We start from the raw sequence: 115,343 nt of genomic DNA, 5'->3' as shown, positions 1-115,343 counted from the left end.
ACAATTTCGTCACTTAATTTGCCTTGAACGTCATTGTTGTACTTGATAGGAACAACGTGAACTTGGTATGGTGCCAAACTTACAGGCCAAACAATACCATTTTCATCGCTGTGTTGTTCAACGATAGCTGTCAATAATCTTGAAACACCGATACCGTAACTACCCATGATGATAGGATTTGATTTACCATTTTCATCTAAGAAGTTAGCACCTAATGCTTTAGAGAATTTAGTACCAAGTTTAAAGATGTGACCAATTTCAATACCACGAGTAAATTGAATCTTACCGTGACCATCTGGTGAAGTTTCGCCCTCTTTGATCACACGGAAATCTCTAAATTCTGGCATTTCATCAGTGATGTCTTCAAAGTTAGCATTAATAAAGTGACGATCCTCTTTGTTAGGTCCAACGACAAAATTTGTCAAACCAACTAATGAGCTATCATATAAGACTTTAACATCTTCTTTGATACCTTTAGGTCCGATAAATCCAGGAACACTGCCGAATACGTCAGCTACTTCTTCATTAGTTGCTTCACGTAAGAAATCAGCACCCAAATAATTCTTCAATTTAACATCATTGACGTCATAGTCACCACGAATCATAACCATAACTGGTTTTTCATCAGCAATGTAAGCTACTGCTTTCATGATTCTTGAAGCGTCGACTTTAAGAAGTTGAGCCAAAGCATCGATTGTATGAACGTTTGGTGTGTCAACTTCTTCCATTTCTTTCTTATCTTCAACTGGATTTTCTTCCATCTTACTTGCAGCCATTTCTAGGTTAGCTGAGTAATCGGAATCATCTGAATAGGCAATAGTATCTTCACCGATATCAGCAATGGCAGAAAATTCTTTAGAATCAGTACCACCCATGGCACCAGCATCACCGATAATAACACGGTAGTTCAAGCCGCATGCGTCAAAGATATTGCGGTAAGCTTGTTCCATTTGATTGAAAAGAACATCGAGTTGTTCTTTGTTAGAAGTAAATGAATAAGCATCTTGCATGATAAATTCACGGCCACGCAACAAACCATTACGAGGACGGTCTTCATCACGATACTTCATTTGAATTTGATACATAGCAATTGGCAACTTCTTGTAACTATTCAAACCTTCTTTGACGATGCTTGTGAAAGTTTCTTCGTGCGTAGGTCCAAGAATGAAATCACGATCATGACGGTCTTTGAATTTGAAAAGATTGTCACCATAAGTTGCGTAACGACCACTTTCTTTCCAAAGATCGGCTGGCAAAATAGCTGGCATACGCATTTCAGCAGCATCGATGTCCTTCATTTGTTTTCTGATAAGTCCCTCGATTTTTTGAATTACTGACCAAGCTAATGGCAAGTAAGCATAAACACCGGCAGAGACTTGTCTGATATAACCGGCACGCAACATCAACTGATGACTGATTGCTTCAGCATCTGAAGGAGTTTGCTTTAATGTTGGAATATATAATTTTGACTGTTTCAAGTTCTTTTATCCCCCTATTTTATAAAGAAGCGCTGGATATCATTCCAGGTTACGGCAATCATTAATAGAACTAAGATTCCGACCCCAATTAAGGTAATCACATTTTCATATTGTTCTGGAATTGGTTTTCTTCTAATTGCTTCAACAATATTTAACAAAATTTTCCCACCATCCAAAGCTGGAATTGGAATCAAATTGACGATTCCTAAATTCATTGACAGCATTGATGTAAAGAAAATAATGTTGATCAAACCGGTTGAGGCGACTTTAGAAGTCATTGAATAAATTCCTACCGGACCAGATAATTGATTAATGCTAAACCCACCTGAAACCATCTTTCCTAAAGCGTGGAAAATTGTTAAAGAAGTGCTCCAGCTATAAATGAAACCATATTTGATCTTAGCCATGGCAGAAGAGTCGGTCTTTTGCATAATACCGATCAAACCATAACTTTGACCTGAAGATTTAACTGTTTTAGGCGTTACTTTGATTGTTTCAACCTTTTTACCTGATTGAACTTTCATCGTTAATTTTTTACCAGGATTATTTTGAATATTCTCTGATAAATCTGTCCAAGAAGCAGTTTTCTTCCCGTTAATACTTAAAATTTTATCGTTGGCCTTTAGACCAGCTTTTTGAGCTACTGAATCTTTTTGAATACTACCTAATTGATTAGAGCCAGTCCCAACTGATCCCATCATAAAGGCAGCAATAATTGCAGCCACGATTGCTAAAACAAAATTGTTAAATGGACCAGCAAAGTTTGTGATCATTCGTTTCCAAACAGAAACTGATTGCAATTGAACGTCACGAGGAGCAATTTGCACTTCCGTACCATCCTCTTCAACAATCGTTGCATCATGATCAACCGAATACTTCTTAGTGACAGTTTCATCACCATTCTCGTATCCTTCGATTACTAAATCATCAACAAGATCAGCTTTAGAGATTTGAACTGGAACCGCGTTTGCATCATAAACCTTACTTGAAGTTATAATTTTTGTTACTTTATCGTCATCATTAATTACTAACGATGCCATCGTTCCTGGTTGAATTTCAGAATCATCTTCTTGTGCACCAGCCATGCGGACATAACCACCCAAAGGCAGCAGTCTCAAAGTATAGGTCGTATGATTTTTGCGGTAAGCGACGATTTTCGGCCCCATACCAACAGAAAACTCACGAACTAAGATTCCTGATTTCTTTGCAGCGTAATAGTGTCCAAATTCATGAACAATTACTAAAATTCCAAAAACGATTATAAATGTAATTATCGCGGTCATTTTAACCTCCACGAGCTAATTTAAACTAAACCAAAAATGTGTAGCAATGGTAGTACGATCAACATACTATCGAAACGATCCAAGATTCCACCATGTCCTGGTAAAATATTTCCTGAATCTTTAACTTTGTAAAATCTCTTATAGGCGGATTCAATCAAATCGCCCATTTGTCCCATAATTGACAAGACAAAAGCAATCATCAACATTGAAGTGATGGAATATTCTTGTGGGACAAAAATCATATAAACACCAGAAAGAACTAAAGCCATAATAATTCCAGCAATTGTTCCTTCCCATGTCTTATTAGGACTGATAGCAGGCCATAATTTATGCTTACCGATTTTTCTACCAAATGTATAAGCAAAAATATCAGTTGACCAAACAACGATCAAAGCATACATCAACAAACCTAGTCCTGGCTGTGAATTTCTAACAGCTGCTAAATAATGGAATCCTGTTCCGATATAAAGCATTGAAACCACTGAAACACCAGCATCTTCAAAATTAAACTTATTCTTAGTCAAAACTGTAATGACTAACAAGATAATTGCGAAGACATAAAACAAATCAAGACGTGAGAAACTCTTTGGTAACCAGCCACTATAAAACCCATTTGGTACTACCAGAGCCAACGTTCCTAAAATCGTCACTAAAAAGTCAACCGAAACGATGATTCTCTTACGCATGATATAAACTTCAAATACACCGACTGCTGCTAGCGCTGCTGCTGCAACTTCTAGCCAAATTCCACCTGCAAGCAATATGGGAATAAAAATTGCTAATGCAATAACGGCAGTAATTACACGTTGTTTCATAATTTTCCCCCAAACTAACTAGACCGAACCAAAACGACGATCTCTTCTATCGAATTCTTGAATATCCTCAATCAAATTATCAACCGAATAATCAGGCCAAAGAGTTTTATCAAAGACCATTTCCGAATAGGCTAATTGCCATAACATGAAATTAGAAATTCGCTCTTCGCCACTAGTTCTGATCAACAAGTCTGGGTCAGCTAACTCACCCAATTGACTAGTTAATAATTGACTAGAAAACAATTCATCGTCAATATCTTCTGGATCTATTGAACCATCCTGAGCCTTGATTGCCAACCCTTTTGCTGCATGGACAATTTCGGCACGACCACCATAATTAAAAGCAAAGTTGAGGATCATACCGGTATTATCCTTCGTATCCTCAACTGCTTTCATAACTACTTTTCTCGTTCTATCAGGCAAATGGTCCGTAAATCCGGTTACCAATACTTTAATATTTTCTTTGATTAAATCGGGCATAAATGTTCCAAAGAAGTCAACCGGTAAGCGCATCAAAAAGTTGACCTCTTTGCTAGGACGACTCCAATTTTCAGTTGAAAAGGCATAAAGGCTCAAGACTTTAACACCTAAGTGACTGGCAGCAGTCGCAATCGTTTTGACATTATTCATACCTTCTTTATGTCCAGCAATTCTTGGTTGACCCAACCTCTTAGCCCAACGACCATTACCGTCCATAATAATTGCTACATGCTTTGGAATCGAAGCCTCTGGATCTAATCTCTTCCTAATATCTTCTGTCATATAAATTAGCCTTCAGTAATTTCCTTTTCCTTATCTGCAGCTAGTTTATCCATTTGGGCAATGGCATCATCAGTAACTTTTTGAACATCTTTTTCCAAAACATGCAATTCATCTTCTGTAATGTCATTATCCTTTTCTTGTTTCTTCAAATCATCCATAGCTTCACGACGAACGTTTCTAACAGCAATACGTCCGCTTTCGGCTTCTTTACCTACTTGCTTAGCAATTTCTTGTCTACGTTCACCAGTAAGTTGTGGGATAACCAAACGAATGACACTACCGTCATTAGCAGGGTTTAAGCCCAAATCTGATGAGTTAATAGCATGTTCAATGTCATCTAGTGATGATTTATCATAAGGCGTGATCATTAAAACACGTGCTTCAGGAATGTTGATAGAAGCAACTTGATTCAATGGTACTTCTGTACCGTAATACATAACTCTAACGTTACTCAAAATTGAAGCATTAGCCTTACCGGCACGAATATTAGCTAGTTCACGGCTTAAAACGTCAACTGACTTAGACATATTCTCTTTTGCTTTTGTAATAGCTTTATTTGTCATCATTACCACCCTTTATAATTGTTCCAATATTTTCACCTTGAACAACCTTCTTGATATTTTCAGGTTTATTCAAGTTGAAGACAATCAATGGAATATCGTTATCCATTGACAATGAAGAAGCTGTTGTATCCATAACACCGAGATTCTTATTAATAATATCAAGTTGTGACAATTCTGAATACTTCTTAGCATTTGGATCCTTCTTAGGATCAGCTGAATAAACTCCATCAACATCATTCTTGGCCATCAAAATAACATCGGCTTCGATTTCAGCAGCACGTAATACTGAAGTAGTATCAGTTGAGAAGTATGGATTACCAGTTCCACCGGCAAAAATAACTACACGGCCCTTTTCTAGATGTCTAACGGCTCTTCTTCTGATATATGGTTCTGCAACTTGGCGCATTTCAATTGAAGTTTGCACACGAGTTGGGACACCGATATTTTCCAAACCATCTTGTAATGCTAGACCGTTCATAACTGTAGCCATCATACCCATGTAATCTGCTTGAGCACGATCCATACCCATTTCAGCACCAGTTTCGCCACGCCAGATGTTTCCACCACCACAAACAATGGCAACTTCAACACCTAAATCGTGAACACTTTTGATTTGTTCAGCGATTTTTTTGATAACTGGGGGATTAATGCCAAATCCTTTTTCTCCAGCTAAAGCTTCACCAGAAACTTTTAAAATAATTCTTTTATACTTGATATTAGGCATAAGTACTCTCCTTTAATTTTGCTATTAAACATTTTAACATATTAGAAACACTAAATTTATCTAAACACTATTTTTAAATAAAAATTGCAAGGATACAACCCTTTATACAAAGAAAAGGTCGTTTAATTCAAATTGAATTAAGCGACCTTTCTCGAAATTGTTAAAAAATTACTTCATTTGGTTCTTTACTTCTTCAGCAAAGTCTTCTTGTTTCTTTTCGATACCTTCGCCAACTTCGTAACGAACGAATGAAACTAACTTACCATTCTTTGATTCAACAAATTGTTGAACTGTCATGTCTGAATCCTTAACGAATTCTTGATCAGCCAAACTAATTTCTGACAAGAACTTGTTTAGACGACCTTCAACGATTCTAGGAATGATTTTTTCAGGTTTACCTTCAGCCTTTGTTTCTTCAGTGAAGATAGCTTTTTCATGTTCTAGACGATCAGCAGGAACTTGATCACGGTCCATGAATTCAGGGTTGATAGCTGCAACGTGCATAGCAACGTCCTTAGCAGTATCTTCATCAGCACCTTCAAGAGTAACAATAGCACCGATCAAACCACCATTGTGTAGGTATGAACCGAATACTTGTGAGTCAGTCTTGTCAAGAACTTCGAAACGTCTCAATGAAATCTTTTCACCGATAACAGCTGTTAAGCCAGTGATAGCTTCGTTGATTGTTTGGTCACCCATCTTAAGTTGCAAAGCTTCGTCCATTGTCTTTGGTTCATTTTCAACGATTGCCTTACCAATACTATTTACTAAATTGATAAACTTATCATTTGATGAAACAAAGTCAGTTTCTGAGTTAACTTCGATGATAGCAGCTTTGTTACCTGAAATTTCGATATGTGTCAAACCTTCAGCAGCAACGTTACCACTCTTCTTGGCAGCCTTAGCAATACCCTTTTCACGAAGTTTGTCGATAGCTTCTTGCATATTACCGTCAGCAGCAACCAATGCCTTCTTAGCATCCATCATACCAACGCTTGTCTTATCACGTAATTCTTTAACTTGAGCAGCAGTAATTTTAGCCATTAGTAATCCTCCAGTCGTATAAATAAAGCCATCTTACTCAGATGACTCTATTTTACGTTTATTATTTTAATTATTTGTTATCTTCGCTTGTGTTCTTAGCTTGTGCTAAATCTTCGATAGATTTTGCATCAGCAGCATCAGAATTTTCGTCGTTGTTGTCATCCTTAGCAAAGTCTGCATCTGTAACAGCTTCTTCACCTTGTTTACCTTCAACGATAGCATCAGCCATCTTAGATGTGATTAATCTAACGGCACGGATAGCATCATCATTTGAAGGAATGATAACATCGATAGGATCTGGATCTGTGTTTGTATCAACCATAGCTACGATAGGAATGTTAAGTTTCTTAGCTTCGTTAACAGCAATGTTTTCCTTGTGAGGATCAACAATGAACATAACATCTGGGATTCTTGGCATATCTTCGATACCACCAAGGAATCTTTCTAGCTTAGCTTGTTGCTTTTGTAGTAAAGCAACTTCTTTCTTAGGTAGACGATCAAAAGTACCATCTTCAGCCATTGCCTTGATGTCCTTTAATCTCTTGATACGTTTTTGGATTGTGTTCCAGTTAGTCAAAGTTCCACCTAACCAACGGTGGTTAACGTAGTATTGACCGGCACGTGTAGCTTCTTCAGCAACAGCGTCTTGGGCTTGTTTCTTTGTACCAACGAATAGGAAAATTCCATCATCACCGGCAACAGCCTTCATATAGTTGTATGCATCGTCGATCATGCGTACTGTTTTTTGTAAATCAATGATGTAAATACCATTTCTTTGTGTAAAGATAAATGGCTTCATCTTAGGGTTCCATCTTCTTGTTTGGTGACCGAAATGTACACCGGCTTCAAGAAGTTGTTTCATAGAAATAACTGACATAAAAAGTTCCTCCTGGTTTTTACCTCCACTTAAGTCTTATTCAATTGAAACGCGACTCGCGCACCATCAACTGAATCGTTAAGTGTGTGTATTCAATACGGTTTAATATTATAAATGAAGACCACTATTTAATCAAGTAGTCGTGCCAATTTATTCCGTGACTTTTTAAAAGTTGTTCTTTTTGTTGACGTGTCAGCTTTTTAATCGCAATTTCTCGTTTCAAAGCTGCAGATTTATTAGCTAATTCTTCGGTATACATGAGTTGCACTGGACGTCTGACTTTCGTGTACTTGGCACCTTTGCCGGCATTATGCGTCTTTACTCGTTTTTCTACATTATTACTAGTTCCTGTATAAAAAGTCTTGTCGCTACACAATAACATGTAAACATAGTATTTACTTTCCATTGATTATTAAATTGGCCTCTTCACTCAATTGATGATTTTCGTCATAAATAACTAAGTCTGGTTCCACTTTCAAGGATGCAGTCTTTACAGTTTTGATAGCATCAACTAAGACTAAATTGGCATCTTTTTTAGAAGTCGTTCTGACAAATCTTAGACGCTTAGCCTGCAGCTTTTCTTCATTCATCGTTACTAATAAATCACTGAGTCGTTGTGGACGATAGACTAAAAAAGCATGAGAATTTTCTTTGAGCAAAATCTTAATAGCCGACAAAATGTCTTTTAAATCAGCTTTTAACTCGTGACGCGCAACAGCTAAAACTGAATTGTCCTTGATTGCAGTTTGATCTGTCACCTTAAAATATGGCGGATTGCAAACGACCGTATCAACCGTATCATGGACAATATACTGTTGAACATTTTTCAAGTCATCATTAACTAAGGTCACTTGATTGGATAAGTGGTTATCTATAATGCTTTGTTGAGCCAAATCCGCGAGTTGTTTTTGAATTTCGACTAAATAAATTTTAGCGGACGTCTTACTAGTTAAAGACAAACCAATCGCTCCATTTCCTGCACATAAATCGACAACTTTGCCTTTTTTTGCGGGATTTGCGAAATTATAGAGTAAAATAGTATCAAGATTGAATGAGTAGAGTTCTTTATCTTGATTGATCTTAACTCCACTATTTGCAATCGTATCTTGAGAATTAATCGACATGTTACACCTGCTTTATGGTATTTTAAATAAGTGAAAATTATTTTTGGGAGAATGATATTTTTATGTTTTATAAAGTAATTCGTGTTTTAGTGAGAGGACTAGTCTTCCTCTTAAATGGGCGTTACCACGTTATTGGCAAAGAAAACTTGCCTGATAAGCCCTACATTCTAGTAGCACCGCATCGAACTTGGTGGGAACCGATCTTCTTTGCTTTGGTTATTTCGCCACGTGATGCAACTTTTATGGCAAAAAAAGAACTCTTCAAGAATCCTATTTTAAGATTCATTCTAGTCCATGCTCACGCCTTTCCAGTTGATCGAGAACATCCCGGACCCTCAGTTATCAAAACACCTGTCAAAGCTTTGAAAAAAGAAGGCAAAGTCTTGATAATGTTTCCTTCTGGAACTCGTTACTCGGAAGACTTAAAAGGTGGTGCCTCTTTGATAGCCAAGTTATCCAAAGCTCCACTAGTACCCTTTGTTTATCAAGGACCATTAACATTTGGTGGACTTTTGAAACATCAACGAATCACCATTGGAGTTGGTCCGGAAATCGACTTTGACTTCAAAGCCAAATTAGATGAGAAACAAACTAAACAAGTTAATGAAGACATGGAAAAAGCTTGGGATAAAATCGATAATGAAATCGATCCTAGTTTTGAATATATCCCACCAAAAAAGAAACACAAATAATTATATAAATAAAAAAGACGACATTTCAAATTGAAATTGTCGTCTTTTTCGTTTATATGGAGTTTTTACCTATATCACGGCGATAAAAAATATTTTCTTGATTCATACGTTGCAAATGCTGATAAACATCGGCTTGGGCGTGACTCAATGAATCAGCTTGGGTCTGCATTAAATACAAACGTCCACCATTACTGATTAATTCATTATCTTGCTTGCGAACAGCGGCATAATTGATTGTCAAAGGACAATTTTTGAAATCATCGATCTTGCCTAGACTGCCAAAAATTGGTTTTTGTGGGTAACCTTGGCTGACTGCAAAAACACCTAGATTAAGACCCTTAGTTTCCCAATTTATTTCAGTAATTTTTTTATGATCCAAAATCTTTACAAAAATATCCGATAAATCAGACTTCAATCGTGGCAAAACCACTTCCGTTTCCGGATCACCAAAGCGAGCATTGAATTCAATTACCTTGATACCATCTTTAGTCAAAATCAATCCAGCATATAAAATACCAGTGTATTTGATACCTTCTTGATACAATTGATGGATAAATGGCTTCAAGATTTGTTCAATTGCTGCTTGTTTGATGCCATCGGAGATATTACTTACGGGACAAACAGCACCCATACCGCCAGTATTAGGACCCTTGTCATCTTCAAAGATCTTCTTATAGTCTTGAGCTAAAGGCATTGGATAAAAGCGCTTGTGATCAACAAATGCCATCAATGAAAATTCTTCACCTTCTAGGTATTCTTCAATCACTATTCGCTTAGTATTGAACTTATGTCCATCTAATAACTCACTTACTACTTCCAAAGCATCGTCTAAACTCTGAACAATATAAACACCTTTACCAGCAGCTAAACCATCAGCCTTGATAACTGTTGGAAAACTTGCTTCAACTGTCAAATATTCCACGGCACTTTCTAAATCAGCAAATTCACGATATTTAGCTGTTGGAATATTAATATCAGCCATTACTTTTTTAGTGAAAGTTTTGGAACCTTCCACTTGCGCAGCTAATTTGTTAGGTCCAAAAATTTTTAATTTACGTTCCTTAAAGAAATCAACAATTCCATTTACCAAAGGTTCTTCCGGACCAACGACCGTATAGTCGATACCATTGGTTTGAACAAAATTAGTTAAATGATCAAACTCATCTTCATTGATCGAAATTGTTTTGATACCTGATAATTTCATTCCATCATTTCCGGGTGCGCAGAAAACAGTATTATTATCGTTTTTCAATAATGCCTTACAAATAGCATCTTCTCTGGCACCAGAACCAACAACAAGTATTTTCATTAAAAAACCTCTCTAGTGTTTGAAGTGTCTTCTACCTGTGAAGACCATTGCAATACCATGTTCATTTGCCATGTCGATTGAATCTTGATCTTTGATTGAACCACCTGGTTGAACGATAGCTGTAATATTATGTTCTGCCGCATATTGAACACAGTCATCCATTGGGAAGAAAGCATCAGAAGCCATAACTAAAGGTGTGTGTGTATCAGCTTGTTCCTCTTGTTCAACCGCAATCTTAACTGAACCAATACGATTCATTTGACCGGCACCAATTCCAAGTGTCTTATCAGTTGTTGAGATAACGATAGCATTACTCTTAACATGTTTAACAATTTGTTGACCAAACAGTAAAGCCTTCATTTCTTCATCAGTTGGGGCTTTCTTAGTAACGACTTTAAATTCGTCCATTTGATCAACCGTACTATCACGTTCTTGAACTAGTAATCCACCCATGACAGACACGTAGTCATATTTGTCAGCAGCTTTTGACTTAGAAAAATCAAGTGTCAAGAGACGAATGTTCTTCTTAGCTTCTAGAATTTCTAGGGCTTCTGGTGTGAAACTAGGGGCAATTACGATTTCCAAGAAAATCTTGTGCATTTCTTCAGCAATTTCTTTCGTAACTTCGCGGTTGACCGCTACGATACCACCGAAAATTGACATTGTATCTGCTGTATAAGCTTTTCTCCATGCTTTGTAAATTGATTCATCATCAACTCCAACACCACAAGGATTCATGTGCTTTAATGCAGCAACACAAGGTTGGTCAAAATCAGCTACGATTCTTAAAGCAGCATCAGCATCCTTAATATTGTTGAATGATAATTCCTTACCATGAAGCTGTTTTGCAGAAGCGATTGAATATTCACTTGGCATAGCGCTTTGATAAAAAGCAGCCTTTTGATGAGAATTTTCACCATATCTTAATTCTTGGTGATAATCGTATCCTAGAACTTCGACATCTGGAAATTCATCCTTATTTAGATCAGTCAAATAATGAGCAATAATACTATCGTATTGAGCTGTATGGCGGAAAGCTTTAGCAGCTAAACGGCGACGTAAAATAGTATCATCTTCGTCTGATTTAATGCTTTCAAGAACAGTTTCATAATCCTTATTGTCAATAACTACGTAAACGCTCTTGAAATTTTTAGAAGCAGAACGAATCATTGAAGGACCACCGATATCGATCTGTTCAATAGCTTGGGCTGGAGTAACATCAGCCTTTGAGATAGTTTCTTTAAATGGATAAAGATTGACACAAACTAAATCAATTGTATTAATATTGAGCTTTTCGAGCGTCTTCATATGTTCAGGATTATCACGTTTAGCTAATAATCCGGCATGAACGACTGGATGCAATGTCTTCACACGACCATCAAGAATTTCTGGAAATTTAGTTACCTCATCAATTTCAGTTACTTTAACGCCGGCTTCTTGGAGTTTCTTGTATGTACCACCAGTAGAAATAATTTCAAAATCATTAGCGATTAAACCTTTAGCAAATTCAACAACACCTGTTTTATCTGAAACACTGATTAAAGCTCTCTTCATTATTTGGCCACCTCATTATTTTTATTTAATAAATCAAGAATTACTTGGCGATACATCTGATGCTCAGTTTGATGAATTCTTGCTTCTAAACTGGCTTCAGTATCATTTCTTAAACGAACAACTTTGCACTGCTTGATGACTGGTCCCGTATCGACCCCTTCATCAATATAATGAATCGTTACACCAGTTACCTCATCTCCTGATTGATAGGCTCTTTCAATTGCTTCGAGTCCTGAAAACTTCGGTAACAATGATGGATGAATGTTGATAATGTGATTAGGATAAGCTGCTAATAAAGTTGGTGTCACAACTTTCATATAGCCCGCTAATAAGATGTATTCGATTTTCAATGGTTTTAATTTATCGATAATTGCTTGTTCATAAGTACTACGATCAGGATAATCAGCCAATTGATTAACGAACACAGGAATGTGATACTTCTTTGCTCGCTTTAAAACGTGAGCTTTTGGTTGATCGCAAACTAAGATTTCAATTTCTAAACCTAAATTCTTTAACTCATCCGATTTGGCAATGGCCTCAAAATTGCTACCACTACCGGAGGCAAAGACGGCTACTCGCATAGCTTATCTCCTTTCAAAATCAGACTTTGGGATTCTCTTGGAATTAATTCACCAATTGTATAAGCATTAGTTTTAGTTTCATTCAATAATTCCAACACTTCGATTTCTCGAGCCGGATTGACAGCAATGACCATCCCAATGCCCATATTGAAAATGTTATACATATCATTTAATCCTAGCTGTCCATACTTTTGCAAAATATCAAAAATAGGCAATTTTGGCCAAATATCGACATTGATCGACGCTGCTAAGTCATCGGGCAACATTCGCGGAATATTTTCAAAAAATCCGCCGCCAGTAATATGACTGATACCTTTAATCAGACGTTCTTCTAATAGTGGAACAACATCTTCAACATAAATCTTCGTTGGTGTTAATAACAATTCTCCTAGGGTCTTTCCAGAAGCTTCTGGCAACACATCATCGATTGAAAAATTGTGATCTTGGAAGAAAATCTTTCGAACGAGCGAATAGCCATTGGAATGAATACCGCTAGAAGTAATACCAATCAAAACATCGCCAGCTTTTAGATTTTCTTTTTGCAACAAATCGTCTTTTTCACAGATACCGACTGAAAATCCCGCTAAGTCATAATCTTTTTCGCTATAAACACCTGGCATTTCAGCCGTTTCGCCACCGATCAAAGCAGCATTTGCTTGGTTACAGCCGTCAATTACTCCTTTAAGGATTTCTTCGACTTTGTGATCAATTTTGCCAGTTGAAATATAATCTAAGAAATACTGAGGAATGGCGCCTTGTGACAAAATATCGTTGACACACATTGCCACTAAATCAATACCGATCGTATCCCACTTCTTGGCTTCATTCGTCAATAACAATTTAGTCCCAACACCATCATCGCTAGAAACCAATACTGGATGCTTAAAGCCTTCTGGAATCTCGTAAACACCGCCAAAATTGCCGATATTTTTATTGTGAGTGTTTTGTTTAACAAACTTAGAAATCTTATAGCCTGATTGAATATCAACACCCGCATCTTGATAGGGATTAGACATCTTGATGCCTCCTTATTTTTTGGATTCGTAATCGTAGAGATATGTTGGATAATCACCATTAAAATATGACATATCCAAACCAGAATATGGTGCATCTGCATTTAAGCCAATTGCTTTGATCAAGCCATCTTCACTGAGAAATTTCAATGAATCGGAACCAAACATTTGGTTCATTTCAGGAATCGACTTGTGAGCAGCGATCAACTCGCTCTTTTCTTGAATGTCGATACCATAAAAACAAGGATGCATGAAACGTGGTGATGCAATTCTTAGATGGACTTCAACTGCACCAGCATCACGTAACAATTGCACGATATAAGCACAAGTAGTTCCCCGAACGATTGAATCATCGACTAAAATCACCCGTTTGCCACGAACAACTCCTTTGACAGCAGCCAATTTTTGGCGAACACTCTTTTCACGCAATTCTTTCGTTGGTTGAATAAACTCACGGCCCATATATTGGTTCTTGATCAAGCCCATTTCGTATGGCAAGCCGATTTCTTCAGCATAGCCACTTGCTGCGGATAAAGAAGAATTAGGAACACCCACGACGATATCGCCGTCAGCAGGAGCTTCTTTGGCAAGATTAGCACCCATACGTTTTCTGGCTGAATGAACGTTGATTCCTAAAATATCTGAGTCTGGTCGAGCAAAATAGATGAATTCCATCGAACAAATAGCTAATTGAGTCTTTTTAGTCCATTGATCAATTTCCATACCAGAATCTGAGATAGTAATCAATTCCCCTGGCTTAACGTCACGTACTAAAGTTGCGCCAACAGCATCCAAAGCACAAGTTTCACTGGCTACTACAAAACCTCCATTAGGTAATTTACCAATCGACAAAGGTCTAAATCCATGTGAATCAAGAGCTACGATCAAAGAATCTTTCGTCAATAACAGATAAGCAAATCCACCTTGAATCTTGTTGAGTGCTTCAATAATTTTTTCGTGTAAAGTTGGTGCATTAGACACTTTGATCAGATGTACCAAAACTTCTGAATCAGAACTAGATTTGAAAATATGACCTTTTGCTTCTAATTCTTTCTTCAATGTGATGGCATTCGTCAAGTTACCGTTATGTGCTAAGGCAATTTGGCTATCAGTAAAATCAAACAGTAGTGGTTGAACGTTTTCAATTTTGTTCTCACCAGCTGTTGAATAACGAACGTGACCGATTGCGGAATTACCAACTAAACTGTTGAGAAATTCTGGCTTAGAGAAAACTTGTGTCAACAATCCTAAATTACGATAAGTTCGTAATCTTTTACCGTCGTTGGCAACGATTCCGGCACCTTCTTGACCACGGTGTTGAAGACTGTGTAATCCTAAATAAGTTAGATAGTTAGCATTTTCAGCACCCCAGACGCCAAATACACCACATTCTTCATTCAAACTCTTTACTTCATTAAGCACGCAATCGCCTCTTTCCAACTACTCTTAGCTGTTTGTCCATCAATTTGGATTGTTTCATCAGCTGTAGTAATTTTGAAAATATTTTGGGAACTAACAAAACCTAATAATTCAAAATCTCTTTGTACAAGATTTTCGAAAGCTCTTTGATCCTTTGGTGCTACCGTCACTAAAAATCGTGATTGAGTTTCTGAGAACATTTGTTGAGAAGTTGATTTAGTTTCAATTTCAAAACCAAGATCATTTTGAAAGGCTGATTCTGATAAGGCAACTGCCAAACCACCTTCTGAAAGGTCATGACAACTCTTTAATAACCCTTGATTGATAGCTTGTCTGATCAAATCTTGATGCAATTTTTCTTGGTTTAAATCTAATGGTCTTAAGTCACCTTTTAGTTGCTTCATCTGTGCCATTTGAATTTCTGAACCATTGAAGTCATCTTTAGTTTGACCCAACACATAAATTAAATCCTGGCTGTGCTTGAAATCACTCGTAGTGACCTTTTTAACATCATCGATCAAACCAACCATCCCTACCATTGGGCTAGGATAAATGGCTACTTCGTTATATTCGTTATAAAGTGAAACATTACCAGAAATAACTGGTGTATCAACAATCTCACAGGCACTGGCAATTCCTTCAACACTCTTATCCAGTTCATAAAAAGCTTCTGGATCTTCGGGATTACCGTAATTCAAACAGTCAGTAATACCGATTGGTAGACCACCGCTAGCGACGATATTTCTAGCTGCTTCCATGACAGCTATTTGTCCACCAACAAAAGGATTTAAGTAAACATATTTTGAATTGCTATCGTTCGTTACTGCGATGGCTTTTTTTGTTCCTCGAATTCTAACTACACCAGCATCACTACCCGGACGTACCAAAGTATTAGCCTTAACTTGAGAATCATAAGTTTGATAGAAATATTTTTTGCTAGCAATATTAGGTCGTTGTAACATATCCAACCAAGTTTCTTTCAATGAAGAAATCGTTGGTTCAAAATGGAAATCTTTATCATCGACCATTCTTTGTGGTTGCTTTTCAACTCGATCATATTCTGGTACATCTTCAGTCAAACTATCAACAGGAATATCAGTTACCAATTCATCGTGATGATAAATACGATATTGCTTATCATTAGTTACTTCACCAATAACAACTGCATCCAACTCAAAATGTCTAAAGAACATCAATACGTCGTCGATGAATTCCGGCTTTACGCACAAAACCATTCGTTCTTGAGATTCTGATAGCATCATTTCGTAAGCTGTCATACCAGTTTCTCGTTGAGGCACACGATCTAGATTCAATTTCAAACCAGATCCTGCCTTAGAAGCCATTTCAGCAGTTGAAGAAACTAATCCAGCCGCACCCATATCTTGAATACCTAAAATCCAATTGGAATGTTGTTCGATAATTTCAACACAAGCATCCATCAATAGCTTCTCAATAAAAGGATTACCGACTTGAACAGCTGAACGTTGCTTGTTCTTCGTATCGGTAAATTCATCTGAAGCAAAAGTTGCCCCGTGAATTCCGTCACGACCAGTCTTAGCACCAACATAAACGATCAAATTCTTATCGCCACTAGCAGTACCATGCTTAAAATCAGTGTTATTCAACAAACCGATACACATTGCATTAACCAATGGATTGTGTTCGTAACAGTATTCAAAAGAAATTTCCCCACCAATAGTTGGCAAACCAATACAATTTCCGTAACCACCAATACCAGCAACAACTTCGTTTACTAAATGCTTAGTTTTGCCATCTTTTAATGGTCCAAATTTCAAACTATTCATCAAAGCAATTGGTTGAGCACCCATTGAGAAAATATCTCTAATGATTCCACCAACACCGGTCGCAGCACCTTGATAAGGTTCAACTGCTGACGGATGATTGTGACTTTCAGCTTTGAAAACTACAGCTTGATTATCACCAATATCTAAAATACCGGCATCTTCACCTGGACCTGCCAAAACACGATCACTGTGATTAGGCATTTTACGAAGAACTTTTTTGGAATTTTTGTAGGAACAATGTTCACTCCACATTACGGAATAAAGTCCTGCTTCTGTGTAATTAGGCAGACGATGTAAAATCTTTTCACTGATCAAGTTATACTCTTCGTCAGTTAATCCCCATTGTTGATAAATCTTTTCATCTTTAATTTGTTTTGCAGTAGGTTCAGTCATTAGTCATTCACCTTTACTTCTGGATTGATTAACGATTGGAACAATTTCAAACCATCATCAGAACCAAGGATTTCTTCAATTGCTCTTTCTGGATGAGGCATCATTCCCAATACATTCTTTTCTTTGTTGGCAATACCAGCAATTTGATCCACGCTGCCATTGATATTTTCTTTATACTTAAAAATGATTTGATGGTTCTCTTTTAATTCTTGCAAGGTTGCTTCATCACAGTAATAACGTCCCTCACCGTGGGCAACTGGAACTTTGATCACTTCTTTTCGTTGATAGTGACTTGTGAAAATGGTCTGATTATTCTCAACTTCAAGATCGACGGTCTCACAAATAAAACGACTCTTCTCATTTTGAATCAAGGCTCCCGGCAACAAACCTAATTCGGTTAAAATTTGAAAGCCATTGCAAATTCCCAAAACGATTTTACCTTCATTAGCAAAACGAATAATTTCCTTAACAATTGGTGCGTGCACAGCAATGGCTCCACTGCGTAAATAGTCGCCGTATGAAAAACCACCAGGAATCAAAACACCATCAAATCCATTCAAGGATGTAGCTCGATAATCGACTAATTCGACTGTTTGCTTGATGCCATCACGGATTGCATAGAAGAGATCCATATCACAATTGGAACCAGGGAAATTCACCACTGCAAATTTCATTTATTCAGCCTCCGTAATTTCATAACGGTAAGTTTCAATATTAGGATTTGCTAAAAGATCATCACAAATTTTGTCGACATCGTTTTCTAATTCTTGATAATCATTGGCAAATTTCAATTCAAAGTATTTACCCATGTGAACGTCAGATATTTTGTCATAACCCATCGTATTAATAGCGGACTTGATAGCTTCTCCTTGTGCATCTAAAACGGAATCTTTCAAAGTAACGTAAACTTTAACTAATTTCATGGTTTCTCTCCTATTTATCTTGTAGTCGTTGCAAGACGTCGTGATATGTTTCAACTAAATCGCCTTCGTGCTTACGAAAGACATCTTTGTCCATTGAATGGTGACTAGTTTTATCCCATAGACGGCAATTATCAGGTGAAAATTCATCTACCAAAATGATTTGACCATTGTATTTACCAAATTCAAGTTTGAAATCAACTAAATCAAAGTCAGCTTTAGCAAAGAAAGGAATCAATAATTGATTAATTTTTAAAGCTTGTTCTTTAATAACTTCGATTTCTGCATTGTCGGCAATCCCTAAAGCATGAATCTGTGATTCATTGATAAAAGGATCATCTAATGCATCGCTCTTATAATAAAATTCGATAATTGGAGTCGATAATTTTTGACCTTCTTCAATTTGGAATTTTCTGACTAAAGAACCGGAAGTGATATTTCTTAAAACTACTTCTAAGGGAAAGACATTTGTTTTTTTAACTAGTTGCTCATGGTCCGAGAGATTTTTAACCAAATGTGTTTTAATGCCATTCTTAATTAAGTAATCAAAAACTAACATTGAGATTTGACAGTTCAAAACACCCTTTCCGGGTAGGATTTCTTTTTTCTTTCCATTGAAGGCAGTCGCTTGGTCTTTATAAACCATCAAAACTTCGTCTTCATTTTCAGCTTGATACACATTCTTAGCTTTTCCTTCGTAAAGTAACTTTTCGTTTGTCATTTTTACACGTCCCAAATTGAATTATTTTCAATAGCTTGTTTAGTTTTTTCAAGATCATCACTCAAAATTGTGATATGACCCATCTTACGGTTTTCTTTAATAGCATCCTTGCCATAGTCGTGGAAATGCCATTCTGGATGTTGAACCAATTCCTTTTTAGCTGGCTCCAAATGCTGTCCCAAAAGGTTAACCATAGCGGCTGGTTTTAACAGTTCGATTTTTGGCATTGCCAAATTACAAATTCCACGGATATGAGCATCGAATTGAGAAATATTGCATGCTTCAATTGTTAGATGACCAGAATTATGAGGTCTTGGTGCAATTTCATTAACAAAAACTTCGTCTTTATCGGATATAAAAAATTCAATACACATTGTGCCAACCAATTCGAGTTTTTCAGCTAAGGTTTCAGCAACTTGATAAATGTGTTGAGCGCTTTTTTCACTGATTTGAGCTGGGCAAGTACTCAAATGTAAGATGTTGTGACGATGGACATTTTCGATGATTGGAAAAATTGATTTTTCACCTTTACTATTAGCGGAAACAACGACGGAAACTTCTTTTTCCAAGTCAATTTTCTTTTCTAACATACAAGGCCCTTGCATCAATAAATGTTCAATATCAGCAAAACAAACATTTTCAGGATCTGTGATCAAAATTTGACCTTTACCGTCATAGCCACCACGAATCGTCTTCAGAATTACTGGTGCACCTAATTTCTCTACACCACGGTGGTATTCAAAAATATTTTCAATCACCACATGTGGCACAGTTGAGAAGCCACTGGCATCGATGAAGTCCTTTTCAGAAATTCGATTTTGAGTAACTTTTAAAGCTTTAGTACCTTGAGGCACTTGAGTGTACTTCTTAACTTCATTGATAGCTTCCGCATCGACATTTTCAAATTCATAAGTTAAAACATCGCATCGCTTGGCTAATTCGACTAATTGATCGACATCTGAATATTCAGCTACGATTTGGTCGTCAGACACTTGTGCGGCTGAACAATTCTCTTGCGGATCTAAAATAATTACTTTATAACCCATTTCTTTGGCGCAAAAGGACATCATCTGGCCTAATTGACCGCCACCGATAATACCAATTGTTGAGCCCGGTAAAATTGTCTTATCCAAGGTCTTTCCCACTTTCTAGCGATTTGTCGTGCATCGCTTGAACATATTTCTTTAATGATTCTTGATAATTTTCATTTTGTAGTGCACAAATCTTAGTGGCTAAAATTGCGGCATTCTTTGCTCCAGCTTCACCAATGGAAACAGTTGCGACTGGAACTCCTGCTGGCATTTGTACTATTGAAAGCAATGAGTCCATCCCTTTGAGATATCTCGATGGAACCGGCACCCCAATCACCGGTAAAATTGTTGATGAAGCAATCATGCCAGGTAAATGAGCAGCTCCCCCTGCTCCAGCAATGATCACTTTGAAAGTATCCTTAGCACCTCTAGCAAAATCGAGCATTTCTTGAGGCGTGCGGTGCGCTGAAATCACTTTAGCTTCATAACTGACACCAAGCTCTTGCAAGACATCTATCGTTGCTTGCACAACTTTTAAATCAGAAATGGAGCCCATAACTATCGCTACATCAGACATTAAAAATTTCCACCTTTCTTGCTTTGGTATCCAAAGTTTATCAAGATTTCCATTCATTTTCAACGCTAAAAGCGTATTTTATGCATTATTTTTCATTTATTATTCGTGTTTATCGTTTAAATTTTGCCATTTATAATTATACAAATATATTTAGTTCGTAATTTAGTGATTGATTAATTTTTTGCATAAAAAAATAAGCGATACACATATAAAAATATGCATACCGCTTATTTTGCTTTAACTATTTGTTGTTCTTTTGTGAATTCTTCATAGTATTCATTAATTGATTAAGTTTCTTTTGTGAAGGCTTTTGTCCCATTTGAGCCATCATTTGCTTAATCATATCAGCACTGATTGGTGGATTGTCTTGGAAATATTTCTTCATATACCATCTAGCTGCAAAGAAACCACCAACTAGGCCAACCAACAAAGCTAAAATACCAACGACTATTGTTGTTCCCATTTATGTTTCACCCTTTCCATATACTTATTAATATTACAAAAAAAATTCAATAAATGAAAGTCTAATCGTCACGTAATCCCTTTTTGCGTTGAATTTCTCTAACTTTTTCAGGAGTGACTTCGTTTCCTTGCTTATCAAAAACACGTAACATTTCAATTTGTGATTTGAAACTAGCACGGAAATTCTTCAAGTACTCTTTTCTAAGTTCCGCTTGTTGATCTTCTTCTTCTTTAGTAATTGTGCCGGCTTTCGCTTTGTGTGCTAATTCATTAATTTTCTTAAGTAATTCGTCTTGTTCGTTCATTTCTCAAATCTCCCTAATACAATCGAACACTTGTTTGAACTTGTATTCAAATTTTGATACAATCTATTTAAGATATTAACAATGAGGTGTTCTAATGTCAAAAGCTGAAGGCTCTAAACAGTCACAAATTTTACAATGCATTTATGATTACTTAGATGAACATGGATATCCGCCCACTGTCAGAGAAATCTGCGAAGCTGTAGATTTATCTTCAACATCAACGGTCCACGGTCATCTATCTCGTCTTGAAAAGAAAGGCTACATCCAACGTGACCCTACAAAACCACGTGCAATCGAGTTAACGACCATTGGACTTAGCTCAATTGGTATCAAGTCAAAACAAATTCCTATCTTAGGTACTGTTGCGGCTGGCCAACCAATTACAGCTGAAAGAAATCCAGATGGTTATTTCCCACTTCCACCTGATTTGAATCGTGAATCTGGTGAATTATTCATGCTAGAAATTCATGGCGAAAGTATGATCAATGCGGGAATTTACGATGGAGACCACGTTATCGTTCACGAACAAAACTTTGCTAACAACGGTGAAATTATTATTGCGATGACTGAAGATATCGAAGCTACTTGCAAGAGATTTTATCAAGAAAATGGACATTACCGCCTACAACCAGAAAACGATACAATGGACCCTATCATCTTAGACAATGTTGAGATTTTAGGAAAAGTCGTTGGACTATATCGTTCACAAATATTCTAAGCCACTCATTTAGTTGAGTGGTTTTTTTATTGGTGTTTGATCAAACGAACACGATAAACTTCAGAAATGGCATTCAAGTGATGAATCAAATCTTCAGCATCATCTTGGTTTAAATCATTAACATCAACAATCGTATAAGCCACTTTATCTTTAGCTGCATTGGCCATGTTTTCAATATTGATTTGACGATTGGCTAGTTGCGTACTGATCTGTCCCACCATGTTAGGAACATTCTGGTGAATTACGGTAATTCGAAAAGCTGTTTCAAACGCCACTTGCATGTTCGGTAAATTGACGCAATTAGTCGTATCACCATTTTGCAAATAATCCATGACGGTATTTGCTCCTTGAATAGCTCCATTTGATTCGGCTTCTAAAGTTGAACCCCCGATGTGTGGTGTAATGGTAATTTGCGAATTTTCAGCAATAACCGGTTCGCCAAAGTCAGTACAGTAATGATTGATTTTTTGGTTACGAATAGCCTTAACAGCAGCTTTGTTATTGACGATGCCTATTCTTGAATAATTAAACAAAACCACTCCGTCTTTCATTTCATTGATTTCTGGGGTACTGATCAAACCGATTGTTTCTTCATTTTTGGGTACGTGAACGGTAACAAAGTCTGCATTTTTTACCGCCTTCTTGATCGTATCCACTCGTTTAACTTTATTATTGATTCTCCAGGCGGCATTAGCTGATAAATAAGGATCATAACCAATTACCTTCATCCCTAATCCTAACGCAGCATTGGCAACTAGAGAACCAACATGACCTAACCCAATTACAGCAACCTTTTTACCAAATAGCTCGGTTCCGTTGAATTTAGTCTTATCTTTTTCAGTTCGTTGAGAAACATCGGCTTCTGTATGTTCATCTGAATATTGGTGTGCTGCAAAGAGATTTCTCTTCGTAGCAATCATTAAAGCAACGATCAATTCTTTGACAGCATTGGCATTACTACCAGGAGTATTAAAGACTGCAATTCCCTTTTTTGTCACACGATCTAACGGAATATTGTTAACACCAGCACCAGCTCTGACAATTGTTTTTAAACTTTGTGGAAAATCAGCTTCCAACAAGTTAACTGATCTAATCAAATAGGCATCTGGATTATCAGTCTTGTTAATTTCAAAATCATTTCTAAAAGTATCTAAGCCGCTTTGGGCAATCGCATTAAAAGTTTTTACATCATACATTAGTGTTTCCCCCAGTAATCTTTTTCAAATTTATTTAAGAAGTCGACTAGCTTTTCAACGCCGCTATAAGGCATTGCGTTGTACAAACTAGCCCGCATTCCACCGACGGAACGATGGCCTTTAATATTCAACAAACCGATTTCACTAGCTTGTTGAATCAATTCTTGATCTAATTCTTGCTTACCTGTTACAAAAGGTACATTTGTTAAGGAACGGTCTTCTTTTATAACTGGTGCCGTAAATAATTTAGAATCATCTAAGAAATCGTACAATAAATCAGCTTTCTTACGATTGCGACGATCCATTTCTTCAACTCCACCTTGTTCTTTTACCCATTTCAAAACTAATCCAGCCACATAAATGGCAAAAACAGGTGGCGTGTTGAACATCGAGTTCTTTTTGGCAAACAGTTCATAATCGATCATGCTGGGAAGATTTTTAGCTTTACCAATTAAATCATCTTTGACTACAACGATAGTTAATCCAGCGATTCCAACATTCTTTTGCGCTCCAACCATCATCAAATCGAATTTAGAAAAATCGTAATTTTGTGCTAAGAAATTGGATGACAAGTCGGCTACTAGCGGAGTATTCCCAGTCTTTGGCAAAAGATTATAGGCCGTTCCTTCAATCGTATTATTAGTCGTAATATGTAAATAATCGTAAGTATTCTGTGGTAAGTTTTTTAACACAGGCAATTGAGTGTAATGAAGATTCTTCGTTGAATCTAAAACGTCTACTCCTATACCTAAACGACTAGCTTCATCTCTAGCCCGATCGGCCCAGTGACCACTATCTAATAGGGCAATCTTTTTGTATTCAGTTGCTAGATTCAAGGGAGCTGCACTAAACTGTAGAGTACAACCTCCTTGGAAGAAGAGTACGTGATAATTATCCGGCACTTGTAATAGTTCTTTTAAATCTCGTTGTGCTTGATTGATGACTTTATCAAACAAATTCGACCGGTGAGATATTTCCATTACGCTCATTCCCGAATTATCAAAGGATGGTAAATCTTCCTTCACTTTTTTAACGACCTCAGTTGGCAAAACAGCTGGACCAGCTGAAAAATTATAAACTACCATGAATTCCACTCCTTTAAAAAATTAGATAAAAAAATCCCCACAGATAAAATCTCTGTGAGGAAACTAGTTGACTAAATTTATTAACCCCACAGTTATGAATTTGACTTCATACATGAGGTTTAGTTAATAAGCCTACATGTATATACGTGTAGACTTGGAGGAGACTGTAAGGTTTAATGTATTTTTGATATTTTTCATATTAAATAACCTCCAATTAACTTAAATAAACTTTAACATTCTTTTAATAATTGTCAACTAGTAATCTTTAATTATTATGAATATAATTAAACTATGACAATCATCTAGGAGGAGTTATGACTCAATTTTACTTTATTCGTCACGGTCAAACGAAAGCTAATGTTTTAAAAATGAAACAAGGTACAATTAATTCAGAAATCACTTACCTCAATAATAATGGTCAAGAACAAGCTAAGACTTTGCGTGATCACTTTGATATCAGCTTTGCAGATAGAATTATTTCTAGTCCTTTAAACCGTACCAAACAAACAACTGAAATTTTGAACCAAAGTGCCCAGTTACCAGTCAGTTTTGACAAGCGATTATTAGAAATTTCGTATGGCCAGTGGGACGGTCAAAAGAATGCTGACTTGAGAAAAAGACATCCAGACGCTTATAATGACTATTGGGACGATGTTTTACCAATGTACGTTAAATACGCTCCAGATGGTGAAACTTTTGATGATGTGATCAATCGTGTACATGATTTCATGATTGAAACTACTAATAAATATCCTAACGACAAAATTATCTGTGTAACGCATGGTTTCACCATCAAAGCTAGTGCTCTGGATGTTCTAAAGCCTCAAGATCTAATGAGCTTACCAGAACCAAGAAACACTAGTGTTACAAAAATAACTAGTGTTAGTGATAAAGAGTTTTATTTAGAGTATTATAATCAAGTCTTTAATTAAAATTTCGAGATGAAAAAATGTGACAATTCAACAATTAGAAAATGAAATTATCAAGCAAAAAATTACAAATTTTACCGGTTTAAGTGGTTTAGCAAGCGTTAGAAATAGTGATATTGAAGAATACTTTTATGGTTTTATGGATTGGCTGATTGAAAATAAAATTCTAGAAAAAGTTAATAATTACTCAGAAGTCAACTTAAGTCTACAATACGTTAATTCTGATGATTTTATCGTCTGGATTTTACATTTTGGTGATGTTTATGCTAATTTGCGTGAACGATATTCGGAAATCATCTTTCCAAATGGTCTGGATAAATCCGCAAGTGAACAATTGAAGCAATTGAAAAAAATCAATCCGAAATATTCCTTTTTAGTTGCTCTGACTCATCATCTCAAAAACAGTCATTTTTATTCTGACCGCGATATCGAAAAGCTCGATTCATTATTAAAAAATATTCCAAATAACAATAACAGTAAAATCAAACGTAATTCTACTTTAGGACAAGCCTTATTCGACTCTTTGTACACCCTATCCAATTATGGGATTGAACGAATGGTTAAAAAGAGTATCTAAAAATCCGCTATCAAACGATAACGGATTTTTTTAGTCTAATTTTAAATTGGCTGATTCTAAGGCTTTTTTCACGACCCACATGACATCCTCACTATGTTGCAAGTGTTGTTGTACCGCTGATAAATCGTGAGTTCGAATAATCTTTTCAAATTCAACAAATTCCTGATACATCCGATGTGGATAAACATTGTGATCGATTTTTTCAACTAATTCTTTATCATTGTCATAAATATCAAATGATTTCATCTCATTAGTTGGACCATTGACTACAATTGAGCCGTGATTACCTTGAACAACGCTACTTCTAAATGGAATGACTGAATCTTTTGCGCCAATAGCTACGGCTTTGATTGAGCCATAGTCCAAAGTCAAAATACCCGACGTATCAATGTCTCGCTCGATATTTGGCAAATACGTTATCATCTTAGGACGACCCAACAAACCAACGATAAAATGAATATTATAAATATTAAGATCCATCAAGGCTCCGCCACCCTTTTTAGGATCAAATGCTGGTAAAATTTTTCCGGCTTTAAAGGCATCGTATCGAGATGAATATTGTGAATAATTACTTTCAATAATTTTTAAATCACCCAATTCAGGCAACTTCTTTTTTAAATCAAGAAAGTTTTGCAAATATTGAGTTGTAATTGCTTCTAGCAAGACGAGATGTTTTTCTAGAGCAATTTTCTTCAGATCTTCAAATTCTTCATACTTGACCGTGAAAGGTTTCTCAGAAATGACATTCTTACCATTTTCCAAAGCTTTTTTAGCAAATTGATAGTGTAAGAAATTAGGAACTGCCACGTAGACAGTATCAAAATCGCTCTTCTTTAAAGCCTCATCAAAATCGGTAAATACTTGTCCAATATGATATTTGCTTTGTAATTGCTTCAAAATATCAATACTTCTGTTTGTCCCAATGATGGCTGTCAGTTGGGTTTCTTTTAGATCCTTAGTAATCGTCAAAAAGTCATGTACGATATTACCTGAACCAATAATTGCTAATTTCATTTTTCATACCTCCAAATCTTTTATCATCTCCATTGAACCACGACTTATTAAGTAATAACGTAATATATACAAAACGGTAAAAATGTTCCAATTATTTTTATATTAAAAACAAATTAGGTGAAACATTATGACAATTATTAATCAATTAAAGGCTCAAGATAACTTCAACGGGTCCGAAAAAGATTTGGCCAATTACATTTTAAAAAATAAGGAAGACGTTTTAAATTTATCGATTCAAAAATTGGCTACCAACACTTTCAGTTCAACTTCTACAGTTGTCAGACTATGTCGAAAAATTGGATTGAAGGGTTTCAAAGATTTCAAGATCAAACTGTCAGCTGAACTGCAAAAGCATTACGACGATATATCAACGATTGATCCCGACTTTCCTTTTACTGAAGATGACTCTAATAAAGAAATTGCTCAAAAAATCGCCAACGTCATGGAAACATCAATCAAACAGACGAGTGAACTCTTAGATAATTCTACCTTGGAAAAAGCTATTCGCTTAATTTTAAAAGCTAAACATTTAGGTATTTTTGCATACGGCGATACTTATATTTCAGCATTAAGTTTTCAAAATAAATTAATGAAAATCAATTTTCACGCACAATTGCCAACTTTGGTTGAAGAAAGTAACTTCTTAGCAGCTAATTTTCAAAAAGATGACTGTGCCCTAGTAATTTCCTACAGTGGCCAAACAAAGAGTACTTATCAGATGACAAAGATTCTAAGGCTCAATGGCTGTTGTATCATTGCCATCACAGCTGACGAAAATTCCAAAATTGCTCAACTCAGTGATCTAGTCATCCCGGTCAATGATTCAGAAAATTCCACCGAAAAAATTTCTTCTTTTGCTTCAAGTGTCGCTATTGATTACGTTTTAAACACGCTGTATTCTGGATTGTTCGTAGCCAATTATGACAATAATCAACGACACCGTTTGGCATCTGAAAAATTATTCTCCGATTCTAGATTTTCAGAGCAAAAAAAATAAACCACCTTTTATAGATGGTTTATTTTTTTAGAAGTTTAACTTCACTGTTTGCATTAAATTAGATGTCACGACGACGTTCTTTAATACGAGCAGCCTTACCTGTACGAGCACGTAGGTAGTAAAGCTTGCTACGACGTACACGACCATGTCTGATAACTTCGATTTGATCAACACGAGGTGTGTTCAATGGGAATGTTCTTTCAACACCAACACCGTTACTTACCTTACGAACAGTGTATGTGGCACTAATTCCTGAACCATGTCTCTTGATTACGACACCTTCGAATAATTGAATACGTTCACGTGAACCTTCAACAACCTTAGCATGTACACGAATAGTGTCACCACTACGGAAGTCAGGAATATCAGAACGTAATTGTTCTTTAGTAATATCTTGAATTAATTTATTCATAAATAATTTCTCCCTACCGACACTCTTATATATCTCGGACATACAGCGGAATATCGTTAATATGTGCGTTCAAACACTCTTAATATGATACTTTATTTGAACTTAATTGTAAACTAGTTATTTTGACGAATTTTGCGTAAAAGCTTCTTTTCTTCGTCAGTCAATGAAGCATGCTCCAATAAATCAGGACGACGTTCCAAAGTCTTCTTCAGAGCTTGTTCTAAACGCCAGAGACGGATTTTTTCATGGTCTCCACTAATTAACACGTCAGGAACCTTTTTGCCGCGAAAATCGGCCGGACGGGAATATTGAGGATACTCTAACAAGTTATTGGAGAAAGATTCCTCTTCAGCTGAAAATGAGTTTCCCAACACGCCTGGCACGAAACGTAACGTCGCATCGATCATACTCATCGTTGGCAATTCGCCACCCGTCAAAATATAATCACCGATCGACACTTCATCAGTCACCAAATCTTTGACACGTTCATCAAAACCTTCGTAATGTCCACAGATGAATACCAATTGATCTTCTTTAGCAAAATCCTTGGCCATCTTAGTGTTGAAAGTTTTACCAGCTGGGTCTAACAAAACAACTCTCTTTTTACCCGGCTTTTTCTTTTCAACATAATCCATTGCGTCGTAAATTGGTTGAGCTTGCAATAACATCCCGGCTCCACCACCATATGGTGCATCGTCAACGTGATTTTGCTTATTAGTAGTAAAGTCACGAAAATCAACGACATCAATATTTACGAGTTCTTTTTCCTGTGCTTTTCCAATCAATGACTCATTTAGCGCTTGAAACATTTTTGGAAAAATACTTAAAATTGTAATATCCATTAATCTATCAACCCATCCGGTATTTCAACTTTGACCTCTTTATTTTCAAGGTCAACTTCTTTAATTACATCATCAATGTAAGGCAACAAAATTTCCTTATACTTTGGACTCTTGACGACCCAAACATCATTAGAACCTAGTTCCATGATTTCAGTAATTTTGCCGACCTCACCCAAATCTTTATCGATTACATTTAAACCGATAATTTGGCTGTACAAAAATTCTCCATCGTTTAAATCATTAACTTCTTCACCATTAGCAAATAATTCTGATTTAACAAATTTTTCGACGTCATTAATATTGTCATAGCCCTTTAATTTGACTAAGACAAAATTTTTGTGTGGACGTGATGATTCAACGACAAATTCAGTATTATCTTTCAAGAACAATTTTGCACCCGACTTAAAACGGTCTTTAGGAAAATCGGTAATTGGGATTACTCGCAATTCGCCTTTAATACCATGAGTATTTACGATAGTACCAACACGATATAATTTTTCAGTCATTTTTCCTCCGTGAATAAAAATGGAACCACGACAATTGTCTGGTCCCATTAAAAATTACTATTTTGTAAATTTGCTTTCGTGGAACTTTTGCATAATTCCGTGTTGTTTCAACAAGTGACGAACAGTATCTGAAGGTTGTGCACCTTTGTTTAACCATTCAACGATCTTGTCATCATCCAACTTGATTTCTTCTGGTTGTGAAATTGGGTTGTAGTAACCAACTTGTTCGATAAAGCGACCATCACGTGGTGAACGTGAATCTGCAACTACCAATCTGTAAAATGGTCTTAACTTACTACCCATACGTTTCATTCTGATTTTAACTGACATATGTTTGTTTCCTCCTAAATACTTAACTTTGTTAGTATACACAAAAAAATAGATGCTGTAAAGTTTTTTTCTTGACAGCATCTATTTTTTTTATGATTTAAAACGTTTAATCTTCTTTAAACGCTTCTTCTTTTTCTTTTTATTACGACGAACCATTGACTTCATTGCCATTTTACCTAATCGACCTTGAACGCCATTGCCCATCAATTGTTCCATCCCGGCCATGTTACCTTTACTCATTTTATTCATCATGTCACGGGATTGCTTGAATTGCTTGATCATACGGTTAACATTTTGGACGCTTTGACCAGAACCAGCTGCAATTCTACGACGACGTGAAGGGTTCAAAAGATCTGGATCTTCACGTTCTTTAGGTGTCATAGAATAAACGATAGCCTTCAAGTGAGCGATATCTTTTTCACCAATATTGATATTAGCCAAAGCAGGATTATTGGCCATTCCGGGAATCATCTTCATCAACTCATCCAAAGGACCCATTTTTTGAATTTGATCCATTTGATCAATAAAATCATTGAAATCAAAACTATTTTCACGAATTTTTTCGGCTACTTCTTTAGCTTGCTTTTCATCGTAATCTGTTTGGGCCTTTTCAATCAAGGTCAACATGTCACCCATACCAAGGATACGGTTAGCCATACGGTCAGGATGGAAAACATCTAATTGGTCGAGTTTTTCACCTTGTCCAATGAACTTGATTGGCTTACCAGTAACAGAACGAATTGAAAGTGCAGCACCACCACGAGTGTCACCATCCAACTTCGTCAAAACAACACCAGTGATATCTAATTGTTCATCGAAACCATGGGCAACTTTAGCAGCTACTTGACCAGTCATTGAATCGGCAACGAATAAAATTTCATTTGGGTGTGCCAAATCTTTGATCTTTTGAAGTTCTTCCATCAATTGTTCATCGATTTCCAAACGACCAGCCGTATCAATAATTACATAGTCATTCTTATTTTCTTTCGCTACTGCCAAACCATTTTTAACGATTTCTACTGGATCATTGTCAGTTCCCTCGTCATAAACTGGTACGTCAAGTTGTTGACCGATAGTCTTCAATTGTTCGATAGCAGCAGGACGATAAACATCTCCGGCAATGAACAATGGACGAGCTTTATCATTTGTCTTCAAACGATTAGCTAATTTACCAGCTGTAGTAGTTTTACCAGCACCTTGAAGACCAACCATCATAATAATCGTTGGAATGTGTGGTGCTTTATTCAATGGAACCGCTTCTTGTCCCATCAATTTAGTTAACTCTTCATCAACAATCTTGATAACTTGTTGTGAAGGAGTCAAACTTTCCATTACTTCTGCGCCTAAGGCACGTTCACGTACAGTCTTAACGAAAGTCTTAACGACATCAAAATTAACATCGGCTTCCAATAAGGCCATTCGAACTTCACGCATTACTTTACGAACATCTTCGTCAGAAAGCTTACCTTTTCCCTTTAAGGAAGAAAAAACTTTTTGTAAACGTTCGCTTAATCCTTCAAAAGCCATACTCTACTCCTACATTTCATTTATTTTAGAAATTCTTTGTACTAATGCTAATAATTCTTTATCACCAGCATATTTAGTTTGAACCAATTGACTGAGATTCTTTGAAATATCATCAATTTCTTGAGTTTTCTCAACTAAACCGAGCTCTTTCTCAAATGATTCTAACAAATTGACAGAACGATGCAAATTATCTAATACCGCTTGTCTGGAAACATCTAATTGTTCAGAAATCTCACTGAGTGAAAAATCCTCTACGTAATAGAGATCCATATAGCGGCTTTGCTTTTTCGTCAATAATGAATGATAAAAATTATACAACAGATTGATCCGGGTCGTTTCATCAATATCCATTATTTATCAGGAGCTCCAACAATCAAGTCCTTGAATAAACCATAAATGAATTTCTCTGGGTCAAAGTCACGTAAATCATCCATTTGTTCACCAAGACCAACCAATTTAACTGGAATATGCAATTCATTTCTGATTGCCAAGACGACCCCACCTTGAGAACTTCCATCCAATTTAGTCAAAACAATTCCGGAAACATCAGTTGTTTCATTAAATTGTTTAGCTTGACTCAAAGCATTTTGTCCCGTTGAACCATCAAGAACTAACAATACTTCTTGTGGTGCATCTGGCAATTCACGGGTAATGACACGTTTAATTTTTTCTAGTTCACGCATCAAGCCTTCTTTATTTTGCAAACGTCCAGCAGTATCAACTAACAAGATATCGAAATCTTCATTAACTGCTCGTTGAACGGCATCATAAACCACAGAGGCAGGGTCAGTATGAGCTTTACTTGCTTGAACAGGAACATTTACACGTTTGCCCCATTCTTGCAATTGTTCAATAGCACCAGCTCTAAAGGTATCGCCAGCAGCTAATAAGACTTTCTTGCCTTCTGATTGATAGCGATGAGCTAGTTTTCCGATAGTAGTAGTTTTACCAGCACCATTAACACCGACGAACAAGAAGATAGTTGGTGTCTTATCAGTACTGAACTTCAAATCGTTATCTTCATCCTTACCTTCTTCACCGTACATATCAACTAATTTACGCACGATAACATTAGAAACGTCAGATTTTTTCTTGGCATTTTCTAACTTAACTTCTTCACGCAATTCATCAGAAATACGCATAGCTGTTTCATAGCCAACATCAGATTCAATCAACAATTCTTCCAAATCATCAAAGAAATCTTCATCAACACTTCTAAAGTTAGCTAGGAAATGATTCAAGCGAGAACTAAAGGAATTACGACTCTTCTTTAAACCTTCATCGTATTCTTTAACGTCATCCTTTGGTTCTTCGGATTCTTTAGGCTCTTCAGACTCTTTATTTTCCTCAGCAACTGGTTCAGTAGTTTCTTCCCCAGTATCTTTGTCTGATTCATGAGCTTCTTGAACAGGTTCTTCAGAAGTACTTTCTGATTTTTCTTGAGGTTCGACAGTTTCTTCTTTTGTTGATTCTTCAGAAGTCTGATCAGATTGTGGTTCTACTGGTTCTGATTTTGGTTTTTGCTCTGATTCTGGTTCTTCAGCAGTAGTTTCAACTGGTTGCTCAGTTTTTCCTTTGACTGTTGATTCATCAGCAGTTTCTTTTGGTTGAGCTTCTGTTGCAGACTCTTTTTCCTCTTCAGGAGAAGCTGATTCTGGTTTTGAATTTTGGTCAGATTCAGGGGCTTGTTCTGAAGATTTTTTCTCTAATTCTTTTTCTTCAGAATCAGATTTACCGGTAAAAGCTTTTTTAATTCGATCAAATAATCCCATTATTTTCTCCTATTCTTTGACTTTAACTGACAATATTCTGGAAACACCAGATTCTTCCATGGTTACACCATACAAACGATTTACGTTCATCATAGTCCCTTTACGGTGAGTAATAACAATGAATTCAGTATTATCATCATATTGATTTAAATAATTAGCAAAACGATAAACATTAGCATCATCAAGTGACGCTTCAACCTCATCCAAGATACAAAATGGAACTGGTTTAGCTTTGATAATCGCAAAGAGCAAAGTAATCGCTGTCAAAGCTTTTTCCCCACCAGACAATAGACTTAAACGTTGGAATTTCTTCCCTGGTGGTTGTGCAATAATTTCGATTCCTGATTCCAATAAGTTATCTGGTTCGGTCAGAACTAATTTGGCACGACCTCCAGCAAACATTTCTGGAAAAATCTCTTCAAAGGCTTCTGATACTTCATCGAATGTCTTTTTGAATCTCGTCGTTACTTCTTTATCCATTTCAGACATCGTATCTAGCAACTGACTTCTAGCTTGTAAGAGATCATTTTGTTGTTGCGTCAAAAATTCATAACGGTCTTTGACTTTGTCATAATCATCAATAGCTGATAAATTGACTGTTCCCAACTCTTCAATCCCCATCTTGAGCAATCGAGCTTCTTTCTTCAAAGCTTCGGGATCATAGTCCCCACGTTTTAAATCTTGGAGTGAAGCTTCATAAGTCAATTGATAATCTTGCGACAAAGTATCTAAACGACTGTCGATTTGATTAGATAATTTCGTATTTTGAATAGCCAATGATTCTTGTTGATCAGCAGCGGCTTTTTGTAAATCAAAATTACGTTGTGCTTTAGAATTCAGCTCAGTGGACAAAGCTTGTTGCTTTTCGCGTTCAGCCTTAAGTTTAGCTACAACATCCTGCAAATCATTAATTTCAGCTTGACTTTCTTTAATACGGTTTTTAACTTCAGTGTTGCTCAAATCTAATTGACTCTTTTCGGAATCCAAATCGTTTAACTTACCTTGTAATTCAGAGATTTGTTTATTTGCTTGAGAGATCGATTCCTTCAAATAGCTATTTTGATCGGACTCATTAGCATGATTATTCTTAATGACAGCTAATTTAGTTTGCAATTCTTGTTCTTGATGATTAATTTTATTGAGTTGCGTATCAAAATCCGTCAATAATTTTTGCTTTTGATCGATTTCTTGTTGCGTAGCAGTAATTTCTTTTTGAATCTTCTCAGCTGTGGCTTTTTGCGTAGCCAAATCCTGATTGATCTGTGTTTGCTCTTCTTGATTCTTGCTTAAATTATATTTGATAACGTCTAAACGTTCACTAAAATGTTTTTCTTCACTTTGAGAAGTAGAAATTTCATTTTCAAATTTACTCTTAGATTGATTGAAATTAGCAAGTTTTGCATCAATACGTTTCTTTTCAGCATTGTATTGTACTAATTGATTTCTCAAATCTTGAACTAGTGCTTGTTTTTGATCCATCAATAATTCTTGTTTAGAAAGTTGTTTAGTTAAATCTGCTAATTCATCTTTTCGACTCAAAATACTGGAGTTGACACGGCGTTGTTGTCCACCAGTTAAAGATCCACCAGCATTAACAATATTTCCATCCAAAGTAACTACGCGGAACTTGCGATTAACCGCTGCTGAAATGCTTGTAGCATCATCGATATTTTTGGCAACTAATAAATTACCCAAAATGTTCTTAACAATATTTTTTACTTTTTCATCATAGGTCACTAAATCACTAGCGACTCCAACAAAACCTGTGACCCTTTTAGCTTTGTTCAAATCATTAGTGTTGATAGTACGAGCTTGAATAATATTTAGTGGCAAGAAAGTAGCACGCCCACCACGATTTTGACGTAAATAAGCAATGGCATGCTTAGCTGCCGCTTCATCTTCAGTTACGATCGATTGCAATTGATTGCTGACAACTGTTTGAATAGCTAATTGATAATCTTGTGGTACCGAAATGAGTTCTGCAACAGCACCCACGATTCCAGAAAGCCGTGCTTTATTATTTAAAATATTTTTAGCACCCTCAAAGAAGCCGGCATGTTCTTGTTCCATATTTTCGAGAACTTTTTTACGTGCTTTGATTTCTTGAAGGTTTTCTAAAATCTTCAAATAATTGTTGTTTTCACTCTTACCTGTTTCAGTAATTTCTTGAATCGATTTTTCTAATTCTTGATTACGTGTCAAAAGTGCTTGATTGTCATCGACTAATTTTTTGATCTCAGCATCAATTTTTTGATGATCTTCTTTATAGCTTTCCAAATTAGTCGTTACTTCTTCAAGTTGCGAATTCTGTTCAGAGATTCCCGCATTGACTCGTTCTAATTGTCTTTGTGAAAATTTTTGTTCATTGTTATTCGTCACTTGGTCTTGGAGAAGATTGACGTAATCTGTTCTTAATTGCGCAATATTATCCTTAATATCAGCTGGCGTTTTTTGCTTCAATTGTTGTAAATCTTTTAATTTATTTTCAAAGTCCGTAATTTTTTCTAGACATTGAGCTAATTTTTGATTTGATTCAACCAACTTGGCATCATTTTTTACTTTTTGTTCTTCGACTGATTTCAATTGATTCGTTAAAGTCAATTTAGTCGTTGAATTAAAGCCAGTTCTCTCGTCGGCAACAGCAATTTTGCTATTGTAAATTTCTAAAGTCTTCGTTACTTCAACTAATTTAGCTTGTTTTTCATCTAGTTGATTCGTCAAAGTTCTAACAGCCTGATTATTATCTTCAACTTGCTGATTAGCTTTTGTTACTTGTTGCGAGATATTTTGCAAGCTAGCCTTAACTTCACGCAATTCTTTATCAATTTGACGTTTTTGATTCGATAAATCTCTAATTTCAATCGTTAAGATTTTTTGATAAATATCATCATACTTGGTCTTTTGTTCTTTGTAATCACGAGCAATACTAGCTTGTTTCTTTAGTGGTTCAACTTGTTTTGACAATTCTGAAACAATATCAGAAACACGATGTAAATTGTCAGTTGTATCGGATAGTTTATTCTCAGCCTGTTGCTTTTTTTGCTTAAACAAAGATACACCGGCTGATTCTTCAATGATACTGCGTCTTTCCACTGGTTTGCTGTTAAAGATTGCCTCAACTCGACCTTGAGAAATAATTGAAAATGATTGTTTACCCATTCCAGAATCCATGAACAATTCAGTAATGTCACGTAAACGACAATTCTTATTATTGATCAAAAATTCTGTATCGCCATTTCTAAAGAGACGACGACAAATTACAACTTCATCTTGAGTTGTCTTTAATTCTTTATTGCGATTATCAAATTCCAAAATTACTTCCGCACGATTCATTTGGGGACGAGTCGCACTTCCAGCAAAAATCACATCGACCATTTTGTCTCCACGTAAACTCTTTGCCGATTGTTCACCCATTACCCAACGTATGGCTTCAGTAATATTTGATTTTCCACTCCCGTTGGGTCCAACGATACCGGTGATTCCACTTGTGAAATCAATCTTCGTCTTGTCAGCAAATGATTTAAACCCATTGATCGTTAATGATTTTAATGGCATAACTTAACTCCTATAATTCATCTAATGCTCTTTTGGCTGCCATTTGTTCAGCGTGTTTCTTGCTGTATCCAAGTCCCTTGGACAAAATCTTACCGTTAGCAATTAGTTCAACTTTAAATTTCTTATCGTGATCAGGACCTTCTTCATCAATCACCTTGTAATCAATTTCGACTTCACCTGACTGTTGTAATTTTTCTTGAAGATGTGTCTTAAAATCAGTATCTTCAGAAAACTCACCTGAATCAATGTGTGGATAAACTACTTTTTTCAAAAAGTCATTAACAACTTCATTGCCTTGATCCAAGTACAAAGCTCCATTAAAGGCTTCAAAAATATCCTCTAGTAAAGTATGTCTTTGACGAGCACCTTGTTTTTCTTCGCCTTTACCGATCAATAAATACTTATCGATTTGAATTTCTTTGGCAAAACGGGCAAAACTATCTGTTCTGACAATATCTGATCTTAAACGTGTTAATTTACCTTCTGGCAATTCTGGGTACTTTTCAAAGAGATAGCGAGAGATATTGATTTCCAAGACCGCATCCCCCAAAAATTCTAGACGTTCGTAATCCCCAATACCAAGCCCCTTATGCTCGTTATCAAATGAGGAATGTGTCATAGCTCTTTGAACTAATTTTTTATTGTTAAACTTGATTCCATACTTTTTATCTAAAAATTCTAAAAATTTTGGATCTAACATAACGTGTCCCCTTTCCGATAATATTAATTATACTAAACTTTTCTATTAAATAATTAGCTGGATAAAAAAATAAGACCACTTGGCCTTAAATTTCGATATTAAAATTTTGAATGTGAGTTATACTGCCGTCTTCCACACAAGCCCTGCGATTGGCTGGAACGGGCGACGGAATTCTTATTCCCACTCAAATTTCAAATAAAACCCCTATCCTTGGTGTGAAGAAATATAGCTAACTGCTTCACCAACAGTAGTGATCTTTTCAGCGTCATCATCAGGAATTTCTGAACCGAACTCATCTTCAAGTTCGAGTACAAATTCTACAAGGTCGATAGAATCTGCATCCAAATCCTTTGTAAATGATGTTTCTTTAGTAATTGTTGATGCATCTACTTCAAACTTGTCAGCAATCAATGCTTTGATTTTGTCAAATACAGCTTGTTCTGTCATAAAAACTCTCCCTATTTTTCGGCGTTCATTTTTTCGAAATATTTATTAGCTTTGTTAATTGTATCGTTAGTTAACATATCATAAATTTGTTTAACAGTATAATAGACCGTCTTACTGTCGGCTGCACCGTGAGCTTTGATCACTGGAGACTTCAAACCTAACAATACGGCCCCACCTGCTTGAGAAGTATCAAACATCTTACGCATACCCTTTAGTGATGGACTAACAATAGCTGCACCCATTTTAGTAAAGATACCATTATTTAGCAAGGCGTCTTTTAACTGCTTCAACAATATCGTTGCTGTTCCTTCAGTAGCCTTCAAAGCAGCGTTTCCAGTGAATCCGTCTGTTACGATGACATCGGCTACACCAGCTAGAATATCACCAGATTCTACGTTACCGATAAAATTGATACCTTCTGTTTCCTTTAGAAGTTGATAGGCTTCCTTATGCAAGGTATCACCCTTGTCGTATTCAGTTCCGTTGTTCAACAAGGCGATTCTTGGCTGATCGATTTTTTTAACATCATGTGCATAGATTGAACCCATAATGGCCCACTGTTGTAAATAGCTTGCCTTGGCTTCAGCATTAGCACCAACATCGAGCATATTAACTCCGTTAGTTGAATTAGTAACTGGTAACGTTGGCATCAAAGCTGGACGAGCTACTTGTTTGATACGACCGACGATAAAAATTCCACTGGCTAACAAAGCTCCAGTATTACCTAATGAGAACAAGGCATCATTTTCGCCATCCTTGACTGATTTAACAGCCAAGACCATCGAAGCGTTTTTCTTAGTTCTAATGGCTCTAACTGGCTCATCAGTACCTAAAATTTCTTCATCAGTGTGTACGATTTTGATTCTTTCATCATTTTGTAAATATTTCTTAATTTCTGATTCTTTCCCATAGAGAACGAATTCTAAATCTTTCCACTCATCACGAGCTTTTTCGATTCCCTCAACAATTACTTTAGGCGCATTGTCGCCACCCATAGCATCAACAGCTATTTTCATATCTTTTCCTCACTAATCAAAATTATTTAGTTGATCATATTCTTCATTAATAAATGACTTCAAATTTTTAGTCTCTGGACTATTGAACAATTTCTCATTATCGAACAAACGACTAGCTTCTTCTTGAGCCACTTCCAAAATATTGATGTCATTGATTGGGTTACCAATTTTAAATTCAGGCAAACCGGATTGACGATTTCCCAATAAATCACCAGCACCACGCATCTTCAAATCTTCTTCAGCTAGAACAAAACCATCGTTAGTCGAGGTCAAAATTTTCATTCGTTCGGCTGCCGATTCATTTTTGGGGTCAGCAATCAAAATACAATATGATTGCTTATCGCCACGGCCAACACGTCCACGTAATTGGTGCAATTGTGATAATCCAAAACGATTAGCATCATAGATTACCATTACTGAAGCATTCGGAACATCGACCCCAACTTCAATAACAGTCGTCGATACTAAGACATCGATTTTTTTATCACTGAAATCATTCATGACAGCTTCTTTTTGATCATTTGGCATTTGGCCATGTAACAAACCTATTTTATACTTTTTACCAAATAGTTCGGTAAACTTATCAAAAATCAATTCAGCGTTTTTTAAATCCATCGTTTCCGATTCGGAGATCAATGGTGTAACGACATAAACTTGTGAACCCGTCTGCAATTCCTTAGCTACAAATTGATACATTTGTTCAATCTTTTGACTACGAATCCAGTAAGTTTCAATTTTTTTACGGCCAGCAGGCAATTGATCGATTCTGGAAACATCCATATCTCCATAAGTCGTAATTGCTAAAGTCCTAGGAATTGGCGTTGCGGTCATTGCTAAGACGTCCGGATTATCGCCTTTTTGACGTAGTGCTTTTCTCTGATTAACACCGAAACGATGCTGTTCATCGATCACGATAAAGCCTAAATCTTTAAACTCAACGCTATCTTGTATCAAAGCATGAGTTCCGACTACAATGTTAGTCTTTCCGTTTAAAATATCGCCAGCGATAAAATCGTGCTCTTTTTTTGTCAAAGAACCAGTCAACAAAGCTGTTCTTATCTTTAAAGGCGTTAACAGTTTACTGATTTTATCAAAATGCTGTTGAGCTAAAATTTCAGTTGGCGCCATAATGGCTGCTTGATAACCTGCTGTCACTGAAGCCAGCATAGCAATTACTGAGACAATCGTCTTACCAGAACCGACATCCCCTTGCAACAAACGGTTCATATGGTGATCAGAAGCCATATCTTGCAAAATTTCGCGTACGACTCGATTTTGGGCATCAGTCAACTTAAATGGCAAACTCTTGATAAAGTCATCCAAGAACTTTTGATCATACTTTTCAACGATACCGATATTTTTATTTTCATCATTTCGCTTAATGCTTTGCAAACCACATTGAAACAAGAAAAATTCTCGAAATTTGGCACTTCTTCTTGCTTCTTCACTTTGCTCTTCATTTTTTGGAAAATGTATTCCCGAAACTATTTGTTCGTCATTCAATAGTTTATATTTCAAACGCAAATAGCTAGGAACGACCGTATCAATTTGATCGTGATATTTCTCAAAAGCAATTTTAATTAAATTGATTAAAGTTTTCTGATGAATATTTTTATTGACTGAATAAACTGAGTCGACCGAATTATCATTGACGCCAATCACTTTCATGCCCATCAATGAACGACGATTAGCATTCCACTTACCATAAACAGCGGCATCATTACCCGTTTCAAATTTGTCTTTTAACCATGGCTGATTAAAAAAGGTTACCATGATTGATTCATTATCCGTCATCAAACGAACATTTAGACGTGTTTTTTTGTACCCAAAGCGTGATACAACCGGTTCACTAGCAACTACGCCTTTAACCAGGATTTTTTCTTGGTCAACAGCATCATCTAAAGACTTAGCTTGCATATCCTCATAGCGAAAAGGGAAATAAAACAGCAAGTCATAAACGTTGTTGATTCCTAATGATTGCAATGCCTCTAATCGTTTTGGTCCAACACTAGGCAATTGCGCTAACGACACTTTTCTTAAATCCATTTACATTCCCCTTTCCTATGAGATTAAAAAAAGGCGTGACAAAACAAACGTTTCATCATTGCCTCCTTTAAAAAATTATTCAACCGAAATCAAATAAGGATAAACTGGTTGATCACCTTGATGGATTTCTGTCTCTAAGTCATCATACTTATCATCTAAGTAGTCAGCAATCTTTTGAGCATCATCTTGGTTACCATCTTCACCAATCAGAATAGTGATTACTTCACTATCTTCATCAATCATTTTATCTAGCATTTTTTCAGTACCAGAAATAATATCTTCATCATCAACTAAGATTTTACCATCAACAATTCCCATGTAATGACCTTTAGTAATCTTGAGACCATCAATTTCAGTATCACGAATTGCTTGAGTAATTTGACCACTCTTAACTGTATCCAAAGAATCTTCCATATTTGCTTCATTTTCTGAAAGTTCTGCATCAGGATTAAAGGAAAGCATAGCAGTCATTCCTTGAGAAATAGTCTTAGAGCCAACAATTGCAACCGGAATATCAACTAGGTCAACTGCTTGTTTTGCAGCCATGATGATATTACCGTTATTTGGCAATACTAAAGCACGTTTAGCATTTGATTTATTAATAGCATCGACAATATCGTTAGTTGATGGATTCATTGTTTGACCACCACTAATCACGTGAGTCACACCTAAACTCTTGAAGAGTTCTGTCAAGCCATCACCAGAAGAAACAGCAATAACCGCATAGTCAATAGCTGCTTGTGGTTGTGTTTCTGGTGTCATTGGTTCGTCATCATCAACGATTGTTTCATGTTGCAAACGCATGTTATCAATCTTGATTTTTGAAAGTGAACCGTATTTTCTACCAGCTGCCCAAACTTTGTAAGGATAGTTAGTGTGAACGTGAACTTTAACAACTTCATCATCGGAAACGACAATTAAGGAGTCACCGATTTTATCTAAATAACTACGTAATTTATCATTTTCAAATTTTTCATCAGAAGTTGGATTCTTACCCAATTCAACCATCATTTCAGTACAGTAACCATTCTTGATCTCATCAGTATTGAATTGACCTTGTACAGATTGGTGGTGGTTAGCATTGACCATTTCAGCCATATCTCTTTCGTCAGGAACATATTCTTCTTCGTCACTGGCAACGCCACTTAGACCTTCTAAAAAGCCTTCATAAATAAAGACTAAACCTTGGCCACCAGAATCAACTACGCCAACTTCTTTTAGAACTGGCAATAATGATGGTGTCTTTTCTAGTCCTACCTTGGCACCAGCTACAACAGCTTTTAAAATTTCCACTGTATCATTAGTTGTCTTAACTTTTTCCATAGCGGACTCAGCACCGAATCTAGCAACTGTCAAAATTGTTCCTTCAACAGGTTTCATAACGGCTTTATAAGCAGTTTTTACACCGTCGTCAAAAGCTTTGGCTAAATCCATAGCTGTCAAAGATTCCTTATCTTCAATACTCTTTGAAAAGCCACGGAAGATTTGTGATGTAATAACACCTGAGTTTCCACGAGCACCCATCAAAAGTCCTTTTGCAAGAGCCTTTCCAAGTGTCCCTACGTGATTACTCTCTGATTCGTTTACGGCCTTAAAACCGCTTTGTATAGTTAAGCTCATATTGGTTCCGGTATCGCCATCAGGAACCGGAAAGACATTAAGTGAGTTTACAAACTTAGCATTCTTTTCAAGTCTGTGCGATGCAACACGCACCATATCTGAAAATTCTTTTTTTGTAATTAGTTCTTTGCTCAAAAGTTTCCCCTCCAACCAGCTTTACCTATTCGATATCGTCCAGAACTTTAATTCCTTGAACATAAACGTTAACAGTGCCAGCTGGCGTTCCAAGCATTGTTTCTAGGTTATATTTTACTTTTTCTTTTAAATTTTTCGCTACTTCGGATATTTTAATACCATATCCAACGATTATGTAGACATCAACGGCCAGTTTACCATCTTCTTGATGAATAACTACACCTCTAGAAAAGTCCTCACGGTTCAAAATCGTATTCATCCCGTCACGTAGTTGGTTTTTGCTTGCCATACCTACGATACCGTAGATATCAGAAGCAGCACCGCCGACAATTGTAGCAACAGTATTTGTTGAAACTTCAATTTCACCATGTTTTGTTTTAATTGTAACTGCCATCTCTGGATCCTCCTATTCATGGACCAAATCTATCATAAACAATAAAATTCTATCATAGCAACAAATCTAATTAAAGAATTAAACTAGATAAAAGTCGATTATTCCATAATTACTCTATTGCTTTAACCTTTTATATATGGTAAATTAGTCAGGTGATATTTTAAAGAAAAACATGTAGCCAAAGGAGATCGGTCCCATGGCAAAAGATATTATTACAGGCCGTAAAACAGTGTTCGGTAACAAACGTTCACACGCTCTTAACCAATCAAAACGTTCTTGGAAGCCAAATTTGCAAAAAGTTCGTATCATGGTTGATGGTAAGCCAAAACGTGTATGGGTTTCAGCTAGAGCATTGAAATCAGGAAAAGTTACTCGTGTATAATTATCACTTAATGATTTAAAAGAGACTAACATTTATTGTTGGTCTCTTTTATTTTATCCTATAATAATCAACTAAGGGAGGGATTCTATGAAAATCACTATTGGCACTCAAAAAAATAATGACGAAGAATTGATGCAAGCTATCGTCAACGCCAAAGATGGCGACGTCATCGAACTGCTTCCTGGAACTTATTTTTCCAGAAATAATCCCTTTATTTGTACGATCAGACGCGATATTTCATTCATCGGCAAAACTTCTAACAAGGAAGACGTTAAATTGTATTGTAGTTTCACAGTTGGCAATAAGAATACTTTGATTTTTAAAAATTTAAGTATCATTTACCCTGCTAACGACGAAAATACTATTTCAGCTTACGACGGTGCTAGAGTTTATGGGCAAAATGTCATCATTGACCGTCAAACAAGTGACTACTGGGATACAATTTACGGTCAAAATGCCTATTTCTCATTTAAAGATTCTAAAATTTTAACTGGTAAAAAAATCAAAGCTATCGGTCTATCTTTAGAAAAGAGTCAACTATTCGCCGATAACACCGAATTTCAATTATTATTCCAGAAGAATTCCAAAGTCTATTTAAAAGATTGTACTATTTTACATAAATTAGAACTACGTCAAGGTTCAAAGACATTCTTTAAAAATCTGACTATTGATTCAACAACTACCGATTATAAAAACGACTTAGCAGTTAAGACGAAATCTCAAATCAGTGGCGACGACCTTATTTTCGTTAAAAATAAACCACAAATAAGAATCTTAGACAGTAATTTTAACGTCCAAGACTTTCAACCAGAAATAGATCAAATCGATTTTAATTTTGATGATCTTTCAAAGATCAATGTTGACGGAAAAAATCTAAAAAAATAAATCTCGATAAAATGTAAATAACATTCTATCGAGATTTTTTTATAGTCTGTCTAAGCTTTGTGCTAAATCATCAATCAAATCATGCACATCTTCAATTCCAACTGATAATCTAACTAACTGATGCGTAATACCAGCCTTTAGTTGCTCTTCAGTTGAAAGTTCCGCGTGGGTCATCTTATAAGGCAGTTCAATTAAACTTTCAACGGCACCCAAACTAACAGCTAATTGAATCAACTTAGTCCCCTCAACGAATTTCGTCGAATCTAGTCCGTCAGCTAATTCAAAGGAAACAATTCCACCAAAACCATCAGCTTCTTTGGCAGCTATTTCATAATCTTTACTACCGGCAATCCCAGGATAATAAATCTTAGCAATTTCTGGACGTGTTTGTAGAAATTCGACAATTTTTTGAGCATTACTCAAATGACGATCCATTCTTACTGATAACGTTTGAATCCCGCGACGTACTAAATTGGAATCTTCTGGAGATAAAGTTGAACCAATGGCGTTTTGATTGAAATAAATTTTATCAGCAATATCCTTATCTTTGGCTACGGCAATCCCAGCAATCACATCTGAGTGACCGCTGAGATATTTCGTAGCTGAATGAATCACAACGTCAGCCCCCAAATTTAGTGGGCGTTGCAAATATGGTGATAGGAATGTATTATCAACGATTGTTAAAAGATTATTTGCTTTAGCTACTTTACTTACGCCAGCGACACTCGTTACGTGCAACAAAGGATTAGTAAAACTTTCAAAATAAATTGCTTTCGTATTAGGTTTGATTGCCTGTCTGATCTCATCTAAATTTTGAGTATCGACAGCAGTAAATTCAATTTGCCAGCGTTTAAAGAATTCATTGATAATTCTAAAAGTTCCACCATAGATTTCTTTACCGATAATCAGATGATCTCCTGGTTTAAAGATTGCTAATACAGCATGAATTGCCGCTGAACCTGAAGAAAAAGCAAAACCACGACAGCCATTTTCCAACTGTGCTACTTGTTCCTCTAAATAATTTCTCGTTGGATTACCCGAACGTGCATAATCGTATTTTACCTTGGCATCAACCGATGGATAAATATAAGTTGATGAATTGTAAACTGGAACATTGACCGCCCCAGTATTGTTGTCATTTTGTGGCTCTCCATGAACCAATTTTGTATTAAAGTTTGTCATATTAATCCTCCATAACTCAAACTCATAAACTATTATGTTATCTCACAAGAATTGCTATTAAACAATAAAAATATTCATAATGGAAATTATTTGACTTATCCCCACCCCCTACGAGTAAACTATTACTATATTAATGAGGAGGAAACAAATTTATGAGTAAAATTATTGCTGTAATGGCTAATGATGTTGAGGATATCGAGTACACATCCCCTAAAAAAGCTTTGACTGATGCAGGTAACGAGGTAACCCTAGTTGGTAGTAAAGCTAATGAAAAATTAGTTGGTAAACACGGAACAGAATTTACTGCTGATAAGGGAATCGATGACATCAATGCTGATGATTACGATGCTTTACTAATTCCTGGTGGTTTCTCACCTGATAATCTTCGTGCTGATGAAAGATTCGTTGAACTTGCTAAGAAATTTATGCTTGCTGATAAAGCTATCTTTTCAATCTGCCACGGTCCACAACTTTTGATGCAAACAGGTTTAGTTAAAGGTAGAACCTTAACTTCATACAAGACTGTTCAAACAGATCTTTACTACGCAGGTGGTATTGTTAAAGATGAACCAGTAGTTATCGATCGTCATTTGATTACTAGTCGTACTCCTGATGACTTGGATGCCTTCAACAAAGCTATCGTTAATGAATTGAAATAATTATATAAAATAAGCTAGCCAGTTATTTAAAACTGACTAGCTTTTTTTAATTCATCGTCATTCCACCAGTAACATTGATACCTTGCCCTGTCATATAATCTGACAATGGACTAGCTAGGAACAATACAACATTGGCGACATCTTTAGGAGTTCCCGTCCGTCCTAGTGGTACTTGGCTATTATCTTCTTTTTCGATATCGTCAGCCGTTAAGCCTCTGATTTTAGCACCGTCTTTTCTCTCACGATGTTTCATTGAAGTTTCGATAATACCGGGACAAACTGCATTGACATTGATTTGATCTTTAGCCACTTCAATTGCTAAAGTCTTTGTCAAACCGAGGACAGCATGCTTAGAAGCAACGTATGCTGACATTGCACGATAACCATTCTTACCAGCTTGAGAAGCAATCAAAACTACTTTTCCGGGACGTTTGGCTGCAACCATTAATTTGACAATGTACTTGCTAACTAAGTAAGTCCCACGGGTATTGACGGCTAATGTCTTATCAAAATCACTCGTCTGACTGTCAATTAAATAATCCATCGTCGAAATTCCAGCTACATTAACTAAAATGTTGGGAGTAAGATTTTGAGTTTCTAGTTGAGCTGCTAAATTTTTGACGCTAGTCTCATCACTGACATCGAGATGAATTTGATATTCAAAATCATTCAATCGTTTTAAATTATTATTTTGATATGACAAATCAGCTGCAATCACGATAGCTTTTTCATTTTGAAAAGTCGTCACCACTTCACGTCCGATACCTTGAAAACCACCAGTGACGAGAACAATTTTTTTCTCTAAAGATGTAAATAGACTCATAATTAACCTTCTTTACTAATTTAGATTAGATTACGTGGCGTTCGTATGGATCGTTAGAAATTCCTTCTTCAAGAATCTTCTTTGACCATTCCTTAGCTGAGAACAATGAATGGTCACGATAGTTACCACAACTGTACTTGTCAGTTCCTTGAACGTCTTTCCATTCGATGTTTTCAGCAATATCTGTCAAAGCACCTTTCAAGGCTTCAGCAACTTCAGTAGTTGAATGTTCACCCCAAGTGATCAAATGGAAACCTGTACGACAACCGAATGGAGAGCAGTCAATCACGCCGTCTAATCTATCTCTCAAAAGTCCAGCTAACAAATGTTCAATTGTATGTAAACCAGCAGTAGGAATAGCATTTTCGTTAGGTTGTACTAGACGCAAATCATAGTTTGAAATTGCATCGCCCTTTGCTCCGTGTTCCTCAGTAATCAAACGAACATAAGGTGCCTTTACCTTTGTGTGATCCAATGTAAAACTTTCAACTTTAGCCATAATAATTATCTCCTTAAAATTTATTTATTTTCTAAATATGTTAATGGTTTATTAACTTCAATCTTTGTTCCATAATATTTTTTCTTGATATATTCTTGAATCTTCTTGTTGTGGTAGAGCTTAACTAGTTTCTTGTAGTTAGCATTATTTTTATTCTTATCAGCAGTTGCTAGGATATTGACGTTTTCTTTGGTACTTTGATCGATTTTTTCGTGGTAGATAGAATCAGTCAAAACGTGAAGTCCACTTTCCAAAGCAACGGTATTAGAAATGAGAACTACTGGTACATCATTTAAAACTCTAGGACCGGTGGTATCATCGATTTCTTTGAATTTAAGGTTCTTAGGATTAGCAGTAATATCTTTGGTATTATCTAAAGCTCCGAAATCCTTTTTCAAAGTGATCAATCCAGCTTCTTGCAATAACAACAAACCTCGTGATGTATTAGCAGGGTTGTTGGCGATGGCAATTGTTGTTCCATCAGGAATATCCTCAATACTCTTGTACTTCTTGGAATAAATTCCTAGTGGTTCCAAATAAGTTGTTCCTAAAGCAGCCAGTTTTCCTTTTGGATTTTGTTTGTTATAAGCCTTGTAATAAGACCATGATTGGAAAGCATTGACATCGACTTGACCTTGACTTGTGGCAGAGTTTAGTTGCGCCCCATCAGTGATTTCTTTAGTTTTGATATTCAAACCTAATTTCTTAGCTTGAGAACTCTTGGCAATATGTTCCCAAATTTCTAGGTCGGATCCTTGTGAACCAACAACGATGGTATCATCATCGGCCGCCTTTGATTGATTTCCACAGCCGACCAATAAAATAACCGACAGTGCTAAAAGTACTGTAACAATTAAACTTTTCCCTTTTCTCATTTCCTTCTCCTCCTCTATTTTAATAATCCTCTAATCTTTCATGTTGGTCTGAGCCATAGACTTTTCATAAAAATGCCTCCTCGATTGATTAAATAATTAATTATTAAATTTTTCAGATATTGAACATGGTGGCTGAGCTACCACCAAATTAAGGAATACGGAAGCTAATGCTCTCCCATAACTGTTTCTAAGCAGCGTAGCTGCAGGTTCAAGGAATACGGAAGCTAACGCTTCCCCATAACTGTCTCTAAGCAGCATAGCTGCAAAGAGACAGTAAAAAAAATCGCCCCTACAAAACAGACCTAAATCTGAATTGTAGGGACGATTTCCCGTGATACCACCCTAATTTATACTTTGCTTACACAAAATACCTCAACGACACTAACATGTCCGGGATGATATCGCATCCTTGCGTACCTTTGGCTTGCACCTAGGTAAGACTCCAAGCTCATCTTCAACCAACGTTTGCTCCATCTTTTCACTATCCAATGGTCACTCTTCAAACTAATAATTGGTTTACTCTTCTCTTCAACGTCTAATAAGATTAATTAATTTTTAATCGTTTGATTGGTGATTAATTTACTCTAGTAGTTTTTCTTTGTCAATGTTATTTTGAAAATAATTTCTTTTTGGCATTTAATATTTACTTCAAAAATAACCTCAAATCCTTGATTTAATAGACATTAAAAAAAGACATTTTCCATCAGAAAATGTCTTTAATTTATTTTTTATCTTTACTTTGAATAACAGCTACAATGCCACTTTCGAAGCTAAAGTCTATCGTATCTTTTACGAATTCATTACTAGCCCAGCTAACGGGATGTTCCACACTATAATCATTCAATTTGTACTTTGCATCGAACAAATTTAAATGAGTTACTGGTCCTAAATTAACGAAGGCCACATACTTCATTGAATTCTCATGATAAATCGTATAACGACCGGGTTTAAAAAATCTAATCGTATTCGTGGCAGATTTATAATACAACTTATCATAAAAATCTAAGAACCTAGAGTCATATGGCAAGAACAAATTAACTAGAAAATGGTCAATTCGGCCACCAGTGGCTCCATAAACGTAATATTCTTGGGCATTGTACTTTTCCCTAGCCGCTAATAAACATAGTTCAGAATCCGTATCATCCTTTTCAGGAGGAAATTTTTCAAAGACAGGTACATTGTCTTGAAGAAGTTTTTGTTCTTTTTTACTAATAGAATCAAAATCTCCAATCGCAATTTCGGGAATTATTCCATTAGCCATCAAATGTAAACTGCCTCGATCTGCTCCGACCCAAGGACCAGGAATACCCTTAATACTTTTACTTAATTCATCAGGATATTCGCTAGCAGGACCACCTAATAAAATATTCACTCGTTTCATTGCTTTGCTTCCACAGCCAAAGAACGAATATCATCGATTCTCTTTTCTAAACCATCTTCACCATTGAACAAATATGATCCAGCCACGAAAATATCAGCTCCAGCTCGAGCACATTGACTAATCGTGTCAGCATTGATTCCACCATCGACTTCAATTTCAAAATTGTCATCGGCAGCTGTTTGACGTAATTGATCCAAACGTTGAATCTTCTTTGTCATTCCAGAAATGAACTTTTGACCACCAAAGCCTGGGTTAACTGTCATAACAAGAATTTGATCAATAATTGGGAAAAGCTCTTTTACAGTCTCTAGTGGCGTTCCGGGGTTAACAACTACTCCAGCACGTGCTCCATAACTTTTTACCAAATCGATTGAACGATAAATGTGTTGTGTACTTTCGGCATGAATCAATACCGTATCAGCTCCAGCATCAATTACTGGCTTGATATAAGCATCAGGATTTTCCATCATCATATGAATATCCAAAGGCTTGTCAGTTACTCGACGCATCCCTTCAACCACACTAGGGCTAAAAGACATATTAGGCACGAAGTTCCCATCCATCATATCGATGTGGAAAACATCTGCTCCTGCTTTGTCAGCAGCTCTTACATCTCGTTCCAAGTTCATAATATCTGCAGATAAAATTGATGGTGCAATCTTTACTGTCATCAAAAATCAACTCCTCAATATCTTTTTTTGTATGAATTAATTTCATTCAAAAAGTAGAGATAATTGTCATAACGACTTTGCATTATCTGACCTTCTGAAAGTTTTTCTTTCACGGCACAATTGGGTTCATTCACATGGCGACATCCACGAAATTGACACATGTTACTGTACTTCAAAAATTCAGGAAAAAGTTTTGGCAATTCTTCAACGGGAATATTTTGTAAATCAATCGAAGAAAATCCCGGCGTGTCAGCAACCAAGCCACCTTCAATATCGAACAACGAAACTTGGCGAGTCGTATGTTTACCACGGTTCAATGTTTGAGAAATCTCGGCCGTAGCTAAACCTAAATCATGATCGATATGATTTAGTAAAGTGGACTTACCAGCACCTGATTGACCTGTAAAGACTGTTACTTTGTCAGCAAAAGTGGCTTTTAATCTCGACACTTGTTGATCATTATAACTGTCACGATCACAAAAAACTTGATACTCTGCATGGTCACGATAGCCTTCTAAGGTCGTTTTTAATTCTTCGTATTGTGCATCAGATAATAAATCAGCTTTCGTTAAATAAATTACGGGTTCAATATCATTATGCTCGATATTTACCAATATTTTATCTAATAAATTACTAGAAAAATTAGGTTCCGCTGCTGAAGTCACGACAATCGCCTGGTCGACATTGGCAATCGGTGGACGAACTAAACTATTCTCACGAGGCAATATTTCTAATATATATCCTAAATCACCCGTAGAGTCAAAACTAACTTTGTCACCGACTAAAGGCTTAATTTTACGCTTACGGAAATTTCCACGTGCTCTAGTCCGTATTAGGTCGTTGCTTTCATCATCTAAAACATCATAAAATCCACTGATCGATTTTATAATTCTTCCTGTTTTTTCCATACATCACCTATTGACTGAACCACCTAATACAGTCTTATTATCACGTTCGACTATATAGGAGCCTGTCTGTCCATCTTTTAAATTAAAACTTAATGTTACTGGTGTATCTTCACTAATAGTCATTGTTCGGTATGGTGAATTAATGCTGTGCGTAGCATCTGATATATAAATTGTAATACTGTTATTACCATTATCATCATAGGGAATCGTAATGTCCTTAGTGACCGTCTTTGTAGTATTCGAACTAGTATTATCGCTACTTGAATCTTCATCGTCACTATCGGAAGATTTCTCTGGATCTGGACCCTTAGATATTACCACTGTCAAAGTTGCACCTTGATTGATCGTTGTATTTGCTTCTGGTGATTGACTGACTAATAAGCCTTCTTCAATATCATTAGAATATGCATACGACGTATCTAATCTCAAATGCGTTTCGGTAGCGTAATCTTGAATACTCTTTAAATTATATCCAGTTAAATCACGGACTTTGACCGTCTTTGGTTTAACTGTTTTTACTTTAGCAATCGTTATAGTTAATGGTTTGTCTTTAGTAACAACCTTTTTACCACTCTTAATACTTTGATCAATGATTATTCCAGCCGTATATTCATTCGTTGCTTTGTAACGTATTTTTATCTTAAATCCACGTTTCTTCAAATTAGCTGAGACATCATCATAGTCTTGTCCAATCAATTTTGGCATCTTGTAATATTTAGCACCTAAACTAACTACTAAATTGACACTAGCGCCATTTTTTAACTTTAAGCCCTTAGCGGGAACTGATTTGATTACATGACCAGCCTCAACATCGTCATCGTTTTCTTTGGAAATATCACCCGCCGTCAAATTAGAACTTTTGAGCATGACATTAGCTTGCTTAACAGTCAAATTGAACAAATCAGGAACTGTCGTCTCTTGATTACTCTTAATAACCATTGCAATGATAAATAAAATCAAGACAATTGGAATAATCGAGAGCATCAAAATCATTTTCTTTTTATGACTCATTTTAGGCTTTTGCTTAACGGGAGCTTCTTCCTCATGCTTAGTATCCATAGGTTCCATTACACGAGTTTCTTCCAAATCATTGACCGGCGTTGGAATAAATTTTGGTTCATCACTACGTTCAGGCATCAGACATGTATTTAAATCTTCACACATTTCTTTAACCGATTGGTATCGTTGATCAGGGTCTTTAGCAGTGGCCTTCAAAACAACATTTTCCAAAGGTTGAGGAATATCTGGGTCGATTTTCTTCAAATCCGGCATTTCCTCTTTGGAATGCTTCAAAGCAACCGTCACAGCTGTATCACCAGTGAACGGTACGTGCTTCGTCAATAGTTCAAACAAAACAATTCCTAATGCATAAACATCCGACAAAACTGTTGCGGGACGTCCTTTGATTTGTTCAGGAGACATATAATGTACCGAACCCAACAAAGAATTAGTCCGAGTAATAGAACGTTCACTCAAGGCCAAAGCAATACCAAAATCAGAAACTTTAACTTGAATTGGGTCCTTTTTCTCATCGACTAAAATATTCTCTGGCTTTAAATCACGATGAATTATTCCATGTTCATGAGCATCAGAAACAGCCATACAGATCTGTTTCATAATATCGACTACTTCATGGTATGGAATTGGAAAATGTGTCCGGATATATTTCTTTAAATTTGGACCGTCAACATATTCGATAACAATGTATTGAACTCCGTTATCATTACCAACATCTAAAACATTGACGATATTAGGATTGGAGAGACCACTAGTTGCCTTGGCTTCACGACCAAATCTCCTTTTAACAGATTCATCATCTTGAAGATCATATCGTAATGCTTTAACAGCAACTTTACGGTTTAACAAAGTGTCATTAGCTAAATAAACATTAGCCATACCGCCTTCACCAAGCGTACCTAGAATCTCATAACGACCGCCTACTAGGTAACCTTTTTCCATCTAATGATTACCTCCGTTATCCTTCGTAGAAAAGAGTAAGGCGGTAATATTATCTCTTCCACCGGCGGTATTCGCTTTGTCGATCAAAAGATGACATTTTGTCTCAAGACTCATCTTCTTGGATAAAATATCTTTAATTTCATTTTCTGGAACCATGTTAGTCAAGCCATCTGTACACAAAAGAATAATGGCATTATTAATCAAATCAAAATCTTTTACTCGTGGTTGAACTGTTTGTGACACACCAAGAGTTTGTGTAATGATATTTTTTTGTGGATGATTTTCAGCTTCTTCAGGACTGATTTGACCAGTTTCTAAAAGTTCATGAACCAATGAGTGATCAACACTCAATTGTTTCAATTCATCATTTGCATAAATGTAGCATCTTGAATCACCGACATTGACGACCATCATTTTGGATCCAACAAAAAATACGCCAACCATCGTCGTTCCCATACCATTTAAATCATCAAATTGATTCGATACAGAAACGATTCGATCGTTTTCCTTACTTAATTCTCGAATAATCCATTCACGAAGTTCACTAATTTCGTCAACTTCTGATTCTTCAAAATTATGTCCTAAATGAGACACTGCCATATCAGATGCAACATCTCCACCACGGTGTCCACCCATGCCATCGGCCACAATTCCAAAGACAATTCCTTTTTTGTTCTTGAAAACATTCACATAATCTTGATTGTTTTCTCTGAGTTTTCCAACATCAGTTAGTAACGCATATTCCATCAGTTTAGACCTTACCTCTTTAATTTTTTCTAACGAAAGTAGCTATAAAGAAACCATCTGTAAAGTAATCACTAGGTAGAACTTTCAACATGCCGTCTTTGACTGATTTATCCATAACAGCTTCATTCTTAACAGGTTCAAGCTCAAAGTTTTTGTGATCAGCTAAGAACTTCTTTACGACTGCTTCATTTTCTTCATCATCAAAAGTACAAGTACTAAAAACTAACTTACCATTGACCTCTAATAAATCAACCATACTATCCAAGATTTGTAATTGAACTCGTTGCAAGTTCATCAAATCTTCTTCTTGGCGGAAATATCTTAGTTCTGGCTTTCTTCTAATCAAACCAAGACCTGAACATGGAGCATCGACCAAAATACGATCAAAAGTCGTATTCAAGACATCTTTAGCTTTTCTAGCATCAATTGCTCCAGTACTAATGATATCGCTATAGCCCATTCTTTGACTATTATCACGAATCAACTTAGTTTTGTGCTTATGGATATCTAAAGCTGTTACTTCACCATCTTTGATATAGCTGGCAATATGAGTTGTCTTACCACCCGGTGCAGCACAAGCATCCAAAACTCTGCTATCAGGTTGCAAATCCAGAGCTGGAGCAACTAGCATTGAGCTTTCATCTTGAATCGTGTACAAGCCATCTCTAAATTCATCAGTATTAACTAAATTTCCACTCTCACAGATTAACCCAACTGAAGAAATTTTGCTTGGTTTTACATCAAAACCTTTACTTTGAAGTGTTTTTTGTAAATCTGACACAGTCGTTTTATTTGTATTAACCCGAATAGATACGTGTGACGGTTGATTGATCGACTTCAAAATCTTTTTAGTCTTAACTAGACCTTGTTGGTCGATAAACAATTGCACAAGCCAACGAGGAACACTGTAAAATTTGCTCAAATCATAAACGCTATCTTTACCAGACATCTCTCTTGCACCGTGACGTTGGAAGTTTCTCAAGACAGCATTAACTAAATTACCAGCACCACGATTAGCCTTTTGTTTGGCGATTTCAGTTGATTCATTCAAAACCGCATGTTCCGGAATCTTATCCAGATACGATAACTGATAAATTGCCGTTTGAAGCAATAAATCTAACCACAAGTCGAGTTTCTTATCTTTCAAATAAGGTTCTAGTTGATACTCCAAAACATATTTATGTTGAATAACGCCATAAACGATATTCGTCATCAAACGCTTGTCAGCATCCGACATATCTGAATTCTTCAAAATATTATTGATTTCAATGTTTGAATAGGCTTTATTTTTAAAGACTCTAGTTAATGCTTCTACGGCTAGTTCACGAGGATTATTTTTCATCAATTACTTGTTGTCCTTTTTCTAGATTTTTGCCCAAACCATTCATGTAGTTGGCAATATCCATAATTTTTTTACCGGCTGGCTGAATCTTTTTAATAGAAACGCCTTGGCCATCACCAGCAACGATAACCAATTTCTTCTTACCCAAATCAGCTACTGTACCGACAGCTTGATTGGAATTTAATTCAATTACTTCTGTTTTGTATAGCTTAGTTCTTTGACCATTTAGCATCATCCATGCTCCCGGATCAGGACTTAACGCACGAATTTGATTGAAAACTGTCTCGGCAGGTTTAGTAAAGTCAATATGTTCTTGTTCTTTAGAAATATTAGGTGAAAAGACTACCTTGTCTGGATCTTGTTTGATTGGAGTGATATCACCGCTTAAAATCTTCGGAATCGTATCCAACAAAAGTTCACGACCAACGATTGCCATCTTTTCAAATAAGCTACCATTGTCATCGTCTTTTTCAATTGGCAATTTTTCCTGGCTAATGATATCACCAGCATCCATCCCCTTAACCATATACATGATAGTGATTCCAGTTTCCTTATCGCCATTTAATAGTGACCATTGAATTGGCGCACCACCACGATATTTTGGCAAAAGTGAACCGTGAACATTGATAGCTGCCACTTTAGCTGATTCCAAAAAACTAGTTGGCAAAAATTGACCATAAGCCGCTGTAATAATCAAATCTGCATGTAATGCTTTTAATTCTTCAACTTCTGGACTACCAGGCAATTTAGCAGGTTGGAAAAGTTTGATATTTTCACTTTCAGCCACTAATTTAACTGGACTCTTTTGAAGTTTTTGTTTTCTACCAACTGGCTTATCAGGTTGTGTTACGGCGGCAATTACGTCATAACCTTCTTTTAATAATCCCCTCAAAACTGTTGCAGAAAAATCTGGTGTTCCTAAAAATATTATTTTTGTCATTCAATCATCCTCATTAATCAATGTGTTGTGGTTCATTATCGATTGCAATCGTAAAACCCTTCTTGGCATCCGCTTGAGTTTCATTTAAGATTTCGAGCAATCGTTCGTGCAATTTTGGCTCATGTTTATATTTTACAATAATTTGATAATAATATTTGTTTTGTTTCCGAGAAATCATCGTTGGACTTGGTCCTAAAAGAATTGCATCCTTAGATAAAGCCGTTTGGAGCTGTTTTTTCAGCCAATAAGCTTGCTTCAAAGTCTGACCTTCATCTTGGTTTGCAACACTGATCAAAGTCGTAAAATAATACGGCGTGTAATTTGATTGGTGACGCAAGTACATTTCTTGTTTGAAAAAAGTTTCATAATCTTGTTTGGCCGCATCTTTGATTGCATAGTGATCAGGATTAAAGGTTTGAATCACCACATGACCAGTCTTTTGAGCTCGACCGGCACGACCACTAACTTGAGTCAATAGTTGGAAGGTCCTCTCACTAGCACGATAGTCTGACAAACTCAAAGTAGTATCGGCATTAATTACTCCAACTAACGTTACGTCAGGAAAATCTAAGCCTTTAGCAATCATTTGTGTTCCCAACAAAATATCGGCCTTGTGCTGTCCAAATTGTTGCAAAATCTTAGCGTGAGCACCTTTTCTTCTGGTCGTATCAACATCCATTCGTAAAACTCGAGCTCGTGGGAACAAATCATGTAATTGTTGCTCAATATTTTGTGTCCCTGTTCCATAAAAGCCAATTTTTTTACTGTGACAATTTGGACACATATTGGGAACTGATTCTTCGTGTCCGCAATAATGACATTTCATTCTTCTCAAATCTTTATGATATGTCAATGAAACGTCACAATTAGGACATTTTAAAACAAAGCCACATTCACGACACATCATGAACGATGAATAACCTCGACGATTCAATAAAACGATTGACTGATCATGATTATCTAGTGTTTCTTGAAGACTCTTTTGTAAAGTCGGCGAAAAATCACCTTTAACGGCAGAGTTTTCGGAATCACGCATATCGACTATTTGTACATGTGGCAAAGTCTGATTGTTAATTCTCTTTTTCATCCTTATCAGATGATAAACACCTTTTTCAGCCCTAGCCCTCGACTCCAAAGATGGTGTAGCACTACCTAAAACAACTGGACATTTATTGACTTTTGCCCGCCATAACGCTACATCACGTGCGTGATAACGAGGATTGTCATCTTGTTTGTAACTGGCTTCATGCTCTTCATCAATAATTATTAGACCAATTTTATTTAATGGTGCAAAGACGGCACTCCGTGCTCCTACAACGACTTTGACTTCATTATTTTCAATCCTTGTCCACTCATCGTATCGTTCGCCATTAGATAAACCAGAATGTAACACCGCCACTTGATCACCAAAACGACCAACAACTCGATTGACCATCTGAGGAGTCAGTGAAATTTCTGGAACTAGCATCAAAGCTGTTTTATCTTGCTGCAATGCCTTTTCAATCGTCTGTAAATAGACCTCTGTCTTACCACTACCAGTAACACCTTCGATCAAAAAGGTCTGGGAATCTTCGTTAGTAATAGCCTGAGAAATCTCATCAACAGCAACTTGTTGCTCAGATGTTAAAGCTAATTTGGTTGTTTGTTCTGGTGTGATACCCACTGGTTTACGTAATTTGGTAACTTCTATTGTTTTGAGCAAACCATTTTTTTCAGCTGTTTTAATAGCTGATCTTGAAATACCATGATCTTTTTCCAAAACATTGTATTCTATCGGCAATTCTTGCAAATGATCAGCTAAAAACGCCAATAACTTAATTTGAGAAGAAGCATTCTTTCGCAATTTGCTCTTGGCTTCATGTAACTGAATAACATTCAGATCCGTTGTAACAGCTTGTCGTTTTACTTGAACAGCTTTATTCTTCACAACATATTGAATATCTACTTTATTATTTTTTCGTAATTTATTGATAAGACGAATTGTTTTATCATCTAGTGCACTCGTTATCTCTAGGGAATCTTGATTAGATAACAGAGCCTTTACTTCTGGATCATCTTTTACGATTGGAATTACAAATTGCTGGTATTTAGCGCGCATAACACTAGGCAACATTGTTTGCAGACAGGAAATCTGAAAAGAATAAGTTTGATCAGCCAACCAATACGACAGTTGGAGCATTTCCTTTGATAAAACTGGTTTTAAATCTATCACACGAGTAATTGGTTTCAGCTTTCCTTGAAAGTCACTGTTGTCTTTTACCTTCATAACAAAACCTTGAATTTTTCTTTTACCACGTCCAAAGGGTACTTCAACTCGCATCCCTGGAACAACTACTTCGGCTAAACTCTCAGGAATATCATATTCAAATGGTCGATTTGTTTGCATCGTCGGTACGTCAACGATTATCTCTGCTACTGACATAAAAACCACCTATTTTTCCTTAAGAATAAAAAAGCCCTCACTAATTCGCAAATCAGTGAAGGAATAATTTTATTCGTTTTCTTCTTTTTTCTCTTCTTCAACCTTTTCGGCTTCTTTTTCAAGAAGAATTGAATTAGGATCGATTTCGATTTTATCATCAGCAATTTCTTCAAATGCACGACCAACAGTTCTTGGTGATTCATAATGGCTCAAAAGTTCAACATCACCATTTTCCAATTCGTGAGCACGTTTGGCAGCTAGAACTGCTAGTGAATAACGAGAGTCAACTCGATCTAAAAGTTTATCAATTGATGGATAAATAATCATAAATTATCAATCTCCTATTATTTTTTTGTATTGGTCAATTACGCGTGGCACTCTTAAGTGTTCACTCTTAATTATACCTTCAATTTTTTCGACTGCATTAGGTATTTTATCATTTACAACGGCATAGTCATAGCTAGTCATCATTTGAATTTCTTTTTTAGCCTTTTCCATACGTTTATCGATTGTCTTCTCATCATCAGTACCACGGTGAGTAATACGATCTCGTAAACTAGTCAAATCAGGCGGTGTCAAGAAAATAAATACGCCATCAGGCATCTTTTCGCGAACTTGCATAGCACCATTGACTTCAATTTCTAACAACACATCAATTCCGGCATCAAGCTTTTGATTGACATACTTCAAAGGAGTTCCATAATAATGGTCGACATACTTAGCATATTCGAGCATGCCACCATTCTCTATTTCCTTTTCAAATTCTTCATTTGTTCGGAAATAATAATCGACTCCATCGACTTCTCCAGGACGCATTTGACGCGTTGTCATCGAAACTGAATAATCAAATTTAATTGATGAATTCTTCAACATTGCTTTTCTAACAGTTCCTTTACCAACTCCAGATGGACCTGATAAAACGATTAACATTCCCCTTGACATAATTAAACTATCCCTACTATCTATTTTAATATTGATATCTATAATGCAATAAATTCATATGTTTTTCAAGACTTTGAGCCACGTCAAGATAAAAATTTCTTAAGAAATATAAAAATAAAGTTGCTCTTTCGAACACTTGTTCGTATAATGAAGGTACAAACAAGCGTTCGGGGGTTTAAAAATGCAAGCAAGACAATTACACAATCGTTTCACTACAAATCTAATCAACAACACCACTAGCTTTATTAATAATAATTTCGATTTTAATCTCAAGTACGGAACAAAGACTCCATTAAAACAAATGCCATTAATGCAATTACAGCTTTTTGCAGAACAAAGTTTCCAAAAAAATTATTCTGTCGTTATTACAATGTTAAACGACAATCAACTTCATGGCAAATTTATTTCACAAGTTAATCAAAATAAATACGTTTTCAAGGTCAACGACAATCTTTTTAGCATAGTTACTTTAGGCAATTTGAAATCTATTAATTTAATCTAAACGTTTTTGTTCACCTTGAGCTAATTCTAATAATTCTTTAGCATGCTCTCTAGTCAAATCAGTCACCTTAGTCCCTGCCAACATTAAGGATATCGCTTCAATTCTTTGTAGATCGTCAAGCAACGAAACCTGAGTTTCGGTTTTGTTTTTGACGGTCTCTTTTTTTATCTCAAATTGAATATCACTCATAGCTGCTACTTGTGGCAAATGCGTAATACAGAGAACTTGTAGAAATTGTGAAACCTTATAAATTTTATCACCGATTGCTTGAGCTACACGACCACTGACACCAGTATCGATTTCATCAAAAACTATTGTCTCGACATTCATTTTCGCAGCGATAATAGCTTCAAATGCCAAAATGACACGAGATAACTCACCACCTGAAGCAACTTTTACCAAAGGTTTGAAATCTTCTCCAAGATTAGTCTTTAAATCAAATCTAATCTGATCAATTCCCTTGTCAGACAAATTATTATCATCAAGCGAACTAAATGAAACACCGAATTTAGCATTTGGCATATACAAATCCTTTAATTGGTGATTAATGGACTTCTCTAAAGAAGTTGCTGTTTGATGACGTTTTTTAGATAAATCTTTGGCCAAATCCAACAATTTAGTTTGCAATTGTTGAATTTCCTTTTCCAAGTTAGCTTCAGTGTCATCATCAATATCAATCTCTGAAAGTTCTTGGTGAGCTTTTTGACCAAATTCAATCACTTCATCAAGGGTTGGACCGTATTTTTTCTTCAAATTATCTAGGGTAATCAAACGTTTTTGAATATTATCTAAACGATTCTCATCAAAGTCTAAGTTTTCTAACTGATCAGCAATCGTCGCCGCATTATCTTGAAGTTGGTAATAAGCTCCATTGACGGAATCATACAATTCTTTATACGACTTATCGTAATCCATGATGTCTTCCAATTGATCTCTGACATTCCCTAAGGCATCAACAACGCCAACATTATTTTCTGACAGACCTCGGTAGCTTTCTTGTAAAGCTGAACTGATTTTCTCAAAATTAGACAACTGATTCTTTTCATCTTCTAATCTATCATCTTCACCGGCTTCAACTTTGGCACTATCAATATCTTCAATTTGAAATTTTAACATGTCGATTCGTTGAACGAGATTTTGAGAATTCTTTTGAATCGTTCTTAAGCGACTACGCTTTTCCTGATATTCAGAAAAAATATTTTGATAATCCAACAGGTCCTTTTGAAAATCATCATCGGAAAATCGATCTAGGATATTTATATGATTATCTTCGTCTAACAATTCTTGTTGTTGATTTTGACCGTGAATTTCAACTAAAAATTTGCCAACTTGACGTAAAACATTAGTTTTTACTAATTCATTGTTGATACGACAAACATTACGTCCCTTGCGGTTGATCTCACGTTTAATGATCAGTTGATTATCTTCATGATTGATGCCGTATTCGTCCAAAATAGCAAAAAGAGGACTACTTGATTTCACTTCAAATAGTCCCTGCACTTTCAACTGTTCTTGGCCAGTTCTAATAAAATCAATTGAAGATCTGCTTCCAACTAACAATCCTAAGGCATCAATAATGATTGACTTACCGGCACCAGTTTCACCAGTTAATGCAGTCATGCCATGATGAAAATCAATTTGTAATTTATTAATAATTGCAAAATTGTTGATTATAAGTTTTTTAAGCATAATTCCACCTATTTATTTAGATTTGAGTATGCGGCTTCCATGGTCTTTTCTATTGATACAGTATCCAAAATCTCACCATCTTGTGGTTCTTTAGGTTTTTGAATATGCATTAGAAACTCAATGTTGCCTTCGCCACCTTTAATTGGTGAAAAATCCAATCCAGAAACGATAAATCCAGCATTTTTAGCAAAATTGGTAATCTTTTCAAGCACCATTTGGTGAACTTTGTGATCTCTGACGATACCATGCTTACCAACATTTTCTGGACCAGCTTCAAATTGAGGTTTAATCAAACAAACAGCATCGGCACCTGGCAAAATGATATTGAACATTGGTGGCAAAATTAATTCCAAAGAAATAAATGAGACATCAGTCATCGCAAATTGTGGTAAGCCTTCGTGAAAGTCTTCTGGTTTGCTGTAACGGAAATTAACTCTTTCCATCACAACAACACGTTCATCTTTACGTAGTTTCCAAGCCAATTGATTGTACCCAACATCCAACGCATAAACTTTAGTAGCACCGTTTTGCAAAGCCACATCAGTAAAGCCACCTGTTGAGGAACCAATATCCAAACAAATACGATCGGACAAATCAATATCAAATGACTTCAAAGCTTTTTCCAACTTGTAGCCACCACGACTAACATACTTGGAATGAGCATTCTTAGCTAAATGAAAGACTGTCTCTGGATCAACTTTTTCACCTGGTTTATCGAAACGCAAATTATCCTGATTATAAACTTCACCAGCCATGATTGAACGCTTGGCTTGTTCACGAGATTCAAATAAATTTTGTTCAACTAATAAAACATCAATTCTTTTTTTTGCCAATATTTGTCACCTATTCTTTAAAATAATCCAAAAAGCTTACTAATAAGTTTTTATCGAATTTGTCTTCCTTCAAAACAGCATTGAACGCTTCTTTAACTAATTCATTCAATTTAGTTTCAGTTGCTTCTTTACCAATTAGATTTGGAAAAGTGTTTTTATCTGCATCTTCTCCATCGCCACAATCATCTAAGTCATCTTTCAATTGAAAAGCTAAACCAACATCTTGGGCATACAAAACTAAGTTCTTGGACAACTCATGATCTGCACAAAAAGCTCCCATAGTAATAGCTGCCATCATTAAATCAGCCGTTTTTTCCTTATGTAAAGTAGTCAATTCGCTTTCGGACAATACCTTATCTTCCATAGTAATATCAGTCATCTGACCAGCTACCATTCCCATAGGTCCGGCATTGTGCGATAAGATTCTTACTGCAGCCATTCGCTTGTCAGTATTCAAGCTAGACTTAGCAATCCAATAAAAAGCCTGTGTCAACAAGCCATCTCCGGCCAAAACTGCTGGACCAACACCAAACTTCTTGTGATTGGATAATTTACCCCGACGATAATCACTGTCATCCATTTCTGGTAAATCATCGTGAATCAAAGAATAAGTGTGCACTAATTCGATAGCACCAGCAATATCAAAGTATTTCGGTAAATCTTTTAATTTAACTCCAGATGAATAAGCAACAGCCAAAAATAGCATTGGACGAACTCTTTTGCCACCGGCATTAACAGAATAAAGCATAGCTTGTTTCAAAGTTTCTTGTTTAATCTCAGAATTTAGTCGATCATTTAAAAATTGATTAAAATCTGGCAAAACTTGCTCACAAAAATCAGAAAACTTTTTAATTTCCATAACTACTCGTCCTTACTTTGATCATTTTTCATATTAACTTCTTGACCGTCTTTAGTCATGATCTTAGTAACTGTTTCTTCGGCTTCACTGAGGGTCTTTTCGAGTTCTTTGCTCAAAGTAACACCCTTTTTGAATTTTTCCATGGCTTCTTCCAATGGAACATTTCCAGTTTCAAGGTTTTTGACGATTTCTTCTAAATCCGCCAAATTTTCTTCAAATGTTTTCTTTTCTTCAGCCATTATTATCCTCGCTTATTTCTTTGGTTATTAATTTAACATTACCATTTCTAACTCTCAAATTCACCGTTTGATCAACTCGGTAATCAGAAGCCTTAGTCAATACTTTACCTTTTGAATCAGTTGGAATAGCAAATCCACGACTCAAAGTCTTCAATGGACTCAGTGAATCTAGAGTAGCTACTTGACTATTAAATACATTACGATTTTTATTAATGATTTTATTGATATTATTGATCAAAATTTGGTACTGGCGATTAACCTGATTGTTGTAACTATAAATTTGATCACGTGGCGAAACTCGTACTAATCGATTAGCATACTGAATCAATTCAGTTTTGGAACGATTCAACGAATTATTCAAATTTTGACGTAGTTTATCTTCTAAACTATCGACCTTTTGCAAGTATACTTCGTAGATTCGCTCTGGATGCTGTAAAAAGACGTTCTGAGACAAAGTTTGGACACGGTCCTGATAGTTCGTAATCAAATTGTTTTGAGCGCTGTAAAGTCTTGTATGCAAGTCTTGAAGATGTTCCAAAACATCACTCAAAACAGGTGTTGCCAATTCTGCCGCTGCAGTCGGAGTTGCAGCTCGTAAATCAGCCACTAGATCGGCAATAGTCGTATCCGTTTCATGACCAACTGAACTAATCACTGGAATCTTACTCTGAACGATAGCTTCGGCAACGATTTCTTCATTGAATGGCCAGAGATCTTCAATCGATCCACCACCACGACCAATGATAATCGTATCGAAATTACCATCTTCATTGATTCTCTTCAACTGGTCCACGATAGTTTTAGCCGCTTCATCACCTTGAACTTGAGCTGGATACAAAACCAATTGCACGATTGGAAATCTTCTAGCAACGGTCGTCATAATATCATGAATAACCGCACCTGACTCACTCGTCACAACTGCAATTCGTTTTGGAAACTGAGGAATTGGCTTTTTTGGCAAGTCAAAGATACCTTGTTGAGATAGCTTTTTCTTCAATTGCTCAAAAGCAACATATAAAGCTCCCAATCCAGCAGGTTCCATCGACTCGACATAGATCTGATACGATCCGGCTGGCTCATACAAAGAAATTCGACCTTGAACGAGAACTTGCATTCCTTCTTCAGGTTTAAATTTAATTTTTTCAAAATTGCTCTTAAACATTATCGCGGAAATCTTAGCCTTATCATCTTTTAAAGAGAAATATTGATGAGCATGTGGACGTAAACGAAAATTAGAAATTTCCCCCATCAAATAGACGTGTCCCAAATAAGGGTCCACGTCAAATTTTCTTTTCAAATATTGGCTTAAAGCGGTAACTGTTAAATATTGCTCATTATCCATTTGCCCTGCCTTCGGCTAATTCAATCACTTGGTCTACTAAGGCCGTGATTGTCATTGGACCAACACCACCAGGAACTGGAGTCATCATAGCAGCCTTTTGCTTGACGTCATCGAAATCGACATCCCCACAAAGCTTGCCATTTTCATCACGGTCCATACCAACATCAACGACGATTGCTTGGTCTTTGACGTATTCTTTAGTGATAAATTTGGCTTTTCCAATGGCTACGACTAGCACATCAGCCTTACTTGTTATTTCTTTTAGGTTCTTAGTATGTGAATGCGTGATCGTTACAGTGGCATTACGATCCAACATCAAAGCAGCTGTTGGTTTTCCAACGATATTGCTACGACCAACGATAACAACATTTTTACCGTCTAAGTCAACGTTGTAATGGTCAAGCATCATCAAAATTCCTGAAGCAGTTGCTGGTTTAGTTAAAGGTGTTCCAATCCAAAGATTACCAACGCTGATAGGAGTAAAACCATCAACGTCTTTTCTAGGATCAATAGCTTCAATAACTTTGTCCTCATCGATATGATCAGGAACTGGCAATTGAACGATAAAACCATCAACGTTTTCATCATGATTCAATTCATCGATTTTCTTCAAGAGTTCAGTTTCAGTTACTGTGGCATCAAAATGAATCAATTGGAAATCAATTCCAAGTTTTTCGGCACGACGTTTCTTGTTGCGAACATAGACAGCACTTGCTGAATTGTCACCGACTAAAATAACGGCCAATCCAGGAGTTACGCCTTTCTTCTTTAATTCTTCAACTCGCTTAGTCATTGTTTCATCCAAAGCTTGCGCTACTTTTTTACCTTCTAATAATTTCATACTAATCACCATAAAAAGGCTGATAAATTTATCAGCCTTTACCCTTCTACAAAATTAGATAAAATTCCATTTATGAAGGACTTTGAGTCCTTATCGCCAAAGTCACCAGCCATTTGAATTGCTTCATCAATAGCTACTTTCCTTGGTACTTCCAAACTGTTTTCCATTTCAAATAACCCAACGCGTAAAATTGCACGATCAATTCTGGACAAGCGTTGAACTGTCCATTTATTCTTTAAATATTTAGCAATTTTTTCATCAAGCTCTTCTTGATGTTCATTTGTTCCCGAAACCAAGAATGTCAAATAATCTGGCACCGCTTCAGTCGTTAGATCGCATAATTGCATGGTAGATGCGATAGCCTCTTCTGGAGTGTCTTTAGTAGTTTCGATGGAAAATAGTGATTGAACTGCGAGTTCTCTGATCTTATGTCTACTTATCACTAGTTTTATTCCTTTTTATCTGTTGTTACACGTTCGATATCGCCTGTTTCTTTCTTAGCGATTAATCCGACAACATGTACATTGATTTCACTTAAGTCTAAATCGGTCATGAATTCGAGTTGTTCAATGGCTGATTTTTGGATCTCTAAGGATACTTTAGGGATCGATACGCCATACTCTAGATAAACATAGACATCAGCAGATACTTGATTATCTGCAAACGACACATCAACTCCCTTACCATGGTTGATTCTACCAAAGAGTGAATCAATTCGGCTTGAAATAGTGCCACGCATTTCGTAAACACCCTCAACCTGGTTTGTAGCAATTCCTAAAAGGATCTCAATAACTTGATGTGATATTTCAACATTACCGTTTATTTTTCCACTATCTTGTTGTAGAGAAACATATTTTTGTTCAGCCATAAACTTATCTCCATAATCAATTATTAATTAGGCACGTGAAATGTAAGTACCGTCTTGTGTGTTAATTGTTAGCATATCGCCTTCGTTAACGAAGAATGGTACTTGCACAACAACACCTGTTTCCATTGTAGCTGGTTTTGAACCACCTGATTGTGTATCACCCTTGATTGAAGCTTCTGTTTCAACAACCTTTAGATCAACTGTATTAGGTAATTCAACACCAAGTGTTTCGCCACCATACATTACGACACTAACTTCCATATTTTCTTTCAAATACTTCAATTCGTCTCTAATTTCATCGCCTGGAAGTGATAGTTGTTCATAAGTTGTTGTATCCATGAATACGTAGTTATCACCTTCAGCATAAAGATATTGCATCTTCTTATTTTCGATATTAGCTTTTTCAACTTTAGCTGTTGATCTGAAAGTCATTTCTTGAACAGCACCTGTTCTCAAGTTCTTTAATTTTGAACGTACGAAAGCACTACCCTTACCTGGCTTAACGTGCTGAAATTCTACAACACGCCAGATACCATCTTTTACTTCAATTGTTAAACCATTTTTAAAATCATTTACTGAAATTGACATTTGTTTCTCCCTTGATTCGTAAATTTTTACCGATAAAGCACCATACAATATCTTACCAATATTTCGGTGTTAATGGCAATAACTCATACTTATTATATAAAAAAAAGAGGAACATTGTCCTCTTTTTTCATCAATATATTAATATACTGAAACTTTTCTTCTGTCTTTGCCAAGTCTTTCGTACTTAACAACGCCATCTGTAAGTGCGAACAATGTGTCATCGCCACCGCGACCAACATTAGCACCTGGGTGAATCTTTGTACCACGTTGTCTGTAAATAATTGAGCCAGCTGTGATAGCTTGGCCATCAGCGCGCTTAGCACCTAGTCTACGACCAGCAGAGTCACGGCCGTTACTTGTTGATCCACCACCCTTGTGGTGAGAGAAAAATTGTAAATTCATCTTAAGCATGAAGTTTACCTCCTAATCAAGATCTATTTTATTTTTTTGTACTGAAACTTCAATGTTTTTGGCATAACTTCCTTCGACATCTTTAAGAGTCCAAAACAAATTATCCAATAACAAGGCAGTATCGTGTGATATTGCTTCGTCAAATTGACAACCTAGATGGCCGCCATTTACCTCATCCATGACCACTTGAGGCTTAGCCCCAGTGAGTTTTTCCAGATTATTGATCGTACCGATCGTAACCGCTGAGACAGCAGCACAAACTAAATCTTGACCATAAGGTCCTGAATCAGCATGTCCTTTAATCAAAAAGGAATCGATCTGTTTATCTGAGTTCTGGTGAAAACTAGCTTTAATCATGATTAAGCCTTGATACTATCGATAAGTACCTTTGTATATGGTTGACGGTGACCTGTCTTTGTATGTGAATGCTTCTTAGGTTTGTACTTGTAAGTAACAACTTTCTTTTCCTTACCTTGCTTTTCAACCTTACCAGAAACACTAGCGCCTTCAACTACAGGGCTACCAACTTTAACAGACTTGCCATCAGAAACTAAGATTACATCATCAAATGTAACTGCGTCTCCTTCTTTGACATCAAGCTTTTCAACATAAATTGAAGAGTTTTCTTCAACTTTATATTGCTTACCACCAGTTTTAATAATTGCGTACATAAACGTACACTCCCTTCTAAGACTCGCCAACTAGGTGCACTAAGAGCTTAAACCTAATTTTGAGCGGTTGTAGATGCAATAGTGATTGCAACTTATAAAATATAGCAAATTTCACTTGCTTTTTCAACTATTCTCAGGATTTTTTTTATTTTTCAACGGAATGTTTTGCAAGCTAAAATAAATCAACAACATAAATCCAAATAAATTAATCAATAGAAAACTAAGACTCAACCAATCATAATGCGAATGGATTTCTATAATACTTTTACCTGGATTAGTTTTGACTTGAAGCGTGTTTTGTTTAGTTTTCTTTGCGGACACTGATTCATTATTGATTTGAATTTGATAATTAGGTGAATATTGAATTGGAATATCAATGGTCGTCGTTTGAGGATTAATGTATTGAATCCAATAGTCAGATCCCTTGGTATAATAAGAAACTTTTTCCTGCTTATTGTTGACCAGGAATTTATTATTATTTTTTTGAGCCACGTCATGATAATTCATCACAAATTTCTTATAATCAACCGAATTAGCCATTTCCAGAGTTCGTTTAGGACTATTACTTACTTGACTGTAATTAACGTAACTTAAACCACCAATCGAAATTAGTAAAATCAATAGTTTCAAAATGGCTGGACTTTCTTGAAAGACTAACAGGATCATCCGACACAAAATCATAATAAAAAAGAAATCAAGAATACTTTGGAAAGCAAAAATCAAGCGACTAATGTCTACATTAGGTATTTGGGGTTGCAGTATCAACAAGCACGTTATTGGAATCATTTCGAAAATAATGACTTTATAAGCAAAAGAACTTTGCAAAAAAATCATCAAAATCAATAGCAATAATAAGCCACCAATTGCGATCATCAAATACCATTGCACGCGCGGCAACTGTAATTTTGTGAACCAATCAAAATAATTAAAGTTTTCAATTGGATCTTGTCGCCATTTTGAGTTCAATTGTTTCATGACTAAGGGGCCAATAAAACCAATTGTCGTTAAAATACCCATACTAATTATTTTGAGTAAGTTAAACGATGTCTCTTTCACGTAATGCCAAGAATGACTCAAATGACTAAATGGCATTAAAACAAATGCCACAATTACCGTAATGGTCACTGCTAAAGCAACATACGGTGAAGTCCAAATGATCAATGCTTCACCCCAGACTAAAGTTTTCCAAGAATGTTCAGTGAAAAATTGATAAGCGCCAAAATAAACTATTGGCAAAAATATCAAAACTAAATAATTCTCTAATCTTTGATTGGAAAAAACTAACAAAAGTCGATTTAGAGAAAACGTATAGCCAATAGCAAACAAAAGTGCTTCAAATGTGTCTTTGTGGAATTTATTCATAAAAAAGTAAGCACTGACTAACGTTAAAAAAGTAATTATCGTTAAATAGACGCTGAACCCATAAATCACATTAAACTGAACGAATAACCACCCTGTTAAAATGGTCAGCCACGGACTGAATAGATTTATTTGGCTACCTGCATGATTCCAAAAATCAAAGTTAATTGGTGAAACGAACACATTAGAAAGGCTTTTTAAATGTGCAATGTTAAAAACCATTGTTTCCCCAAAATTAGCTTTGTTAAAAAAAAGTATTGTATAAAGAATGCTTAGAATTAGAAATAATAAACCTAAAATGATTTTTTTCCATGAACGACTGGACATCAAGGAGAACCCCTTTATTAAATAATGACATTATTATACTAAAAAAGGACTGTGCTTAAACACAATCCCCAATCATTTTCTATTTTTCTAAGCAACAGTCATAAACAAGCGTCCTAAAACAATAAAAAAGAAAACTGCTATAAAAACTAGCTTTCCCCGTTTTAAATCCATCTTCGTTAGAATTCTCGTTATTAGTATGAGAGCAATGATTAGACCAATTCCGATCAGAATACCCATCAAATTACTAATAATCGCTTGTTGAGTTAAAAACGCAGCTAAAACATCTATTAGAATGAAAGCAATTGTTACAAAAAATGCAAACTTTCTTTTCAAAATTCGTCCACCTCTAAAGTTATAGGCACCACAAAAAATGCCTAATGTTTAAGCACAACGACTTTATTGTAAAATTAAAAATTATTGTTTGCAAGATTATTTTTTTACATCCCACTATAAATGCTTATTTATCAATATTTATTTTTTTATAAAAGATACGACTGCCAAGGTAATTCGGTTGGAATTCTACGACTAATAACAGAAACACTCTTTAAATCATCTGGATCTAATTCGAGGACTAAGCGATCATCGTCAAACACTGGCCACTCATATTTAATATCTTCTTCGTAAGGTTTACCTTCATTGATAAATTCAAATAGTAAATTCAAAAAATGTTGTTGGTTCTTACGGTAATCGATATTCAATTCTTCAACCGGTGTATTCAAATATCTAAGAATCCCACCATGCTGCCCTTCAGCCACTTTAACATAGTTGCAATAAACTTCAGCATCGCTTTCCTGCGTCAACAATTCAGCCAACCTTCTAGCCGGTAAGGTATACATAGCATTCCCTAGCATTTGTACAAAATCATTTTTTGAATACTGCTCGTTTAGCAAGGCAGCTCTTAATACTTTCGTATTTTTACCAAATAAATCAGGGAAAACTTCATTTTCAAGATGATTGATATTCATCGATTTATAAGCCTCTAATTCATTGCTCCCAGCAGAGATAATAGTCTTAAATTGTGTCTTTTTTACTCGTTGAAGTAACTTCTTTTGCCAATCCTGTGAAATCAAATCATCATCGATCACCGGACCAAACCAATTAGTAGCCGTATGCTGATCAAGCAAATGCTCTTGAACAATTTGTAGACCATCGTCTGTTAAGTTAAATAAGTCTTTTGTTGATTTAATGTCACTGGCCTGACAAATCATATCAGTTACTTTTTTTGCCGTAGCCATGTCACGAATCGTCTGAACGCCACCAGAAAATAAAATAATTTTTTGAATTCGATCCAAAACAGTTGCATTAGAAGCCATTAGAGCTGAAATTGACTTAGCACCGGCTGAAATACCAACTAAAGTAACGTTTTTTACATCGCCGCCAAAACTAGCAGCATTATCCAAGACCCATTGAATCGCCATCAATTGATCTGACATCCCAACGTTGGTATCACCGCCATCAACCTTGCTCCACCCAAACAATCCTAATCGATAGTTTGGCACTACATGAACGACTGACTGATGATCGAGCCACGACATTTGTTTAGTATAATTTCCTCCCCGTAAAAAGCCACCACCATAAAATTCGATGACAATCGGGTATTTTCCTTCTACATCAGGGGTGCAAATATCAAGATTTAAACAATTTTCGCCAAAGTTTATCTTACTATTTTGGTTAAGTGCATCTTTTTGCATTGGTTGAACGCCATGATGCACCGCATAATGAATTTTATTAATTTCATTTGGTCCAAATTTTGACATAGAAAATTCTTCAGCTCGTTTAAATCGACGTCCATATCCAAACGGAACTCCTAAGAAATCAAGATGTTCATGATCCACAATTCCGTGATATGTCCCTGTGGTAGTTTTCATAATCTTCTTCATAAAAAATAGACCCCCCAATGAACAAAATATCAATTAATTAACATTCTAAACTAATATCATTATTGTACAAGAATTTCATGTAACCATTTTTACGAGTAAGTTGTGTGAAAAAATTCATAATTTCCCTTGTTTACTTAAATAACCTTGTATATAATTTCAAAGATATGTTTTTAAGGGAGAGATATAAATGGTATTAACAGACGCACAAAAACGTGCTAACGAAAAATGGCACAGAAATCATCGTGAACGCGCAAATTATATCGCCATGCGTTCATCAGCACGTAGCTTTATTAGAAAAAAATCAACTCTTGAAGACCTCGAAGAACTTCAAAATATCATCGAAAATCGTCGCAAAGAATTAGTTGAACCCTAAATAGTCAAATTTAAAAAATGTAAACCATTACATTTTAAAATATTGATTTTTTTTACTGAAACAAGGCTTATTTTTATGTCATTTGTAATAATTCTGTTATAATTTTGTTAGATAAGGGAGAAGGAAGCCTTATCTGTTGTGTTCTGTCCAGATGCTGATGACATTAAAAGCTGCATTATTTTCGGAGATGACAATCATGAAATTGACAGTATGGATCAAATCATTATTTAAAGCCGAAAGAACTGAGATTTCCACACAAGATCGTGAGGTATTGTGTGAATTAGAGGCTGAAAACAAGCCTTTCATTTACGGAAAGTAATGTTAATCAGTAAATTATTTATAGGGATGGTTCACTTAAACATTTAAGTGGACCTTTTATTTTGCCCAAATTAAGATTTTTTTTAATTTATATCAAAAATTAGATTGACATAGTGCAAGTGCTTTATCTATAATAATAAATGTGCTGTCACAGTGGCTCAGTTGGATAGAGCAACGGTCTTCTAAACCGTAGGTCGTGAGTTCGAATCTCACCTGTGACATACCGTAAAATCGCTAGAGTGATCTGGCGATTTTTTTGTTGTCTGCAAGTAAATTTTTAATTAAAAAATTTCAAATTTATTATTGCATAATCAAATTCTTTTCTCTATAATAGTACGAGTGATGTCACAGTGGCTCAGTTGGATAGAGCAACGGTCTTCTAAACCGTAGGTCGTGAGTTCGAATCTCACCTGTGACATTTAATAAATAATCTATGATCGTCCAATCTGACGTCATAGATTTTTTTTTGCATTTTTTTGCAAAAATAAGACCTTTTCCAATTAAGGAAAAGGCCTTTTTAGTTATCGTTGAGGATAGAATTGCAACTTTCGTTGCCAATTAAATATAACATCTATTCTTGCATATATCTATAATTTAGAGCAAGTGTAAACTAACTGTATTCTAAATCTAATATTTGTAAAATTTATGCACTCATTCTCAACAATTTATTCATAGCTTCTTCAATTGACTTACCGCATGCAGAAACCCGAGTGTTTTTCTTATCAAATACGGTAAACAATTGACGTTTAGTATCAAGTGTAACTTTATATCTCATATTGCTTACCTCCTATCATTTGATTATTTATCATACTCGCTTTTAAAAAAAAATCAATAGAAACAAACTATTTTATTTTTTATTTAGAGAATAGTTCGGTCGAAACATTTCTTGTTTCTCATATTTATAAGACTAATTTTCTCAGCAATAAATCTTAATCAATAATTTAGTTAGGCCTAATTAATTTTTTCTTTTAACTGGTCTATTAAGTATTTGTCACAAAACTGTAATATTAACTAACCGCTCTGGCATAAAAATATATTTTTTCCTAATAACCAAAGAAAGGTCTAACCTTTACCAAGAATTTTTTCGTTCTTTTAGCAAAAACGTTCGGAATCTGCTCGTTTTTTGGGATTTTGTCTTAAAATTGTTTCATAAAATAAAAAAAGCCCGACCATTTAGATCGAACTTTTAGAAGAATAACTCTTTACATGCATTACTAATAGCAATCTTAACGTGTTCATAAGTCAAACCACCTTGAATATAAATAATATATGGTGGTCTCATTGGTCCATCAGCTGAAAATTCCACACTAGCACCAGAAACGAATGTCCCAGCAGCCATAACAACTTGATCTTCATATCCTGACATAGCACTAGGCTCTGGAGATACATTGGAATCTATTGGCGAAAATTGTTGGACGAGTTTAGCAAAGTGAACCATTTTATCAGGCTCATTGAATTCAATCGTTTGAATCAAATCAGTCCGATCATCATTCCATTTAGGCGAAACATTTAAGCCTAGTTTCTCAAAAATAGCCGCTTCAAAAATTGCTCCTTTAATGGCATTTCCAGTTACTCTTGGAGCTAAGAAAAAGCCTTGAAACATTTCTGATTGACGATCAATAGTAGCACCTTCCGAAGCACCAATGCCTGGGGCCGTTAAACGATAGCTAGCTAATTCGACTAAATCCTTCTTACCAACAATATATCCGCCGACTTTGGCTAAACCTCCACCAGCATTTTTGATTAGAGAACCAGCCATCAAATCAGCACCGACCTCTGTTGGTTCGATTGTTTCCGAAAATTCACCATAACAGTTGTCGACAAAAATTATCGCATCACTGACAGTTTTTATTTGCTTGATGATTTCAGCAATTTCTTTAACTGTCAAACTCTTCCGAGTCGAATAGCCACGTGATCTTTGAATAGCAATGACCTTAGGATTTTGTTCTTTAATTTTTTGTTTCATCAAAGTGAAATCAACCTGATCTCCATTCATCTTGACTGAATCAAAACCAATTTGATAGTCAATCAAAGAACCACGTTTGTTACCAGCAATCCCGATAACTTCTTGCATTGTATCGTATGGCTCTCCTGTGACATATAGCAGATTATCCCCTGGACGCAAGATTCCGAATAGTGCCGTTGCTAATGTATGTGTTCCGGAAACGAACTGGGGACGAACTAAAGCAGCTTCAGTTTTGAAGACATCTGCGTAAACTGCCTCCAATTGATCACGTCCACGGTCATCATCCCCATAACCTGTCGTTCCTAACAAACTACTTTCATCGATATTTTCTTCCCGAAAAGCAGCCAAAACCTTATTTTGATTGTCCAAAACTTGCTCATCTATCTCAGCTAACTTGGACGCAATTTGTTGATCGACTTCTTTGATAACTTCTTTTAACTTGTCTGGAAATGCAGCATTCCATTTAGTCATTTTACCCCTCCATAAAATTAACGATATTTTTTTCAATTATATCTTGATAATTGCTATCATCACTAATATTATACCAATCCACATCCATTTGATTGCGGAAATAAGTAAATTGACGTTTAGCAAAATGACGAGAGTTCTTTTTAATTTCTGACAAGCAAGTTGATAAATCAGCTGTACCGTCAAAATAGGGATATAGTTCCTTGTAACCAATTCCTTTGCTAGCTTGGGGGAATTTATCCCGATTGTCATAAACGTACTTAGCTTCGCTAATTAAGCCATTTTCAGCCATTACATCGACACGTTGGTTAATTCGTTCGTACAGTTTTTGACGATCATCCGTTAAACCAACTAAATAAAAATCAGCCCACTTCTCACCATTGTCCTGTTCCGTGATTGATTTGCCAGTTGTTTTCATGACTTCAATTGCTCTGATCAGACGACGGGTATTATCAATATCAATCTTCTCAAAAGCTTTCGGATCAATTGACTGTAACATTTTTTGCAACTGATCAACGCCACCAGTTTGTTCAATCTTCATCAATTCTTTACGCAAAGCTGGATCACTATCTGACTTACCACCTAAATTCAAATTATTGATCAAAGAACTCAAATAAAAACCAGTTCCTCCAACGACCAAAGGTAATTTCTGGTCATTAGCTAAACTAATAATAATTTGACGAGCTTTTTGTTGAAAATCCTTGACTGTATAACGTTCATTGGCATCGCAAATGTCTACCAAATGATGTGGGACAGCCTGTAATTCTTCTGGAGTATCCTTAGCTGTTCCGATATCAAGTTTTCGGTAGATTTGCATTGAATCGCCAGAAATGATCTCGCCATTGAATTTTTGAGCTAATTTTAAACCTAAGGCACTCTTACCAACGGCGGTCGGTCCTACTATTGCAACTACTTTTATCAAAAAATTACCTCTCTTAGACAGTCTTTTATAGATATTTTAAAGGAAATACGCCATAATGAGAACTAAAGACAGGAGGAATGTATTATGGCAAAAAATCAAAAACACTTACGTTTTGTTAAAGGCTTCCTTGTTGGTTCACTAACAACAGCTACAGCAGTTTATGGAGCATTGCATGCTTTCAAGAAGAAGGTCATCGAACCAGAAAACCAAGAAAACGAACGTATTGAAGCTAACCGCAGACGTGCTAACCGTAAGAGCTTACAAGCACACCAAGGCTAAACTTAAAAACATTATACTAAAAAATGCTGTGTCAGATTTTTTCTGCACAGCATTTTTTTTATATTTTAGTGGTTTTCTTTGTCTTACCTTCCCAATCAGAAAAACGGTCTTCTAACCATTTAACATCAGTGAAGCCCCACTTCTTTTGCATTTTAAGAGCTGCTCGAACACACATATTCTTGTTATCTCCATAAAGATAAACCGGAAGATCAGGTCTTAATTCGCCTTCATTGTACTTTAATTGCGTAAATGGAAGGTTTCTTGCACCCAAGATGTGTTTAGCATCAAAAGCATTTTTTTCTCTTAAATCAACGATTTGAGCTTTTCTCATCGTTTCCTCAAAGGTCTTTTGGTCAATTGCGCCGTGCATTTGTCTACCCTTTAACCAGAAGTAGAGCCATGAACCAACCCAATAAACCAAAAAGCCGATTACAATAACATATAAAACGGCATTTAAAACTTGCATTAATACAAACTCCTAATCAACTTTAATCAATGAAGCAGCACCGATAACACCAGCACCATTACCAAGACTAGCTAGTCTTAATTCAGTTGAATCCTTGATTGTAGCAAATTCGTTTTTACGCATAGCCTTATCAACTTTGTTGAGCAAGAAATCACCAGCAGCTGAAACGCCACCACCAATAACAACAAACTTAGGATTCAAGGTATTAGCGATGTTCCCTAGAACAAATCCAAGTGAGTCACAAACATAATCGACAACCATCATGGCCAAGTCATCATCTTTCTTAGCTAGATCGAATACGTCTTTAGCAGAGATATCTTGACCATCATCAAGCATAGCCTTCAATTCTGAGTTTCCAGCATATTCTGATGCACGGTCTCTAGCAACACGTACGATACCAGTAGCTGAAGCGATTGTTTCTAGACAACCCCTCTTACCACAAGTACACATGAAACCATTAGGATCAACTGTTACGTGACCAATTTCACCAGCAGCACCATTTTGTCCTTGAATCAACTTACCATTAGCGATGATACCACCACCAACACCTGTTCCAAGTGTTACAAAGACAACATCGTCAGCATTGTTACCAGCACCTTGCCATCTTTCACCAAGAGCAGCAACATTAGCATCATTTTCAATGACAACTGGTAGACCTGTTCCCTTTTCAATATCACGTACTGGATAAACTTCATTAGTCCAGTTAAGGTTAAAAGCACCTTTGATTGTGCCCTTTTCATGATTGATTGTACCAGGTGAACCTAATCCGATACCGTCGAATTGGTCAACGCTCATATCATACATATTGATATGATGATTAATTGAATCAATAATGTCAGGAATAATCAATTGTCCATCAGATAGAATATTTGTTTCAATACTCCATTTTTGTTGAATCTCACCTTTATCGGTAAGAATAGCAAATTTAATTGTTGTACCACCAAGGTCAACACCGATTAACTTTTTGTCTGTCACTTTGATCTGTCCTTTTCTTCTTCTTTTCTATGCTCCCGTTTTAAGACCAATTGAGCACTAATAAAAGTCTTTTTGTCGATCAATCCATCTTTGTACAACCGTTTGATCTCAATAAACATCAGTTCAATGTCCCATAATCTTTTACCAAGATGGACAAAGGTACCGAAGCGTTTGAGTAACTGCTGTACATCATAGAGGGTCGTAAAGCTCATCTTATTATCCATAAACGATCATACCCTTTGCATACATATAATAAGAAATCACAACAACTACTACTATTGCTAAAATCCGAAAAATCATCTTTGGACGAGAAATGTTTGGTAAACCCAAAGCATATCCCAAAAGCAGTCCCCCAACAGCACCGCCAATGTGTCCCCAGATATCAATTCCAGACATAGTTAGATCCATCAATAAATTAATGACGATCAAACCTAGAAAACTCTTCCCTAATTCCGTCAGAAAGCGATTTTCACGATAAATTATTGCCAGTGATAAAAATGCGGCAAACATTCCAAACAATGAGGTACTAGCCCCTGCCGAAATAGCATTATTACTACCAAAAGCAAAACTGGCCAAATTCCCCATGATTCCACTCAACATGTAAACTATCAAAAATCGCCAATGACCAATCATTGGTTCGAGTATTTGACCGACATATAATAGTGTAAACCCATTCATCAGAATATGGAAGATACCAATGTGTAAAAATATTGGTGTTATTAAGCGCCACCACTGACCTTCTTGTACTAAATAATTAGTTTTAGCTCCGAAATGAATCAAAGTTAAAAGATTCTGAGAACCACCACTAACTGTCTCTAGTAAGAAAATTACTATGGTCACCGCTAATAAAGACCAAGTTACGTAGGCGTTAGAGCGCCGATTGATTATCTGCATTTTGTTCATCCTTTGCAACGATGATCTTATCGATTTGCTTGTCGAGCACATAAACTGGCCAAAGTGGTGCTTGATAATATTGGCTAGTCAAAGCTAAGGAAATGGTCTTCGTTGGAAACTTGGCTAAATATCTATCAAAAGTACCTGAACCAAACCCCAAACGATTCTTATCTTGGGAGTAAGCCAATCCAGGAACAATCAAAAGATCAGGTGGATTCATAACGTTATTTTCATAATCTTTAGGTTCTCTAACACCAAAAGCCGATTCAACTAATTCAGTATCCTGAGTGTACTTAACAAAAGACATCGAATTATCAGAAAAAGTCTTTGGAATATAGACTTCTTTTCCCATTTCAAAACATTGATTGATAATTGGAAAAGTTGGTATTTCGTCATTAGTACTCATAGTGATTCCAACTGAAGGTGCATTTTGAAAATCTAAATCATTAAATAATTGAAAATAAAGGTTGTTGATTTCTTTTTGAGCCTTATCAGACTTCATAAAATCGCTCACAAGATCAATTTGTTTTTTTCTGAAACTTACTTTATCCAACTAATGATCACTCCTTAGAAAAAAAAACAACAGGGATTTTAACCTGTTGTTTATTTTGTTTCACGATGCAATGTAACAGTACGTTCGCGTGGACAATATTTCTTAAGTTCAAGACGATCGGGATTGTTACGTTTGCTCTTGCTTGTTAGATATGTACGTTCATGGCATGAAGTACATTCCATTGTTATATTAACTCTCATCTTTGGAACATCCTTTCATAAATACTTAACTAAATTCAACTAATTAAATATATCATTTTTTCCGGTATATTAAAAGGTTAAATTCAGATTATTTCTGACCCGTCATTTTATAATAGTCGGTATAAATCTGTTTTGCAAGCAATTGAGGATAACTTCCACTTTCACTAGTTAGATTAGGGAAGACAATTGCCATTGCAATGTTTGGATCATCATAAGGTCCAAAACTGACCAAACTAGTAGTAATTGTTTCTGGAGGATCAGAAGAAGGATTATCAGGGTTGTAGTAGAATGATTGAGCTGTACCAGTCTTAGCAGCTACTGCTGGTGAAAGATCTTTTAGACGCGTAGCAGTTGTCCAATAACCACTACCGTGTACGGCTGCATACATACCCTTTCTAACCACATTCAATTCATCTTGAGTTACATCTACCTTATTCAAAACAGAAGGTTTAGTAACTGAAGTCAAAGCACCTTTTGTTCCATCGTCTTTAGTCTTTTGAATTGATTGAACAACGTAAGGCTTCAAACGATAACCACCGTTAGCAATGGTTGAAATATATTGAGCCATTTCAATCAATGTATAAGCATCATAGTTTCCGTAAGATAAATCCAGTGCAGAACCAGTCTTCAAAGAGCCGTTACTATTATGTGTGGCACCTTCGATACCGGTTGTTTCACCAGAAATATCGATCCCAGTCTTGACACCTAAACCAAATTGATTGAAGTAGCCACGTAATTTATCAAAGATATCATCATCCATATGAATATATGAATTTGGCGTATATTTAGCATTGGCTTCCTTCAAGGCTAAATTCATCATGTAAATATTGGATGAGAATTGTAGAGCTTGAATAGCACTCAAACTACTGAAAGTCCCAGCTGGATAAACTGATTTCTTAACCGGCGTACCTGGCAAATAAATTGGATCATCAGCTTGGGTATTATTGCTTGGAGAAATAACTCCATCCATCATCGCACCTAAAACGGTAGCCCCCTTAACAGCAGACCCCATAACGAAGGTACGGTTGATAACACCTAGAGCATCTTCAGATGTTTTACCAGTTTGCGGATTATTGTGAATCCCAGCCATAGCTAAAATAGCACCAGTCTTGGGATTCATTGCTACTACATAAGCACCGTCAGAATATTGTGTTATCCCGGCAGATTGAGCAGCACTATATTGTTCTTCCAGAGCTGCTTGAACTTTCTTTTGGAACTTAGAATCAATCGTCAAATTAAGATTGCCACCCTTTTGACCTTTGTACAAGGTAGTACTCTTCTTAATTTGATTATTGGAGCCAACTTGAACTTGCTTTTGACTCTTAGTACCGGAAAGAATTGATTCATAACTCTTTTCCAAGTAACTAGTACCAACACGGTCATTTCTAGAATAACCACTAGCTAACATTGTATTCAATTCATCATCAGGAATACCTTGTTTCTCTGTTGATACACTTCCGATAATACTTGCAATTGATTTACCTTGTGGATAATCACGTTCCCAATTGCTACCAATACTTACACCCGGTAATTCCGTTAAATGCTCACTCACTTGCGCAATTTCCTTAGAGGTTAAATTCTTATCCTTCAAAAATACCGTTGAAAGTGAATAAGCAGAACTCATAGTTTTGAATAATGAAGCACGTTGCATGTCTTTATCATTCAAATGAATACCCTGTTTTTCAACATACTTAACTTCGTTAGCATAAATCTTAGTAGTAGACAACGCATCCCCATTACTATCAACACGATATGACTTAGGCATTTGTTTAATAACTTGCTTAGATTTATTTGGAGCTGACAAAATATAATCAGCTTTATCACGACTAGTTAGATCACTAGGATCAACACTAATGTACTTAGTTAATCTGTTAACGATCGTATAAATATCAGACGAACTAACACTACCACTCTTCGTATAAGTGATGGCATTGTGCGTTGAATTACCAACCAAAAGTCTACCTTTTGAATCATAGATCATTCCACGTGGTACACTGCCTGTCATTACTGTCTTATCTGTTCGGTCAACTTCAGCTTCAAATTTGCCACCATAAACGATTTGCAAATAAGCAAGTTGAGCAACCAACATTGCGAATAGCACAAAGACAATAAAAAAAAGCAGGTTTAGACGAAATGGAATAGTAGACTTCGCTTGACTACCCGTTCTTTTCTTTATTATATCCAGTATTCTTCTCATATTCATCCTTCAAAAAACGAACGATTATTCATTCGATTTAAAAATATACTTAGGCCCATCGAGATCTGGATCATACTCTACCAACAAATCATATCTGGCAAAAAACCACGTATCACTATCAGTAATGTAATAAACCACACCATCGACTACAGTACTGGCTACTGGATCAACTGGTTTTTCCTTACGCATAGCAATTGAAAAACCATCATGAACCATAGTCTTTCCATAGACCTTACCATAAAAATGTACACCATCACCGGGTACTAAGTCCAACTCTTCTTCAAACCATTTGATTGCTTCATCCGTTAGCTTAATTTCCATTACGTCCACCTCAATTTTTTTCTAAGATAAACATATCAGAAAACGTCTTCATTAAGCAACTTCAACGGCTTTTACAGTAACTTCATAACTACCAACAGGTGTTTCAACAGTAACTACATCACCTGTATGCTTACCTAACAAAGCTTTAGCAATTGGTGAGTCGTTTGAAATCTTACCACTGTCAGGATCTGATTCAGCAGCACCAACGATTGTATAAACGTCAGGTTCTTCGCCATCTTCTTGAACAGTAACTTTCTTACCGATTGAAATTTCATCATGAGCTACATCATCAGCATCGATAACGTTAGCGTATTGAAGCATTTCAATAATTTGAGAAATTCTTGATTCAACTACACTTTGTTCATCTTTTGCAGATGTGTATTCTGAATTTTCTGAAAGATCACCGAAACTTCTAGCAATCTTAATACGATTGATAACTTCTGGACGTTTAACCTTCTTTAAATTTTCTAATTCTTCTTCCAGCTTCTTCTTACCTTCAGCTGTCATAGGATAACTTCTGTCTGCCATTGTTATATCTTCCTTTTTAAAATCATTATTGTGATAATTTCAAAATGTCATCTAACCTGTAATGATTAGATGACATTTATTATCTGTTAATTATACATTATTGTCCTAGAGATGAATTTTTACTTTCATGCTCTTGCAATGTATGTGAATAATATACCTTACCAGTCTTCAAGTTGGCAACAAAGTATAGATAATTTTCATCCCTATCACTAGGATTCAAAGTAGCCTCTATTGCTTGCACACTTGGAGTATTAAATGGTCCAGGTCCATAACCTGCATTCTTATACAAATTATATGGAGAATCAACTCTAACATCTTTATTACTCAATTTAGTTTTATGAGTATTCAATGCGTACATAACTGAAATATCTGATTGAATTGGCATATTGATATCGATACGATTAAAGAATACACCCGCAATCTTCTTACGATCCTTTTCAGTAACACCTTCACGCTCAACTAATGATGCCAAAGTAAGTGTTTGTTGCACTGTTAAGCCCTTTTCTTTGATAGTTTCAAAATAAGGTTTCATGATCTCATTATCTTTTTCAACCATTTGGTTAACTAATTCTTTTAGAGTTTCACCTTTGTAAAGGCCATAGGTAGCTGGGAACAAATAACCTTCTAGATGATATCTAACATTCTTCTTAGCCATTGATGAATCCAACAATTCAGGGTACTTCTTCTGAAGCTCTTTCATGTAAGACTTATCCTTCATCAACTTCAAGAAATCTTTTTTCTTAAATTTAGTTGATTTTTGAATCTGATCACCAATCTGGTCTATTGTAACACCTTCACGAACTAGCACAGTATTCGAAGCTGTTCCAGTTGGTTCGGCACTACCACCTTTTTGCAATTGTTTGACGACATGATTCATGTCCATTGATTGTTTGAAAGTATAATATCCCGCTTGGAAATCAGTGTAGTTTTGAGCTTTAACGTAGAAATTAAAGACTGTCGCACTCTTGATAACTTTATCTTTTTCAAGAGTCTTAGCAATTTGTTTACTAGAAGAACCTATTGGGATTTTAACAACAATATCTTCTTTACTATTTGCATTATATGGTTGTAATGAACTATTCACATAATTAAAGCCAATGATAGCAACGACGACTGCCAAAACCGCAATCACACCAACGATCCAATACGCAATATGATTAGCGACTGATCTTTCTTCGGCGCGAGTTTTGATTTTGTCATCCGACTCATGCTTCAATGCTTCTTTTTTTTCATCCTTTTGGCTCAAGACACAGCCTCCCGAGTTAATTTATTAGAATTATACCATTAGTTTGGCAATAATTTTATCTAATTTCCACATTAAATTTTTGAACTAGACTGTCCTTGACTAACGTAAAGGCTTTCTCTACTTCTTCATCAGTCAAAGTATCATTAGGATTCAAGAATACTAAGTGATAACCCAGTGACTTATGGTTAGGCTTGATATTTTTACCTTCGTAAACATCGAAGATATTAACATCCTTCAAGTATTTACCACCATTACTAAAGATATCAGAAATAATTTGACCATTTTCAACATCTTTTTCTACTAGGATAGCTAAATCACGGCTGACTTCTGGATACTTAGGTGCACTAGTTGCTTTAACATTTCTAGTATTCAAGTCGAATAAGGCATCGATGTTCAATTCAAAAACAAATGTGTCATTGACATTGTGTGCTTTTTGATAATTTGGATGCAATTTACCGATAATACCGACCATTTGACCATTAGCCAAAATCTTAGCTGTTTGTCCAGGATGAAGATTATCATAATCTGCTGTTGCAACAAACGTAAATTCAGCATCAGCATTTACATATGACAACAATTCTTCAACGATTCCCTTAACATAATAGAAATCTACTGGCTTAGCATCGGTATTCCATGCATCCTCAATGACATTACCACTGATGGCACCAGAAATAAATGGTAATTCTTTTGGACGATCATTTCCAGTCTCTCGATCAAATACTCGAGCTTGTTCAAATATTTGTAGATCATCATTTTTTCTAGCTTGATTGTATGCAATATCTCTAACTAATCCCGGAATCAAACTATTACGTAAGTATTCGTGATCTTCAGTCATTGGATGGAGCAACTTGGTATATTCTGAATTTAAAATATTAAAATCATCGACTTCTTGTTTATTTAACAATGAGTAGTTGATAACTTCATCCAAACCACTTGCCAACAAAGCATCACGCAATTTATTGCTCAATTCACGTTTGGGACTGTAGCCACCACGAGTTTCCATTCCAGCTGGCAAAGTATTTGGTAAGTTCTCATAACCATAGATTCGATTTACTTCTTCGACTAAGTCAGCTTCAATTTCCATATCCCAACGACGGGTAGGAATTGTAACAGTTACTTCATCGCCTGATAATTCACTAGTAAAGCCTAGACGATCAAAGATTTGAAGAATTTCATCACTTGAAAGTTCGAGTCCCATCAAGTGGTTAATGTGCTTGATACTACCCTTAATAACAGTAGGTTGAGCTTTGGTATAGTTACCGATAATTTCTTCAGAAATTTCTTTGGCAACACTAGTTTGATCAATCAATTGAGTTGCACGAATTAAGGCTTCACTAACGATTCCGTTGTCAACGCCTTTTTCAAAACGATTTGAGGCATCATCACGCAAGTCATGTCTTTGAGCAGCTTTTCTAACAAAGGCTCCGTCAAAAACACCAGCCTCTACTAAGACATTCTTAGTATTTTCATCGACAGCAGCACTAGTCCCATTAATGATACCGGCCAAGCCCAAAATTTTATCGCCAGAAGTGATTACTAAGTCATTATGGTTTAGAGATTTTTCAGTATCAGCCAAAATTAATTTGTCGCCATCCTTGGCAAGTTTAACAGTTAATTCCTTTTGAGCTAATTTGTCCATATCATAAACTTGAACTGGTTGACCGTATTCAATCATCACATAGTTTGCAGCATCGATGACACTGTTGACTGGTCTGATATTTTGATTCCACAGTCTTCTTTGCATCCAAAGTGGACTCTTCGTAACCTTGATACCCTTTAATTCACGAAGCAAATAATCTGGAACTAAGTCTTTTTCTTCAACCGTTGCAGTCACGTCAGTCAAATCTTTAACTTTATTTTGATCTAATTCTGGTTTGGTAAATTTAGGCTTTTCATCGTAAGTTGCCCCGATTTCCCAAGCAGCACCACGCATACCTAAAGTATCAGCACGATTAGGTGTAATATCGATATCAACCATTTCGTCTTTGAGACCCAATAGATCATAAACCTCTTGGCCTGGTGTTTGTGGTTCATCGAAGACATAGATACCATTTTCAAATTCTTTTGGCATGTATTGTGCAGGAACGCCAACTTCATCAAGTCCACAAATCATCCCGTTAGACTCTTGTCCACGAAGCTTTCCACGCTTGATACGAACACCATTTGGTAAGTGAGCACCGTGCAAAGCCACGATTACGTATTGGTCAGCTGCTACATTAGGAGCACCACAGACGATTTGAATTTCTTCTTCTTCACCAACATCAACTTGGCAAAGTTTTAAGTGATCAGAATCTGGATGTGGTACCACGCTAGTAATATGACCGACAACCAAGTTAGTCAATTCTTCACCAAGTTTGACTGGACCAGACTCAATACCAGTTAGAGAAACTTTGTTAGCAATTTCTTCAACTGTGTGATCGACTGGAATGTATTCTTTTAGCCAATTAACAGAAATTTTCATTATCTTAATTTACTCCTTTGAATTGTTCTAGGAATCTAACATCATTGAGGTAGAAATCACGGATGTCGTTAACCCCATATTTAAGCATTGCAAAACGTTCTGGTCCAAGACCAAAAGCCATACCACTGTATTCGTTAGGATCGATGCCTGACATCTTCAAAACGTTTGGATGAGTTAAACCAGCGCCTAATACTTCAATCCAACCAGTATATTTACAAATGCGGCAACCTGTACCACCACAATTGAAACAAGAAACGTCAACTTCAACTGATGGTTCAGTGAATGGGAAGTAGCTTGGACGGAAACGAATTTCACGATCAGGACCGAAAACGTGACGACATAGTGCATCAAGCGTTCCCTTCAAGTCAGCCATAGAAATATTTTTATCAACAACTAGACCTTCAATTTGGTGGAATTGATGTGAATGAGTAGCGTCATCATCATCACGACGATAAACAACACCTGGTGAGATCATCTTCAAAGGACCCTTAGTAAAGTCATGAGCTTCCATGTCACGACCTTCTTGAGCTGAAGTTTGAGTTCTCATCAACAATTCATCTGACAAGTAGAAAGTATCTTGCATATCACGAGCTGGGTGATCCTTAGGGATATTTAATCTCTCAAAGTTATAGTGATCTTCTTCAACTTCATAGCCACCAGCAACTTCATAACCTAAACCGATAAAGAATTGTTCAATATCTTCAATCGTTTGATTCAAAATATGTTTTGTTCCTTGAACCTTTTTAGTAGCTGGCAAAGTAACATCGATCGTTTCTTCTTCAAGCTTTTTGGCAACTAATTTTTGGTTAAGCTCTGTCATTTTTTCTTCAATAGCAGCTTGAATGTCTTTTTTAACATTATTAGCCAAAGTTCCGATCTCTGGACGTTGTTCAGCTGGAACGTCTTTCATACCACGCAAGGCTTTAGTGATTGGACCCTTTTTACCTAATAAGTTAACTCTTAAATCATTTAATTCTTGAAGCTTTTGTGCACGTTTAGCTTCATCGATACCATTTTCTCTTAAATTCTTTAACGTATCATTTAATGACATTTTTTTCCTCCTTGGTGATAAAACTGATTCTGGAATTCTTAAATGTGCCTACATAAAAAAGTCCCCATCCCAAATAAGGGACGAGGACTCGCGGTACCACCCTAGTTCATGTTAAACATGCACTCAAGTAGTTATATAGTAACTAACTAAAAACTCAGAAAGTGAATTCGCTGTTTTATTTATCAAGCCTATCTCAGTTGCCGGCTCTTCCTGTCATAAATGCCACAGTTACTATTTTTCGTCAAAGTTCAAATATTATTTATACAAATGATTATACAAAAATTAAAAAGTTTCGCAAGTTTATAACGTTTGTAAACCGTACATCAAAACACCAGCCGCAACCGCTACGTTAAGGGATTCAGCTTTTCCGAGAATTGGGATATAAATATTTTCATCGGTTGCGTTCAAGACATTTTGACTGACACCATGAGCTTCGTTACCCATGATCAAAGCAAATTGATCTTGTTTTTCTAATTGTGTATAAGGCTTAGCTTGAGCATTCACTTCTGATCCATAAATTGTTAAACCAGATTTTTTAGCCAAGTTGATAGCCTTATCGATATCCATACGATAAATTGGCAAATGGAATTGGCTACCTTGCATTGAACGTTGGACCTTTGGTTGATAAAAGTCGGCGGTATCCATACTTGTAATTACACCATCATATCCAGCTGCATCGGCAGTTCTAACAATTGTTCCTACATTGCCAGGATCTTGGACGTCATCCATCATAACCCACTTACCAGAAAATTCAGTCAAATCATCACTATTTTGAACTTTGATGACTGCAAAGATTCCTTGGGGAGTTTTTGTTTCTGACAAGTCTTTAGCTACGTCTTCAGAAATAGTTACAGCAATTTCATGATATTTTTTAACGAGACGGTCTTCTTGATACTTTTCGGTTACCAATAATTTAACAAAATCTTGTTCATATTGGTCAGCTTCTCTAACTAAATGAAAGCCTTCAATCATGTATGTACCAGTCTTACGAATGTTTTTAGTTGCGGACAACTTCTTTAGTTGTTTAATTTCGTCATTTTTTTTCGATTCGATATACTTCATATAATCCATCCCTCTTGTTCTATAATATAGATATTAACACATTCAAAGATTTGAGGTGATACGTGTGAAACATCTTTCCATTAATGTCGACGGACTCGTTCAAGGCGTGGGGTTTCGTTATTCAACTTTTCAAGTAGCTCAAGAGCTGGGCGTCAACGGAACTGTACAAAACGAAATCGACGGATCTGTTTCAATTGAGGCTGAAGCGGATCAAAAAGTACTTTATATTTTTTTAAATCGTGTTAAATCTTCTCCTTCACCCTTTGGAAAAGTTACCAAAATGGACTATACTTTTTCTGACGACTTACAACATTACACAAAATTCACTGTGATTGGTTGAAACGTCAAATGAGTTAACGTATATTACTTTGTATACGATTAAAAGGGTGGTTTATTTAAGTGAATAAAAAATACGTCAAATATTTATCAGTGCTGTCTTTAGTTTTAGTACTGACACTAGTTTTGACGGGGTGTGCACAAGGTACAACTAACCTTCATGCTCCAACTAGTGGGCCATATGGTTTCATTTACAAATGGCTAGGAATTCCGTTCCAAAATTTGATCATGAAGACCGCAGAAGCAGTCGGTGGTACCAATGCCTATGCTTGGGGAATCATGATTATCTCTTTTGTAGTTCGTTTGATTTTGGTTCCTCTATCATTGAACCAACAATATAAATCAACGACTCAACAAGAAAAAATGCGTGCTGTTCAACCACAATTGAAATTGATTCAAGAAGCACAAAAGAAAGCTAAGGGTCCTGATGCACAACAAAAGATCAGTAGCTTAATGATGCAGGTTTACAAGGCTAACAATTTGAGTTTGACTGGTGGTATGGGTTGTTTGCCATTATTACTACAAATGCCTATTTTGATTGGTATTTATCAAGCCGTACAATATTCTAAAAATATTGGTTCAGCTACATTCCTTTCAATTCCACTTGGAAAACCTAGTATAGTAATTGCTATTGTTGCTACTTTGTTCTACTTAGTTCAAGGTTGGATGTCACTTCAAATCGTTCCAAAGGAACAAAGAAAACAAATGCAAACTATGTTGTTGATGAGTCCGATGATGACTTTCTTCATCTCCATGATTTCAACAGCAGCCCTTGCACTTTACTTCTTAGTTGGTGGTGTCGTAATTGTTATCCAACAACTCATTACTAACTACGTGGTTACGCCTAGAATTAGAAAGAAGACTGATGAAGAGTTAGCTAAGAACCCAGTTAAAATCGTTGTAACTAAAGAAATGCTTGATGAAATGCTCCAAGCAGACGGCACAAGTACAACAAGTGGTACTACAGCCAACACTTCTAAACAAAAAGCCGAAGCCAATGAAATTCATAAAAATATTCGTGAATTGAATAAAGGCAAACAAAATCGCAATAAGAAATAAAAAAATAAGTAAAACTCAATTTTAGAGTTTTACTTATTTTTTTACTCTAGATAACTTGCAGCAACCCACTCATTCGTAGCAACACGGTGATAAGTCACTCCATTGATATTTTTAGTTTGATCAGTATACCAAGCTGTATGGTTTGCTAATGCTCGATTCATGATCTTAGTCATCTGATTATTGTTAAAAGCAACTAATGGTACATAACTGCCATTCTTATTATCCACCTTAATCGTAGAATTAGGATCGACAGCTTCTTGAGTAGCAGCATTGATTCCATAAGCGTTACCTGTCGTCTTTAAATTATTGTAATAGTATCCAATCATGTCGTAGAGCTGATACATACTGTAACCTTGATTTTTAAAATAGCCGGTTGGATCGCTATGATTTGTTTCATGATAAGTGAGACTCACTTGGTTGTGCGAAACAATAGTTTTTTCAGGTTCGTCAGGTATGTTGTATTGCAGTAATTTACTAGCAGCATAATAAGCGTCATTGGCAATTGAACGGGCAAACGAATCATAATCATGTGTTCGACATAGTTCTACTTGAATAAATTTAGCATTGGCAGTAGGCCCAGCACCCCAAACACCATAGTCGGTATTGTGGATATTGATAATTTCATTATTATCGACAAAAGCGTGTACATAAGCTTCAATTCTAGGCCAATTATTATTAAAGTACTGCACTTCATCTTCAGCCGTTGCATTATTATCAGCTGTTTCATGAATTACGATTCCTTCTGGTTTACCAACGCCATTTTCGTAAGGAAACCATTCACTAAAAGTCCCCTCTCGGTTTTGAATCGCCGCCGGTTTGATCTGATTGCTAATAATATAGTCGTTAACTGTTTGTGCAGAAGCATTCTGAGTTGTCCCCATAAATAGAAAAGCTAAAAAACTCACTGCTAAAACAGCTATCCCTAGTTTTTTCTTCATTTTTCTATCCCCTTATAAGTTTTAAATTACTAGCAAAAGTACTTTATTACAAGTACTGTAACAATAACTTAATATTAGGAATATTTTTGAGTTTGCGGATGCCGGAACGTACTGAACGAACCATCCATAAAGCTGCCACTACCGATTCAAACAAATCAAAATAGCGTCCATTCAGGCACCCTAATTAGGACACCGAATAGACGCTATCAACTTTTAAATTAAAACCACTATCTAGTCCGGAATAGCAAAGCAAACTGGCTCAAATGTGAAATTATTCTTAGCAATTTATTGCTTAGAATAATGCCGAGCTTGAAGACTTTGCCCGAACTTGGGCTTAGCAAAGGCTCCAAGTCGTGCCCACATTGTTCCAGCCAAATTTGCTTTGCTATGGAGGACAGAATTCTATCACTAATCTAATTTTTAAAAAAATAAATCTGGAAAAATATTATTATTTTTCAGTTTCATTTTCTTTTTCAGTTTGTTCTTCTTCGGATTTAACTTGCACTAATGGCAATTCAATCTTAAAGACAGTTCCAGAGCCAACGACACTTTCAACTTCTAGACTACCATGATAGATTTCAATCAGTCGTTTGGCGATAGAAAGCCCTAAACCGTTTCCTCCACGTTTTCTAGAGCGAGCCTTGTCAACTCTATAAAATCGATTGAAAATGCGCTTCAGGTCGTTTTTTGCGATTCCTAAGCCATAATCCTGGACTACCACCTCTAACAAAGCGGAGTTAGTCGAAGCAGCAAAATTAATTTCTTTGCGGTCTGCTGAATATTTGAAAGCATTATCCAACAAAATTACCAATACTTGCTCCAAGTGATTACGGTAGATCTTAACTTCACTACCCTCACGGATATCGTCATCAAAATTGATCACAAAATCTGGATGCAACATTTTGAAGTCGTTTGCTACTTGCGTAAACAAAGGCTTAACTTCAGTTGTTTGCTCCAGATATGCACTGTCGATCTGTTCAACACGTGTAAGATCTAGCATCTCTTGAATCAAGGATTGCATACGTTTTAATTCTTGCAAAGAGGAATTGATTGAATCATTTAATACTTCAGGGTCGTCTTTACCCCAACGTTGCAGCATGCTCAAATGACCTTCCAAAACAGCTACTGGAGTTCTTAATTCATGCGAAACATCTTCCACGAACTCTTTTTGCTGATTAGTATAAGCCTGCATACGATCGAGCATCTTATTGATATTAATGGTTAAATCATAAATTTCATCATTTCTCTTACGTAATTTAATACGAGAATCTGAATCTGGTTTTTTATTCAAATCATCAATTGTTTTATTGATTTTTTTCAGATCATTCAAAACCAAAGTAACAGCATAAAATGACAAAACAATTCCCAAAAGAAAGACTACTACTCCACCAATAACTAATTTCAGAGTAAAATTATTGATTTCATTGACTGAAGCAACAGTTTGGACAGTTCTCATTGCTAAGACACTGACAAAAATGTAGGCTAACAAAATTACAATAGAAATCAAAGCAGTCCATTTAAATCTAATCGAAATTCTCATCGACGCATCACGTACCCTTTACCACGGACAGTAGAAATGTAACTAGGTGCACCGAGGCGATCGATTTTATTACGAAGGTATTTGATATAAACATCCACAACGTTAGTTTCAGTTGATGAACCTGTTCCCCAAACACGTTCTAGTAAGTCATCACGACTCAAGACTGTGCCGACATTTTCCATTAATGCACTTAACAAATCGTATTCACGGCGAGTCAAGTCAATCACTTCTCCGTTACGTTTCAATGTTTGAGTCGTCTTATCAATTACCAAATTCTTATATTTAAGCACTTGATCATTATTTCTTGTTACATCGATATCTAAATCGATTCGTCGTAACAAAGCTCGAATGCGAGCTAGTAATTCTTCAATTGCAAATGGCTTAACGATATAATCATCAGCCCCGTGGTCTAATCCAGATACACGGTCAATTATCGAATCACGTGCTGTCATCATAATAATTGGTGTGTTCTTTTCTTGACGAATACGACGGCAAACTTCGATACCATTCAACTCGGGAAGCATCAAATCTAGAAGAATCAAATCCCAATCTTCAGATAAAGCTGCGTCCAGTCCGGTTCTACCATCACGTTCAACAGTCACTTCGTAATTCTCATGTTGAAGTTCGAGTTGAACGAATTTTGCCATATTCTCTTCGTCTTCAATAACAAGTATTTTAGCCATACGTATCTCCTATACATAAAATATTAAATTATCTTTAATTATAGCTTAATCATTAATTAAAATGTGTCACGCTTTTGGCAATGCATTAATGATTTTAACATATAGCAAAAATTAAAAGAAGACAAGCTTTTATTTTATTTTTTTTTAAACATAAAAAAAGAGGCGATTTTTCGCCCCAATTTTAATATCAACTTATAATTATTGCTCTTCATACCAAGTATAGTGGAATGTACCTGGTTTATCGTTTCTTTCATAAGTATGAGCACCAAAGTAATCTCTTTGAGCTTGAGTCAAATTAGCTGGCAATGTTTCTGAACGATATTGGTCGTAGTATGAAATAGCAGCCATAAATCCAGAAACAGGAACTCCTGCTTGAACAGCAAAACTAACAACGTCACGAACATCTGATTGATATTCTTTAACGATACCCTTGAAGTAATCGTCTAGTAGTAAGTTGTCTAGTTTTGGATCTTCATCATAAGCATCAGTGATCTTTTGTAGGAATTGAGCACGAATGATACATCCAGCACGCCAGATTTGAGCAATCTTACCATAATTAAGATCCCAATCGTAGTGATCTGAAGCAGCCTTCATTTGAGCAAATCCTTGAGCATAGCTGATAATCTTACTGAAGTACAAAGCCTTACGGATCTTGGCAACTAAGTCATCAACATCTTTAACAACTGGTTTTGTTTCAGGAGCAGGTAATACCTTGCTTGCCTTAACACGTTCGTCTTTGTAAGCAGAAACGTAACGTGAGTAAACTGATTCAGTGATCAATGATTGTGGAACACCTAATTCAAGAGCACTTTGTGAACTCCACTTACCAGTACCCTTGTTACCAGCTTTATCCATGATCTTATTAACAATGTAGTCGTCTGTTCCTTCATCATCTTTTCTAGTTAAGATTTGTGAAGTAATATCGATCAAGTAACTTGAAAGTTCACCTTTGTTCCAGTCTTGGAATACTTCAGCAATCTTTTCAACGTCATTGTTGAACAAGTGCTTCAATAAGTTATAACTTTCAGCGATAAGTTCCATATCACCATATTCGATACCATTGTGAACCATCTTGACATAGTGACCAGCACCATTTGGTCCAATGTATGTAACACAAGGTGCGCCATCTTCGTCAGCTTTAGCAGAAATTTGTTCCAAAATAGGAGCAACTAAGTCATAAGCTTCCTTTTGACCACCTGGCATCAATGAAGGACCATGCAAGGCACCAAGTTCACCACCGGAAACACCCATACCGATGAAGTTGATTCCAGATTTGTCCAAACGTGCATTACGTTCCATAGTATCTTCGAAGAATGTATTACCACCATCGATCAAGACATCACCCTTGTCCAACAAAGGCAATAGTTGCTTGATGACAGCATCGGTACCAGCACCAGCTTTAACCATCATCATAATACGACGTGGTTTTTCTAGTGAGTCAACGAAATCCTCAATTGTATAACTTGGTACCAATTTCTTGTCGGGATGTTCTTCAACAACCGCTTTAGTTTTTGAACCTGTACGATTGTAGATTGCTACTTCATATCCACGACTTTCAATGTTTAGGGCAAGATTCTTACCCATAACAGCCATACCGATAACACCAATTTGTGGTTTTGCCATTATAATAACTACCTCCGATTTTTGTTCTCATACCTATAGTAACAAAAAAATAAAAAAGGAGTATATAATTACTCCTTATCATCATTATTATTAAATAAATTTTTTAATTTGGCAAATTCTGGGTTAACATGTTCTTCCTCTTTTTGACTCTTAAAGTCATCTTCAGAAATAACTTCCCAATTTTTACCTGAAGGCATAATATTTTCTTCTGCTTCCTTCTTAGTTAAAACTTTTGAAGGAATGCTCAACAAAATATTGTCGATCACTGATTCATAAACGTTAATAGTTGGATTTTCATCATCCACAGGTATAACAACATTGTATTGTTCCAATTCTTCTTCATCGGCTACGCTATCAACGTTATAAGCTTCATTAACTCGAATATCAACTGGCAATTTTACTGGTAATAAACTACGAGTTGAAGGAACAGTCAATGTAGTCTTGATTTTTACATCAGAAATAACTAGACCATTATCATTGAATAATTGACCTTTGACAGAAACTTTGTCAGCATCTAAAACATCCTCTGAACGTGTAGTTAATTCTTTTGTTAAATCGAGTTCTTCCTCAAATTCAAACGGTTTGTCTTTATAACGACGAACGTCTTGAACATCCCAATTTAGCATTAATTTACCCCTTTCATATAAGGCATTTTTCCAAAATCTTGTGTTTTTTTACTTTGAAGCTGAAATATTTGATCAGCTCTGATTTCTAATTCTAAAGTCCGGGCTTCTTTTTTGCCAACTTTAGTAATTAAATTTAAATCTTTTTTGTGTTGGTTTAAATATTTCCGACCATTATCATTAAAACCTAATACTCGCAAATAAGGATTTTTATAAACATTATCAATTTCTGCCGGTTGAACATTCATCAAAGTATAAATCATCAATCGTCTCAATCGAGCCCTCGTATAACGCTTTGACTTCACTCGATCCAAAAAATCTTCAAAATCATTACTGACCATAATTTCTTTTTTCAATTTATATTCTAGTCCTTCAACCATTTGATAGATTGAATGAAGTTCTGAAGGATCAGAATTTATGATTTGATAACGTAAGTATGGATAAAAATCATCCCAAGTATAAGTTTGATTCTTATTTATCAATTGATCAGTTAAATTAGGTACCTCAGAAGAAACAGAAGATCCTAATTTCAAATCAGCTCTAACGCTAGTAGCACTGAAGCCACTTTTTCTAAGAACTGTTTGAAAATTAATCGGATAATGATTCTTCTCTATTTGTTGAACATAATTTAAACCTAACATTTGATTAGGCAAATCAGCAATATCAATACCTAAACTCTGATAATACGAAGTTAAATTAGTAGCCGAACTTTGTTGATAGTTTTGTTCAAATTGATTATCTGTCGTTAAAATTTTTTGAGCTATTTGGACAAAATCAAGCTCTTTTTCAGTTCCGAATACTAAGGTATCGATTTTTAACAAATTCAATAGCTTCATAGCACCTTGAGCAAATAATTCTGCCGGTTGAACGGCAAAAGCCAGTGGTAATTCAATAACTAAATCAACACCTAAATCAATTGCTAACTTAGCTCGATTCCACTTATCTAAAACAGCAAAATCACCCCGCTGAACAAAATTGCCTGACATCACGGCAATCAAGACATCAGGGTGATATTTTTGTTTGATCGTATCGATGAAAATTTTATGACCATTGTGAAACGGATTAAACTCGGCCACTACACCATAAATTTTTGTCATAGAACCCTCTATTTTTCGGCAGCGAAGAACCAACGAGTTGAATCATCTTTAACTTCTGAAGTACCAAACTCGGCACTGACTGAGACGTTCTTGAAGCCGATATCTTTTAAAATAGCCACGAATGTTTCAATCGGATAAGTTCTCTCTTTGTGCAGTTCAGTATTAACTGAATAACCTTTGATTTTCTCATCCCAATTAAAGAACGTTAATTCATGTTCAATGCTATGTGGATATTCACCTTCAAAGCTATTCCACATAAAAGCAGAATCTTCAGTACGATGGTTGAACATATATCCAGGAAAGACTTCATCCATTTGATAAAGTGAATGTGCATCAAACAAGTACTTACCGCCCTCGTTTAAGTGCTGTAAAGCTTGATTGAAAGCAATCGCTAACTCATCTTCATCTTGTAAATAGCAGATTGAATCGTCAAAACAAGTAATCACATCATACTTGTCAAAATCATACAGATCCATCATATTGCTAGGAATAAAAGGAATTTTCTTGTGGGCCTTTTGAGCTTTTTGTTCGGCAATCTTTAACATTTGTTCTGAAAGATCAGTTCCTGTAACTTGAAACTTATCAGCCAATAGAATTGTTAAATCACCAGTTCCACAAGCTACATCCAATAATTTTTTATTGTCGCCGGCAACTTGTTTTTCGACGTATTGCGCCCACTTGCTATACAATGAATCATCCATCAATTCACTATAAACGCTGGCAAAAGAATTGTAGATCATTATTCAGTTACCAAATCAGAAATGTCAACTTCTGGGGCATCTGACCAAAGTTTTTCTAGATTGTAGAAATCATGTTTTTCAGATGTGAAGACATGGATAACAACATCATGCAAGTCGATCAAAACCCATTCAGAGTTACGATTTCCTTCAACGTGACCAATTTCAATGTTATTTTCGCCTGCTTTATCCAAAACAGATTGCACGATAGCATCAACTTGACGTTGTGAACCGGCATCCATGATTACAAAGTAGTCAGCCATAATACTTACTTCGCTGATATTTAGAACTTTGATATCATTAGCGTGCTTTTCATCAGCTGCTTTCACAGCAATTTCCATCATTTTTTTTGAGTCCAAATTATAATTCTCCTTTTTTGATCCAGTAATTGTAACTAACAAAAGTTGCTGGATAAATTTCTCTATTTGTATCGACCAAATGTTGAATCGAATGTTTTAATTCAAAAGTTACAGCACTATCAAGTGATTTTTCAGCATATTTACGTGCTTCATCAATGCCAGGAAAATCTCGACCTGGTTCAATAAAATCACCTACAAAGACACACTTATCTACTTGCGTCATGTTAGTAGAGCCAACTGTATGTCTTCTAATAGCGTTTAATACATCTTCATCATAAATACCCAATTCATCCTTAATAATCTCAGCACCGACAATCCCGTGCCATATAGCATTATTAGCATGTAACAATTCTGGGTCTAAATGCTTTTTGTTAATTTCAGTAATAAATTCTTCATCGCTTCGTTCTTTAGCGTAGTCATGCAATAATCCAGCTAAACCAGCTCGATCTACATCACCACCAAATTCAGCGGCTAAAGCACGTGAAGTTTTTTCAACCCGCAAACAATGATTATAACGAAAATCACTCAAAGTGTCTTTCATTCTGTTCAAAATGTCTACTCGATCCAAACCACTCTTGATGCTTTCGTAATTAAATTCACTCACGATAAAGCCCCCTATCTTTGATATACCAAGCTACATCATCAGGAACTAAATACTTGATAGATTGTCCCTGCTTGACTTTTTCTCGAATCATACTCGAACTAATTTCCAACTCTGGAGTATTTACCCAAAGTATAGGGTACTTTGATTTTTTCTCAAAGCCTTTTCGACAAACTCCCACAAAATGTACCATTTGGATCAGTTCGTCAATGTGAGACCATTTTGGTAAATTTTCTACCATGTCTCCTCCTATTATAAAGTAATACTCTGTATTCGGATTTAAGTCTTTGAGCATCTTGATTGTTTCAAAAGTATAGCTAACTCCGCCACGACGAATATCGGTCAAATCCAAATCAAAATGCATATTATCACGAATAGCTAATTTGATCATTTCGATTCGATCATCGCTTTTAATATCGGGAATAGTTTTTTTGACCCCACGATGAGGTGGAATTTTATCAGGCAAAAACAAAACTTTATCCAAACACAACTGTTCATATACCTGTTCAGCTATCACCAAATGTCCCAAATGAATTGGGTTAAAAGTTCCGCCTAAGATTCCGACGTGACGTTTTGGCAAATTACTATGAAATTCTAATTTCTCTTTAGTTAATAATTGTTTTTGAGTATTCATAATTAGTCACTTAAATTACATTTTCTCTAATTCAATTGAATATTTACGATTTTTGATTTTTGATGCTTTTTTATATAAAACCATTTTAGAGCCAATTGTTTGAATGTGAACGATGTCTGAATCGAATTCATTTAAAGCTTCGATTAGATCTTGTGGTTCAACCATTGTATTTTGAAGCAAGGAAACCTTGATAAGTTCATTCTTTTCAATCAAAATTTCCAACTGTTTAAGCAAATTTTCAGTAATACCATCACGGCCTACTTGAATAACTGGCTTCATTGTGGCAGCTTGGCTTCTTAAATAACGGTTCTTTTTTCCTTTAATTATCATTAAATTCTCCTTAAATTATCGCGTTACGGATTGATACGTGAACACCATCTGGGACATAGGCTTTAACCTTAGTTCCAGCCGGAATCGTGACCCAACCTAAACCATAAATAACGATATCTGATTTTTCATGTGCTGAAAAGATTTGACTCTTAAATTTAGGGAATTCTTTGATATCAGTTGGTGGTGTTAAAATATCACCGAGATGTTTTTCATAAAATTCATCGGCATTAACTGTCTTAGTTCTATGCAATGGCAATCCCTGGTTAACGTAGAAAGTCACGTTAGTTCTTTCATTTAGAAAGTCTAAACGGGCTAATCCTGCCACAAAAATTGTTTGTCCATCACGTAATTGGAAAGTTGCTGGGCGTAATGGTTTCTTAGGTGTCACTGTCTTTAAATCTTTGGCATTCAAGAAATGAGCCAATTGATAACGGTGGATAATTCCGGGTGTATCAACTAGTGAATGACCATCATCCAAAGGAATATCGATTCGATCCAAAGTAGTTCCTGGGAATCGAGAAGTTGTGATCAAATCTTTGATATCAGAATTAGAACTGATGATTCGGTTGATCAAAGTTGATTTACCAGTATTAGTAGTACCAACAACATAGACATCCTTACCATCACGATACTTTTCGATCATGTCCATCAATTTATCGATATTGATACCTTTGACAGCTGAAACCATAATTTGGTCAACCGATTTAATACCGTTTTCTTTACTCTTTTGTTGCAACCAGTTCAAAAGACGATTTTGATTAACTGAAGCTGGTAATAAGTCGACTTTATTACCAACCATCAAAATCTTTTTATCACCGACAAAACGTTGCAATCCGGGAATCACACTACCTTCGTAATCGAAAATATCGACTACGTTAACTACTAAGGCATCTTTTTGAGAAATTGAGTCTAACAACTTCAAAAAGTCATCATCAGAAACGTCAACGTCAGTGATTTCATTGTAGTTACGAAGTCTGAAACATCTCTTGCAGAGTAATTCTTTTGAATCATCTTCGGTATATTTTTTCAAAGTGGAAGCTTGAACAAAACCTGGTTTGTCTTTATCTTCTGTTTGAAGTTTTGCACCACAGCCTATGCAGTACAATTCATTATCTTCTGTCATTTAATGAATCCTTCCAATATAAATTCTTATCACGTTTTTGCATTGCTTTTAAGATAGGACGTTCAAAAAATCTATTAATACGAGTCTTCTTGGCATCTGTCTTGACTAAGGGTTTGACTAGGACGGTCTTCAAGTTAGCCATGTTGCCTGCTAAAACATCGGTCATCACTTGATCACCAACAAATAAAACATTCTTAGGATCGATGTTTTCTTCTTTGAGATGCTTCATGATTACGAATGGTAAAGGTTTCACCGCACGCGCCACGATACTAACGGGCAAGTCTTTAACGGCTTTTTCTACACGTTCGTAACTATTATTTGAAACAATCATCACTTCAATGTTATTTTGGGCCATTAAGTTCAGCCATTTACGCAATGATAAATCATACTCGTTACTATTCCATGGCAAAAGAGTATTATCCAAATCTGTCATGATTTTAGTAATATGTAGTTCTTGAAGATCTTCTACAGTCAGATCAGTAATTTTATCGAGCATAATATAGGGTTTAAACATAATTTAATCCTCGTCTTCGAATTAGTAAAAAAACGTAATTTGGGGTTATCCAAATTACGTTTTTAAAATTAAGCTAAAGCTTTCTTAGCTGTATCTACTAAACTTGTAAATGCTTTTGGATCTTCAATAGCAATTTGGGCCAACATCTTACGGTTAATGTCAACGTTAGCTAATTTCAAACCATGCATTAATTTGCTGTAACTGATTTCGTTCATTCTTGCAGCGGCATTGATTCTAGCAATCCATAACTTACGGAAGTCGCGCTTAACTTGGCGACGATCACGGAATGCATAACGGTATGAAACCATGATTTGAGTATGAGCTGCTTTAAAAGTGATATGTTTTGAACCACGATATCCCTTAGCTAATTTTAAAACTTTCTTACGACGTTTGCGAGTTACTGTTCCACCTTTTACACGTGGCATAATGACTCCTCCTTTTGATTATAAAGAATAAATAATTAGTATGTTGCGAGCATGCGTTTCATACGTTTCAAATCACTTGAGCCTACCATACCTGGCTTAGCCAATTGACGACGTTGCTTCTTAGTCTTACCGTGGAAACGGTGACTTGTATATGCATGGCTTCTCTTCCAACCACCATTAGCAGTGATCTTGAATCTTTTTGCTGATGCGCGGTGTGTCTTTTGTTTAGGCATTGAAAATCCCTCCACTATTTCTTCTTTTTGTTATCTTTTGAGTTAATTGGATCAAGCATTAAGAACATACTACGACCGTCCATTTTTGGCTTAGTTGTTACTGTAGCAACATCCTTAGTCTTATCAGCGACGCGGTCCAAGACTTCCTTACCTATCTCTTTATGAGTAATTGCTCTACCCTTAAAGCGAAGAGAAACTTTGACCTTATCACCCTTAGCCAAAAACTTACGAGCATTATTAAGCTTTGTATTAAAGTCGTTTTCTTCAATAGTTGGGCTTAAACGTACTTCCTTAAGACTAACAGTTTTTTGTTTTTTACGTGCTTCACGATCTTTCTTTTGTAGATCGAACTTATATTTACCATAATCCATAATTCTGGCAACAGGTGGTTTAGCACCCGGTGACATTAGAACTAGGTCCATATTAGCAGCTTCAGCTAAACGTTGTGCTTCAGCCTTTGGTTTAACACCAACTTGATCCCCATTTTCAGAAATCAATCGTACTTCTTTTGCACGTATTTGATCATTTATTAATAAATCTCTTGCTATGAGTAGTCACCTCCGGAGTAATTTGGCCCACAAAAAAAGCAGGCTGCACAAGCATGCCCACTATATTATTTACGCAATCGTATTAACCTAGAGGCGAATGCATAGGTGAGAAGCGGGCGCTTCTGCTTAATCTCAACAGTTATTAACTATACCATAATAATGCCAAGTGTCAATATAACTTGTCAAAATAATATAATTAATTCGTTTTCAACCTTTCTAATTTAACATAATTCTTCATTCTTTACAATCAAGTTAGCTCGAAACTAATCCAAAACCGCTACGATTTTTCCTTCAGTTTGATGATTTTTGATCAATTGTAATCCATTTGGAATTTCTTCAAAACGGATTTGTTTAGTTATCAATGGATCAACGATTCCTTCGGATACTAATTTGACTAATGATTCAGCCATAACCGACAAATCATTGAGTTGATTAACGCTGCCACCGTTATGAGCTCCCCCTAAATTGACGCTTAATACACTTTGACCTTTAGCAGTTAAATCATAATTGGACAAATCTGGTGTATTCAAAATATCCACAACTGCCCCATTATATGCTAATCTCGACAAATCTTTTTGAGCCTCAATACCACCGACCAAATTGATAATCAAATCTACTCCGACGCCATTAGTTATCTTATTGATTTCCTCGGAAGTATTTTGCTTTTTATAATCAATAACAAAGTCAGCACCAATCTTCTTGGCAAAGCTAACCTTCTTAGTCGAAACAGTTGTAATTACCGTTAAACCTAAATATTTAGCCAATTGAACGGCAATACTACCTACTCCACCAGCACCGGCATGAATCAGGACATTTTGTTTACCAGTCAAATTCATTTTTCTAAACAGTGCAGCGTATGCTGTTAATCCTGAGCAAAGAATTGCCGCTGCCGATTGATAGGAAACATTATCTGGGATCCTAGCTACGACATTGTATTTAGCTTTAGCATATTCAGCATAAACGCCATCTTTATTTAAATCGCTGTGAAAGAATACTCTTTGACCAATTTTAAAGTTCTTAGGATTGTCATTTCCTACCGAAACAATTTCTCCAGCAGCATCTAAGCCTAAAACATGTGGATCATTCCAACTAAGTGGATGACTTTCAATTAATTTGTAATCGACTGGATTTAATCCAACCGCTTTTACCTTGATTAAAATTTCGTCACTATTAATAGTAGGTTTATTTACTTGAATAATTTTTGCATCGGCTATCTGGGTTTTATCTTGAGCAATTGTTAAAGCTTTCATTTTTCCTCCAAAAAAAAATGTAAATCCACAATGTGAATTTACATTTTGCTTTATTAATTAGTCTTTGTCTGATTTGTCAGTAACATCTTTACGACTGTAGTTAGCAATATCAGCAACTACTGAACTGACGAACATCTTGGCATTTTCTGAAGCTGAATCATCTTCACCATATTTTCTTACTGAAACTGTGGCGTTCTTAGATTCTTCATCACCAATAACAACTGTATATGGAATCTTCATTGTTTGAGCATCACGGATCTTGTAGCCCATCTTTTCATCACGGTCATCAAGTTCAGCACGGATATTCTTAGCACGTAATTCTGAAAGAACTTCGTTAGCGTAGTCTGCATGAAGTTTGTTGTTAACAGGAATGATACGTACTTGTGTTGGAGCTAACCATGTTGGGAAGGCACCCTTGTAAATTTCAATTAGGTAAGCAATAAATCTTTCCATAGTTGAAACGATACCACGGTGAATCATAACTGGTCTGTGGTCTTGTCCATCAGCACCAACATATGTTAGTTGGAACTTCTCTGGTTGCATGAAGTCTAGTTGGATAGTTGATAGTGTTTCTTCGTTTCCAAGAGCTGTCTTTGTTTGAACATCAAGTTTTGGACCGTAGAAAGCAGCTTCACCTTCAGCTTCATAGTACTTCAAGCCAAGGTCATCCATAGCAGCTTTAAGCATTGATTGTGATCTATTCCACATCTCATCATCATCGAAGTACTTTTCAGTATTAGCTGGATCACGATAACTTAGACGGAATGTGTAATCTGTAATGTCGAAGTCTTTGTAAACTTCAACCATCAATTGTAGTGTACGTTTGAATTCTTCTTGAATTTGGTCAAGAGCAACGAATGTGTGACCATCATTTAGAGTCATTTCACGAACACGTTGTAGTCCTGATAAAGCACCTGATTTTTCATATCTGTGCATCATACCAAGTTCAGCGATACGAAGTGGAAGATCTCTGTATGAACGGTTGTGGTGCTTGTAAATTTGAATATGTGAAGGACAGTTCATAGGACGTAGTTCAAGCATTTCGCCATCACCCATGTCCATTGGTGGGAACATATCTTCACGGTAGTGTGCCCAGTGACCTGAAGTCTTATAAGCATTCAAGTTCATAAGGATTGGTGTGTAAACGTGTTGGTAACCCCAAGCAACTTCTTTGTCGATGATGTATCTTTCGATAACACGACGAATTGTTGCACCATTTGGCATCCAGTATGGAAGACCGGCACCAACTTCTGGGTCAACGAAGAACAAATCAAGATCACGACCGATTGTTCTGTGGTCACGTTCTTTAATTTCAGCACGACGCTTGAGGTCAGCTTTTAGTCCATCTTCTTTATAGAAGGCTGTACCATAAATTCTTTGTAGCATTGGATTACTTGACTTACCTTGCCAATAAGCACCAGCAACTGAAAGTAATTCGAAATGCTTCAAAGCCTTAAGATTTGCAAGTACAGCATCGTAACCAAAGTCAACAAAATCATCTAATTTGTAAACAGGAATTTGAACTGAGTCAATTGCATTGATCAATGATGACTTGTATGGATCATCCTTGAACATATCAGCAAGATCTTTCTTGTCCATCATTGATCTTTCAATCTTGTCATTGTCTTTGATGATCTTGTTCATCAAAGCAGTAATCTTTGGTAATTCATCAACACTGATTTGGCCATCAGCACTATCAGTATCTACGAAGAAACCATCATCATTTGTGTGCTTTTCACCGAAGTGAAGATCTTTCTTGAAACTCTTAGCAGCAGCACTGAATACCAATGCAGCAGTATTTCTCAATACTTTTTGTGCATCTTCTTTATCTTCTGCTGAGATAATTTCGATTTTACCATCTTGTTTCAATGGACGTTCTAGGTCTACTAGGACATCATTGATTTTACCGGCAACAGCTTTTTTACCTAGAGATGTGCTGATTGATTTAGCAACGTCTAGGGTTGTTGTGCCTTCGTCAAACTCCTTAACTGAATCATCTGGGAATGTTAACTTGATTTTTGACATAGACTATTTCCTCCTAAGTATTAGATAACAAAAAAATACGTCCCTGAAGTATATCCATATCAATCGATATGTGCATACTTCAGGGACGTATTTTCTACGCGGTTCCACCCACTTTAAAACTGTACAACAAATAACAGTTTTCTCTCATTTGGTTATAAAGTAACCGACCATTATACAGTTTTGCGTGAAAGTGGTAACTCCAGTAATGGGTAAGCTTCCAGTAATCGTACCCTCCCTGAATTAGAACCGAAGTGTTATCTTTCATGGCTTTATTGAAACATTTATTTTTCAGAAATGCAAGTTATTTTTCAAATCTTCTGTTAGGACCAGTTACGATCACTTCCCTAGAAAGGTATCTAACCCGCTCCATAATACGCTTTGCTTTGACTGGTTCTTCTTCGCCACGTTGATTGATAGCAAGGTGCTTTTCCAATTCTTTCATTGAGAAATTGGAAGAGAAAAAGGTTGGTAAGTTTTCCTGCATACGATATTGCAAGATAACTCCTAAAACTTCATCCCTGATCCAACTAGACATTGAGTCTGCCCCAATATCATCTAACATCAAAATTTCAGCACCTTTGATTTTGTTAACTTTAGCTAAGACACTGTTCGTACCGATTGAATTTTTCATTTCAACTGCAAAGGTTGGAAAATGCATCATCGTCGTATGAATATCATTTTTAAACAGTTCATTAGCAATTGCACCCAACAAATACGTTTTACCAACACCAAAATCTCCTGCTAGGTATAATCCAGGCACAAAATTTTTTTGATTCAAATAATTGTCAATAAAGTCTAGAGCTTTTCCTAATGCATCTTGGCGACCACTGCCACCATAGTCATCCAATTTAGCTCTCCTAATATCAGATGGCATATCCATCAAGACAAAACCTGTTTCGTATTGATCCCGTTTTTCCTTGTTTTGAGTTTTTTCATTAGGATAATAAGCCACTTCAATATTGTGGTTATTAACGATCAATTTAGGATAATAGCCTTTAGATAATTCGCTGGCATGATTCTTATTATTATAAAATTCATAAATACTAGCAGCACTCGTAGAAAGAGCATTGGGATTGATTGAATCACTGTTTTCTTTGAGAAATTTCTGCACGTCCGGATCTTTCAGTGCACCATTAAGTAAACGGCGATAATCCTCCGTTAAATTTTTTGAATTTAAATATTCTGCCAGTCTATTTCCTAAATTTTCCATGTTATTTATCCTTATTTCTTAATCGTTTTAATCTATTTTGCAATTGCTTGCCATTATCCCCTTGCTTATCTGAAGGAATATTTGCCTTAACTTTAGACCAATCAGTTGCTTGTTCAACTTTACGATTTTTGTTATTGTAACGTCTTTTACCACGCGGACGATTTTGAAAGTCTGTGATTCGTTGCAATGCTTGTTCTGGTGTTTTAACGCCATTTTGACGCCAATCATTAGCCACTGTTTCCAAAAATGGTGTCGATAAAACTGATGCACTTTGTAAAATATAATAAACCATAATATTTATAACAGAAGATGGCAAATATGCTTTCATCGCCATATCTCGTAAAGCATTAGCTTCAACTTTACCAACAAAGCCACCACTCTTTTGCTTTTGTGCAGCCAAAAAGTCTGCTGGAGTTAATTTCTTAGCCTGTTGCAAAATCAATTGATCCGAACGATTAAAGTTGTGCGTGTCATCGTCTTCAGGCTCATTTGTTTCTGGTTGTCGACGTACAGATATGTTGGCATTTTTCTCAAATCGATCTTGGATAGATTTTTTTAAACGATCAGGATCAATTTTATTATTGACGATATCACAAGTTTTACCAATAAATTCAATAATCGTCATTTCATCGATACCATAAAAAGCATGCAAATTAATAATCAAATCTTGATTTTCCAATAAATTATCTGGACTGATCTTGAATGATTGTTGGATTCGATCGGAAATTAGTTCCCAATCAAGCGGTTGGATATCATTTTCATTCAAAACTGGTTTTTGCGTTTTAGCCGTCTTTGAAAATTCACTACGGATATTCTCTACATCAGTAGGCGTATTGATCAAATCATCATTATTCAATTTGAAAACTTCTAAAAAGTCCTTAGTAATCTCATCAGAATTTTGCAGAATCCGTTCTGAATGACTGTACTTATTAGCTAACAAACGATATTTTTTATCACCGATTTGTTCATACAAAAAGATACTTAACAAATCATCTTTAAAAAAATCATCTGGTAATAAGGGTTCAAACAGTTGATAGACGTAGTAAGGTCCTAATTCATCTTTTTTTCTAAAAGTACGGATCAATCCTAAAGCTTCACACTTAATACGCGCTTCATAAAATCTTTTCAAGTCAATGCTCAATAAACTCAATAGTTCTGCATGTGGTTTACGTTGCGTGATCAATTCCTTATTAGGTAATTTTTCCCACAACAAAAGATACAGACTGAATGCTTCTGTACCTAAAATTGGCAAATATAAATCCGTTAAAATGTGACGATCCTCATCATTGAGACGTCCGCTAGGTAGGCACCAATATCCCACTAAGGGTGTAAAACTATCGGTTGAATTATTAGACACAAGCCCACCTCTTACTTCTTATCAATATTTTTTCCGTTCGCCATCATTTCTTGAACTTCTTTCATGAAACTGTTCATATCTTTAAACTCACGATAAACACTAGCAAAACGAATATAAGTGACATCGTCAACTTTGGCTAAAATTTTCATGACATGTTCACCAATCAATTGTGAGCGTACTTCACTCTCACCCGTTGATCTAATTTCATTTTCAACTTTATCGACAATTCCATTCATTTGATCCATAGTAACTGGACGTTTTTCGGCTGCGCGGACGATTCCTCGCAATAATTTTTCCCGACTAAATTCTTCACGATTACCATTTTTCTTAATTACTAATAATGGAGCCTTCTCAAGTCTTTCAAATGTTGTAAATCTAGTGCCGCAAAATTCACATTCACGACGTCTTCTAATAGCACGTCCCTCATCGCTAGGACGACTGTCGATTACTTTTGATGAATCATGATGACAATGTGGACAAATCAAAATTCTAACCTCTTTTCCAAATTAAAGCTGCGATATCAGCTTATCGAACTCATCAGCTAAATGCGTCAAATCACCCGAATTATCAATTACAAAATCAGCTCGATCTCGTTTTTCTGACATCGACATTTGTGAATTGATACGATCTAGAGCAACTTCTCTAGTTAAATTATTTCTATTCATTAAACGTTTTAGCTGTACTTCTTCACTAACGTAAATAGTTATTATACCGTCAAAATACTGCTGATATCCACCCTCAAACAACAAAGGAATCTCAAAAATAGAAAGAGTATTTTCATCTGATGCTTTAGTATCAGCAATTATTTTTAAAATTCTCTTTTTGATCAAAGGTCTAGTAATATTATTCAACTTTTTCAATTGTTCGCTATCTGAAAAAACAATCTCAGCCAATTTTTTTCGATTTAATGTCTGATCAGCATTTAAGACTTCCTGACCAAATTCTTCAGCTATTTGTTTTAAGCCTACGCTTCCGACTTCAACGACTTGGCGTGCAATTTGATCAGCATCATAAACCTTACAACCATATGTTTTAAAAAAATCTAAGATAGTTGATTTTCCGGCAGCAATTCCACCAGTTAATCCATATATTTTACTCATTTGATTATTTGACACTTTGGACAAAAATGCGTACCACGACCGCCAACTTTAATCTTCTCGATTTTTGTTCCGCATCTTGGACAAGGTGTTCCCTCTTTACCATAAACTTTCAAGCTATTTTGCATATTACCTTTGTGACCATTGGCATCGATGTATGAACGAACCGTTGAACCTCCAGCTTGAATAGCTTGTCTCATCTCTTCGTTAGACGCCTCAATTATTCTTTGAATATCCTCATCAGTTAAATGATTGGCAGGTGTCTCAGGATGGATTTTTACCTTCCAAAGAACTTCATCAACATAAATATTACCCAAGCCACTCATTACTGATTGATCCAATAAAACGGTCTTAACGTCTTTACGATGACGTATAATTCTAGGCTTCAAATTTTCAAAAGTAAAGTCTTTTGACAAAGGCTCTGGTCCAAGCTTTTGAATCGACTTATTATTGCTTAAATCGTCAGTATTCCAAAGCTGCATCCGACCAAATTTTCGAACATCATTATAAATCATCTTTTGTCCATTATCTAATGTAAAAATGGCATGAGAATGCTTATCGATTGCCCTCGGGTCATTAGAAATCTTATAACGACCTTCCATTCGTAAATGACTGATAATTGTATAACCATTATCCAAATGAATCAACAGAAATTTGGCTCGACGTCCAACATCAGTGATTGTCGCTCCAGTTACAAATTCAATAAATTGGTCAACATTCCCAGTAATCAATTTCGGATAACGAATTTCAACATGAGTTATCTTTTTACCTTTGACTTGAGAAATCAATCCTCGTCTGACTGTTTCTACTTCTGGCATTTCTGGCATTTTATCACCTATTTCGCTTCATACCAAGTTTTGCCATGGGCAGTTTCCACTTTCAAAGGAACATCGAGTTTAACTGCTGAATCCATTACACTTGGCACTAATTTTTCAAGAGTTGCAATTTCTGATTTTGGTGCTTCGAAAATCATTTCATCGTGTACCTGTAACAATAAATTAGCTTGGAGATTTTCCTTCTCTAGCATCTTTTGCATGTTGATCATCGCCACTTTGATGATATCAGCAGCACTACCTTGAATCGGTGTATTCATCGCTGTTCTTTGAGCAAAGTTTCTAATATTAAAATTACGAGAATGAATATCTGGCAAATAACGACGACGATGCATGATTGTTTCTACATAGCCATTTTCACGAGCATATTTAACAATATCATCCATGTACTTTTTAACACCAGGATATTGTTCAAAATACGAAGCAATAAACTCTGCCGCTTTTTTACGACTAATGCCGATATTTTGTGACAAGCCGTAATCACTGATTCCATAAACGATACCAAAATTAGTAGCTTTAGCCTGGCGACGCATATTAGGTGTTACTTCATCGGTACTATCAAGTCCAAAAATCCTCATAGCCGTGTGAGCATGAATATCATAATCTTCATTAAAAGCTTCTTGCATGTGTTCGTCACCAGAAATATGTGCTAAGACACGCAACTCAACTTGTGAATAATCGGCTGAAAAGATTTCCCAGTCTTCATGCTGTGGTACAAAGGCTTTTCTAATTTGTTTTCCTTCATCGATTCGAATAGGGATATTTTGCAAATTAGGTTCAATTGATGATAAACGTCCCGTTTGGGTCAAAGTCTGCAAGTAAATAGTATGAATCTTATTATCTGGTTGAACAAATTTTTGCAAACCAACGACGTATGTCGATTGAATCTTAGAGATTTGACGATAATCGAGCACTTTTTGAACTACTGGAGATTTATCTTTTAATTTTTCCAAAACATCGACTGAAGTTGAATAGCCAGTCTTCGTCTTTTTAATAACTGGTAATTTCAAATCTTCAAATAAGACAACCCCTAACTGCTTAGGAGAATTGATGTTGAATTCCTTGCCAGCTTCTTGATAAATTTCTTGTTCGATCTTGGCCAAACGAGTAGCAAAGGTATTCTCCATCTCTTTTAGTCTTGAGACTTCAACCGTAATACCTTTAATTTCCATTTCTGCCAAAACGATTGACAATGGTAATTCAATCTCATCATATAAACTATCTTGATCATTGTCTTTTAATTCAGACATCATTTTGTCTTTTAAAGAATTAATTACTTGAGCTTTTTGAGCCAAGAAGTTCAACAAGACTTTATCATCTTCTGGAACAGCCTTTTTAACACCTTTACCATAAAATTCTTCTTCAGAAGGCAAATTAATATCATAATTTTTGGCAACTAGACCAATATCTTGTTTATTGTCATTAGTATCTAACAAATAGGCTACTAGCAACATATCAAAAGTAACGCCACTTAATTTACAGCCATAGCGAGTCAATTGAGCAATAGTTGCTTTATTATCAAATAAGTATTTTTCTTTAGAACTATCGGCTAACCAATCCTTCAATTGAGCATTCTCTAAGATTGAAAAGTCAGTCGTACCATAATAATTTTCGCCATCAGAGATCAATAGACCAATAATTGGTGATGTATGATAATTTTCACCAAAGCCTTCTACGATCAAGGTATGAACTTTATCGCTATTAACAATTTTTTCAACTGCTGCATCATTTAATTCCAAAACCTTAATATCAGCCAACTTCTCAGCTGTGTCTTCTTGAGGAATGTCCATTCTACTCAAAAAGGTCTTGAAATTCATTTTTTGATAAAATTGCATCAATTGTTCCTGATTATCACCACGATATTCAAGATCTGCCAATTGCAATTCAACTGGTGCTTCTAAACCAATCGTAGCCAACTTCTTACTCAAGAAAGCTTTGTCTTTATCATTGATCAAATGTTCTTTTAACTTGCTCTTTTTCATCTCATCAACGTGTTCATAAATACCTTCAACACTGCCATATTGATTGAGCAACTTGATAGCAGTCTTTTCACCGACTTTTTCTACACCTGGATAATGATCAGAGTTATCGCCCATTAGCCCCTTCATATCAATGATTTGTTTAGGTGTGATGCCTAATTTTTCTTGAACGTGTTCAGGAGTATAGCTTTCTGTTTCAGTTACCCCTTTGACATTGACTTTAACGGTTACTTTATCAGTAGCTAACTGCGTCAAATCACGATCACCAGTAATAATCGTCACGTCCATGCCGTCTAATTCAGCTTTGTGCGACATAGTTCCGATGATATCGTCAGCTTCATAGTCAGGTAACTCATAAGTCTTAATACCACGATAATTCAACATTTCCTGAATCAAAGGAAGTTGTTCCATTAACTCTTGAGGAGTTTTAGCTCGAGTTCCTTTGTATTCTTCAAACATCTTAGTTCTAAAAGTTGTTTTACCAGCATCGAAAGCCACCAAGGCATGAGTTGGCTTTTCATCCTTTAGAATTAATTCCAACATGTTATTAAAGGCGTACAAAGCATTTGTATGGATACCCTCGCCATTAACAAATTTATCTAAAACATTGTGCATCGCAAAGAATGCTCGAAATGAGACACTGTTTCCATCTATTAAAAGTAATTTTTTATTTTTTGACATATATTCTCCAATAAAACCGAAATTAACTATCTCTATTTTAACAAATACGGAGTTGTTGTAACAGTTTACGACCAACTAAAAAAGTCCTGTTTCAATTTCACAGGACTTTGATTAATTAATCTTCTTTTTCATAACGATAATAAACGTAGATCACTGATACCAAAACGCACAACGATAACACTGTTAACAAGATGAAATCTATTTTTGTTCCTAAAACAGTATTTAGTACTTCATTTTTAGTACCACTAGTTAATGCCACTGCCGAAATAACAACTGATAACACATTCGTACCAAGAGAACCAGCGTACTGTTGCATCATACTAAACAAAGAATTTTGATCAGATTTTTTACGTCCTTGCACTTGCATACTTCCGTCAGATAATGATGGTCCAAAGCCAAAATTAAAGCCTAATCTAACTACAATATAAATTAAAGTTATGCTCAACAACGTTAATTTCTCGCTCTGGAACCAAAACAATAATGAGCCACTCGTCAAAAGAATTCCACTGATCATCAGAGGAAAAGTAGCGCCTTTTTTGTCATATAGATGACCAGCAATAGGACCCACAACTGCCCCCATAAGCGAGCCTGGCAGAAGCATCAATCCAGCTTGAGCAGAATCTAATTTTAATGCTGTTTGAGCAAAAATTGGCAAAACAAACGATAATCCGATATTGATGAATTGCAAACTAAAATAACCAAACAATCTCAATCTTAAAACTGGCAATTTTAGAATTGAAAAATCAATCAATTGTCGCTGACTCTTTTGATTATAGCGAGCAAAGATGGCGATAATAATTGCTGAAATAATTACCCACAGTAAGAATCGACTTGATAACCAGCCGTGGCTGCCAGCTTGATCAAAAGTAAATAAAATAGCTGAAAAAATAATAGCCAAACCAACAACACTCAAGTAATCAAAAGAAATTCCTTCTGTACCATAAGCTTTGCCACGAATCGTAAACCAGCCGATAACAAATAAAATAATAATCAACGGTAAAACACCAACAAAGATTTCTCTCCAAGTCCATAAACGATTAATGATACCACCGTAAGTTGGACCAAGTGCAGGAGCTAACGAAATAACAACTCCTGCCAAACCAGTGTAAAGGCCTAATTTTGTAGGTGGAATTTCTTCAAAAATCAAATTAAACATTAACGGTGTCGACAATCCAGTTGCCACGGCTTGAAGTAATCTACCAGCCATTAAAATTGGAAAACTAGGTGCCATAAAACAAACTAGTGAACCGACTAGACAAAGCGTTGCCGCAAAAATAAAAATTTTCAAAGGATTAAACTTTTTTAAAACGTAAGCCGTCGTACTCATAACAATCGTTGTTAACAGCAAATAACCAGTTGTTAACCATTGAACTGTTCCCAAAGAAACATTCAATTCTTTTGTCAAAGTTGGGAAAGTAACATTCATTGAAGTTTCAATCAAAATACCAGTAAATGATAGTAAACCAACCGCCAAGATGGACAACTTTACTCTTGTTGATACAGAATTTTTCAAATCAATACCTCTCTTCAAACCGTAAAAAAAGCCATGACAATCTGCTCTGTCATAGCTTTTTTGGTTTATTTATGTTGTTTATTATAAACAAACAAAGATATTATTTCTAGAGAAATGGATTTATTTTACTAAAACGCCCTTTTTATAAACATCTTTATCAACTTGTTGAACCGCCTTAACATCGGCTAATGGATCATGATCAAGTACTAGAAAATCAGCAATTTTACCTTCTTGAATGGAACCATACTTATCATCGATTCTTAACAAATGAGCACTATTTTTAGTAGCAGCTAATAAGACTTCGGCATTGCTGGCTCCAACTTTAGTTAATAATTCCAATTCTTTTGGTGTATCAGCAAAACGATTAAATGGGGTTCCTGCATCGGTACCAAAAGCCAATTTGACGCCCGCCTTATTGACGACTTTCATACGAGCATAAAATTTATCCAAAAATCCTCTAGCTTTATCAACCATGTATGATGGCAACTTACCTTCACCATAAGTTGGAATGGTGTAACTTGCAATGACAGTCGGAGTTAGATAAATTCCTTTTTCTTTGATCAAGTCAATATCATCGTCAGAAATCAAACAACCATGTTCTACTGAATCGACACCGGCAATAATGGCGTTGTGAATCCCTTGCGTACCTTCAGCGTGTGCAGCAACGGTCATATGCTTTGTATGAGCCTCAGCGACGGCGGTCTTCAATTCATCGACTGAAAATTCAGTATCATCGATTTGATCAGTTGCAGACATGACACCACCAGTTGCCATAACTTTAATGTTTTTTGCTCCTAATTTAAATTGACGACGAACCGCATGACGCATCTCATCAGATGAATCGACTAAATGACCCCACGTAGTTTCTCCATCAATGCCTTCGGTAAAGTCAGCGTGTCCACCGGTGATACACATTGGACGTCCTGAAGGTACGATCTCGGTGCCACCAAGTTGACCTTCTTCTTGCAAACGACGCAATTTAATATCCACATCAAAGGCACAGCCACAATCTCTAACGTAAGTTACACCAGCTTTTAAAGCTTCTTTTAAGTTATTCAAAGCTGTAAAAGTAACTTCAGCTTCGGACAGGTATTCCAATTTATTAGTAATTGGATTCATCATCAAGTGAAAGTGAGAGTTGATCAAACCAGGCATGACATACTTGCCTTTTAAATCAACGACTTTCTCGCAGTCTGGCGCATCTTTAAAACCTAATTTAACAATTTCTCCAGACTCGCTATCAACAATAAACCAAGCATTTTTTTGAATTTCTGGTTTCAAACCATCAAATAAATCAAAATTTTTATATAAAGTTTGCATAATCATATGCCTCCTGAACTTTATTGCCTTGAGTTTATGTTCCATGATTTTAATTGTCAAAATAATCAATTTATTTTATCCATAATTGTACTTTTTGTA

The 115,343-nt window shown here is 35.9% G+C and carries 125 protein-coding genes, 2 tRNA genes and 1 other annotated feature (1 of these 128 cut by a window edge); of the genes, 16 read left to right on the top strand and 111 right to left on the bottom strand.

Going from position 1 to position 115,343, the window contains the following annotated elements:
* The 10 genes from FFM65_RS05255 to FFM65_RS05210 form a co-directional block, all read right to left on the bottom strand.
* On the bottom strand, positions 1-1,478 hold the 5' portion of the coding sequence (locus tag FFM65_RS05255; protein ID WP_119317970.1) for a proline--tRNA ligase. 232 nt of this gene lie to the left of the window's left edge; the window shows 1,478 of its 1,710 coding nt (coding positions 1-1,478); it begins with the start codon at positions 1,476-1,478; its stop codon lies beyond the left edge, outside the window.
* A gap of 14 nt (positions 1,479-1,492) precedes the next feature.
* Positions 1,493-2,761 (bottom strand): RIP metalloprotease RseP, encoded by a 1,269-nt coding sequence (gene rseP / locus FFM65_RS05250; RefSeq protein ID WP_056945155.1) that lies wholly within the window; start codon positions 2,759-2,761, stop codon positions 1,493-1,495.
* Positions 2,762-2,781: 20 nt separating this feature from the next.
* The gene (locus FFM65_RS05245; RefSeq protein ID WP_119317969.1) at positions 2,782-3,576 is read right to left on the bottom strand and encodes a phosphatidate cytidylyltransferase; all 795 of its coding nucleotides are present in this window, start codon (positions 3,574-3,576) and stop codon (positions 2,782-2,784) included.
* Positions 3,577-3,594: 18 nt separating this feature from the next.
* A complete protein-coding gene (gene uppS, locus FFM65_RS05240) occupies positions 3,595-4,338 on the bottom strand; it encodes an undecaprenyl pyrophosphate synthase (RefSeq protein ID WP_119317968.1) in 744 nt (247 codons plus the stop codon).
* Between the two features lie 5 nt (positions 4,339-4,343).
* Positions 4,344-4,901 carry a ribosome recycling factor gene (gene frr, locus FFM65_RS05235; protein WP_119317967.1) on the bottom strand — a complete coding sequence of 186 codons (558 nt, stop codon included), beginning with the start codon at positions 4,899-4,901 and terminating at the stop codon, positions 4,344-4,346.
* Complete coding sequence (gene pyrH, locus FFM65_RS05230; RefSeq protein ID WP_119317966.1) at positions 4,891-5,625, bottom strand: UMP kinase; 735 nt, start codon at positions 5,623-5,625, stop codon at positions 4,891-4,893. The genes frr and pyrH overlap by 11 nt, the downstream gene beginning before the upstream one ends.
* Positions 5,626-5,793: 168 nt before the next feature.
* Positions 5,794-6,669, bottom strand: a complete 876-nt coding sequence (gene tsf, locus FFM65_RS05225; RefSeq protein WP_119317965.1) for a translation elongation factor Ts — start codon at positions 6,667-6,669, stop codon at positions 5,794-5,796.
* Between the two features lie 70 nt (positions 6,670-6,739).
* Positions 6,740-7,546 (bottom strand): 30S ribosomal protein S2, encoded by an 807-nt coding sequence (rpsB, locus tag FFM65_RS05220; RefSeq protein ID WP_059073614.1) that lies wholly within the window; start codon positions 7,544-7,546, stop codon positions 6,740-6,742.
* Between the two features lie 124 nt (positions 7,547-7,670).
* Positions 7,671-7,952, bottom strand: coding sequence for a GIY-YIG nuclease family protein (locus FFM65_RS05215; protein WP_119317964.1), 282 nt, complete (start codon positions 7,950-7,952; stop codon positions 7,671-7,673).
* The gene (locus FFM65_RS05210) at positions 7,942-8,670 is read right to left on the bottom strand and encodes a tRNA1(Val) (adenine(37)-N6)-methyltransferase (protein ID WP_119317963.1); all 729 of its coding nucleotides are present in this window, start codon (positions 8,668-8,670) and stop codon (positions 7,942-7,944) included. Before FFM65_RS05210 ends, FFM65_RS05215 begins: the two co-directional genes overlap by 11 nt.
* A 62-nt stretch (positions 8,671-8,732) precedes the next feature.
* Here FFM65_RS05210 and FFM65_RS05205 point away from each other — a divergent pair, with 62 nt between their 5' ends.
* Positions 8,733-9,362, top strand: coding sequence for a lysophospholipid acyltransferase family protein (locus FFM65_RS05205; RefSeq protein WP_119317962.1), 630 nt, complete (start codon positions 8,733-8,735; stop codon positions 9,360-9,362).
* Between the two features lie 52 nt (positions 9,363-9,414).
* On the opposite strand, the gene purD is transcribed toward FFM65_RS05205, so the two are convergent.
* The 13 genes from purD to FFM65_RS05140 form a co-directional block, all read right to left on the bottom strand.
* Positions 9,415-10,671, bottom strand: coding sequence for a phosphoribosylamine--glycine ligase (gene purD, locus FFM65_RS05200; protein WP_119317961.1), 1,257 nt, complete (start codon positions 10,669-10,671; stop codon positions 9,415-9,417).
* Between the two features lie 12 nt (positions 10,672-10,683).
* Positions 10,684-12,225, bottom strand: coding sequence for a bifunctional phosphoribosylaminoimidazolecarboxamide formyltransferase/IMP cyclohydrolase (gene purH / locus FFM65_RS05195; protein WP_174795667.1), 1,542 nt, complete (start codon positions 12,223-12,225; stop codon positions 10,684-10,686).
* A complete protein-coding gene (gene purN, locus FFM65_RS05190) occupies positions 12,225-12,806 on the bottom strand; it encodes a phosphoribosylglycinamide formyltransferase (RefSeq protein WP_119317959.1) in 582 nt (193 codons plus the stop codon). The genes purH and purN overlap by 1 nt, the downstream gene beginning before the upstream one ends.
* Positions 12,797-13,822, bottom strand: coding sequence for a phosphoribosylformylglycinamidine cyclo-ligase (purM, locus tag FFM65_RS05185; RefSeq protein ID WP_119317958.1), 1,026 nt, complete (start codon positions 13,820-13,822; stop codon positions 12,797-12,799). Before purM ends, purN begins: the two co-directional genes overlap by 10 nt.
* Before the next feature lie 12 nt (positions 13,823-13,834).
* On the bottom strand, positions 13,835-15,241 hold the full coding sequence (gene purF, locus FFM65_RS05180; RefSeq protein WP_119317995.1) for an amidophosphoribosyltransferase: 1,407 nt from the start codon (positions 15,239-15,241) through the stop codon (positions 13,835-13,837).
* Positions 15,226-17,436, bottom strand: coding sequence for a phosphoribosylformylglycinamidine synthase subunit PurL (gene purL, locus FFM65_RS05175; RefSeq protein WP_119317957.1), 2,211 nt, complete (start codon positions 17,434-17,436; stop codon positions 15,226-15,228). Before purL ends, purF begins: the two co-directional genes overlap by 16 nt.
* A complete protein-coding gene (gene purQ, locus FFM65_RS05170) occupies positions 17,436-18,110 on the bottom strand; it encodes a phosphoribosylformylglycinamidine synthase subunit PurQ (protein ID WP_119317956.1) in 675 nt (224 codons plus the stop codon). Before purQ ends, purL begins: the two co-directional genes overlap by 1 nt.
* Positions 18,111-18,359: a phosphoribosylformylglycinamidine synthase subunit PurS gene (purS, locus tag FFM65_RS05165; protein ID WP_010019470.1), complete on the bottom strand. Its 249-nt coding sequence runs from the start codon at positions 18,357-18,359 to the stop codon at positions 18,111-18,113.
* Positions 18,360-18,369: 10 nt separating this feature from the next.
* Entirely contained in the window at positions 18,370-19,077 is a 708-nt protein-coding gene (gene purC, locus FFM65_RS05160) for a phosphoribosylaminoimidazolesuccinocarboxamide synthase (protein WP_059073604.1), read from the bottom strand.
* Positions 19,078-19,079: 2 nt separating this feature from the next.
* Positions 19,080-20,210 (bottom strand): 5-(carboxyamino)imidazole ribonucleotide synthase, encoded by a 1,131-nt coding sequence (gene purK, locus FFM65_RS05155; protein WP_119317955.1) that lies wholly within the window; start codon positions 20,208-20,210, stop codon positions 19,080-19,082.
* The gene (purE, locus tag FFM65_RS05150) at positions 20,203-20,685 is read right to left on the bottom strand and encodes a 5-(carboxyamino)imidazole ribonucleotide mutase (RefSeq protein ID WP_119317954.1); all 483 of its coding nucleotides are present in this window, start codon (positions 20,683-20,685) and stop codon (positions 20,203-20,205) included. The genes purK and purE overlap by 8 nt, the downstream gene beginning before the upstream one ends.
* Positions 20,686-20,926: 241 nt before the next feature.
* Entirely contained in the window at positions 20,927-21,148 is a 222-nt protein-coding gene (locus tag FFM65_RS05145; protein ID WP_057815059.1) for a YneF family protein, read from the bottom strand.
* Between the two features lie 61 nt (positions 21,149-21,209).
* Entirely contained in the window at positions 21,210-21,452 is a 243-nt protein-coding gene (locus tag FFM65_RS05140; RefSeq protein WP_059073602.1) for a DUF896 domain-containing protein, read from the bottom strand.
* Positions 21,453-21,546: 94 nt separating this feature from the next.
* Here FFM65_RS05140 and lexA point away from each other — a divergent pair, with 94 nt between their 5' ends.
* A complete protein-coding gene (gene lexA, locus FFM65_RS05135; RefSeq protein WP_059073601.1) occupies positions 21,547-22,170 on the top strand; it encodes a transcriptional repressor LexA in 624 nt (207 codons plus the stop codon).
* Positions 22,171-22,196: 26 nt separating this feature from the next.
* On the opposite strand, the gene FFM65_RS05130 is transcribed toward lexA, so the two are convergent.
* Entirely contained in the window at positions 22,197-23,366 is a 1,170-nt protein-coding gene (locus tag FFM65_RS05130) for a phosphoglycerate dehydrogenase (RefSeq protein ID WP_119317953.1), read from the bottom strand.
* Positions 23,366-24,451: a 3-phosphoserine/phosphohydroxythreonine transaminase gene (serC, locus tag FFM65_RS05125; RefSeq protein ID WP_119317952.1), complete on the bottom strand. Its 1,086-nt coding sequence runs from the start codon at positions 24,449-24,451 to the stop codon at positions 23,366-23,368. The genes FFM65_RS05130 and serC overlap by 1 nt, the downstream gene beginning before the upstream one ends.
* Before the next feature lie 314 nt (positions 24,452-24,765).
* Here serC and FFM65_RS05120 point away from each other — a divergent pair, with 314 nt between their 5' ends.
* Together FFM65_RS05120 and FFM65_RS05115 are read left to right on the top strand one after the other, a co-directional pair.
* The gene (locus FFM65_RS05120) at positions 24,766-25,383 is read left to right on the top strand and encodes a histidine phosphatase family protein (protein WP_119317951.1); all 618 of its coding nucleotides are present in this window, start codon (positions 24,766-24,768) and stop codon (positions 25,381-25,383) included.
* A gap of 19 nt (positions 25,384-25,402) precedes the next feature.
* Complete coding sequence (locus FFM65_RS05115) at positions 25,403-25,957, top strand: hypothetical protein (protein WP_119317950.1); 555 nt, start codon at positions 25,403-25,405, stop codon at positions 25,955-25,957.
* 30 nt (positions 25,958-25,987) lie between these two features.
* Here the strand turns inward: FFM65_RS05115 and FFM65_RS05110 are convergent, their stop codons facing one another.
* The gene (locus FFM65_RS05110) at positions 25,988-26,971 is read right to left on the bottom strand and encodes a Gfo/Idh/MocA family protein (RefSeq protein ID WP_119317949.1); all 984 of its coding nucleotides are present in this window, start codon (positions 26,969-26,971) and stop codon (positions 25,988-25,990) included.
* A gap of 127 nt (positions 26,972-27,098) precedes the next feature.
* Here FFM65_RS05110 and FFM65_RS05105 point away from each other — a divergent pair, with 127 nt between their 5' ends.
* Positions 27,099-27,968 carry a MurR/RpiR family transcriptional regulator gene (locus FFM65_RS05105; protein ID WP_119317948.1) on the top strand — a complete coding sequence of 290 codons (870 nt, stop codon included), beginning with the start codon at positions 27,099-27,101 and terminating at the stop codon, positions 27,966-27,968.
* A 58-nt stretch (positions 27,969-28,026) separates the two neighbouring features.
* On the opposite strand, the gene rplS is transcribed toward FFM65_RS05105, so the two are convergent.
* The 14 genes from rplS to FFM65_RS05035 form a co-directional block, all read right to left on the bottom strand.
* Entirely contained in the window at positions 28,027-28,380 is a 354-nt protein-coding gene (rplS, locus tag FFM65_RS05100; RefSeq protein ID WP_119317947.1) for a 50S ribosomal protein L19, read from the bottom strand.
* A 113-nt stretch (positions 28,381-28,493) separates the two neighbouring features.
* The gene (gene trmD, locus FFM65_RS05095) at positions 28,494-29,222 is read right to left on the bottom strand and encodes a tRNA (guanosine(37)-N1)-methyltransferase TrmD (protein ID WP_056945151.1); all 729 of its coding nucleotides are present in this window, start codon (positions 29,220-29,222) and stop codon (positions 28,494-28,496) included.
* On the bottom strand, positions 29,222-29,728 hold the full coding sequence (gene rimM, locus FFM65_RS05090; protein WP_119317946.1) for a ribosome maturation factor RimM: 507 nt from the start codon (positions 29,726-29,728) through the stop codon (positions 29,222-29,224). Before rimM ends, trmD begins: the two co-directional genes overlap by 1 nt.
* Positions 29,729-29,785: 57 nt before the next feature.
* On the bottom strand, positions 29,786-30,058 hold the full coding sequence (gene rpsP, locus FFM65_RS05085; protein WP_010019451.1) for a 30S ribosomal protein S16: 273 nt from the start codon (positions 30,056-30,058) through the stop codon (positions 29,786-29,788).
* A gap of 90 nt (positions 30,059-30,148) precedes the next feature.
* On the bottom strand, positions 30,149-31,585 hold the full coding sequence (gene ffh, locus FFM65_RS05080; RefSeq protein ID WP_119317945.1) for a signal recognition particle protein: 1,437 nt from the start codon (positions 31,583-31,585) through the stop codon (positions 30,149-30,151).
* Between the two features lie 9 nt (positions 31,586-31,594).
* Entirely contained in the window at positions 31,595-31,936 is a 342-nt protein-coding gene (ylxM, locus tag FFM65_RS05075) for a YlxM family DNA-binding protein (RefSeq protein WP_119317944.1), read from the bottom strand.
* The gene (gene ftsY / locus FFM65_RS05070; protein ID WP_119317943.1) at positions 31,936-33,357 is read right to left on the bottom strand and encodes a signal recognition particle-docking protein FtsY; all 1,422 of its coding nucleotides are present in this window, start codon (positions 33,355-33,357) and stop codon (positions 31,936-31,938) included. The genes ylxM and ftsY overlap by 1 nt, the downstream gene beginning before the upstream one ends.
* A 9-nt stretch (positions 33,358-33,366) precedes the next feature.
* Positions 33,367-36,912: a chromosome segregation protein SMC gene (gene smc / locus FFM65_RS05065; protein WP_119317942.1), complete on the bottom strand. Its 3,546-nt coding sequence runs from the start codon at positions 36,910-36,912 to the stop codon at positions 33,367-33,369.
* A gap of 10 nt (positions 36,913-36,922) precedes the next feature.
* Positions 36,923-37,612 carry a ribonuclease III gene (rnc, locus tag FFM65_RS05060; RefSeq protein WP_119317941.1) on the bottom strand — a complete coding sequence of 230 codons (690 nt, stop codon included), beginning with the start codon at positions 37,610-37,612 and terminating at the stop codon, positions 36,923-36,925.
* Between the two features lie 204 nt (positions 37,613-37,816).
* The gene (gene acpP, locus FFM65_RS05055; RefSeq protein WP_010019442.1) at positions 37,817-38,059 is read right to left on the bottom strand and encodes an acyl carrier protein; all 243 of its coding nucleotides are present in this window, start codon (positions 38,057-38,059) and stop codon (positions 37,817-37,819) included.
* An 11-nt stretch (positions 38,060-38,070) separates the two neighbouring features.
* Entirely contained in the window at positions 38,071-39,075 is a 1,005-nt protein-coding gene (gene plsX, locus FFM65_RS05050) for a phosphate acyltransferase PlsX (protein WP_119317940.1), read from the bottom strand.
* Positions 39,076-39,087: 12 nt separating this feature from the next.
* Positions 39,088-41,121 (bottom strand): ATP-dependent DNA helicase RecG, encoded by a 2,034-nt coding sequence (gene recG, locus FFM65_RS05045; RefSeq protein WP_119317939.1) that lies wholly within the window; start codon positions 41,119-41,121, stop codon positions 39,088-39,090.
* Between the two features lie 75 nt (positions 41,122-41,196).
* Complete coding sequence (locus FFM65_RS05040; protein ID WP_162897930.1) at positions 41,197-42,837, bottom strand: DAK2 domain-containing protein; 1,641 nt, start codon at positions 42,835-42,837, stop codon at positions 41,197-41,199.
* A gap of 64 nt (positions 42,838-42,901) precedes the next feature.
* Positions 42,902-43,270, bottom strand: a complete 369-nt coding sequence (locus FFM65_RS05035; protein ID WP_057815097.1) for an Asp23/Gls24 family envelope stress response protein — start codon at positions 43,268-43,270, stop codon at positions 42,902-42,904.
* A 196-nt stretch (positions 43,271-43,466) separates the two neighbouring features.
* Here FFM65_RS05035 and rpmB point away from each other — a divergent pair, with 196 nt between their 5' ends.
* Both rpmB and FFM65_RS05025 read left to right on the top strand, forming a co-directional pair.
* Entirely contained in the window at positions 43,467-43,652 is a 186-nt protein-coding gene (gene rpmB, locus FFM65_RS05030; RefSeq protein WP_010019437.1) for a 50S ribosomal protein L28, read from the top strand.
* An 87-nt stretch (positions 43,653-43,739) separates the two neighbouring features.
* Complete coding sequence (locus FFM65_RS05025; protein WP_119317937.1) at positions 43,740-44,537, top strand: hypothetical protein; 798 nt, start codon at positions 43,740-43,742, stop codon at positions 44,535-44,537.
* A gap of 39 nt (positions 44,538-44,576) precedes the next feature.
* On the opposite strand, the gene FFM65_RS05020 is transcribed toward FFM65_RS05025, so the two are convergent.
* On the bottom strand, positions 44,577-45,719 hold the full coding sequence (locus tag FFM65_RS05020; protein WP_119317936.1) for a trans-sulfuration enzyme family protein: 1,143 nt from the start codon (positions 45,717-45,719) through the stop codon (positions 44,577-44,579).
* A gap of 152 nt (positions 45,720-45,871) precedes the next feature.
* Between FFM65_RS05020 and FFM65_RS05015 the strand changes: the two genes are divergently transcribed.
* Positions 45,872-46,378 (top strand): type 1 glutamine amidotransferase domain-containing protein, encoded by a 507-nt coding sequence (locus FFM65_RS05015; protein WP_119317935.1) that lies wholly within the window; start codon positions 45,872-45,874, stop codon positions 46,376-46,378.
* A 46-nt stretch (positions 46,379-46,424) separates the two neighbouring features.
* Here the strand turns inward: FFM65_RS05015 and FFM65_RS05010 are convergent, their stop codons facing one another.
* The 13 genes from FFM65_RS05010 to gmk form a co-directional block, all read right to left on the bottom strand.
* On the bottom strand, positions 46,425-47,201 hold the full coding sequence (locus tag FFM65_RS05010; RefSeq protein ID WP_119317934.1) for an SDR family NAD(P)-dependent oxidoreductase: 777 nt from the start codon (positions 47,199-47,201) through the stop codon (positions 46,425-46,427).
* A gap of 25 nt (positions 47,202-47,226) precedes the next feature.
* Positions 47,227-47,700, bottom strand: a complete 474-nt coding sequence (locus tag FFM65_RS05005) for an S-ribosylhomocysteine lyase (protein WP_010019432.1) — start codon at positions 47,698-47,700, stop codon at positions 47,227-47,229.
* Positions 47,701-47,720: 20 nt separating this feature from the next.
* Entirely contained in the window at positions 47,721-48,575 is an 855-nt protein-coding gene (locus tag FFM65_RS05000; RefSeq protein ID WP_119317933.1) for a MetQ/NlpA family ABC transporter substrate-binding protein, read from the bottom strand.
* Positions 48,576-49,296: 721 nt separating this feature from the next.
* Positions 49,297-49,956: a thiamine diphosphokinase gene (locus FFM65_RS04995; protein ID WP_119317932.1), complete on the bottom strand. Its 660-nt coding sequence runs from the start codon at positions 49,954-49,956 to the stop codon at positions 49,297-49,299.
* Positions 49,953-50,627: a ribulose-phosphate 3-epimerase gene (gene rpe, locus FFM65_RS04990; RefSeq protein ID WP_119317931.1), complete on the bottom strand. Its 675-nt coding sequence runs from the start codon at positions 50,625-50,627 to the stop codon at positions 49,953-49,955. Before rpe ends, FFM65_RS04995 begins: the two co-directional genes overlap by 4 nt.
* 14 nt (positions 50,628-50,641) lie before the next feature.
* Positions 50,642-51,535 carry a ribosome small subunit-dependent GTPase A gene (rsgA, locus tag FFM65_RS04985; RefSeq protein WP_119317930.1) on the bottom strand — a complete coding sequence of 298 codons (894 nt, stop codon included), beginning with the start codon at positions 51,533-51,535 and terminating at the stop codon, positions 50,642-50,644.
* 3 nt (positions 51,536-51,538) lie between these two features.
* The gene (gene pknB / locus FFM65_RS04980; protein ID WP_119317929.1) at positions 51,539-53,494 is read right to left on the bottom strand and encodes a Stk1 family PASTA domain-containing Ser/Thr kinase; all 1,956 of its coding nucleotides are present in this window, start codon (positions 53,492-53,494) and stop codon (positions 51,539-51,541) included.
* Positions 53,495-54,241 carry a Stp1/IreP family PP2C-type Ser/Thr phosphatase gene (locus FFM65_RS04975; RefSeq protein ID WP_119317928.1) on the bottom strand — a complete coding sequence of 249 codons (747 nt, stop codon included), beginning with the start codon at positions 54,239-54,241 and terminating at the stop codon, positions 53,495-53,497.
* 19 nt (positions 54,242-54,260) lie between these two features.
* Positions 54,261-55,583: a 16S rRNA (cytosine(967)-C(5))-methyltransferase RsmB gene (gene rsmB, locus FFM65_RS04970; protein WP_119317927.1), complete on the bottom strand. Its 1,323-nt coding sequence runs from the start codon at positions 55,581-55,583 to the stop codon at positions 54,261-54,263.
* Complete coding sequence (gene fmt, locus FFM65_RS04965) at positions 55,573-56,523, bottom strand: methionyl-tRNA formyltransferase (RefSeq protein ID WP_119317926.1); 951 nt, start codon at positions 56,521-56,523, stop codon at positions 55,573-55,575. Before fmt ends, rsmB begins: the two co-directional genes overlap by 11 nt.
* Before the next feature lie 13 nt (positions 56,524-56,536).
* Positions 56,537-58,945 carry a primosomal protein N' gene (gene priA, locus FFM65_RS04960; protein ID WP_119317925.1) on the bottom strand — a complete coding sequence of 803 codons (2,409 nt, stop codon included), beginning with the start codon at positions 58,943-58,945 and terminating at the stop codon, positions 56,537-56,539.
* A 69-nt stretch (positions 58,946-59,014) separates the two neighbouring features.
* Positions 59,015-59,272: a DNA-directed RNA polymerase subunit omega gene (rpoZ, locus tag FFM65_RS04955; RefSeq protein WP_057815128.1), complete on the bottom strand. Its 258-nt coding sequence runs from the start codon at positions 59,270-59,272 to the stop codon at positions 59,015-59,017.
* A 6-nt stretch (positions 59,273-59,278) separates the two neighbouring features.
* A complete protein-coding gene (gmk, locus tag FFM65_RS04950; protein ID WP_082607430.1) occupies positions 59,279-59,890 on the bottom strand; it encodes a guanylate kinase in 612 nt (203 codons plus the stop codon).
* 178 nt (positions 59,891-60,068) lie between these two features.
* Here gmk and FFM65_RS04945 point away from each other — a divergent pair, with 178 nt between their 5' ends.
* On the top strand, positions 60,069-60,389 hold the full coding sequence (locus tag FFM65_RS04945; RefSeq protein WP_119317924.1) for a hypothetical protein: 321 nt from the start codon (positions 60,069-60,071) through the stop codon (positions 60,387-60,389).
* Here FFM65_RS04945 and recN read toward each other — a convergent pair.
* The 15 genes from recN to FFM65_RS04870 form a co-directional block, all read right to left on the bottom strand.
* Positions 60,381-62,078, bottom strand: a complete 1,698-nt coding sequence (gene recN, locus FFM65_RS04940) for a DNA repair protein RecN (RefSeq protein ID WP_119317923.1) — start codon at positions 62,076-62,078, stop codon at positions 60,381-60,383. The genes FFM65_RS04945 and recN overlap by 9 nt on opposite strands.
* 8 nt (positions 62,079-62,086) lie before the next feature.
* A complete protein-coding gene (locus FFM65_RS04935; protein ID WP_119317922.1) occupies positions 62,087-62,911 on the bottom strand; it encodes a TlyA family RNA methyltransferase in 825 nt (274 codons plus the stop codon).
* 10 nt (positions 62,912-62,921) lie between these two features.
* Entirely contained in the window at positions 62,922-63,770 is an 849-nt protein-coding gene (locus FFM65_RS04930; protein ID WP_119317921.1) for a polyprenyl synthetase family protein, read from the bottom strand.
* 2 nt (positions 63,771-63,772) lie between these two features.
* The gene (locus FFM65_RS04925; protein WP_059073574.1) at positions 63,773-64,009 is read right to left on the bottom strand and encodes an exodeoxyribonuclease VII small subunit; all 237 of its coding nucleotides are present in this window, start codon (positions 64,007-64,009) and stop codon (positions 63,773-63,775) included.
* The gene (gene xseA / locus FFM65_RS04920; protein ID WP_119317920.1) at positions 64,002-65,351 is read right to left on the bottom strand and encodes an exodeoxyribonuclease VII large subunit; all 1,350 of its coding nucleotides are present in this window, start codon (positions 65,349-65,351) and stop codon (positions 64,002-64,004) included. Before xseA ends, FFM65_RS04925 begins: the two co-directional genes overlap by 8 nt.
* Positions 65,344-66,192: a bifunctional 5,10-methylenetetrahydrofolate dehydrogenase/5,10-methenyltetrahydrofolate cyclohydrolase gene (locus FFM65_RS04915; RefSeq protein WP_119317919.1), complete on the bottom strand. Its 849-nt coding sequence runs from the start codon at positions 66,190-66,192 to the stop codon at positions 65,344-65,346. Before FFM65_RS04915 ends, xseA begins: the two co-directional genes overlap by 8 nt.
* Before the next feature lie 38 nt (positions 66,193-66,230).
* Positions 66,231-66,635, bottom strand: a complete 405-nt coding sequence (gene nusB / locus FFM65_RS04910; RefSeq protein WP_119317918.1) for a transcription antitermination factor NusB — start codon at positions 66,633-66,635, stop codon at positions 66,231-66,233.
* A 5-nt stretch (positions 66,636-66,640) separates the two neighbouring features.
* Entirely contained in the window at positions 66,641-67,060 is a 420-nt protein-coding gene (locus FFM65_RS04905; RefSeq protein WP_010019407.1) for an Asp23/Gls24 family envelope stress response protein, read from the bottom strand.
* Between the two features lie 27 nt (positions 67,061-67,087).
* Complete coding sequence (efp, locus tag FFM65_RS04900) at positions 67,088-67,648, bottom strand: elongation factor P (protein ID WP_119317917.1); 561 nt, start codon at positions 67,646-67,648, stop codon at positions 67,088-67,090.
* A gap of 138 nt (positions 67,649-67,786) precedes the next feature.
* Complete coding sequence (gene rpmA, locus FFM65_RS04895) at positions 67,787-68,059, bottom strand: 50S ribosomal protein L27 (RefSeq protein ID WP_057815145.1); 273 nt, start codon at positions 68,057-68,059, stop codon at positions 67,787-67,789.
* A gap of 12 nt (positions 68,060-68,071) precedes the next feature.
* Complete coding sequence (locus tag FFM65_RS04890) at positions 68,072-68,416, bottom strand: ribosomal-processing cysteine protease Prp (protein ID WP_056945147.1); 345 nt, start codon at positions 68,414-68,416, stop codon at positions 68,072-68,074.
* Positions 68,417-68,418: 2 nt separating this feature from the next.
* On the bottom strand, positions 68,419-68,730 hold the full coding sequence (gene rplU, locus FFM65_RS04885; RefSeq protein WP_059073571.1) for a 50S ribosomal protein L21: 312 nt from the start codon (positions 68,728-68,730) through the stop codon (positions 68,419-68,421).
* 9 nt (positions 68,731-68,739) lie between these two features.
* Positions 68,740-68,809, bottom strand: a sequence feature (ribosomal protein L21 leader region).
* 44 nt (positions 68,810-68,853) lie between these two features.
* Complete coding sequence (locus FFM65_RS04880) at positions 68,854-70,311, bottom strand: hypothetical protein (protein WP_137610096.1); 1,458 nt, start codon at positions 70,309-70,311, stop codon at positions 68,854-68,856.
* Positions 70,312-70,503: 192 nt separating this feature from the next.
* Complete coding sequence (locus FFM65_RS04875) at positions 70,504-70,749, bottom strand: hypothetical protein (protein WP_119317915.1); 246 nt, start codon at positions 70,747-70,749, stop codon at positions 70,504-70,506.
* A gap of 146 nt (positions 70,750-70,895) precedes the next feature.
* Positions 70,896-72,296 carry a carboxylesterase family protein gene (locus FFM65_RS04870; protein ID WP_119317914.1) on the bottom strand — a complete coding sequence of 467 codons (1,401 nt, stop codon included), beginning with the start codon at positions 72,294-72,296 and terminating at the stop codon, positions 70,896-70,898.
* A gap of 187 nt (positions 72,297-72,483) precedes the next feature.
* On the opposite strand from FFM65_RS04870, the gene FFM65_RS04865 reads away from it, so the two are divergent.
* The 4 genes from FFM65_RS04865 (at position 72,484) to FFM65_RS04855 (ending at position 73,405) form a co-directional block, all read left to right on the top strand.
* Positions 72,484-72,669, top strand: a complete 186-nt coding sequence (locus FFM65_RS04865; RefSeq protein ID WP_010019396.1) for a hypothetical protein — start codon at positions 72,484-72,486, stop codon at positions 72,667-72,669.
* 196 nt (positions 72,670-72,865) lie between these two features.
* On the top strand, positions 72,866-72,988 hold the full coding sequence (locus FFM65_RS12315) for a hypothetical protein (protein ID WP_255311483.1): 123 nt from the start codon (positions 72,866-72,868) through the stop codon (positions 72,986-72,988).
* Positions 72,989-73,134: 146 nt separating this feature from the next.
* A tRNA-Arg gene (locus tag FFM65_RS04860) sits at positions 73,135-73,208 on the top strand.
* Between the two features lie 123 nt (positions 73,209-73,331).
* Positions 73,332-73,405: transfer RNA gene (locus tag FFM65_RS04855), tRNA-Arg, on the top strand.
* Positions 73,406-73,630: 225 nt separating this feature from the next.
* On the opposite strand, the gene FFM65_RS12310 is transcribed toward FFM65_RS04855, so the two are convergent.
* The 3 genes from FFM65_RS12310 to miaA all read right to left on the bottom strand — a co-directional run bounded on the left by FFM65_RS12310 (position 73,631) and on the right by miaA (position 76,343).
* Positions 73,631-73,762, bottom strand: a complete 132-nt coding sequence (locus FFM65_RS12310) for a hypothetical protein (protein ID WP_010019394.1) — start codon at positions 73,760-73,762, stop codon at positions 73,631-73,633.
* 411 nt (positions 73,763-74,173) lie between these two features.
* Positions 74,174-75,424 (bottom strand): methionine gamma-lyase family protein, encoded by a 1,251-nt coding sequence (locus FFM65_RS04850; RefSeq protein ID WP_119317913.1) that lies wholly within the window; start codon positions 75,422-75,424, stop codon positions 74,174-74,176.
* Position 75,425: 1 nt separating this feature from the next.
* Complete coding sequence (gene miaA / locus FFM65_RS04845) at positions 75,426-76,343, bottom strand: tRNA (adenosine(37)-N6)-dimethylallyltransferase MiaA (protein ID WP_119317912.1); 918 nt, start codon at positions 76,341-76,343, stop codon at positions 75,426-75,428.
* Positions 76,344-76,427: 84 nt separating this feature from the next.
* Here miaA and FFM65_RS04840 point away from each other — a divergent pair, with 84 nt between their 5' ends.
* Positions 76,428-76,622: a DUF3042 family protein gene (locus FFM65_RS04840; protein WP_010019390.1), complete on the top strand. Its 195-nt coding sequence runs from the start codon at positions 76,428-76,430 to the stop codon at positions 76,620-76,622.
* A 58-nt stretch (positions 76,623-76,680) separates the two neighbouring features.
* Here the strand turns inward: FFM65_RS04840 and FFM65_RS04835 are convergent, their stop codons facing one another.
* The 13 genes from FFM65_RS04835 to FFM65_RS04775 form a co-directional block, all read right to left on the bottom strand.
* Entirely contained in the window at positions 76,681-77,088 is a 408-nt protein-coding gene (locus tag FFM65_RS04835) for a rhodanese-like domain-containing protein (RefSeq protein ID WP_059073564.1), read from the bottom strand.
* 12 nt (positions 77,089-77,100) lie between these two features.
* Entirely contained in the window at positions 77,101-78,063 is a 963-nt protein-coding gene (locus FFM65_RS04830) for an ROK family glucokinase (RefSeq protein ID WP_119317911.1), read from the bottom strand.
* Positions 78,060-78,287, bottom strand: coding sequence for a YqgQ family protein (locus FFM65_RS04825; RefSeq protein WP_119317910.1), 228 nt, complete (start codon positions 78,285-78,287; stop codon positions 78,060-78,062). Before FFM65_RS04825 ends, FFM65_RS04830 begins: the two co-directional genes overlap by 4 nt.
* Complete coding sequence (locus tag FFM65_RS04820) at positions 78,280-78,957, bottom strand: rhomboid family intramembrane serine protease (protein ID WP_119317909.1); 678 nt, start codon at positions 78,955-78,957, stop codon at positions 78,280-78,282. Before FFM65_RS04820 ends, FFM65_RS04825 begins: the two co-directional genes overlap by 8 nt.
* Entirely contained in the window at positions 78,932-79,510 is a 579-nt protein-coding gene (locus tag FFM65_RS04815) for a 5-formyltetrahydrofolate cyclo-ligase (protein ID WP_119317908.1), read from the bottom strand. The genes FFM65_RS04820 and FFM65_RS04815 overlap by 26 nt, the downstream gene beginning before the upstream one ends.
* A 50-nt stretch (positions 79,511-79,560) precedes the next feature.
* On the bottom strand, positions 79,561-79,710 hold the full coding sequence (rpmG, locus tag FFM65_RS04810; protein ID WP_010019383.1) for a 50S ribosomal protein L33: 150 nt from the start codon (positions 79,708-79,710) through the stop codon (positions 79,561-79,563).
* Between the two features lie 88 nt (positions 79,711-79,798).
* A complete protein-coding gene (locus FFM65_RS04805) occupies positions 79,799-81,895 on the bottom strand; it encodes a peptidoglycan D,D-transpeptidase FtsI family protein (protein ID WP_371851276.1) in 2,097 nt (698 codons plus the stop codon).
* Positions 81,896-81,931: 36 nt separating this feature from the next.
* Complete coding sequence (locus FFM65_RS04800; protein ID WP_119317906.1) at positions 81,932-82,228, bottom strand: HesB/YadR/YfhF family protein; 297 nt, start codon at positions 82,226-82,228, stop codon at positions 81,932-81,934.
* 51 nt (positions 82,229-82,279) lie between these two features.
* On the bottom strand, positions 82,280-82,756 hold the full coding sequence (gene greA, locus FFM65_RS04795) for a transcription elongation factor GreA (protein ID WP_059073558.1): 477 nt from the start codon (positions 82,754-82,756) through the stop codon (positions 82,280-82,282).
* Positions 82,757-82,853: 97 nt separating this feature from the next.
* The gene (gene mltG, locus FFM65_RS04790) at positions 82,854-84,002 is read right to left on the bottom strand and encodes an endolytic transglycosylase MltG (RefSeq protein ID WP_174795666.1); all 1,149 of its coding nucleotides are present in this window, start codon (positions 84,000-84,002) and stop codon (positions 82,854-82,856) included.
* Positions 84,003-84,057: 55 nt separating this feature from the next.
* Entirely contained in the window at positions 84,058-86,463 is a 2,406-nt protein-coding gene (pheT, locus tag FFM65_RS04785) for a phenylalanine--tRNA ligase subunit beta (RefSeq protein ID WP_119317905.1), read from the bottom strand.
* Positions 86,464-86,467: 4 nt separating this feature from the next.
* Positions 86,468-87,514, bottom strand: a complete 1,047-nt coding sequence (gene pheS / locus FFM65_RS04780; protein ID WP_119317904.1) for a phenylalanine--tRNA ligase subunit alpha — start codon at positions 87,512-87,514, stop codon at positions 86,468-86,470.
* Positions 87,515-87,814: 300 nt separating this feature from the next.
* Complete coding sequence (locus FFM65_RS04775) at positions 87,815-88,576, bottom strand: TrmH family RNA methyltransferase (protein WP_119317903.1); 762 nt, start codon at positions 88,574-88,576, stop codon at positions 87,815-87,817.
* A gap of 64 nt (positions 88,577-88,640) precedes the next feature.
* Here FFM65_RS04775 and FFM65_RS04770 point away from each other — a divergent pair, with 64 nt between their 5' ends.
* Positions 88,641-88,916, top strand: a complete 276-nt coding sequence (locus FFM65_RS04770) for an acylphosphatase (protein ID WP_057815446.1) — start codon at positions 88,641-88,643, stop codon at positions 88,914-88,916.
* Positions 88,917-88,975: 59 nt separating this feature from the next.
* The gene (gene yidC, locus FFM65_RS04765) at positions 88,976-89,971 is read left to right on the top strand and encodes a membrane protein insertase YidC (protein WP_119317902.1); all 996 of its coding nucleotides are present in this window, start codon (positions 88,976-88,978) and stop codon (positions 89,969-89,971) included.
* Positions 89,972-90,012: 41 nt separating this feature from the next.
* Here the strand turns inward: yidC and FFM65_RS04760 are convergent, their stop codons facing one another.
* The 26 genes from FFM65_RS04760 to FFM65_RS04635 form a co-directional block, all read right to left on the bottom strand.
* Positions 90,013-90,909, bottom strand: coding sequence for a peptidoglycan recognition protein family protein (locus FFM65_RS04760; RefSeq protein ID WP_119317901.1), 897 nt, complete (start codon positions 90,907-90,909; stop codon positions 90,013-90,015).
* 448 nt (positions 90,910-91,357) lie between these two features.
* Positions 91,358-92,449 (bottom strand): sensor histidine kinase, encoded by a 1,092-nt coding sequence (locus FFM65_RS04755; protein ID WP_119317900.1) that lies wholly within the window; start codon positions 92,447-92,449, stop codon positions 91,358-91,360.
* Complete coding sequence (locus FFM65_RS04750) at positions 92,446-93,132, bottom strand: response regulator transcription factor (RefSeq protein WP_010019368.1); 687 nt, start codon at positions 93,130-93,132, stop codon at positions 92,446-92,448. The genes FFM65_RS04755 and FFM65_RS04750 overlap by 4 nt, the downstream gene beginning before the upstream one ends.
* A 198-nt stretch (positions 93,133-93,330) precedes the next feature.
* Entirely contained in the window at positions 93,331-94,755 is a 1,425-nt protein-coding gene (gene gnd, locus FFM65_RS04745) for an NADP-dependent phosphogluconate dehydrogenase (RefSeq protein WP_119317899.1), read from the bottom strand.
* 68 nt (positions 94,756-94,823) lie between these two features.
* A complete protein-coding gene (locus tag FFM65_RS04740; protein ID WP_119317898.1) occupies positions 94,824-95,381 on the bottom strand; it encodes a YceD family protein in 558 nt (185 codons plus the stop codon).
* Positions 95,381-96,475, bottom strand: a complete 1,095-nt coding sequence (locus tag FFM65_RS04735) for a nucleotidyltransferase family protein (protein WP_119317897.1) — start codon at positions 96,473-96,475, stop codon at positions 95,381-95,383. The genes FFM65_RS04740 and FFM65_RS04735 overlap by 1 nt, the downstream gene beginning before the upstream one ends.
* An 8-nt stretch (positions 96,476-96,483) precedes the next feature.
* Positions 96,484-97,215 carry a class I SAM-dependent DNA methyltransferase gene (locus FFM65_RS04730; protein WP_119317896.1) on the bottom strand — a complete coding sequence of 244 codons (732 nt, stop codon included), beginning with the start codon at positions 97,213-97,215 and terminating at the stop codon, positions 96,484-96,486.
* Positions 97,215-97,571, bottom strand: coding sequence for a ribosome silencing factor (rsfS, locus tag FFM65_RS04725; RefSeq protein ID WP_119317895.1), 357 nt, complete (start codon positions 97,569-97,571; stop codon positions 97,215-97,217). Before rsfS ends, FFM65_RS04730 begins: the two co-directional genes overlap by 1 nt.
* A 1-nt stretch (position 97,572) precedes the next feature.
* Positions 97,573-98,175 carry a bis(5'-nucleosyl)-tetraphosphatase (symmetrical) YqeK gene (yqeK, locus tag FFM65_RS04720; protein ID WP_119317894.1) on the bottom strand — a complete coding sequence of 201 codons (603 nt, stop codon included), beginning with the start codon at positions 98,173-98,175 and terminating at the stop codon, positions 97,573-97,575.
* Entirely contained in the window at positions 98,168-98,806 is a 639-nt protein-coding gene (locus FFM65_RS04715) for a nicotinate-nucleotide adenylyltransferase (protein WP_119317893.1), read from the bottom strand. Before FFM65_RS04715 ends, yqeK begins: the two co-directional genes overlap by 8 nt.
* 15 nt (positions 98,807-98,821) lie before the next feature.
* Entirely contained in the window at positions 98,822-99,136 is a 315-nt protein-coding gene (locus tag FFM65_RS04710; RefSeq protein ID WP_119317892.1) for a YhbY family RNA-binding protein, read from the bottom strand.
* A gap of 10 nt (positions 99,137-99,146) precedes the next feature.
* Positions 99,147-100,259 carry a ribosome biogenesis GTPase YqeH gene (gene yqeH, locus FFM65_RS04705; protein WP_119317891.1) on the bottom strand — a complete coding sequence of 371 codons (1,113 nt, stop codon included), beginning with the start codon at positions 100,257-100,259 and terminating at the stop codon, positions 99,147-99,149.
* Positions 100,246-100,773 (bottom strand): YqeG family HAD IIIA-type phosphatase, encoded by a 528-nt coding sequence (locus FFM65_RS04700; protein WP_059073545.1) that lies wholly within the window; start codon positions 100,771-100,773, stop codon positions 100,246-100,248. Before FFM65_RS04700 ends, yqeH begins: the two co-directional genes overlap by 14 nt.
* Before the next feature lie 68 nt (positions 100,774-100,841).
* A complete protein-coding gene (gene rplT, locus FFM65_RS04695) occupies positions 100,842-101,198 on the bottom strand; it encodes a 50S ribosomal protein L20 (protein ID WP_010019355.1) in 357 nt (118 codons plus the stop codon).
* 35 nt (positions 101,199-101,233) lie between these two features.
* Positions 101,234-101,431, bottom strand: a complete 198-nt coding sequence (rpmI, locus tag FFM65_RS04690) for a 50S ribosomal protein L35 (RefSeq protein WP_057815472.1) — start codon at positions 101,429-101,431, stop codon at positions 101,234-101,236.
* A 14-nt stretch (positions 101,432-101,445) separates the two neighbouring features.
* Positions 101,446-101,979: a translation initiation factor IF-3 gene (gene infC / locus FFM65_RS04685; protein WP_029606492.1), complete on the bottom strand. Its 534-nt coding sequence runs from the start codon at positions 101,977-101,979 to the stop codon at positions 101,446-101,448.
* 263 nt (positions 101,980-102,242) lie between these two features.
* Positions 102,243-103,229: a zinc-binding dehydrogenase gene (locus FFM65_RS04680; protein ID WP_119317890.1), complete on the bottom strand. Its 987-nt coding sequence runs from the start codon at positions 103,227-103,229 to the stop codon at positions 102,243-102,245.
* A gap of 57 nt (positions 103,230-103,286) precedes the next feature.
* Complete coding sequence (gene thrS / locus FFM65_RS04675; RefSeq protein WP_119317889.1) at positions 103,287-105,254, bottom strand: threonine--tRNA ligase; 1,968 nt, start codon at positions 105,252-105,254, stop codon at positions 103,287-103,289.
* A 301-nt stretch (positions 105,255-105,555) separates the two neighbouring features.
* Positions 105,556-106,464, bottom strand: coding sequence for a primosomal protein DnaI (gene dnaI / locus FFM65_RS04670; protein ID WP_119317888.1), 909 nt, complete (start codon positions 106,462-106,464; stop codon positions 105,556-105,558).
* Between the two features lies 1 nt (position 106,465).
* A complete protein-coding gene (locus FFM65_RS04665) occupies positions 106,466-107,821 on the bottom strand; it encodes a DnaD domain protein (RefSeq protein ID WP_119317887.1) in 1,356 nt (451 codons plus the stop codon).
* A gap of 11 nt (positions 107,822-107,832) precedes the next feature.
* Positions 107,833-108,306: a transcriptional regulator NrdR gene (gene nrdR / locus FFM65_RS04660; RefSeq protein ID WP_057815490.1), complete on the bottom strand. Its 474-nt coding sequence runs from the start codon at positions 108,304-108,306 to the stop codon at positions 107,833-107,835.
* A 21-nt stretch (positions 108,307-108,327) separates the two neighbouring features.
* Complete coding sequence (gene coaE / locus FFM65_RS04655; protein ID WP_119317886.1) at positions 108,328-108,921, bottom strand: dephospho-CoA kinase; 594 nt, start codon at positions 108,919-108,921, stop codon at positions 108,328-108,330.
* Positions 108,918-109,745 (bottom strand): DNA-formamidopyrimidine glycosylase, encoded by an 828-nt coding sequence (mutM, locus tag FFM65_RS04650; RefSeq protein ID WP_119317885.1) that lies wholly within the window; start codon positions 109,743-109,745, stop codon positions 108,918-108,920. The genes coaE and mutM overlap by 4 nt, the downstream gene beginning before the upstream one ends.
* 8 nt (positions 109,746-109,753) lie before the next feature.
* The gene (gene polA, locus FFM65_RS04645) at positions 109,754-112,411 is read right to left on the bottom strand and encodes a DNA polymerase I (RefSeq protein WP_119317884.1); all 2,658 of its coding nucleotides are present in this window, start codon (positions 112,409-112,411) and stop codon (positions 109,754-109,756) included.
* 115 nt (positions 112,412-112,526) lie between these two features.
* The gene (locus FFM65_RS04640) at positions 112,527-113,930 is read right to left on the bottom strand and encodes an MFS transporter (RefSeq protein ID WP_119317993.1); all 1,404 of its coding nucleotides are present in this window, start codon (positions 113,928-113,930) and stop codon (positions 112,527-112,529) included.
* Between the two features lie 114 nt (positions 113,931-114,044).
* On the bottom strand, positions 114,045-115,244 hold the full coding sequence (locus FFM65_RS04635) for a metal-dependent hydrolase family protein (RefSeq protein ID WP_119317883.1): 1,200 nt from the start codon (positions 115,242-115,244) through the stop codon (positions 114,045-114,047).
* Positions 115,245-115,343: the final 99 nt, after the last annotated feature.

This window comes from Companilactobacillus formosensis (assembly GCF_005405305.1).
GTDB lineage: Bacteria > Bacillota > Bacilli > Lactobacillales > Lactobacillaceae > Companilactobacillus > Companilactobacillus formosensis.
This window is presented reverse-complemented; position numbering and strand designations above follow the sequence as displayed.

What these genes read in the sequence shown, in the direction of transcription:
- rseP (WP_056945155.1), bottom strand. Translation starts at nt 2,761, where the DNA reads ATGACCGCGATAATTACATTTATAATCGTTTTTGGAATTTTAGTAATT.
- FFM65_RS05245 (WP_119317969.1), bottom strand. Translation starts at nt 3,576, where the DNA reads ATGAAACAACGTGTAATTACTGCCGTTATTGCATTAGCAATTTTTATT.
- uppS (WP_119317968.1), bottom strand. Translation starts at nt 4,338, where the DNA reads ATGACAGAAGATATTAGGAAGAGATTAGATCCAGAGGCTTCGATTCCA.
- frr (WP_119317967.1), bottom strand. Translation starts at nt 4,901, where the DNA reads ATGACAAATAAAGCTATTACAAAAGCAAAAGAGAATATGTCTAAGTCA.
- pyrH (WP_119317966.1), bottom strand. Translation starts at nt 5,625, where the DNA reads ATGCCTAATATCAAGTATAAAAGAATTATTTTAAAAGTTTCTGGTGAA.
- tsf (WP_119317965.1), bottom strand. Translation starts at nt 6,669, where the DNA reads ATGGCTAAAATTACTGCTGCTCAAGTTAAAGAATTACGTGATAAGACA.
- rpsB (WP_059073614.1), bottom strand. Translation starts at nt 7,546, where the DNA reads ATGTCAGTTATTTCTATGAAACAACTTCTTGAAGCCGGTGTACATTTC.
- FFM65_RS05215 (WP_119317964.1), bottom strand. Translation starts at nt 7,952, where the DNA reads ATGGAAAGTAAATACTATGTTTACATGTTATTGTGTAGCGACAAGACT.
- FFM65_RS05210 (WP_119317963.1), bottom strand. Translation starts at nt 8,670, where the DNA reads ATGTCGATTAATTCTCAAGATACGATTGCAAATAGTGGAGTTAAGATC.
- FFM65_RS05205 (WP_119317962.1), top strand. Translation starts at nt 8,733, where the DNA reads ATGTTTTATAAAGTAATTCGTGTTTTAGTGAGAGGACTAGTCTTCCTC.
- purD (WP_119317961.1), bottom strand. Translation starts at nt 10,671, where the DNA reads ATGAAAATACTTGTTGTTGGTTCTGGTGCCAGAGAAGATGCTATTTGT.
- purH (WP_174795667.1), bottom strand. Translation starts at nt 12,225, where the DNA reads ATGAAGAGAGCTTTAATCAGTGTTTCAGATAAAACAGGTGTTGTTGAA.
- purN (WP_119317959.1), bottom strand. Translation starts at nt 12,806, where the DNA reads ATGCGAGTAGCCGTCTTTGCCTCCGGTAGTGGTAGCAATTTTGAGGCC.
- purM (WP_119317958.1), bottom strand. Translation starts at nt 13,822, where the DNA reads ATGTCTAATCCCTATCAAGATGCGGGTGTTGATATTCAATCAGGCTAT.
- purL (WP_119317957.1), bottom strand. Translation starts at nt 17,436, where the DNA reads ATGACTGAACCTACTGCAAAACAAATTAAAGATGAAAAGATTTATCAA.
- purQ (WP_119317956.1), bottom strand. Translation starts at nt 18,110, where the DNA reads ATGAAATTTGCAGTGGTGAATTTCCCTGGTTCCAATTGTGATATGGAT.
- purS (WP_010019470.1), bottom strand. Translation starts at nt 18,359, where the DNA reads ATGAAATTAGTTAAAGTTTACGTTACTTTGAAAGATTCCGTTTTAGAT.
- purC (WP_059073604.1), bottom strand. Translation starts at nt 19,077, where the DNA reads ATGACAAACGAAAAGTTACTTTACGAAGGAAAAGCTAAGAATGTGTAT.
- purE (WP_119317954.1), bottom strand. Translation starts at nt 20,685, where the DNA reads ATGTCTGATGTAGCGATAGTTATGGGCTCCATTTCTGATTTAAAAGTT.
- FFM65_RS05145 (WP_057815059.1), bottom strand. Translation starts at nt 21,148, where the DNA reads ATGGGAACAACAATAGTCGTTGGTATTTTAGCTTTGTTGGTTGGCCTA.
- FFM65_RS05140 (WP_059073602.1), bottom strand. Translation starts at nt 21,452, where the DNA reads ATGAACGAACAAGACGAATTACTTAAGAAAATTAATGAATTAGCACAC.
- lexA (WP_059073601.1), top strand. Translation starts at nt 21,547, where the DNA reads ATGTCAAAAGCTGAAGGCTCTAAACAGTCACAAATTTTACAATGCATT.
- FFM65_RS05130 (WP_119317953.1), bottom strand. Translation starts at nt 23,366, where the DNA reads ATGTATGATGTAAAAACTTTTAATGCGATTGCCCAAAGCGGCTTAGAT.
- serC (WP_119317952.1), bottom strand. Translation starts at nt 24,451, where the DNA reads ATGGTAGTTTATAATTTTTCAGCTGGTCCAGCTGTTTTGCCAACTGAG.
- FFM65_RS05120 (WP_119317951.1), top strand. Translation starts at nt 24,766, where the DNA reads ATGACTCAATTTTACTTTATTCGTCACGGTCAAACGAAAGCTAATGTT.
- FFM65_RS05110 (WP_119317949.1), bottom strand. Translation starts at nt 26,971, where the DNA reads ATGAAATTAGCAATTATTGGTTCAGGTAATATCGTACATGACTTTTTG.
- FFM65_RS05105 (WP_119317948.1), top strand. Translation starts at nt 27,099, where the DNA reads ATGACAATTATTAATCAATTAAAGGCTCAAGATAACTTCAACGGGTCC.
- rplS (WP_119317947.1), bottom strand. Translation starts at nt 28,380, where the DNA reads ATGAATAAATTAATTCAAGATATTACTAAAGAACAATTACGTTCTGAT.
- trmD (WP_056945151.1), bottom strand. Translation starts at nt 29,222, where the DNA reads ATGGATATTACAATTTTAAGTATTTTTCCAAAAATGTTTCAAGCGCTA.
- rimM (WP_119317946.1), bottom strand. Translation starts at nt 29,728, where the DNA reads ATGACTGAAAAATTATATCGTGTTGGTACTATCGTAAATACTCATGGT.
- rpsP (WP_010019451.1), bottom strand. Translation starts at nt 30,058, where the DNA reads ATGTCAGTTAAAATCAGAATGAAACGTATGGGTAGTAAGTTAAGACCA.
- ffh (WP_119317945.1), bottom strand. Translation starts at nt 31,585, where the DNA reads ATGGCTTTTGAAGGATTAAGCGAACGTTTACAAAAAGTTTTTTCTTCC.
- ylxM (WP_119317944.1), bottom strand. Translation starts at nt 31,936, where the DNA reads ATGGATATTGATGAAACGACCCGGATCAATCTGTTGTATAATTTTTAT.
- ftsY (WP_119317943.1), bottom strand. Translation starts at nt 33,357, where the DNA reads ATGGGATTATTTGATCGAATTAAAAAAGCTTTTACCGGTAAATCTGAT.
- smc (WP_119317942.1), bottom strand. Translation starts at nt 36,912, where the DNA reads ATGCCATTAAAATCATTAACGATCAATGGGTTTAAATCATTTGCTGAC.
- rnc (WP_119317941.1), bottom strand. Translation starts at nt 37,612, where the DNA reads ATGTTAGATCCAAAATTTTTAGAATTTTTAGATAAAAAGTATGGAATC.
- acpP (WP_010019442.1), bottom strand. Translation starts at nt 38,059, where the DNA reads ATGACAGAACAAGCTGTATTTGACAAAATCAAAGCATTGATTGCTGAC.
- plsX (WP_119317940.1), bottom strand. Translation starts at nt 39,075, where the DNA reads ATGAAAATAGCTGTTGATGCTATGGGTGGCGACAATGCGCCTAAAGTA.
- recG (WP_119317939.1), bottom strand. Translation starts at nt 41,121, where the DNA reads ATGGATTTAAGAAAAGTGTCGTTAGCGCAATTGCCTAGTGTTGGACCA.
- FFM65_RS05040 (WP_162897930.1), bottom strand. Translation starts at nt 42,837, where the DNA reads ATGGTGCGTGTTGCATCGCACAGACTTGAAAAGAATGCTAAGTTTGTA.
- FFM65_RS05035 (WP_057815097.1), bottom strand. Translation starts at nt 43,270, where the DNA reads ATGGCAGTTACAATTAAAACAAAACATGGTGAAATTGAAGTTTCAACA.
- rpmB (WP_010019437.1), top strand. Translation starts at nt 43,467, where the DNA reads ATGGCAAAAGATATTATTACAGGCCGTAAAACAGTGTTCGGTAACAAA.
- FFM65_RS05025 (WP_119317937.1), top strand. Translation starts at nt 43,740, where the DNA reads ATGAAAATCACTATTGGCACTCAAAAAAATAATGACGAAGAATTGATG.
- FFM65_RS05020 (WP_119317936.1), bottom strand. Translation starts at nt 45,719, where the DNA reads ATGACAAACTTTAATACAAAATTGGTTCATGGAGAGCCACAAAATGAC.
- FFM65_RS05015 (WP_119317935.1), top strand. Translation starts at nt 45,872, where the DNA reads ATGAGTAAAATTATTGCTGTAATGGCTAATGATGTTGAGGATATCGAG.
- FFM65_RS05010 (WP_119317934.1), bottom strand. Translation starts at nt 47,201, where the DNA reads ATGAGTCTATTTACATCTTTAGAGAAAAAAATTGTTCTCGTCACTGGT.
- FFM65_RS05005 (WP_010019432.1), bottom strand. Translation starts at nt 47,700, where the DNA reads ATGGCTAAAGTTGAAAGTTTTACATTGGATCACACAAAGGTAAAGGCA.
- FFM65_RS05000 (WP_119317933.1), bottom strand. Translation starts at nt 48,575, where the DNA reads ATGAGAAAAGGGAAAAGTTTAATTGTTACAGTACTTTTAGCACTGTCG.
- FFM65_RS04995 (WP_119317932.1), bottom strand. Translation starts at nt 49,956, where the DNA reads ATGAAACGAGTGAATATTTTATTAGGTGGTCCTGCTAGCGAATATCCT.
- rpe (WP_119317931.1), bottom strand. Translation starts at nt 50,627, where the DNA reads ATGACAGTAAAGATTGCACCATCAATTTTATCTGCAGATATTATGAAC.
- rsgA (WP_119317930.1), bottom strand. Translation starts at nt 51,535, where the DNA reads ATGGAAAAAACAGGAAGAATTATAAAATCGATCAGTGGATTTTATGAT.
- pknB (WP_119317929.1), bottom strand. Translation starts at nt 53,494, where the DNA reads ATGGAAAAAGGTTACCTAGTAGGCGGTCGTTATGAGATTCTAGGTACG.
- FFM65_RS04975 (WP_119317928.1), bottom strand. Translation starts at nt 54,241, where the DNA reads ATGGAATATGCGTTACTAACTGATGTTGGAAAACTCAGAGAAAACAAT.
- rsmB (WP_119317927.1), bottom strand. Translation starts at nt 55,583, where the DNA reads ATGAAAAATAATCCTCGTGAACTAGCCGTAGAAGCATTAACTAGAGTC.
- fmt (WP_119317926.1), bottom strand. Translation starts at nt 56,523, where the DNA reads ATGACAAAAATAATATTTTTAGGAACACCAGATTTTTCTGCAACAGTT.
- priA (WP_119317925.1), bottom strand. Translation starts at nt 58,945, where the DNA reads ATGTCAGTAGCAGAGATAATCGTTGACGTACCGACGATGCAAACAAAT.
- rpoZ (WP_057815128.1), bottom strand. Translation starts at nt 59,272, where the DNA reads ATGATTATTTATCCATCAATTGATAAACTTTTAGATCGAGTTGACTCT.
- FFM65_RS04945 (WP_119317924.1), top strand. Translation starts at nt 60,069, where the DNA reads ATGCAAGCAAGACAATTACACAATCGTTTCACTACAAATCTAATCAAC.
- recN (WP_119317923.1), bottom strand. Translation starts at nt 62,078, where the DNA reads ATGCTTAAAAAACTTATAATCAACAATTTTGCAATTATTAATAAATTA.
- FFM65_RS04930 (WP_119317921.1), bottom strand. Translation starts at nt 63,770, where the DNA reads ATGGAAATTAAAAAGTTTTCTGATTTTTGTGAGCAAGTTTTGCCAGAT.
- FFM65_RS04925 (WP_059073574.1), bottom strand. Translation starts at nt 64,009, where the DNA reads ATGGCTGAAGAAAAGAAAACATTTGAAGAAAATTTGGCGGATTTAGAA.
- xseA (WP_119317920.1), bottom strand. Translation starts at nt 65,351, where the DNA reads ATGGATAATGAGCAATATTTAACAGTTACCGCTTTAAGCCAATATTTG.
- FFM65_RS04915 (WP_119317919.1), bottom strand. Translation starts at nt 66,192, where the DNA reads ATGAAATTATTAGAAGGTAAAAAAGTAGCGCAAGCTTTGGATGAAACA.
- FFM65_RS04905 (WP_010019407.1), bottom strand. Translation starts at nt 67,060, where the DNA reads ATGGCTGAACAAAAATATGTTTCTCTACAACAAGATAGTGGAAAAATA.
- efp (WP_119317917.1), bottom strand. Translation starts at nt 67,648, where the DNA reads ATGTCAATTTCAGTAAATGATTTTAAAAATGGTTTAACAATTGAAGTA.
- rpmA (WP_057815145.1), bottom strand. Translation starts at nt 68,059, where the DNA reads ATGCTTAAGATGAATTTACAATTTTTCTCTCACCACAAGGGTGGTGGA.
- FFM65_RS04890 (WP_056945147.1), bottom strand. Translation starts at nt 68,416, where the DNA reads ATGATTAAAGCTAGTTTTCACCAGAACTCAGATAAACAGATCGATTCC.
- rplU (WP_059073571.1), bottom strand. Translation starts at nt 68,730, where the DNA reads ATGTACGCAATTATTAAAACTGGTGGTAAGCAATATAAAGTTGAAGAA.
- FFM65_RS04880 (WP_137610096.1), bottom strand. Translation starts at nt 70,311, where the DNA reads ATGGTTTTTAACATTGCACATTTAAAAAGCCTTTCTAATGTGTTCGTT.
- FFM65_RS04870 (WP_119317914.1), bottom strand. Translation starts at nt 72,296, where the DNA reads ATGAAGAAGATTATGAAAACTACCACAGGGACATATCACGGAATTGTG.
- FFM65_RS04865 (WP_010019396.1), top strand. Translation starts at nt 72,484, where the DNA reads ATGGTATTAACAGACGCACAAAAACGTGCTAACGAAAAATGGCACAGA.
- FFM65_RS12315 (WP_255311483.1), top strand. Translation starts at nt 72,866, where the DNA reads ATGAAATTGACAGTATGGATCAAATCATTATTTAAAGCCGAAAGAACT.
- FFM65_RS12310 (WP_010019394.1), bottom strand. Translation starts at nt 73,762, where the DNA reads ATGAGATATAAAGTTACACTTGATACTAAACGTCAATTGTTTACCGTA.
- FFM65_RS04850 (WP_119317913.1), bottom strand. Translation starts at nt 75,424, where the DNA reads ATGACTAAATGGAATGCTGCATTTCCAGACAAGTTAAAAGAAGTTATC.
- FFM65_RS04840 (WP_010019390.1), top strand. Translation starts at nt 76,428, where the DNA reads ATGGCAAAAAATCAAAAACACTTACGTTTTGTTAAAGGCTTCCTTGTT.
- FFM65_RS04835 (WP_059073564.1), bottom strand. Translation starts at nt 77,088, where the DNA reads ATGCAAGTTTTAAATGCCGTTTTATATGTTATTGTAATCGGCTTTTTG.
- FFM65_RS04825 (WP_119317910.1), bottom strand. Translation starts at nt 78,287, where the DNA reads ATGGATAATAAGATGAGCTTTACGACCCTCTATGATGTACAGCAGTTA.
- FFM65_RS04820 (WP_119317909.1), bottom strand. Translation starts at nt 78,957, where the DNA reads ATGCAGATAATCAATCGGCGCTCTAACGCCTACGTAACTTGGTCTTTA.
- rpmG (WP_010019383.1), bottom strand. Translation starts at nt 79,710, where the DNA reads ATGAGAGTTAATATAACAATGGAATGTACTTCATGCCATGAACGTACA.
- FFM65_RS04800 (WP_119317906.1), bottom strand. Translation starts at nt 82,228, where the DNA reads ATGGAAATTAAGCTAACGGATGAAGCAATCAAATGGTTTGAAGAAGAG.
- greA (WP_059073558.1), bottom strand. Translation starts at nt 82,756, where the DNA reads ATGGCAGACAGAAGTTATCCTATGACAGCTGAAGGTAAGAAGAAGCTG.
- pheT (WP_119317905.1), bottom strand. Translation starts at nt 86,463, where the DNA reads ATGAAAATTTCTGTTAATTGGCTAAAAGAATACATTCCAGTCGATCAC.
- pheS (WP_119317904.1), bottom strand. Translation starts at nt 87,514, where the DNA reads ATGTCATTAAATGATACGTTAAAGAATTTAAGAGAAAATGGTATCGAT.
- FFM65_RS04775 (WP_119317903.1), bottom strand. Translation starts at nt 88,576, where the DNA reads ATGAAGTATATCGAATCGAAAAAAAATGACGAAATTAAACAACTAAAG.
- FFM65_RS04760 (WP_119317901.1), bottom strand. Translation starts at nt 90,909, where the DNA reads ATGAAGAAAAAACTAGGGATAGCTGTTTTAGCAGTGAGTTTTTTAGCT.
- FFM65_RS04755 (WP_119317900.1), bottom strand. Translation starts at nt 92,449, where the DNA reads ATGAGAATTTCGATTAGATTTAAATGGACTGCTTTGATTTCTATTGTA.
- FFM65_RS04750 (WP_010019368.1), bottom strand. Translation starts at nt 93,132, where the DNA reads ATGGCTAAAATACTTGTTATTGAAGACGAAGAGAATATGGCAAAATTC.
- gnd (WP_119317899.1), bottom strand. Translation starts at nt 94,755, where the DNA reads ATGGCAAAACCACAAATTGGTGTTATCGGTATGGCTGTTATGGGTAAG.
- FFM65_RS04740 (WP_119317898.1), bottom strand. Translation starts at nt 95,381, where the DNA reads ATGCTAAATTGGGATGTTCAAGACGTTCGTCGTTATAAAGACAAACCG.
- FFM65_RS04735 (WP_119317897.1), bottom strand. Translation starts at nt 96,475, where the DNA reads ATGACAAAAATTTATGGTGTAGTGGCCGAGTTTAATCCGTTTCACAAT.
- FFM65_RS04730 (WP_119317896.1), bottom strand. Translation starts at nt 97,215, where the DNA reads ATGATCTACAATTCTTTTGCCAGCGTTTATAGTGAATTGATGGATGAT.
- FFM65_RS04715 (WP_119317893.1), bottom strand. Translation starts at nt 98,806, where the DNA reads ATGAATACTCAAAAACAATTATTAACTAAAGAGAAATTAGAATTTCAT.
- FFM65_RS04710 (WP_119317892.1), bottom strand. Translation starts at nt 99,136, where the DNA reads ATGATAATTAAAGGAAAAAAGAACCGTTATTTAAGAAGCCAAGCTGCC.
- yqeH (WP_119317891.1), bottom strand. Translation starts at nt 100,259, where the DNA reads ATGACAGAAGATAATGAATTGTACTGCATAGGCTGTGGTGCAAAACTT.
- FFM65_RS04700 (WP_059073545.1), bottom strand. Translation starts at nt 100,773, where the DNA reads ATGTTTAAACCCTATATTATGCTCGATAAAATTACTGATCTGACTGTA.
- rplT (WP_010019355.1), bottom strand. Translation starts at nt 101,198, where the DNA reads ATGCCACGTGTAAAAGGTGGAACAGTAACTCGCAAACGTCGTAAGAAA.
- rpmI (WP_057815472.1), bottom strand. Translation starts at nt 101,431, where the DNA reads ATGCCTAAACAAAAGACACACCGCGCATCAGCAAAAAGATTCAAGATC.
- FFM65_RS04680 (WP_119317890.1), bottom strand. Translation starts at nt 103,229, where the DNA reads ATGAAAGCTTTAACAATTGCTCAAGATAAAACCCAGATAGCCGATGCA.
- thrS (WP_119317889.1), bottom strand. Translation starts at nt 105,254, where the DNA reads ATGTCAAAAATCAAGTTAACATTCCCAGATGATTCAGTTAAGGAGTTT.
- dnaI (WP_119317888.1), bottom strand. Translation starts at nt 106,464, where the DNA reads ATGGAAAATTTAGGAAATAGACTGGCAGAATATTTAAATTCAAAAAAT.
- coaE (WP_119317886.1), bottom strand. Translation starts at nt 108,921, where the DNA reads ATGAGTAAAATATATGGATTAACTGGTGGAATTGCTGCCGGAAAATCA.
- mutM (WP_119317885.1), bottom strand. Translation starts at nt 109,745, where the DNA reads ATGCCAGAAATGCCAGAAGTAGAAACAGTCAGACGAGGATTGATTTCT.
- polA (WP_119317884.1), bottom strand. Translation starts at nt 112,411, where the DNA reads ATGTCAAAAAATAAAAAATTACTTTTAATAGATGGAAACAGTGTCTCA.
- FFM65_RS04635 (WP_119317883.1), bottom strand. Translation starts at nt 115,244, where the DNA reads ATGCAAACTTTATATAAAAATTTTGATTTATTTGATGGTTTGAAACCA.